The sequence below is a fragment of the Rheinheimera sp. genome (assembly GCF_965283995.1).
Taxonomy (GTDB): domain Bacteria; phylum Pseudomonadota; class Gammaproteobacteria; order Enterobacterales; family Alteromonadaceae; genus Pararheinheimera.
In genome coordinates this window covers 1,095,760-1,211,102 of sequence record NZ_CBDIQG010000001.1, presented here as the reverse complement: position 1 = coordinate 1,211,102, position 115,343 = coordinate 1,095,760, and the positions used below count along the sequence as shown (strand labels likewise).

The 115,343-nt window shown below is 51.7% G+C and carries 93 protein-coding genes, 2 tRNA genes and 3 rRNA genes (2 of these 98 only partly in view); 60 read left to right on the top strand and 38 right to left on the bottom strand.

Translation table 11 applies throughout. The features are described 5' to 3' along the window. The 3 genes in view from ACQ66Q_RS05515 to ACQ66Q_RS05505 are tightly spaced (at most 24 nt apart) and all read right to left on the bottom strand, a layout consistent with a single transcriptional unit that may run on beyond the window. On the bottom strand, window positions 1-315 hold the 5' portion of the coding sequence (locus ACQ66Q_RS05515) for an ornithine cyclodeaminase family protein (protein ID WP_430455871.1). 627 nt of this gene lie to the left of the window's left edge; the window shows 315 of its 942 coding nt (coding positions 1-315); it begins with the start codon at window positions 313-315; its stop codon lies off the left edge, out of view. A 24-nt stretch (window positions 316-339) separates the two neighbouring features. Next, window positions 340-1,479 (bottom strand): M24 family metallopeptidase, encoded by a 1,140-nt coding sequence (locus ACQ66Q_RS05510; RefSeq protein ID WP_430455870.1) that lies wholly within the window; start codon window positions 1,477-1,479, stop codon window positions 340-342. A 14-nt stretch (window positions 1,480-1,493) separates the two neighbouring features. Continuing rightward, window positions 1,494-2,627 carry a proline racemase family protein gene (locus ACQ66Q_RS05505; RefSeq protein WP_430455869.1) on the bottom strand — a complete coding sequence of 378 codons (1,134 nt, stop codon included), beginning with the start codon at window positions 2,625-2,627 and terminating at the stop codon, window positions 1,494-1,496. 114 nt (window positions 2,628-2,741) lie between these two features. Here ACQ66Q_RS05505 and ACQ66Q_RS05500 point away from each other — a divergent pair, with 114 nt between their 5' ends. From ACQ66Q_RS05500 to ACQ66Q_RS05490, 3 genes are all read left to right on the top strand, one after another. After that, a complete protein-coding gene (locus ACQ66Q_RS05500; protein ID WP_430455868.1) occupies window positions 2,742-3,782 on the top strand; it encodes a collagenase in 1,041 nt (346 codons plus the stop codon). 149 nt (window positions 3,783-3,931) lie between these two features. Beyond that, window positions 3,932-6,919 carry a TonB-dependent receptor gene (locus ACQ66Q_RS05495; RefSeq protein WP_430455867.1) on the top strand — a complete coding sequence of 996 codons (2,988 nt, stop codon included), beginning with the start codon at window positions 3,932-3,934 and terminating at the stop codon, window positions 6,917-6,919. A gap of 328 nt (window positions 6,920-7,247) precedes the next feature. After that, window positions 7,248-9,101 (top strand): alpha/beta hydrolase family protein, encoded by a 1,854-nt coding sequence (locus ACQ66Q_RS05490; RefSeq protein WP_430455866.1) that lies wholly within the window; start codon window positions 7,248-7,250, stop codon window positions 9,099-9,101. Window positions 9,102-9,258: 157 nt separating this feature from the next. Here the strand turns inward: ACQ66Q_RS05490 and ACQ66Q_RS05485 are convergent, their stop codons facing one another. Next, a complete protein-coding gene (locus ACQ66Q_RS05485; protein ID WP_430455865.1) occupies window positions 9,259-9,801 on the bottom strand; it encodes a hypothetical protein in 543 nt (180 codons plus the stop codon). 212 nt (window positions 9,802-10,013) lie between these two features. On the opposite strand from ACQ66Q_RS05485, the gene glnS reads away from it, so the two are divergent. From glnS to ACQ66Q_RS05470, 3 genes are all read left to right on the top strand, one after another. Continuing rightward, window positions 10,014-11,678: a glutamine--tRNA ligase gene (glnS, locus tag ACQ66Q_RS05480; RefSeq protein ID WP_430458538.1), complete on the top strand. Its 1,665-nt coding sequence runs from the start codon at window positions 10,014-10,016 to the stop codon at window positions 11,676-11,678. A gap of 94 nt (window positions 11,679-11,772) precedes the next feature. Then, window positions 11,773-12,630 carry a hypothetical protein gene (locus ACQ66Q_RS05475; RefSeq protein ID WP_430455864.1) on the top strand — a complete coding sequence of 286 codons (858 nt, stop codon included), beginning with the start codon at window positions 11,773-11,775 and terminating at the stop codon, window positions 12,628-12,630. A 39-nt stretch (window positions 12,631-12,669) separates the two neighbouring features. Then, a complete protein-coding gene (locus ACQ66Q_RS05470) occupies window positions 12,670-13,287 on the top strand; it encodes a LysE family translocator (RefSeq protein ID WP_430455863.1) in 618 nt (205 codons plus the stop codon). A 7-nt stretch (window positions 13,288-13,294) separates the two neighbouring features. Here ACQ66Q_RS05470 and ACQ66Q_RS05465 read toward each other — a convergent pair whose 3' ends face one another. Genes ACQ66Q_RS05465 through ACQ66Q_RS05455 form a run of 3 tightly spaced genes read right to left on the bottom strand, consistent with a single transcriptional unit; the run spans window position 13,295 to window position 16,990 of the window. Further along, entirely contained in the window at window positions 13,295-13,801 is a 507-nt protein-coding gene (locus ACQ66Q_RS05465) for a YfiR family protein (protein ID WP_430455862.1), read from the bottom strand. Continuing rightward, complete coding sequence (locus tag ACQ66Q_RS05460; RefSeq protein WP_430455861.1) at window positions 13,795-15,828, bottom strand: TonB-dependent receptor plug domain-containing protein; 2,034 nt, start codon at window positions 15,826-15,828, stop codon at window positions 13,795-13,797. Before ACQ66Q_RS05460 ends, ACQ66Q_RS05465 begins: the two co-directional genes overlap by 7 nt. After that, complete coding sequence (locus ACQ66Q_RS05455; protein ID WP_430455860.1) at window positions 15,815-16,990, bottom strand: diguanylate cyclase domain-containing protein; 1,176 nt, start codon at window positions 16,988-16,990, stop codon at window positions 15,815-15,817. Before ACQ66Q_RS05455 ends, ACQ66Q_RS05460 begins: the two co-directional genes overlap by 14 nt. A gap of 193 nt (window positions 16,991-17,183) precedes the next feature. Here ACQ66Q_RS05455 and ACQ66Q_RS05450 point away from each other — a divergent pair, with 193 nt between their 5' ends. From ACQ66Q_RS05450 to efp, 4 genes are read left to right on the top strand one after another with little or no spacing between them, the layout of a single operon-like run. Next, window positions 17,184-17,711: a hypothetical protein gene (locus ACQ66Q_RS05450; RefSeq protein ID WP_430455859.1), complete on the top strand. Its 528-nt coding sequence runs from the start codon at window positions 17,184-17,186 to the stop codon at window positions 17,709-17,711. Beyond that, window positions 17,711-18,085 carry a hypothetical protein gene (locus ACQ66Q_RS05445; RefSeq protein WP_430455858.1) on the top strand — a complete coding sequence of 125 codons (375 nt, stop codon included), beginning with the start codon at window positions 17,711-17,713 and terminating at the stop codon, window positions 18,083-18,085. Before ACQ66Q_RS05450 ends, ACQ66Q_RS05445 begins: the two co-directional genes overlap by 1 nt. Before the next feature lie 26 nt (window positions 18,086-18,111). Further along, window positions 18,112-19,335, top strand: coding sequence for an elongation factor P maturation arginine rhamnosyltransferase EarP (earP, locus tag ACQ66Q_RS05440; RefSeq protein WP_430455857.1), 1,224 nt, complete (start codon window positions 18,112-18,114; stop codon window positions 19,333-19,335). Between the two features lie 18 nt (window positions 19,336-19,353). Next, complete coding sequence (gene efp / locus ACQ66Q_RS05435) at window positions 19,354-19,914, top strand: elongation factor P (protein WP_430455856.1); 561 nt, start codon at window positions 19,354-19,356, stop codon at window positions 19,912-19,914. A 96-nt stretch (window positions 19,915-20,010) separates the two neighbouring features. Here efp and ACQ66Q_RS05430 read toward each other — a convergent pair whose 3' ends face one another. From ACQ66Q_RS05430 to ACQ66Q_RS05415, 4 genes are all read right to left on the bottom strand, one after another. Continuing rightward, complete coding sequence (locus ACQ66Q_RS05430) at window positions 20,011-20,688, bottom strand: 3'-5' exonuclease (protein ID WP_430455855.1); 678 nt, start codon at window positions 20,686-20,688, stop codon at window positions 20,011-20,013. Window positions 20,689-20,690: 2 nt separating this feature from the next. Further along, on the bottom strand, window positions 20,691-22,496 hold the full coding sequence (locus tag ACQ66Q_RS05425) for a putative nucleotidyltransferase substrate binding domain-containing protein (RefSeq protein ID WP_430455854.1): 1,806 nt from the start codon (window positions 22,494-22,496) through the stop codon (window positions 20,691-20,693). A 79-nt stretch (window positions 22,497-22,575) separates the two neighbouring features. Beyond that, window positions 22,576-24,288 carry a sodium:solute symporter family protein gene (locus tag ACQ66Q_RS05420; protein ID WP_430455853.1) on the bottom strand — a complete coding sequence of 571 codons (1,713 nt, stop codon included), beginning with the start codon at window positions 24,286-24,288 and terminating at the stop codon, window positions 22,576-22,578. Window positions 24,289-24,298: 10 nt separating this feature from the next. Beyond that, the gene (locus ACQ66Q_RS05415) at window positions 24,299-24,565 is read right to left on the bottom strand and encodes a DUF4212 domain-containing protein (protein WP_430455852.1); all 267 of its coding nucleotides are present in this window, start codon (window positions 24,563-24,565) and stop codon (window positions 24,299-24,301) included. Between the two features lie 253 nt (window positions 24,566-24,818). Here ACQ66Q_RS05415 and ACQ66Q_RS05410 point away from each other — a divergent pair, with 253 nt between their 5' ends. The 3 genes from ACQ66Q_RS05410 (at window position 24,819) to ACQ66Q_RS05400 (ending at window position 31,240) form a co-directional block, all read left to right on the top strand. Further along, the gene (locus ACQ66Q_RS05410) at window positions 24,819-28,358 is read left to right on the top strand and encodes a PAS domain-containing hybrid sensor histidine kinase/response regulator (protein ID WP_430455851.1); all 3,540 of its coding nucleotides are present in this window, start codon (window positions 24,819-24,821) and stop codon (window positions 28,356-28,358) included. Window positions 28,359-28,386: 28 nt separating this feature from the next. Beyond that, window positions 28,387-29,439, top strand: coding sequence for an AI-2E family transporter (locus ACQ66Q_RS05405; protein ID WP_430455850.1), 1,053 nt, complete (start codon window positions 28,387-28,389; stop codon window positions 29,437-29,439). Window positions 29,440-29,683: 244 nt separating this feature from the next. Further along, a complete protein-coding gene (locus ACQ66Q_RS05400) occupies window positions 29,684-31,240 on the top strand; it encodes an HD-GYP domain-containing protein (protein ID WP_430455849.1) in 1,557 nt (518 codons plus the stop codon). On the opposite strand, the gene ACQ66Q_RS05395 is transcribed toward ACQ66Q_RS05400, so the two are convergent. Then, window positions 31,237-31,914, bottom strand: a complete 678-nt coding sequence (locus tag ACQ66Q_RS05395) for a LuxR C-terminal-related transcriptional regulator (RefSeq protein WP_430455848.1) — start codon at window positions 31,912-31,914, stop codon at window positions 31,237-31,239. The genes ACQ66Q_RS05400 and ACQ66Q_RS05395 overlap by 4 nt on opposite strands. A 116-nt stretch (window positions 31,915-32,030) precedes the next feature. Next, window positions 32,031-33,980 (bottom strand): acetate--CoA ligase, encoded by a 1,950-nt coding sequence (acs, locus tag ACQ66Q_RS05390; protein WP_430455847.1) that lies wholly within the window; start codon window positions 33,978-33,980, stop codon window positions 32,031-32,033. A gap of 208 nt (window positions 33,981-34,188) precedes the next feature. On the opposite strand from acs, the gene ACQ66Q_RS05385 reads away from it, so the two are divergent. From ACQ66Q_RS05385 to ACQ66Q_RS05350, 8 genes are all read left to right on the top strand, one after another. Continuing rightward, window positions 34,189-35,388: a DcaP family trimeric outer membrane transporter gene (locus tag ACQ66Q_RS05385; RefSeq protein ID WP_430455846.1), complete on the top strand. Its 1,200-nt coding sequence runs from the start codon at window positions 34,189-34,191 to the stop codon at window positions 35,386-35,388. A 72-nt stretch (window positions 35,389-35,460) separates the two neighbouring features. Then, window positions 35,461-35,748, top strand: a complete 288-nt coding sequence (locus ACQ66Q_RS05380; protein ID WP_430455845.1) for a DUF6482 family protein — start codon at window positions 35,461-35,463, stop codon at window positions 35,746-35,748. Between the two features lie 545 nt (window positions 35,749-36,293). Further along, window positions 36,294-37,818, top strand: a 16S ribosomal RNA gene (locus ACQ66Q_RS05375). An 86-nt stretch (window positions 37,819-37,904) separates the two neighbouring features. Beyond that, window positions 37,905-37,981: transfer RNA gene (locus ACQ66Q_RS05370), tRNA-Ile, on the top strand. Between the two features lie 13 nt (window positions 37,982-37,994). Beyond that, window positions 37,995-38,070: transfer RNA gene (locus ACQ66Q_RS05365), tRNA-Ala, on the top strand. 202 nt (window positions 38,071-38,272) lie between these two features. Continuing rightward, window positions 38,273-41,155, top strand: a 23S ribosomal RNA gene (locus ACQ66Q_RS05360). An 82-nt stretch (window positions 41,156-41,237) separates the two neighbouring features. Beyond that, window positions 41,238-41,352 (top strand): 5S ribosomal RNA (gene rrf / locus ACQ66Q_RS05355). The 16S, 23S and 5S rRNA genes sit together here with 2 tRNA genes alongside, the layout of an rRNA operon. Window positions 41,353-42,231: 879 nt before the next feature. After that, window positions 42,232-43,689 (top strand): esterase/lipase family protein, encoded by a 1,458-nt coding sequence (locus ACQ66Q_RS05350; RefSeq protein ID WP_430455844.1) that lies wholly within the window; start codon window positions 42,232-42,234, stop codon window positions 43,687-43,689. Here the strand turns inward: ACQ66Q_RS05350 and ACQ66Q_RS05345 are convergent. After that, a complete protein-coding gene (locus tag ACQ66Q_RS05345; protein ID WP_430455843.1) occupies window positions 43,640-44,311 on the bottom strand; it encodes a transglycosylase SLT domain-containing protein in 672 nt (223 codons plus the stop codon). The genes ACQ66Q_RS05350 and ACQ66Q_RS05345 overlap by 50 nt on opposite strands. A gap of 23 nt (window positions 44,312-44,334) precedes the next feature. Further along, window positions 44,335-45,462, bottom strand: a complete 1,128-nt coding sequence (locus tag ACQ66Q_RS05340; RefSeq protein WP_430455842.1) for a hypothetical protein — start codon at window positions 45,460-45,462, stop codon at window positions 44,335-44,337. A gap of 198 nt (window positions 45,463-45,660) precedes the next feature. On the opposite strand from ACQ66Q_RS05340, the gene ACQ66Q_RS05335 reads away from it, so the two are divergent. After that, complete coding sequence (locus ACQ66Q_RS05335) at window positions 45,661-46,659, top strand: cation diffusion facilitator family transporter (protein ID WP_430455841.1); 999 nt, start codon at window positions 45,661-45,663, stop codon at window positions 46,657-46,659. Window positions 46,660-46,734: 75 nt separating this feature from the next. Here the strand turns inward: ACQ66Q_RS05335 and yfbR are convergent, their stop codons facing one another. Together yfbR and ACQ66Q_RS05325 are read right to left on the bottom strand one after the other, a co-directional pair. Continuing rightward, window positions 46,735-47,343 (bottom strand): 5'-deoxynucleotidase, encoded by a 609-nt coding sequence (gene yfbR / locus ACQ66Q_RS05330; RefSeq protein ID WP_377243317.1) that lies wholly within the window; start codon window positions 47,341-47,343, stop codon window positions 46,735-46,737. A gap of 25 nt (window positions 47,344-47,368) precedes the next feature. Next, window positions 47,369-48,586 (bottom strand): pyridoxal phosphate-dependent aminotransferase, encoded by a 1,218-nt coding sequence (locus ACQ66Q_RS05325; protein ID WP_430455840.1) that lies wholly within the window; start codon window positions 48,584-48,586, stop codon window positions 47,369-47,371. A gap of 131 nt (window positions 48,587-48,717) precedes the next feature. On the opposite strand from ACQ66Q_RS05325, the gene ACQ66Q_RS05320 reads away from it, so the two are divergent. The 4 genes from ACQ66Q_RS05320 (at window position 48,718) to ACQ66Q_RS05305 (ending at window position 51,416) form a co-directional block, all read left to right on the top strand. After that, window positions 48,718-49,146 carry a lecithin retinol acyltransferase family protein gene (locus ACQ66Q_RS05320; RefSeq protein ID WP_430455839.1) on the top strand — a complete coding sequence of 143 codons (429 nt, stop codon included), beginning with the start codon at window positions 48,718-48,720 and terminating at the stop codon, window positions 49,144-49,146. A gap of 198 nt (window positions 49,147-49,344) precedes the next feature. Next, entirely contained in the window at window positions 49,345-50,217 is an 873-nt protein-coding gene (locus ACQ66Q_RS05315; protein ID WP_430455838.1) for a glucosaminidase domain-containing protein, read from the top strand. Next, the gene (locus ACQ66Q_RS05310; RefSeq protein ID WP_430455837.1) at window positions 50,204-50,878 is read left to right on the top strand and encodes a DUF2987 domain-containing protein; all 675 of its coding nucleotides are present in this window, start codon (window positions 50,204-50,206) and stop codon (window positions 50,876-50,878) included. The genes ACQ66Q_RS05315 and ACQ66Q_RS05310 overlap by 14 nt, the downstream gene beginning before the upstream one ends. Before the next feature lie 4 nt (window positions 50,879-50,882). Next, on the top strand, window positions 50,883-51,416 hold the full coding sequence (locus ACQ66Q_RS05305; protein ID WP_430455836.1) for a DTW domain-containing protein: 534 nt from the start codon (window positions 50,883-50,885) through the stop codon (window positions 51,414-51,416). Between the two features lie 33 nt (window positions 51,417-51,449). Here ACQ66Q_RS05305 and ACQ66Q_RS05300 read toward each other — a convergent pair whose 3' ends face one another. The 4 genes from ACQ66Q_RS05300 to ACQ66Q_RS05285 form a co-directional block, all read right to left on the bottom strand. After that, window positions 51,450-52,787 (bottom strand): O-antigen ligase family protein, encoded by a 1,338-nt coding sequence (locus ACQ66Q_RS05300; protein WP_430455835.1) that lies wholly within the window; start codon window positions 52,785-52,787, stop codon window positions 51,450-51,452. Between the two features lie 80 nt (window positions 52,788-52,867). Then, the gene (locus tag ACQ66Q_RS05295) at window positions 52,868-53,326 is read right to left on the bottom strand and encodes a hypothetical protein (protein WP_430455834.1); all 459 of its coding nucleotides are present in this window, start codon (window positions 53,324-53,326) and stop codon (window positions 52,868-52,870) included. A 46-nt stretch (window positions 53,327-53,372) separates the two neighbouring features. Further along, complete coding sequence (locus ACQ66Q_RS05290; RefSeq protein ID WP_430455833.1) at window positions 53,373-55,454, bottom strand: bifunctional diguanylate cyclase/phosphodiesterase; 2,082 nt, start codon at window positions 55,452-55,454, stop codon at window positions 53,373-53,375. A gap of 81 nt (window positions 55,455-55,535) precedes the next feature. Further along, window positions 55,536-56,108 (bottom strand): transglutaminase-like cysteine peptidase, encoded by a 573-nt coding sequence (locus ACQ66Q_RS05285; protein ID WP_430455832.1) that lies wholly within the window; start codon window positions 56,106-56,108, stop codon window positions 55,536-55,538. A gap of 467 nt (window positions 56,109-56,575) precedes the next feature. On the opposite strand from ACQ66Q_RS05285, the gene galU reads away from it, so the two are divergent. The 12 genes from galU to ACQ66Q_RS05225 all read left to right on the top strand — a co-directional run bounded on the left by galU (window position 56,576) and on the right by ACQ66Q_RS05225 (window position 69,771). After that, window positions 56,576-57,514 carry a UTP--glucose-1-phosphate uridylyltransferase GalU gene (gene galU / locus ACQ66Q_RS05280; RefSeq protein ID WP_430455831.1) on the top strand — a complete coding sequence of 313 codons (939 nt, stop codon included), beginning with the start codon at window positions 56,576-56,578 and terminating at the stop codon, window positions 57,512-57,514. 3 nt (window positions 57,515-57,517) lie between these two features. Then, window positions 57,518-58,858, top strand: coding sequence for a UDP-glucose dehydrogenase family protein (locus tag ACQ66Q_RS05275; RefSeq protein WP_430455830.1), 1,341 nt, complete (start codon window positions 57,518-57,520; stop codon window positions 58,856-58,858). Window positions 58,859-58,973: 115 nt separating this feature from the next. Continuing rightward, window positions 58,974-60,011: an NAD-dependent epimerase gene (locus tag ACQ66Q_RS05270; RefSeq protein ID WP_430455829.1), complete on the top strand. Its 1,038-nt coding sequence runs from the start codon at window positions 58,974-58,976 to the stop codon at window positions 60,009-60,011. Between the two features lie 12 nt (window positions 60,012-60,023). Beyond that, entirely contained in the window at window positions 60,024-61,259 is a 1,236-nt protein-coding gene (locus ACQ66Q_RS05265; RefSeq protein ID WP_430455828.1) for a hypothetical protein, read from the top strand. Then, window positions 61,249-62,409, top strand: coding sequence for a glycosyltransferase family 4 protein (locus ACQ66Q_RS05260; RefSeq protein ID WP_430455827.1), 1,161 nt, complete (start codon window positions 61,249-61,251; stop codon window positions 62,407-62,409). Before ACQ66Q_RS05265 ends, ACQ66Q_RS05260 begins: the two co-directional genes overlap by 11 nt. Then, the gene (locus ACQ66Q_RS05255) at window positions 62,406-63,770 is read left to right on the top strand and encodes an O-antigen ligase family protein (protein ID WP_430455826.1); all 1,365 of its coding nucleotides are present in this window, start codon (window positions 62,406-62,408) and stop codon (window positions 63,768-63,770) included. The genes ACQ66Q_RS05260 and ACQ66Q_RS05255 overlap by 4 nt, the downstream gene beginning before the upstream one ends. Beyond that, window positions 63,763-64,719 (top strand): glycosyltransferase family 2 protein, encoded by a 957-nt coding sequence (locus tag ACQ66Q_RS05250; RefSeq protein ID WP_430455825.1) that lies wholly within the window; start codon window positions 63,763-63,765, stop codon window positions 64,717-64,719. Before ACQ66Q_RS05255 ends, ACQ66Q_RS05250 begins: the two co-directional genes overlap by 8 nt. 280 nt (window positions 64,720-64,999) lie before the next feature. After that, the gene (locus ACQ66Q_RS05245) at window positions 65,000-66,190 is read left to right on the top strand and encodes a hypothetical protein (RefSeq protein ID WP_430455824.1); all 1,191 of its coding nucleotides are present in this window, start codon (window positions 65,000-65,002) and stop codon (window positions 66,188-66,190) included. After that, entirely contained in the window at window positions 66,177-67,250 is a 1,074-nt protein-coding gene (locus ACQ66Q_RS05240; RefSeq protein ID WP_430455823.1) for a glycosyltransferase family 4 protein, read from the top strand. Before ACQ66Q_RS05245 ends, ACQ66Q_RS05240 begins: the two co-directional genes overlap by 14 nt. Next, window positions 67,243-68,466: a hypothetical protein gene (locus tag ACQ66Q_RS05235; RefSeq protein WP_430455822.1), complete on the top strand. Its 1,224-nt coding sequence runs from the start codon at window positions 67,243-67,245 to the stop codon at window positions 68,464-68,466. The genes ACQ66Q_RS05240 and ACQ66Q_RS05235 overlap by 8 nt, the downstream gene beginning before the upstream one ends. Before the next feature lie 4 nt (window positions 68,467-68,470). Beyond that, entirely contained in the window at window positions 68,471-69,202 is a 732-nt protein-coding gene (locus tag ACQ66Q_RS05230; protein ID WP_430455821.1) for a WecB/TagA/CpsF family glycosyltransferase, read from the top strand. Between the two features lie 185 nt (window positions 69,203-69,387). Then, on the top strand, window positions 69,388-69,771 hold the full coding sequence (locus ACQ66Q_RS05225; protein WP_430455820.1) for a hypothetical protein: 384 nt from the start codon (window positions 69,388-69,390) through the stop codon (window positions 69,769-69,771). Between the two features lie 15 nt (window positions 69,772-69,786). Here ACQ66Q_RS05225 and ACQ66Q_RS05220 read toward each other — a convergent pair whose 3' ends face one another. After that, on the bottom strand, window positions 69,787-70,860 hold the full coding sequence (locus tag ACQ66Q_RS05220) for an acyltransferase (protein WP_430455819.1): 1,074 nt from the start codon (window positions 70,858-70,860) through the stop codon (window positions 69,787-69,789). 142 nt (window positions 70,861-71,002) lie between these two features. On the opposite strand from ACQ66Q_RS05220, the gene ACQ66Q_RS05215 reads away from it, so the two are divergent. Together ACQ66Q_RS05215 and ACQ66Q_RS05210 are read left to right on the top strand one after the other, a co-directional pair. Further along, window positions 71,003-72,250, top strand: coding sequence for a hypothetical protein (locus tag ACQ66Q_RS05215; RefSeq protein WP_430455818.1), 1,248 nt, complete (start codon window positions 71,003-71,005; stop codon window positions 72,248-72,250). A gap of 61 nt (window positions 72,251-72,311) precedes the next feature. After that, window positions 72,312-75,473: a glycosyltransferase gene (locus tag ACQ66Q_RS05210; RefSeq protein ID WP_430455817.1), complete on the top strand. Its 3,162-nt coding sequence runs from the start codon at window positions 72,312-72,314 to the stop codon at window positions 75,471-75,473. 130 nt (window positions 75,474-75,603) lie between these two features. Here the strand turns inward: ACQ66Q_RS05210 and ACQ66Q_RS05205 are convergent, their stop codons facing one another. Both ACQ66Q_RS05205 and ACQ66Q_RS05200 read right to left on the bottom strand, forming a co-directional pair. Continuing rightward, a complete protein-coding gene (locus tag ACQ66Q_RS05205) occupies window positions 75,604-76,398 on the bottom strand; it encodes a DUF642 domain-containing protein (RefSeq protein ID WP_430455816.1) in 795 nt (264 codons plus the stop codon). A 222-nt stretch (window positions 76,399-76,620) separates the two neighbouring features. Then, window positions 76,621-77,487 carry a hypothetical protein gene (locus ACQ66Q_RS05200; RefSeq protein WP_430455815.1) on the bottom strand — a complete coding sequence of 289 codons (867 nt, stop codon included), beginning with the start codon at window positions 77,485-77,487 and terminating at the stop codon, window positions 76,621-76,623. A 228-nt stretch (window positions 77,488-77,715) separates the two neighbouring features. Between ACQ66Q_RS05200 and ACQ66Q_RS05195 the strand changes: the two genes are divergently transcribed. From ACQ66Q_RS05195 to ACQ66Q_RS05140, 12 genes are all read left to right on the top strand, one after another. Further along, on the top strand, window positions 77,716-79,116 hold the full coding sequence (locus ACQ66Q_RS05195; RefSeq protein WP_430455814.1) for an undecaprenyl-phosphate glucose phosphotransferase: 1,401 nt from the start codon (window positions 77,716-77,718) through the stop codon (window positions 79,114-79,116). A 16-nt stretch (window positions 79,117-79,132) separates the two neighbouring features. After that, complete coding sequence (locus ACQ66Q_RS05190) at window positions 79,133-80,359, top strand: outer membrane beta-barrel protein (protein ID WP_430455813.1); 1,227 nt, start codon at window positions 79,133-79,135, stop codon at window positions 80,357-80,359. Window positions 80,360-80,369: 10 nt separating this feature from the next. Then, complete coding sequence (locus ACQ66Q_RS05185) at window positions 80,370-80,936, top strand: polysaccharide biosynthesis/export family protein (RefSeq protein WP_430455812.1); 567 nt, start codon at window positions 80,370-80,372, stop codon at window positions 80,934-80,936. Then, window positions 80,936-83,116: a GumC family protein gene (locus ACQ66Q_RS05180; protein WP_430455811.1), complete on the top strand. Its 2,181-nt coding sequence runs from the start codon at window positions 80,936-80,938 to the stop codon at window positions 83,114-83,116. Before ACQ66Q_RS05185 ends, ACQ66Q_RS05180 begins: the two co-directional genes overlap by 1 nt. Beyond that, entirely contained in the window at window positions 83,113-83,850 is a 738-nt protein-coding gene (locus ACQ66Q_RS05175) for a tyrosine-protein phosphatase (protein ID WP_430455810.1), read from the top strand. Before ACQ66Q_RS05180 ends, ACQ66Q_RS05175 begins: the two co-directional genes overlap by 4 nt. Then, window positions 83,847-84,548 (top strand): hypothetical protein, encoded by a 702-nt coding sequence (locus ACQ66Q_RS05170; protein WP_430455809.1) that lies wholly within the window; start codon window positions 83,847-83,849, stop codon window positions 84,546-84,548. The genes ACQ66Q_RS05175 and ACQ66Q_RS05170 overlap by 4 nt, the downstream gene beginning before the upstream one ends. 53 nt (window positions 84,549-84,601) lie before the next feature. Further along, window positions 84,602-85,309 carry a WecB/TagA/CpsF family glycosyltransferase gene (locus ACQ66Q_RS05165; RefSeq protein WP_430455808.1) on the top strand — a complete coding sequence of 236 codons (708 nt, stop codon included), beginning with the start codon at window positions 84,602-84,604 and terminating at the stop codon, window positions 85,307-85,309. Between the two features lie 22 nt (window positions 85,310-85,331). Beyond that, entirely contained in the window at window positions 85,332-86,432 is a 1,101-nt protein-coding gene (gmd, locus tag ACQ66Q_RS05160; protein WP_430455807.1) for a GDP-mannose 4,6-dehydratase, read from the top strand. Next, on the top strand, window positions 86,422-87,429 hold the full coding sequence (locus tag ACQ66Q_RS05155) for a GDP-L-fucose synthase family protein (protein WP_430455806.1): 1,008 nt from the start codon (window positions 86,422-86,424) through the stop codon (window positions 87,427-87,429). Before gmd ends, ACQ66Q_RS05155 begins: the two co-directional genes overlap by 11 nt. Before the next feature lie 114 nt (window positions 87,430-87,543). Further along, entirely contained in the window at window positions 87,544-88,962 is a 1,419-nt protein-coding gene (locus tag ACQ66Q_RS05150) for a mannose-1-phosphate guanylyltransferase/mannose-6-phosphate isomerase (RefSeq protein WP_430455805.1), read from the top strand. Between the two features lie 37 nt (window positions 88,963-88,999). After that, window positions 89,000-90,370 (top strand): phosphomannomutase CpsG, encoded by a 1,371-nt coding sequence (locus ACQ66Q_RS05145; protein WP_430458537.1) that lies wholly within the window; start codon window positions 89,000-89,002, stop codon window positions 90,368-90,370. A 5-nt stretch (window positions 90,371-90,375) separates the two neighbouring features. After that, complete coding sequence (locus ACQ66Q_RS05140; protein WP_430455804.1) at window positions 90,376-90,789, top strand: 3-phosphoshikimate 1-carboxyvinyltransferase; 414 nt, start codon at window positions 90,376-90,378, stop codon at window positions 90,787-90,789. An 83-nt stretch (window positions 90,790-90,872) separates the two neighbouring features. On the opposite strand, the gene ttcA is transcribed toward ACQ66Q_RS05140, so the two are convergent. The 11 genes from ttcA to ccoN all read right to left on the bottom strand — a co-directional run bounded on the left by ttcA (window position 90,873) and on the right by ccoN (window position 100,813). Beyond that, a complete protein-coding gene (ttcA, locus tag ACQ66Q_RS05135) occupies window positions 90,873-91,808 on the bottom strand; it encodes a tRNA 2-thiocytidine(32) synthetase TtcA (protein ID WP_430455803.1) in 936 nt (311 codons plus the stop codon). Between the two features lie 97 nt (window positions 91,809-91,905). Beyond that, window positions 91,906-92,820 carry a universal stress protein UspE gene (uspE, locus tag ACQ66Q_RS05130; protein WP_430455802.1) on the bottom strand — a complete coding sequence of 305 codons (915 nt, stop codon included), beginning with the start codon at window positions 92,818-92,820 and terminating at the stop codon, window positions 91,906-91,908. A gap of 187 nt (window positions 92,821-93,007) precedes the next feature. Beyond that, a complete protein-coding gene (gene fnr, locus ACQ66Q_RS05125) occupies window positions 93,008-93,727 on the bottom strand; it encodes a fumarate/nitrate reduction transcriptional regulator Fnr (RefSeq protein ID WP_430455801.1) in 720 nt (239 codons plus the stop codon). A gap of 36 nt (window positions 93,728-93,763) precedes the next feature. Then, window positions 93,764-94,435, bottom strand: a complete 672-nt coding sequence (locus ACQ66Q_RS05120) for a sulfite exporter TauE/SafE family protein (RefSeq protein ID WP_430455800.1) — start codon at window positions 94,433-94,435, stop codon at window positions 93,764-93,766. Beyond that, window positions 94,425-94,616 (bottom strand): cbb3-type cytochrome oxidase assembly protein CcoS, encoded by a 192-nt coding sequence (ccoS, locus tag ACQ66Q_RS05115; RefSeq protein WP_430455799.1) that lies wholly within the window; start codon window positions 94,614-94,616, stop codon window positions 94,425-94,427. The genes ACQ66Q_RS05120 and ccoS overlap by 11 nt, the downstream gene beginning before the upstream one ends. Beyond that, window positions 94,613-97,006, bottom strand: coding sequence for a heavy metal translocating P-type ATPase (locus ACQ66Q_RS05110; RefSeq protein ID WP_430455798.1), 2,394 nt, complete (start codon window positions 97,004-97,006; stop codon window positions 94,613-94,615). The genes ccoS and ACQ66Q_RS05110 overlap by 4 nt, the downstream gene beginning before the upstream one ends. 16 nt (window positions 97,007-97,022) lie before the next feature. Beyond that, window positions 97,023-97,499, bottom strand: a complete 477-nt coding sequence (locus tag ACQ66Q_RS05105) for a FixH family protein (protein ID WP_430455797.1) — start codon at window positions 97,497-97,499, stop codon at window positions 97,023-97,025. Between the two features lie 82 nt (window positions 97,500-97,581). After that, window positions 97,582-98,556: a cytochrome-c oxidase, cbb3-type subunit III gene (gene ccoP / locus ACQ66Q_RS05100; protein ID WP_430455796.1), complete on the bottom strand. Its 975-nt coding sequence runs from the start codon at window positions 98,554-98,556 to the stop codon at window positions 97,582-97,584. After that, complete coding sequence (locus ACQ66Q_RS05095) at window positions 98,549-98,728, bottom strand: cbb3-type cytochrome oxidase subunit 3 (protein ID WP_348728383.1); 180 nt, start codon at window positions 98,726-98,728, stop codon at window positions 98,549-98,551. The genes ccoP and ACQ66Q_RS05095 overlap by 8 nt, the downstream gene beginning before the upstream one ends. 5 nt (window positions 98,729-98,733) lie before the next feature. Further along, window positions 98,734-99,375, bottom strand: a complete 642-nt coding sequence (gene ccoO / locus ACQ66Q_RS05090; RefSeq protein WP_430455795.1) for a cytochrome-c oxidase, cbb3-type subunit II — start codon at window positions 99,373-99,375, stop codon at window positions 98,734-98,736. Window positions 99,376-99,385: 10 nt separating this feature from the next. Beyond that, entirely contained in the window at window positions 99,386-100,813 is a 1,428-nt protein-coding gene (gene ccoN, locus ACQ66Q_RS05085; RefSeq protein WP_430455794.1) for a cytochrome-c oxidase, cbb3-type subunit I, read from the bottom strand. Between the two features lie 288 nt (window positions 100,814-101,101). On the opposite strand from ccoN, the gene ACQ66Q_RS05080 reads away from it, so the two are divergent. Then, on the top strand, window positions 101,102-101,506 hold the full coding sequence (locus tag ACQ66Q_RS05080; RefSeq protein ID WP_430455793.1) for a hypothetical protein: 405 nt from the start codon (window positions 101,102-101,104) through the stop codon (window positions 101,504-101,506). 19 nt (window positions 101,507-101,525) lie between these two features. Here the strand turns inward: ACQ66Q_RS05080 and ACQ66Q_RS05075 are convergent, their stop codons facing one another. Then, on the bottom strand, window positions 101,526-102,347 hold the full coding sequence (locus ACQ66Q_RS05075; protein WP_430455792.1) for a D-hexose-6-phosphate mutarotase: 822 nt from the start codon (window positions 102,345-102,347) through the stop codon (window positions 101,526-101,528). A 212-nt stretch (window positions 102,348-102,559) separates the two neighbouring features. Next, complete coding sequence (gene gap, locus ACQ66Q_RS05070) at window positions 102,560-103,567, bottom strand: type I glyceraldehyde-3-phosphate dehydrogenase (protein WP_377243197.1); 1,008 nt, start codon at window positions 103,565-103,567, stop codon at window positions 102,560-102,562. A 231-nt stretch (window positions 103,568-103,798) separates the two neighbouring features. Here gap and malQ point away from each other — a divergent pair, with 231 nt between their 5' ends. From malQ to msrB, 5 genes are all read left to right on the top strand, one after another. Then, entirely contained in the window at window positions 103,799-106,000 is a 2,202-nt protein-coding gene (gene malQ, locus ACQ66Q_RS05065; RefSeq protein ID WP_430455791.1) for a 4-alpha-glucanotransferase, read from the top strand. A gap of 75 nt (window positions 106,001-106,075) precedes the next feature. Further along, complete coding sequence (gene glgB, locus ACQ66Q_RS05060; RefSeq protein ID WP_430455790.1) at window positions 106,076-108,235, top strand: 1,4-alpha-glucan branching protein GlgB; 2,160 nt, start codon at window positions 106,076-106,078, stop codon at window positions 108,233-108,235. 12 nt (window positions 108,236-108,247) lie between these two features. Then, window positions 108,248-110,311 carry a glycogen debranching protein GlgX gene (gene glgX, locus ACQ66Q_RS05055; RefSeq protein ID WP_430455789.1) on the top strand — a complete coding sequence of 688 codons (2,064 nt, stop codon included), beginning with the start codon at window positions 108,248-108,250 and terminating at the stop codon, window positions 110,309-110,311. 152 nt (window positions 110,312-110,463) lie between these two features. Beyond that, a complete protein-coding gene (gndA, locus tag ACQ66Q_RS05050; RefSeq protein WP_430455788.1) occupies window positions 110,464-111,993 on the top strand; it encodes an NADP-dependent phosphogluconate dehydrogenase in 1,530 nt (509 codons plus the stop codon). Window positions 111,994-112,012: 19 nt separating this feature from the next. Next, complete coding sequence (gene msrB / locus ACQ66Q_RS05045) at window positions 112,013-112,393, top strand: peptide-methionine (R)-S-oxide reductase MsrB (protein WP_430455787.1); 381 nt, start codon at window positions 112,013-112,015, stop codon at window positions 112,391-112,393. Between the two features lie 100 nt (window positions 112,394-112,493). Here msrB and ACQ66Q_RS05040 read toward each other — a convergent pair whose 3' ends face one another. Next, the gene (locus ACQ66Q_RS05040; protein ID WP_430455786.1) at window positions 112,494-113,294 is read right to left on the bottom strand and encodes a DUF2989 domain-containing protein; all 801 of its coding nucleotides are present in this window, start codon (window positions 113,292-113,294) and stop codon (window positions 112,494-112,496) included. 156 nt (window positions 113,295-113,450) lie between these two features. Between ACQ66Q_RS05040 and ACQ66Q_RS05035 the strand changes: the two genes are divergently transcribed. Continuing rightward, window positions 113,451-114,902, top strand: a complete 1,452-nt coding sequence (locus ACQ66Q_RS05035; protein ID WP_377243182.1) for a glyceraldehyde-3-phosphate dehydrogenase — start codon at window positions 113,451-113,453, stop codon at window positions 114,900-114,902. A gap of 164 nt (window positions 114,903-115,066) precedes the next feature. Beyond that, window positions 115,067-115,343: the beginning of a M14 family metallopeptidase gene (locus ACQ66Q_RS05030; RefSeq protein ID WP_430455785.1), read on the top strand. Its footprint extends 848 nt past the window's final position; only the first 277 of its 1,125 coding nucleotides appear in the window; it begins with the start codon at window positions 115,067-115,069; its stop codon lies off the right edge, out of view.

Below are 115,343 nucleotides of genomic sequence, written 5' to 3'. Positions count from 1 at the left end.
GCGCCAGCACGTCACGCGCGTGCCTTCGACCATCGCCAGCGGTGTGCCGTCCTCCCGCCGGTACAACAGGATATTGGAATGCAAAGTCGGCAGATTGACTGTGCTGTTGCCCGGAAAATAACAAAAAGCTTTGACGCCAATCAGGTCAGCGGTCCAGGCCGGCAACAGCGCAAACGCCTCGTTGCCAGCTGGCGACAGCGGAAAAACCTGGCGCGCCGGCATCGAAAATTCATTGGCAAAACCACGTTGTAAAGCGTTGATCAGCATTGGAAACTCCAGTACCTGATCGACTTGTTGTGCACTGATAAACTGCATCGGTGTTCCTTTTTTGTTATTTGATCAGAGCGGTAGTTCGAAGCGGCTCGGTGCTTGCGTCAGCAAAGAGTAACCACGCTCGGTCACCAATACGTCGTCTTCCAGCCGCACGCCGCCATAGTTGGGCAGGTATAAACCCGGCTCTATCGTCACCACCATGCCGCTTTGCAGTGGCGTGTGGCAGTTTGGACTCAGAAAGGGTTGCTCATGCAATTGCAGACCGACACCATGACCAAGGCCGGGCCCGGCGAAACGACCAAATTCGGATTGTTGCAGCAGCTGATCTGAGAGCTGAAACAGGCTGCTCGCAGTCACGCCGGCTTTAACGCTTGCCAGCGCTGCTTGCTGTGCCTGCCGTACCGTCTGATACAGCGCCTGTTGCATCACGTCCGGCTTTCCAGCGACATAACTGCGCGTCATATCGGAGCGATAGCCATTGACCGCAGCGCCAAAATCCACCAACACCAAATCGCCTTTTTGCAGCCGTTTATCGCCGGGTAAAGCATGTGGCAGCGCCGATCGTGCACCAAAACCGACGATAGTGGCGAACGACAACTCGTCGGCACCGCGTTTTTTCAGCTGATATTCCAGCTCAGTGGCAAATTCGTGCTCGCGGATCCCCGGTTTCAATAATCCAAGTACCTGCGCCAATGCACTGTCTGCGATAGCCGCAGCCTGCTGAATTTGGCTGACTTCATAATCATCTTTAACCATTCGCATAGCGGCGAGGACCGGCGGGCAAGCGCTGGCCCGCAGCAGATGGCCATCGCCGGCCGATTGCAGATCTGACAGCAATTGTTGCCACAGCTGGACTGTGATCTGGTCAGCTTCAAACCACAGGTTGTGGCAGTGCAAATCAGCCAGCAGCTGGCCCAGTAAAGCGCCGAGGCTTTGCCGGTCACGGTCGCGACACAACACCTGACATTGCGGCTGCGCCTGTACTGTTTCCTGTCGCGCCTGCGCTTCAAAGCGATAGTCGGTGATGAGGTAACACTGGTCGTTACTGATCAGGGCGGTCGCTGCTTCGCCGGCATAATTCAGCAGATAACGCAGATGTTGCGGCGCAAAAATCAGCGCGGCGTCCTGACCTGCCTGTTGCATGGCCTGGCGAAACTGGCGCATGCGCCGGGTATATTCGGGTGACGCCGGCAGATCGGCGCGCATGGGGATCCCTGTATTCATCGAAAAATAAATCCTTGTGGAAATTGATCATGTGGGTCTAAGAAAAACTGGTGCCGGCCGGTGACAAAGGCCCGGCCGCGCACGCGTGGGATCACAGCGGCATGGGGTCCATAGCTGCACGACTGCAGCACGCTGACTTGGAATACCGCGCCGGTGATGCTTTCAACGCGAAGTATTTCACCCGGTTGCAGCTGGCCGCGCTGGTGCAAAATTGCCGCTAGTCCGCTCACGCCACTGCCGGTCGGGCTGCGATCCAGTTCACCATCGGCAAAGACACAGACATTTCGCAGATCCGCCGTTGCGGTAGCCGGGTGTGCGCTGGTTTGTGCGGTATGGGCCGGTCCGGTGAAGATCACACCGTATAAAAAGCTTAAATCGGCGGCAAACGGATGGCTGATTTCAAGTTCTGTGTTGATCTGCTGCTTGATCTGCTGACCGGCGGCAATGATGGCGCGGTGATTGGTCGCAGCTAGCGACAGACCAATATCAGCGGCTTCGACATACGCATAATAAGCGCCGCCATACGCCAGCTGATAAGACACAACGCCGAGGCCTGGCACATGCGTCACACGGCGCGGCCCGTCGACGAAAGACGGCACATTGTCAAACCAGCTGTCGCGGACCTGATAGCCGCTGCCGTTCGGCGTTGTGGTCGCGGTCACTTCGGCATAAAGCCGCACCTGACCACAAGGGGCGTCCACGCAAAAACTGCTGACCGGCAACGTCACCGCAACCGCGCCACTTTCTACTGCCACCTTCGCCAGCGCAATCATCGCGTGGCCGCACATGGTGCTGTAGCCCTCGTTGTGCAAGAAGATCACGCCAAAAGCACTGTCAGGCCGTTCCGCTGGCGTGATGATGCAGCCGTACATATCGGCATGCCCGCGTGGTTCAAACATCAGTAGTTGTCGCAGCGCGTCATGGTGCTGCAAACAATACTGCCGCTTTGCCAGCACAGTCGCGCCGCGCAGCAGCGGGAAACCTGCCGTGACGATGCGCAGTGGCTCACCGGCGGTGTGACAATCAAGCGTCTGAATACTCGAAGTGGACGCAGTTGGTGTCCATTGGCTCAGTTGCGGTGCTAGTTCGGCTGACTGCGGGGCCTTGGGGGAAACAGGTGGATTCAACATAACTGCGTGCCCTTTATCCTGGCGTTGCATTTTAATACATGACTATTGTATACAATATATTTAATGACAATGTAAAGCCACTTGGTGGATTTTCCACCGGAACAGGAGAATGTGATGCGGGGATTTTTTTTAGCTGAAACACAGCCACTAGCGCGGCTCAACCGGCCGGTGCCGGAGCGGCTGGTTAAAACAAGAGGGCTGACAGTACATGCATTGCCGTGGGCTGTTGCCGGGCTGGCGCTGTGGACAGCAGCACTGCCGTTACCGGCATGGGCCATGGTAGACAAAGCACCGGCGGGGCCGGCAGTGTCTGAAGTGCTGCATCAATTGCATCGCTGCAGCGATACTTTACAACTGCGCCATGCAAGGCTTCAGGCTGGCCAGTTGACACAAATTTGCACTGAGCTGGCCGCGCTGGAGCAAAGGTTTCATCAATTGCTGCAGACCGGACATAAACCTGTCGCACATGATGGCAACACGACCCTGCGCGCCAACATTTATGCCTCCAAAGCGGATTATCAACGTTACGCCGGACTGCATTTTTCGATGCCAACCGATAACGGCGGCATGTATCTGGAAGGCATCCCGGACCGGCCCGGCAACCAGGCCGAATTTGTCACTTATCAGCGCGAAAACGGCGAAGTGTGGAACTTACAGCACGAGTTTATCCATTACCTCGATGGTCGGTTTAACCTCTATGGCGATTTTTGCGCCAACTTACACGATTCCCATGCCGCACCGGAAAATTGCCCAAAGCCAGCCCCACTGACGCCATACCTCGTGTGGTGGACTGAAGGTCTGGCTGAATACATCGCGCATGGGGCAGACAACCCGCAAGCATTAGCATTGGCGGCAAACCCGGCGTTTGAGCTCAGTGCGCTGTTTAACACCGGCTATGAACAGAACGGCGGCAGCGAGCGGGTGTATCGCTGGGGTTATCTCGCCAGCCGTTACCTGATTGAACAGCATCCCGCTAAAACCAGCCAGCTGCTGCAATTCTGGCGCGCCGGCGATTACCCGCGTTATCAGGCTCTGGTGAAAAGCTGGGGAACGTCACTGGATGCCGGCTTTAAGCAGTGGCTGGCCCACGTTTCTCAGAGAAAGGTTTCTCAGAGCAAAGTTTCTAAGACCAAGGATGCCCAGCCCAAACCCTGATCTGGGACCGCTGCCCAAGCAGCACTATGGCGCCATTTTTGTGACGTAAATGCAAAAACACCCCTTTACAGTTGGCGAATTTTTCATCTAGGATAGCGCCTGCCAGAAATGGTATACAATATATAATATCCTAACGTAAGGATTGGACAGTGAAACACAGTCATAAAATAAGCCATCAAATCAACACCCTACGCTTATCTTTGCTAGCCAGTGCGCTTGGTCTGGCGCTAAACACCAGCGCGGTCATGGCGCAGGACAATACTTCCGGTTTGCTGCGAGGCGTGGTCAGTTCCAGCGCCGGCCAGCAGCTGGAAAATGTCACTATCACAGTGAAACATCTGGAGCAGGGCTTTAGCCGCTCGGCACAGACCAATGCCAAAGGCGAATATGTGCTGCGCGCACTGCCGGTCGGCCGTTATCAGGTGCTCGCAAGCCGCGCCGGTCAGGCGCCGGTCGAATTACAGCAACTGAATATCAGCCTCGGTCAGGCACAGACATTCGCGCCGGTGCTGCCACAGGATGGCGATATTGAGCGCATTGAAGTCAAAGGTGCGATGATGCGCCAAATCGATACCAGTGATTCGACTGCAGGTCTGACGCTGGATGCCGCCACACTTGATTTAATGCCGGTCAACACCGGTTTCGAAAACATTGCCTTATTAACCCCGGGTGTGGCGCGCAGTTCCCAGTTTAAAGCCTCAAGCTTTGGTGGCGCATCGTCGGCCGAAAATGGCTATTTCTTAAACGGTATGAATATCAGCGCGCTGCGCACGGGTATTGGTTCTATTGATTTACCCTGGGAAGCGATTTCGCAGACGCAGGTGAAAACCGGCGGTATTTCTGCTGAATACGATCGTTTTATCGGCGGGGTAGTGAACGCAGTATCGCAATCGGGAACTAACGAGTTTCGCTACGGCGCCGAATTGCGCTATGACCCGGCAGCATTGGCATCATCCCACGACACTGTATATAACCCCAATGGCAGTATGTCGCTGAACAACGAAGCGAGTGAAAAACAGTTCCGCGAAGCCAGTGTCTGGCTCAGTGGCCCTTTGCTGGAAGACAAAGCGTTTTTTTACGCATTGTTTAATCCACGGCGTTATCAGGAGGAGTATGCCAATTCTGCGGGCACAGCTTTTACCGACTACACCAAAGATGACAACCGCTGGTTTGTGAATCTGGACTGGTATATCACCGAAGATCACTCGCTGACACTGACCGCGTTGGATAACAGTGCAGATCTGACTTATCAAAACTACAAATGGAACAAACAAAGTGGCGTCGGCGACCACACCGGCACGACGTTATCCACCAGCGGCGGCACTCTGTATTCGGCGCGTTATCAGGGTTTTTTCACTGATGATTTCTCGGTGTCTGCCACAGTGGGCCGGGTTGAAGATAACAGCGACACAGTGCCGACCAATGACCTGCCCGGCGTCTGGGATTATGTCAACCTTAATGGCGAGAGCATCGGCGACTGGACCACCAGCAATCTGACCGGTGAGTCGTATCAGCGCGACCAGATCCGGTTAGATTTTACCTGGCAGCTGGGCGATCACACGCTGCAGTTTGGTTATGACAGTGAAAACTTAACTGTGGATTATCTGGAATATCAGAATGGCGTCGGTGAAGCACGCGGCTGGTGGGAATATCGCACTTATACCGCTATTCCACGCATCAACCTGCCGGCAGGTACTTATATCCGTAAACGCCAGCGTGATACCGGTGGTGAAACCGAAGTGAATTCGGCGGCATTTTATCTGCAGGATAGTTGGCAAATGACCGACACGCTGGTGTTAAACGCCGGGATCCGCCACAGCAATTTCGAAAACACCGCCACCACCGGCGAGGCCTATGCTGAGTTAAAAAATCAGATCGCGCCACGCCTGCAACTGATCTGGGACCGTCATGGTGATGGCAGTCAGAAAGTGTTTGCCACTGCCGGCCGTTACTTCCAGCCGATCGCCGCCAACATGAATATCAAACAGGCCAGCGGTCAGAAAGATCTGCACTTTTATTACAAACCGGGCCAGCTTGCCGCGAATGGCAGCCCACTGTTAAAAGCGGACGGTTCACCGGACATTGGTGCGCTGGTGGCCACCAATACTGTGCAAAGTGGTACCGTCGATGTTGAACGCATTGCAGCGCAAGATCTGGGCCCGATGTATTCCGATGAATGGACTTTTGGTATCGAACAGCAGCTCGGCGAGCGCTATAAAGGCGGCGCGCGGTTGGTGTATCGCGATTTAAAACAGTCGATTGAAGATTCGGATCTCGGCCCGGTGGTGGCACAGTGGCTGAAGCAAAACAAAATAAAGAATAAATCAAATGAAAGTTATTTCTACACGCTGATCAATCCGGGTCAGGACGTGACCTTCTTGTATGACTTTGATCAGGATGGCAAAAAAGAGCGGGTGGAATTAAGCGCGACCGATCTGCAATTACCGGATCCGAAACGGCGTTATCTGGCTGCCGAGTTTACCCTCGAAGGTAAACCACTGGATGAGCTGCAGGTGTTTGCTTCTTACGTCTGGTCGCACAGCTGGGGCATGACCGAAGGTTTGGTCCGTACTGATAACGGCCAGGCCGATCCGGGCTGGACCACGTCCTACGATTATGCCGATCTGATGGACCACGGCTACGGCAACCTGCCAAACGATCACCGTCATGCACTGAAATTCAGCGGGATTTATCAGCTCAGCGACGACTGGAGTCTGGGTTTAGTCGCCCGCGCCACTTCCGGTGCACCAAAAAACCGCTTCAGTATCCATCCGGCCGGCGTCGACACCTGTAAAGCACCGTCGTTATGGGCCGATTGGTGTGCCAGCCAATGGTATGATCAGGCTTCTTTCTACAACTGGGACGGCACGCCGGCCCCACGTGGCAGCGCGGGTCGTCTCGACTGGTTGTATGAAATGGACTTGTCGTTGACCTATCAAACCACAGTCGCAGGCGGGGACTTAACAGTGAAAGGCACAGCCTACAACCTGTTCAACCTGGACACACCGACGCGGGTCAATGAAATCGCACAAGTCACCAAAACAGATGGCAGTTTTGCCGCCAACCCGGACTGGGATATCGCGCAGGGCCTGCAGCCATCGCGGATCGTCTCGCTGGTGGTGCGCTACCAGTTCTGATTTGAGTTTTGAGTTCGTCTAGCAAAAACCGGCCTGTTTGTATGGCCGGTTTTTTTATGACCTCAAACGCCTTGGCATGGCGCCAGATGGTATCCGGCAGGCTTAATGCAATGCTGTTGAAACCGCTCTCAACTTGGCGTTGCGGGCTATTTTTGTTTTTTGATTGTGTATTATGTTGCATAATGATGTGATTTTTAGTGCTATTCCTCTCATCTATCCTCTGCTGACTAACGGACCTGTCATGAAATATAAACTACTTTGTCACTTGTTATGCTTTCTTACTTTTGCAGCTGTCGCCAAGGAGCCTGCAGTAAAGCAGTCTGCGGCTATGTTACCCGTCGAGGCATTCGCCAGTATTCCCAGTATTGACCACATCACACTATCGCCTGATGGTACTTTGTTATCGATGGTGCAACGATTTAACACCGACAAAGAGCAACTGGTTCTGGTGAAACTATTTAATCTGGCGGACGGTAAGTCGCGTTTTTTGGTCAAAGCGGATAGTCGTGATTTAAACATTTTGTCATTAAGCTGGGCGAACAATGATCAATTGTTGATGCGCGGAGCCTATGCATCGAGCCGTTATGGCACGCCCGTGATTGAAACCCGGTTGTTAAAAATAGATATTCATTCTGGCAAATCAGAAAACGTCATTCCCAGGCAGTTCTTGAGTAAATTAGTTCGGGTACCACAATTTCAGTCCAATATCGTCGATGACTTACCAGACGATCCCAAGCATATTTTACTGGCTGTCGATGGCTTAACCGATAAACTCTCGACGGCTGTGGTGAAAATCAACCTCGATGGTGAACTAACCCAGTTGTTGGTTACGGGGCGGGAAAATCTTATCGATTGGGTGGCGGATCGACAGCATCAGCCGCGCATTGCGATATTTCATCAGCGGACTACCTATCAAATTAAAGAGCGCGATGCCGCGACCAACGACTATCGGCTATTGTGGGAATTTGAAGCTTTGTCGGCTGATGAGATTTGGCCTATTGGTTTTGGCAAAGCCGCAAATCAGCTTTATGTTTCGGCTTATCATCAGGGGCGGCGGGCCATTTTTCTGGTGGACCTGAATGATCCACAATTAAAACTCGAGTTGGTGATGTCAGATGAAAATTATGATGTCCCGGCCAGCATGCAATACTCGGCGGCAAAGCAAAAAGTAATTAGCCTGGGTGGTCGTTACATTGACGAAGAATATGTGAAACTGCAACGTTCACTCGATACTGCATTGCCCGAATACAGTAACGAAATCATCAGTGCCAGCCAAGATGAGAGTCTAATGCTGGTGTTATCTTCCAGTGACTCGCATCCTGGGCAGTATTTGCTTTGGGATCGCAAAGAAAAAAACATGTCGTCGTTACTGGAGCGTTACAGCCAACTGCCACCGGATTTAATGGCAGAAAAAACCAAAGTGAGTTACCAAGCGCGGGACGGATTGGCGATTGAAGGCTGGCTGACATTGCCTCAGGCAAGTACAGGTAAAAAACTGCCAACGATTGTTTTTCCACATGGTGGCCCGATCAGCTTCGACGATGGTGGATTTGACTATTGGACGCAATTTTTTGCTAACCGTGGTTATGCAGTGCTGCAAATGAATTTCCGCGGGTCTTCTGGTTATGGCTTTGATTTTATGCAGGCAGGCTTAAAAAACTGGGGTCTGCAAATGCAAGATGATGTCGAAGATGGCACCCGCTGGTTAATCAAGCAAGGGGTCAGTGACCCGAAGCGTATTTGTATTGTCGGTGCCAGTTATGGTGGTTATGCAGCTTTAATGGGCGTGATCAAAACGCCTGAATTGTATCGTTGTGTTGCAAGTTTCGCCCCGGTGACCGATTTGCAGCAACTGGTCGGCGACAGCAAGTCTTTTACTAATTATAAAGTGGTACAAAAGCAACTTGGCGACGATGACGTTGACCTGGAATTGCGCTCACCAGTCAATTTCGTCACGGATATTCAAGTACCAGTGTTGTTGGTTCATGGCACAAAAGATCGAACGGTGCGAGTGAAACACAGCAGGCAAATGGCCGCGCTGTTGAAGAAATCTGGTAAAGACGTTGAATATCTTGAATTGGAACAAGGCGATCATTACCTCAGCACCAATCAACACCGGTTACAGACCTTTCAGGCGCTGGATCAGTTTTTACAGCGTCATCTGACTCAATCCGGGCAATGAATGTAGGACCCGTTCATTTGAGCAACGGGTTCTGCAAAGCGGTTTGAGTGACCAGCAATTATTCAGGATGGGAATTATTCAGGACACCCACATTTTAGAATATGTGGGTGTCCTTTTTTAGCCTTTTACCATGGGTCAAAAGCCACAAGCCGGCGCGCTATGGTTTCTGGCGGGAAAATTCATAGCGATGGCGGAACACCGCAGGCGACGCCGCTACGACTTCTGTTTTCTCCATGACAATGCTGCTGGCGGATATCGTCAGCTGATATTGGATTAACATTGAGTCCGCTTGCCGGCTCAGGCTGAACTGCGTGCCGGCTGAGTTACGCTGCACCCCGCTGATTGTATAGCGCTGTGTGTCTGTTGCATTGTCACCACTGCGCCAGTTAACCAGCCCCGCCTTCAGGTCGAATTGCATCTGGTCATAGCCATAGACAATTTTGCCCGGACCATCGTCATAGATAAAATACAGCACCAGCGTATCTGGCTGGCTTAGCGCTACATGAAGCCGGGTGGGCAAGGTGACCATGTTGCCGGGCGAGGCATAATCGTTGTACAGCAGCTTGCCTTGCCAGCTGCCGGCGGCCACGGCAATTTCGGTCAGCGGTGCCGGTGGATGTGCGGCCTGTGCTTGTGGCGGTAAAAAGCTGGCGCCGCACAATAACAACGCTGCGAGGTGACGAAAAAAGGACTGATACATGCTGACTCCATTCAAAAAAACCAAAAAAACTGTCTGATGATTCCAGCTACGGCGTGGCCAATGCGCTGGATCTGCGTGTGGTGTCCAGTAGATGAATCCTGTCGAACACAACTGTCGCGCTGCTACTGGTCAGCGCTGACGCCGGTGTTATAATGCGGCGTTATGCATCGAGCATTTATCCTAGCATTTATCCGAAAAAGGACCAGATTGATATGGCGGACATCGACACACGCCCCACGAATTTTATCCGGCAAATCATTGATGCCGACCTCGCGTCCGGCAAGCACAACACCGTGCAGACCCGTTTCCCACCGGAGCCAAATGGTTATTTGCACATTGGCCACGCCAAATCCATCTGCCTGAACTTTGGCGTTGCACAAGATTATCAGGGGACCTGTAATCTGCGGTTTGACGATACCAACCCGGAAAAAGAAAACATTGATTTCGTCAATTCGATCCAACGTGACGTGCAATGGCTGGGCTTCCAGTGGACTGGCAATGTGCGTTATTCATCGGACTATTTTGACGCCTTATATGGTTATGCCGTTGAACTGATTAACAAAGGTCTGGCGTACGTATGTTTCTTAAATGCCGAAGAAATGCGCGAATATCGCGGCAGTCTGACGCAGCCAGGCAAGCCAAGTCCAACGCGGGATACCACGCCAGCCGAAAACTTAGCGCTGTTTGAAAAAATGCGCGCCGGCGGTTTTAAAGAAGGCGAGTGCTCTCTGCGTGCCAAAATCGATATGTCGTCGTCTTTTATCTGTATGCGCGATCCGGTGATTTACCGGGTGAAATTTGCTCATCACCACCAGACCGGCGACAAATGGTGCATCTACCCGATGTACGATTTCACCCACTGTATTTCCGATGCGCTTGAAGGCATTACGCATTCGTTGTGTACGCTGGAATTCCAGGATAACCGTCGTTTGTACGACTGGATCCTCGATAACATCACCATCCCTTGCCACCCACAGCAAATCGAGTTTTCGCGGCTTAACCTGGAATATCAGGTGATGAGTAAGCGTAAGCTGCATCAGCTGGTCGAAGGTGGCCATGTTTCTGGCTGGGATGATCCACGGATGCCAACGATCGCTGGTCTGCGCCGCCGTGGTTATACGCCGGCATCTTTACGTGAGTTCGCCAAACGGATTGGTATTACCAAACAGGACAACGTGATTGAATGGAGCGCGCTGGAAGCCTGTATCCGCGAAGATCTGGATACGCATGCGCCGCGTGCGATGGCTGTGCTGGATCCAATCAAAGTGACGTTGAGTAACTTCAGCGCTGCTGATGTGGAATGGCTGGATGTAGCGAATCATCCAAAAGATGAAACGATGGGCAGCCGCAAAGTGCCATTTGGCAAAGTGCTGTACATCGACCGTGCCGATTTCCGCGAAGAAGCCAACAAGCATTACAAGCGGATGGTCACCGGCGGTGAAGTGCGTCTGCGCGGCGCTTATGTGATCCGGGCCGATGAAGTCATTAAAGATGCTGACGGCAATATCCTGGAGCTCATTTGTAGTTACGACCCGGAAACATTGGGGAAAAACCCGGCCGATGGTCGTAAAGTGCGCGGCGTGATCCACTGGGTCGAGGCTTCGCAGGCCAAAACGGCAGAATTCCGTGTCTATGACCGTTTATTCAGTGTCGCTAACCCGGCAGCAGAGGATGACTTTATTCAGGTGATCCATCCGGCATCTTTGACGGTGAAGCAGGGTTATGTGGAGCCGAGCCTGGCCAGTGCAAAAGCGGAGCAGGCCTATCAGTTCGAACGCGAAGGGTACTATTGCCTGGATAACCGGGATGCCAGCGCGGACCATTTGGTGTTTAACCGCACCGTTGGCTTACGGGACAGCTTTGCCGCTGAAGCGTAATTAGAAAAACCAGCCTGCGGGCTGGTTTTTATTTTGCAGTACCGGCAGTACCGGCAGTACCGGCAGGATATGGAGGTAACGGAAAGTGTCAGGGATGAAGCTCTGTTTGCAGGGTTTTTGCTACTGGATCCTCAGCGTAGTGCCGGTCTTTGCTGCTACGCCAAAGGATCAGGTGCGTTATCCGCCACCGCAGCATCAGCACGACCGTCGCTCTGACTACGCCATCACTTTGCTAACAGAAGCGCTGCAGCGTAGCGCGCCTCAGCTCAAAGTGGTGCCCTCCCGGCATTTGTTTTCCCGTAGCCGCGCCCTGGAAGAATTAATGCCCGGTGGTGCGGTCGACGTGGTCTGGACTTTAACGTCGGTTGAGCGTGAACAAAAATATCTGCCGGTGCGGATCCCGATTTATTTTGGTTATGGTGGCTACCGGCTGCTGCTGATCCATCAGCAACAACAGGCCCGTTTTGCGGCGCTACGCACAGGTGCACACTGGCGTGAACTGCAGTTTGCTCAGGTGCATGATTGGATTGATACCAAGTTGTTGCGTCAACACGGCTGGCAAGTGCAAGGGGTGTCGCAGTACGCGAATTTGTTTCCGTTATTACTGAAGCAACGGGTTGATGCAGTGCCGCGCGGCGTGCTGGAGATCAGTGATGAAATTGCACTGTGGCAGTCACAAGGCCTGATGATTGAACCGCACTGGTTAATCCAATATCCGTCCGCTGAATATTTTTTTGTCAGCCAGCAAAATCCATTGTTAGCTGCAGCGTTGGAGCAGGGCATCCGGCAAATGCAGCAGGATGGTAGTTTGCAGCGCTTGTTTGACCGTCATTTCGCCGCAAAGTTAAAAGGTTTAGCACTTGACCAACGTCGGGTTTTAAAGATACAAAATCCATACCTGCCAACCCGTCCTGCCATCACCGCAACCATCCCTGCTGTCGGGCATGATTGATTGTTGCACTTGCCAAAGACACACTGATCCGGAGTATTGATGGACGTATTTTTTGCAGTATTCTTTTTTGCCTTGTCGAGCACCATCACGCCGGGTCCGAACAATATTATGATGATGTCGTCCGGCGTGAACTATGGCGTACGCGCCAGCCTGGCCCATCTGTGCGGCATCTGTCTGGGTTTTCCTGCCATGGTGTTGCTGGTAGGCCTTGGTTTTGGTCTGGTCTTTACCGCGCTGCCCTGGTTACATACGCTGATCAAAGTGATTGGCGTGGTTTATCTGTTGTGGCTGGCCTGGAAAATTGCGCGCAGTGGCGCCGGTCAAATCAACACGGTGCAGGATAAACCGCTGAATTTTTGGCAGGCAGCCGCGTTTCAATGGGTCAATGCGAAAGCATGGGTGATGGCATCCGGCGCCATCGCGGCCTTCACGACAGTTGGTGGCGCCGTATTGCCGGAAGTACTGCAGATCACCGCGGCGTTTTTGCTGGTCAGTTTTCCTTGTGTTGGCGCCTGGCTGACATTTGGCGCGATGTTGCGCCGGGTGCTGAATCAACCGCATTATCGCCAGTGGTTCAACTACAGCATGGCGTTGTTGCTGCTGTTGTCAGTGCTGCCGGTGGTGTTTGAGTTATGGCAACAAGCAGTCGCAGCGTGACCGGGCTTTAGTCGACTTGCTGCGCCAGCTTCAGCAGCTGGGAGCCCAGATTCAGCTGGTGCGATTGAGTACGCCGTAAATTGACCTGAAAACTAATGCCATCCGGTGACGTCAATAATTGGATCATCCCCAGCTGACGGTAGGCTTCGGCATTGTCGGTGACAATCAGCAGCTGACGACCAGCCAACAATGTCTGCCACTGTTGCAGCGCACGGCGTTCGCTCAGCCCGACCATCAACACATCACACTGGGCCAGCGCAGATCCATCATCGATGGCTTTGGCATCAATCTGGACCGGTAGCGTTTGCAGTGCCTTCAGCAGCTGTGGATACTGCACAATACAAAAACGCATGACGCTGCGCGGTGGCGGGGGCCACTGGGTGTATTGCGCAAAGCGGTATAAAAACGTCGCCTTCAGACTGAATTCATCGGCAGCAAATTCAGTCGCCTGCACCGGTGTCAGTGCTGTGCCCAACAGACTGACGCATAACCACAGTGCCCGCAGCTTTACCATAGTTGCCACCGCCAGGTGACGGAGAATACCCGGCCTGGTTGCAATGCCGGCGGATTACTCTGAATTGGGCGGTCAAAAATCATCCGGCCGCCACTATTTTGCAGCTGCACGGCCAGCAGATGCTGGGCGCTTAATTGCCAGGTCAAACCCAAATCCACCACAACATAGCCGGCCAATGGCGTGTCGCCAACCCAACGCTGACTCATGCTCAAGGCGGTGGCGCTGAACTGTGCATCTAACCAACTGATCGGTTGCTGATACTGCAGTTTGACCAAATGCTGTGGCGAGTTTTGTAATCGCTCACCTAAATCATTTTTACCGCGCTGCCACGACCAGGCTGCACTCAGCATGGCTCCGCTTTGCATTCGCCAGTCCAGCGTCAGCTCAGTGCCATAGTTATGTATCTGATTACTGTTAGTAAAGACGGCCTCGGTCGGCTTCAGCATAATCAGATCATCGATGTCGGCATAATACCAACTCAGGCGATAACTGAATTGCCGGGACAGCTGTTGCTCGAAGGTCAGCTCAGTCGACGTCACCGTTTCAACTTCAGGCGGCGGTGCAAAAAAACTGGAGTTAGTGGCAAATTCGTACAAATTTGCCGCCCGATAGGCACTGCCATGCAGCAGCTTTAAATTCTGAGCATCATTGAGTTGCCAGATCCAGCCTACCCGGGGGCTCCAGCGCGGTGGACTGACACGCGAATCGTCGTAGCGCACGCCCAGCAACAGGCTGTGCTGTGGCAACAGTTGCCATTGATCCTGCACAAACATCGACTTGCGTTGGTTGTGGCCATAATAACCCTGATACAACTCGTTGCTGGCGGCTAGCGATACTTCAATTTGCTGACGCACATCGTCCTGAAATTCCAGACCAAACAACAGGTCATGCGCCGTCAGCCCCTGATACTGCAGCAGCAAATCACCACTGAACCAGCGGCCCAGCTGATCGTTGTGCAACAGCGTTTGCGCATAGTCCGGGTGGTAAATGGGGATATCGCGTTGATAACGGCTACCACTTTGATTCAGATGTCCGCTTAACACCAGATCGTCGCCAATTGCCTGTTGATGCGCCAATGACACTAAAAAATTATCGTTCTGATCTGCAACAGCAACGGTTTGCCAGCCGGACGGCGTCGGCAGCGAAGAAGGACTATAGCGCGTCTGCCCAGACCATAACGCCTGCAACCGCAGGCCTTGTTGTCTGACCCCAAAGCGTAACCGACTTAAATGTTCATGATTTTGTGCCTGATAGGCTTCTGCTTCGCCGGCCGGTGGCTCGAACGCCAGTGGCAGCTCCGGGCGCTGCTGATGGCTGGCACTGAACCACCATTCGGCGCCCTGTTCCAGCCGTCTGGCGGTATTAAAGAAGTAACGGTTGCTGCCATTGTTTTGCATCGTCATTCGCAGGGCACCACCTCGCAGCTGTTGCGCCGTTTTAGTCAGAATATTGACCACGCCAAAAAATGCATTGTTGCCGTAAACGGCCGCACCCGGTCCTGCCGCAAATTCGACCCGGTCGATATTTTCGACATCGATGATGGCGTCGCTGCCCAATAAACCAGCGTCGTAAATGTTTTCATTGATCCGTACACCATCGAGCATAAACAGCAGCCGCGAATTAAAGTCTCCGGGTTGGCCTAAACCACGTACGCCGACATATAAAAAAGCACCATCGTTACTGATATAAATCCCGGGCAGGCTTTGTAAAATCTGTGCCAGCGTTTGCCATTGGAACAGTTCAATATCAGCAGACGTGACAACATAAGTGACGTTGACACTCTGGTTACTGGACTGGGCATACCGCGCGGCAGTGCTGACTTCGATTTGCCGCGGTACATCACTGAGTGGGGTGCTGAGCAGTTGTTCCAGACTTGGCGTCGCTGGAGGGTTGGTTGCGGTAGAATTTTGCACCGCTGTTTGCATGGATGTGCGCGTTGGTGTTTCGGCTTCGGTGCTTTGTGCTGTAGCTGACAATCCCAGCAACAGCAACAAGCTTATGGCAGTTAACCGGCTAGTTCTCGCCATCGGTGAACCTCCGACAGGTGTTTTTACCGGCACGTTTGGCCTGATACATCGCCTGATCCGCTTGCTGTAACAACAACGCTGCATCGGTGCTGTCTTGCGGGCAAAATGCCAGTCCGACCGTCGCTCCTACCGGCATCAGTGAATTTTTCAGCCACATCGGCTCCCGTACGCTCTGGATCAGCCGGTCTGCCAATTGCATTGCCCATTCCGGCTGTACGATATCAGTCAACAGCACCGCAAATTCGTCGCCGCCGAGGCGAAACAACCGGTCGGTCTGGCGTAGCTGGGATTGCATCCGTTTGGCAACGATTTGCAGCACTTCGTCACCGGCATCATGACCCCAGCGGTCATTGACGGTTTTAAAGTTATCCAGATCGATGAACAACAGCGCCAGAGTTTGTTGCTGCGCGGCCGCATAGGCCACCGCACGCGGCAATTCTGTTTCAAAGAATAGACGGTTGGCCAGGCCGGTCAGGTGGTCGGAATGCGCCAGTTTGTCCAATTGCATCCGCTCCTGTTGTTGCTGTTGCAATTGCTGTTGCAGGTCCTGTTGCCAGATCTCAATCCGTTTGAACAGTTCATTCAGTCGCTCGGTCAGACGGCCGACTTCGTCGCGCCTCCGCACTGTGCCTCTGATGCTGTAATCCTGTTTTCGGGCCGCATAATCAGCCAGCTCTGCCAGCTCTACCACCGGCGCCAGTGCTTTACGCTGTACCAAATGCAGTACCCGGCTGGCCGCGAACAAGGCCAGGATCACAATCAGGCCAAACAATAGCAGCAGTGACAACAATGCCTGTTGTAAGCCGGCCAAGCTTTCCGTCACCACCACACTGCCAACAGTTTCTGCTTTAAAACGGATAGGGCGCCGCACTTGCAATTGCAGCCAATCCAGCTGTTGATAGCTGTCAGCTTGTAACCACAAACGACTGACTTTTTCTGGCTGGCTGACGAATAGCTGCATGTCAGGTTGGTACACTGCGAGATCCAGCACATCCTGACGCTGCGCATAAGTTTGCAGTTCGGCTGCGGCGGCGGCTTTATCGAGAAACACCAGACTGGCTGCCAGGTTTAACGCCAGTTGTTCGGTATTGACGGCTGCTTCAGCCAGATGGCGCTCCCGGGCGGAATGCCAGGTGACGGCTGCCAATAACAGCACTGTCATAAAAATCGTGCCAGCCAGAATCAATAAGTTGAGTCTGGTTAACCGGCTGACTAAAGATAAAGGCCTGACTGATGAGGGTTTTACAGGCACGAAAGCCCCCTGAAACACGAAACAACGCAGTGTTGATTAATATAGCTGCCATGCGGAAAACTGCAGTAGAATCAGGTTCGTTTCTTCGTCATTAGGCAAGTGCATGCAGGAAGTGTCTGAAAAGATCCGGCTGGAACATGAAGCTGCCCGGTTATTTATGCGTTTGTATCAACGCCAATTTGGCGTATCGATGCGGCATATCTGGCACAACGAACCGGCTAAACCTGATGTGTCCTGTTATTTGGCGCAACAAAGGCTGGACCTGGAGATTGCGCATTTGTATGGCAGCGAAGCCGAAGCCATGCAATTGCTTGGCCGCGATTTAAGCCCACTGACCCGCGATGCGCTGGCTGCACAGGCACAGATACCCACGCCGCAACGGATGCTGGCGGCATTAGATCGGTTGATCCGGCAAAAAGCCGGCAAAAGTTATGACAGTCAGCGTGTCTGGTTGGTGATCCGCAATACCAATCCGTTTTGGCGTACGGAACAATTGCAGCACTATCGCCAGTCGATGACGTTGCCAGCAGCTCAGCCATTCGAACAAATCTGGCTGGTGGCTGATTACCGCGGCGATGCCGGCATTGTCGCGTTGTATCCGCCGGATTTGTATCAGCAGGAGCTACGCTGATGGGCAGGTTCTGGCAGCGTTACCAGCAGCTGTTGCAACGCTCAAGTCATTGGTTTTCGCCACAATTTTTACAGATCTGCGCACTGCTGTTATTGCTGGGCACTGTCGTGCTTTTTTTGTTACCGCAGCGCAGTGAATGGCTGTTGTTACCCTTGTTGTTATTGTTGTGGTGTCTGCTGTTGTTGCTGGCAAGACAAATGTTTCAGCAGGTGCCGACAGCAAAGCCGGCGGCAGGTCTGTTGGCGCGATTAGGATATTGGCTGCGTGTTGGCTGGTATCAGCTGATGCTGTTGTTGTTCTTGGTGCTGTGCCTGATTTGTCTGGCGTTCAGCCTCAAACTTGCCGGTGTTATACTGCGCGCCATATTGGCTTAATCTGATGATCTGCGCGGAGTTTAATCTTGTCTGAATCTGTTGCTGCGGTGCCTGCGTTGACTGCGCCAGTGTCTGGGCTGTCGGTGGTGATGTTCTGCTCCGTCATTGATAATTTTGGTGATATCGGTATCTGCTGGCGGTTGTCACGTCAGCTGGTGGCAGAGCATGGCTGTAAGGTGCGGTTGTTTGTGGATGATCTGGCCAGCTTTGTCCGGATTTGTCCTGAAGTTGCCCCCACGGCAATACGCCAGCATATTGCCGGTGTCGACATTCTGCACTGGCAGACGGCTGTGCCAGCACAGACGTTACTGGAAGCCGATGAACTTCGTACTGTCCAGCTGTGTATTGAAGCTTTGGCTTGCACTGTGCCGGCGGATTTTCTCAATGCACTCGCTAGAGCCAACCCACAGGCGCTGTGGCTGAATCTGGAGTATCTGACTGCCGAAGACTGGGCCAGTGGCTGTCATGGTTTGCCATCGCCTCAGGCGGGGATCCGGTTAAAAAAGTACTTTTTTTTCCCTGGTTTTACTGCGGATGTGGGTGGACTGCTGCGTGAGTCGCAGGTGGTGGCATCCGCCCGGCATCTGCAGCAACATGCGGCTGCCAGAGCTGCGGCGTGGCGTCAACTCGGTCTGACATTGCCTGCGCCGGATTGCCGGGTGATCTCAGTGTTTGCGTACAGCCAGGCCGGGATCCAGTCTTGGCTGGAACTGCTGAGTGCAGACAGCCGGCCGAATTGGGTACTGGTTGCCGAAGGTGCACTGGCGCAATATTTGCGCGCCGGTTATCCGGACCTGCAACAGCAGGGGCTGTTGCAGTGGGGGAGTCTGACACTACAGATCCTGCCGTTTGTGCCGCAACCGGATTACGATGTTTTGTTGGCACTCTGTGATCTGAATTTTGTCCGAGGTGAAGATTCGGTGATCCGCGCCCATTGGGCCGGCCGGCCTTTTATCTGGCAGATTTATCGTCAGGCAGAGCAGGCGCATCTGGAAAAACTCGACGCATTTCTGACATTGATGTTGGCTGATGAGCCGCCTGCACTGGCAGCTTGGTGGCGTCAGGTGCATCTGGTCTGGGAACAGGAGCAGAATTTTGCTGCTTTTTGGCCACAACTCGTAGATAATTTCTATGAAATACAGGGTCTTATGCTGCGCTGGCAGCATAAGTTACTGGCTCAGCAAGATCTTGCCAGCAACCTCGTGCGTTTTGCACAAAACCGACTTATAATGTCGCGCAATTTTTCCTAACAAGAAGATATTTCAATTATGATGAAGACTGCTCAAGAAGTACGCGCCGGCCAGGTCATTATGGTCGACAACGAGCCGATGGTTGTTCAGAAAGCTGAATTCAACAAATCAGGCCGTAACTCCGCTGTTGTAAAAATGAAGCTGAAAGGTCTGCTGTCTGGCCAGGGTACAGAAACTGTATACCGCGCGGACGACAAATTTGAACAAGTTCTGCTGGAAACTAAAGAAGTAACTTATTCTTACTTCGCTGATCCAATGTACGTGTTCATGGATGCTGAATACAATCAATACGAAATCGAAGCCGACAACATGACAGATGCTCTGAAGTATCTGATGCCAGAAATGGCTTGTTCAGTTGTGTTCTACGGCGAACGTGCTATCTCTGTTGACCTGCCGACTATCGTAGTTCGTGAAGTGACTTACACTGAACCAGCTGCCCGTGGTGACACTTCAGGTAAAGTCATGAAGCTGGCAAAACTGGAAACTGGTTTTGAAATTCAGGTTCCGGCTTTCGTTGAGATCGGTGACAAAATCGAAATCGACACCCGTACTGACGAGTACCGCAGCCGCGCCAAGTAATTGGTGTTCTGCTAAAAAAAACCGCCTTTTGGCGGTTTTTTTTTTGCACAGTTCATCCCCCTTGGGTTATCGCCATGCGTGAATCATTCGTCTGCCTCAGACTGAATGAGGGTTTAGCAAAGCTCTGATCGTCAAGTCATGGCCGCGAGCCCGGATTTGACTAAGTAGCAATAACGCGCAGCCGTAAGCATCCTCCAGCGCATTGTGCGCTTGGACCTGTGGCAGGCCATGGCGCAACAGACATTGGTTCAGACTCAGAGCGCTGCTTTTTACCACCTGGCCCTGGCGCTGCAGGCGTTGTTGCTCAAGGGCCAGCGTATCTGCGAATCGCAGTGCCGGACTTTGTTGGTATTGACGTTTGAAGGCCTGCTGCAAAAAACGGCTTTCAATGGCACTGTGATGACAGACCAGCACCCGACCGGCAGCGGCTTGTAAAAACTCGCGTAAAAATTCACTTTCGCTGATGCCACCAGCCAAATCGGCCTGATGCAAGCCGTGGATCACGGCACTCTGACCGAGGGTTCTGGCCTCGGCAGTTGCAGGTCGCAGTGTGCTGTAAAAGCTGTCAGACAAATCAAGCTGCAACTGATTGATGCAGACCCATCCCGCACTGACAATATGATGCTGTTTAGCGTCCAGACCACTAGTTTCCAGATCGAGCACCAAAAAATGCGCCTGGCGCGCCAGCAGTTGACCTGAAACCGTCTGTAGTCCGGGAAATGCCGGAGTGCGGCGTAGCGCGTTCAGTCGCTGTAACCAGCTACTGAATAACATTCTTATAGCTCCCGGCAATAACGCTGTGCCACGATTTGCTGGTGCTGACTGATCACGGCAAAGGCATCTTTCAGCTGATGACGTTGCAGCACATTCAGCTGGGCCGGGTCCTGTAAATTGGTCATTGAGCCGCCTTGTTGCAGTGCGGCATATTGCAGTTGCCAGCGCAGCTGATGCAGCAATTCAAATGCAGCGGTTAAATCCCGCGCTTCGCTGGCGTTGAGCACCTGCAATGTGACCAAGGCGGCGAGTCGTGCCGGCGTCTGGACGGCAGAAACCCCATGCGCCAGCGCATGGACTCTGACGACATCATGAATAAGCGCAATGCCGCGTTTTTTTAAATCCAGCCCCCGGCGTTTGGCGCCGTCCTGCTCGAGGATAAAGTGCTTAAAAAATCCCAGTGGCGGTTGATGGCTCAGCGCATTTTTTGCCAGTTGCCAGATAAACAGCTGTTGGTGGCTGATGGCCAGAATGTCCGACTGCAGTGCATTAAACAGTGCCTGACTGCCAGCGACCACCCGGGCATCAAAATAAATACTGCTGTCGAGTAACGCCTGTGGTGTGGGGGTCTGGATCATGCTGGCATAACGGCCCGACCAGCCACAGAGACTGAGCCGAAGCTTCGGATTGGTGGCCATCACCAATCCCGGACAATGCACCTGACCAGAGCTGGCCAGGCCGTCACAGACAAAGCTGGCAAGCGCACTGAAATAGCGTTCAACATCACCGACCGGTTCTTTCTCCAGCAACAGGGCATTGTCTTGATCAGCACTGAGTAACATGTCCTGGCGGGCTTGCGAGCCAAAGCATAACCAGCTGAATGCACATGGGGCTGGGCCAAGATGTTGTAGTGCCAGCTTTAGCCAGCTTTGCGCCAGCGCGTCATACAAAGTGGTCAGGATTTGACTGATTTCGCGGGATGGCAATTGTTGTTGTCCCAATTGCCTGCACAGTTGTGTGATAGATGCCTGACAGGCGCTCAGGCCGGCACTATCGTGCTGGCGGTGAATATGGCTGATTAAAAATAGGGGGTGTTCTTGCGTACTGCGCACCAAATCGCTGGTCGTCAGCACACCGGTGATGTTGCCAGCCTGTTCGACCGGTAAGTGGTGAATATTATGCTGGCTCATCAGCTGCAGGGCTTCAAAACTAAAAGCGTCGGCGGCAATGCGGTAAGGATTGCGCGTCATCACCTGCTCGACGGGGGTATGCGCTGGCAGGCCGGCGGCCAGAACTTTACTGCGTAAGTCGCGGTCGGTCAGAATACCGCAAAGCTGGTTTTCGGCTATGACTAAGACCGACGATATCCGCTGCTGCGTCATTAATATCGCCGCCTGCTGGATCGTGGCATCACCTTGTATGCTGTAAACCTGCCGGGCACAGAGATCGCCAACACGCTGATGGTCGGTTGCACTTTGCTGATGCAGATGCAGCGCCCTGCCAAGCAAGCGCTGAAAATACAACGCAAAGTTCTTGAACTGATGCTGATATTGTTCGAACACCGCCTGCGGGATCAGATAGAGCAAGCCATCTTCCTGACAATGTAGTTGTTCGGCGACATCCTGTTGCGTTAGCAACTGGCGATAGCCCCAACAATCTCCGCTTTGCAGTGGATACAGCTGCTGTTGTTGTTGCATCAAAAACAGGCCGGTACGCACCAATATCAGCTGGTGACTGAACGGTAGTTGTTCGGATTGCACGGCGTAATAAATCTTGATTTGCTGGCTGAGCGCGGTGAGATCGGCCGCCGGTAAATCGGCAAAAGGGGGAACTTGCGTTAAGAACTGCACCACTTCCTGAATTTGCATGACAAGCTCCTGAATGAAAAAGGTCAGCGCCGGGACGCTGACCTGATACTGCGGTGTGTCCGATTATCTCAGAGTAAACTTAGTGGGCAGATGCCGCACCAGCACCTTTCGGGAACCGGATAGATTCAACAATTTCCTGTACTTCGACCGGGACTTCTTTGGTGAATTTGCTAACCACAAAGGCCACGATGAAATTCACCAGCATCCCCACGGTACCGATACCTTCCGGTGAAATACCGAGGAACCAGTTGGCCGGAATATTGGCCGCCATCGGGGTGATAAAGATGCCTTTAAAGTAGACGATATAGCCGATGGTAAACACCATACCTGCTAACATACCGGCGATCGCACCTTCTTTATTCATTTTCTTGTAGAAAATGCCAAGGATAATCGCCGGGAAGAAGCTGGCAGCGGCAAGGCCGAAGGCGAATGCCACCACCTCCGCGACAAAGCCCGGTGGATTGATACCGAGGTATCCAGCCACCAGAATGGCGACTGCGGCAGCGCCCCGCGCATAACGCAATTCCATTTTATCTGAGATATTCGGCATCAGATTTCGCTTCAGTAAATCATGCGAAATTGACGTCGAAATCACCAATAACAAGCCGGCTGCAGTGGATAATGCTGCCGCGATAGCGCCTGCAGCTACCAGTGCAATCACCCAGTTTGGTAACTGCGCAATTTCCGGATTTGCCAATACCATGATGTCGCGGTCAATGGTCATCTCATTGCGCTCATCGCCTGAATAAAACATGCGGCCGTCACCATTTTTATCTTCGTGCTTGATCAGACCAGTTTTTGCCCAGTTGCTGATCCACTGCGGTGTTTCGCTGACCAGCGTGCCTTGTTGATCTGCGCCATTGATGGTGTTGATCAGATTGTAGCGGGCAAAAGCGCCAATCGACGGTGCCGTGGTGTACAGGATCATGATGAAGATTAATGCCCAGCCAGCGGAAATACGCGCATCTTTCACGCGTGGCACTGTGAAGAACCGTACGATAACGTGAGGCAAACCGGCAGTACCGACCATCAAGGCTGCCGTAATGGCGAACACGTCGATCATTGATTTAGTGCCGTCGGTATACATGGCAAAGCCGAGATCTTTTGACAGGCCGTCTAATTTATCCAGTAAGTACGTATCTGTGCCTTCAATAGTGCCACCAAAGCCAAGCTGTGGAATGGGGTTACCAGTGATCATTAATGAAATAAATACAGCGGGGACCAGATAGGCAAAAATCAGCACGCAATACTGAGCGACCTGGGTGTAAGTAATGCCTTTCATACCACCAAGTACGGCATAGAAAAACACCACGGCCATGCCGACGACGACACCGGTTTCAATATCTACTTCCAGGAAGCGACTGAACACCACGCCGACACCACGCATCTGGCCGGCAACATAGACAAACGACACCAGGATCGCACAAACCACGGCAACGGTGCGGGCCGTTTGTGAGTAATACCTATCACCGATAAAATCCGGCACTGTGAATTTGCCGAATTTACGCAGGTAGGGCGCCAGACATAACGCCAGCAACACATAACCACCGGTCCAGCCCATCAGATAGACTGAACCATCGTACCCCATAAAGGAAATTAAACCGGCCATCGAAATGAAGGATGCTGCAGACATCCAGTCGGCTGCAGTTGCCATGCCATTGGCTAGCGGTGATACACCACCGCCGGCGACGTAAAATTCGTGAGTGGAGCCGGCCCGTGCCCAGATTGCGATACCTATGTACAGCAGGAAGGTCGCGCCGACAATAATATAAGTGAGAGTCTGTAAATCCATGGCGCGCCCCTTAATCTTCTTGGACGTTGTATTTTTGGTCTAACTGATTCATCTTCACCACGTAGACGAAAATCAGCAGGACAAAAACGTAAATTGAACCTTGTTGCGCGAACCAGAATCCGAGCTTAAAGCCGAAAAACTGGATTACGTTCAGCGTGTCAACAAATAAAATGCCGGCACCGAATGAAACCGCAAACCAGATCGCCAGCAGTTTCAGCATCAGACTGACATTTTCGCGCCAATAGGCACTGGCTTGTTCAGAGCTGTGAAACGCCATAAAGTCTCTCCTCGTTGTGTTTTGTTTATTGTTATAACCTGTTGTGAGCTGGCAAATGCCGCTCTTCACACAATAGCCGGTGTTAGCAAAACGCCTAGCCCGACTTTAGTCGAAGTGGTTGACAGGCATCAGGTTTTGCCTGTTGATGTGATTGACACTCCGGCCGATTTGTCAAAGACTGAGCAGCAACGACAGACGGAACCTTGCTGGCTGTAAAGGTTGTAACTAATTGAAATAAAAAGAGGAGTGTCGGGTGGCAACAGGCTGGATCATCTTGCTGGCAGTCGCGTATATCGGCGGACTATTTGCCATCGCGAATTGGGCTGACCAGGCGCGGCATGATTCACTACTACAAAAGTATGGGGGTGCGATCTACAGCCTGGCGCTGGCGGTCTATTGTACTTCCTGGACTTATTATGGTGCCGTGGGGTCTGCAGTCAGTTCTGGTTGGGACTATCTGCCGATTTATCTGGGTCCGGTGCTGTTGTACTTATTCGGTCATCGTTTATTGCGCAAGCTGCTGTTTGTCGCCAAAAAACACAATGTGACGTCGTTAACCGACTTTATCAGTGCCCGATATGGCAAACGCCAGGCGATTGCAGCGCTGACTGCATTATTGTGCCTGGTGGTGGTAGTGCCCTACATCGCGTTACAACTCAAAGCGGTGACAAGCTCCTATCAGGTTTTAATTGGCGGTTCGGCTGATTCCACAGGACCAGTGTGGCAGGATTCGGCACTGTGGAGCGCAGCGACAATGGCGTTGTTTGCCATTTTATTTGGCACCCGTAAGCTCCACCTGACTGAGCAAAATCGTGGCGTGATGGCGGCCATCGCCTTTGAATCCGTGATTAAACTGGCGGCACTGTTGTTATTGGCTGGTGCAGTGCTGTACTGGCTGATCCCGGCCCCCACTTTGTTGTTACAACAGTTCCAGCAACACAGCGCCAGCCAACAATCAGCTGAAGCCTTTAGTGTGCTGAGTTTTTTCACTAAAACCTTACTCGCTGTCTGTGCGGTATTTTTATTGCCGCGGCAGTTTCATGTCACATTTGTCGAAAATACGGCGGCGACCCATTTGCATCAAGCAAGGCGCTGGTTTGTGCTGTATCTGGTGTTGGTGACGCTGGTGGTCGTGCCCATCGCCATGGCCGGTGTGGATTTATTTCCGACCCAGCTGAATCATGCCGACAGTTTTGTATTGTTAATCCCGGCCAGCCAGGGCTGGGATGTCCTCAGTGCGTTCGTGTTTATCGGCGGATTTTCGGCTGCAACCTCGATGATTGTGATTGCGACGCTGGCACTTGGCACGATGATCAGTAATGACGTCGTGATGCCTGCCATTTTAAGACGTCGGCAGATGCAGCCACATACCGGCGACTACAGCAGGTTAATTCTGCGCGTACGCCGTTTGATGATTCTGGTCGTGATGGCTTTATCCTGGGGTTATTATCGTTGGTTTGCGCGCAGCTACGAGTTGGCAGAAACCGGTCTTTTGGCATTTGCGCTGATCATTCAGCTGGCGCCGGCAGTGCTTGGTGGTTTGTACTGGCGGCGGGGTCATGCCTGGGGCGTTTATGCCGGGGTCTCGGTCGGATTTGTGTTGTGGTTTTATTGCCTGATGCTGCCGCAGCTGGTCAATGCCGGTGTACTGGCAGAGCCATTGCTGCAGCAGGGGGCTTTTGGCCTGCAATGGCTCAGACCCACCGCATTATTCGGCGTTCAGTTAGACCCGCTCAGTCACGGTGTGTATTGGTCACTAGGGTTAAATACGCTGGCCTATGTCGTGGTATCACTATTACACAAAGCCGATTTAAATGACCGGCTACAAGCCGTGGCTTTTGTCAAACCTAACCTGCCACTGCCGGATGATGGCAAATCCTTAAAACGAACTGCGCTGCGCTCTGCCGATATGCTGACGTTGCTGGAGCGTTTTGTCGGTAGCAACCGGGTGCAGGAAGCTCTGGACGAATTTGCCCAGCGCAATGGCTACAGGCCCTCCGCAGACGATGTTTTACAACCGCAGTTAGTACGCCATGTCGAACGTGAGCTCGCCGGGGTGATTGGCTCGTCCAGTGCCGCAGCGATGGTCAATGCGGTGTTGGAAGGTCGATCTTTTGCTTTCGAAGACGTCGTCACGATGTTTGATGACACGCGCGAAGCCATTCAGTTTTCACGCAAGATCCTGTTCTCGACGCTGGAAAACCTTAGTCAGGGCGTCAGTGTGGTGGACCGTGATCTGCAATTAGTCGCCTGGAACAAAAAATATCTGGAAATGTTTGAATATCCGGCCGGCATGATCCGGGTAGGCCGTGCTGTGGCCGATATTGTGCGTTTTAATGCAGAGCGTGGTTTGTGCGGCGAAGGTGCTGCCGATGAACATGTCGCTAAGCGGATCAGTCACTTGCAAAATGGCACCGCCCACGTGTTCCAGCGCGTACGGCCGGATGGTTCCGTCATCGAAATTCGCGGTAATCCAATACCTGGTGGGGGTTTTGTTACCAGCTTTACCGATATCACCGAGCACGTCAAAGCGGTGCAGGCGCTGGCTGCCGCCAAGGAGCATTTGGAAATCCGGGTGTCAGAACGCACGGCGCAAATCAGCCAGATGAATGCGGATCTGCTGGCGGAGGTTGATCTGCGTCGCACCACTGAGTTGCAGCTACTGCAGGCAAAAGCGGAAGCTGAAGCTGCCAATGCCTCAAAAACCCGCTTTTTGGCACTGGCCAGTCATGACATTTTGCAGCCGCTCAACGCAGCGCGATTGTTTTCGGCCGCGCTGATTGATCAGGGGTTGAATGATAAAGGCCGGCAAATGCTGGGGCAGTTGGATAATTCATTAAAGGCAACAGAAGAGCTGATGGCGACCTTGCTGGATATCGCCAGGTTGGACGAAGGCAAACTGGAGTTTCCGGTCGGACCGGTCGATTTGCGCGCGATGCTGCTTCAGCTGGCTGATGAAAGTCAGCTGTTGGCGCAGCAGAAACAGTTACAGTTGCATGTCCGGCCAGGTCATTTTCAGGTCAGCAGTCATCCCACTTATTTACGGCGGATCATTCAGAACATACTGAGCAATGCAATCAAATATACCCAAAACGGCAAAGTGTTGATGGGTTGTCGCCGGCGGGGCGCACAGGTCTGGATCGAAATTTGGGATACCGGGCCTGGTTTATCGGAGATGGACCAGCAACAGATTTTTGTCGACTTTTTCCGTGTGCAGGCAACCGCACGTGGCCAGCAAGGTGTCGGTCTTGGCCTCGGCGTGGTGCAGCGGATGGCCAGAAGCCTTGGCCATCCGCTACAGGTGCATTCTGTACCGGGTCACGGTAGTTGTTTTCGGGTAGCAGTCCCGTTGCTGGCCAGTCATTTACCTGCGGTGTTGACCAGTAATACCGAAAATACAGCGACACCGGCTGTTGCCATCAGTGCCGGACTGCAAATCCTGTGTGTCGATGATGACCATAGCAACCTTGCGGCGCTTAATGTGTTATTAACGCAATGGCAACTCGGTTCTATTGCCTGCGACGACAATGGTCAAACCGCGCTGCAGCGCAACGAGCCGGTAGATATTTTGATCGCTGACTATCAATTAGGCGAGCCGCCTGATGGGCTGCAGCTGTTTATCGCATTAAAACAACGCTGGCCGAAGCTGCGTGGCGTCTTAGTGTCGGCAGCGCCTGATCCGAGCCTGCCCGCGCGGGCTAAGGCGGCCGGGATGGTGTTTTTAGCCAAACCGATCAAAGCAGCGGCCTTGCGTGCGGCTTTAAATTCACTGAAACTGCACAGCCCTGAATGACGCAGGGAGATACAACAAGGAGATTTGCATGCGTGCCGAACTGGAAAGCCGATTTTTTCTGCTGATGTTGGTTGTCGTGACGTTAGCCTTCGGCTGGGTGCTGGAACCATTATGGGGCGCAGTATTTTGGGCCTGTGCACTCAGTGTGATTTTTTATCCGCTGCAACAGTGGTTGTTAGTGCACGTATCAGCCCGGCGTGGCCGAATGGCGTTAGTGACACTGCTGTGTTCAGTGCTGGTGGTGGTCTTACCGCTGTTGGCTATCGGTGCGTCATTTGTGCAGGAAGGCATCAGTTTCTACGACCGTTTGCAAAGCGGTGAAGTGGATCCGGCAAAAATGATTGATGCGGTTAAATCAGCGTTTCCGGCTGTGGTTTCAACCCTGCATGATTTCGGCATCAATACGGATAACCTGCGGCAAAAATTAAGCGATTTTGCGATGACCACCAGCAAAGTTCTGGCCAGTGAAATGCTGGCAATAGGCCAGAATGCCGCCGGCCTGTTTCTGAATATTGCGTTGATGTTGTATCTGGCATTTTTTCTGTTGCGTGACGGCCCTAAATTGCTGCATTTGCTGGTTGAAGCGTTGCCACTTGGCGACGAACGCGAACATCTGTTATTTGCTAAATTTGCTGAAGTAACCCGCGCGACGGTGAAAGGCAATCTGGTGGTGGCGCTGGTACAGGGCACCCTTGGCGGCATCATTTTTTATCTGTTAGATATTCCTGCGCCAGTGCTGTGGGGCGTCGTGATGACTTTTTTAAGTTTGTTGCCGGCCATTGGCGCGGCGCTGGTCTGGTTGCCGGTCGCACTTTATCTGTATGCAACCGGACAATGGCAGCAGGCCACCGTGTTGATGGTTTATGGCGCTACAGTGATCGGTCTGGCAGATAACATGCTGCGGCCATTATTAGTCGGACGCGATACTAAGCTGCCGGATTATGTGGTGTTGTTTTCCACGATCGGCGGCATCAGTCTGTTTGGCATCAACGGTTTTGTCTTGGGGCCATTGGTCGCAGCGCTATTTATGGTGTTCTGGCAAATTTTCATGACCGAGTTTAACCAACGTTCGTCATCCTGAGTACCGGCACAAGTGACGGATCTTCGCCAGAAAACGCTCTGGCAAGCTGAGCTTGGCTGACGCTGTGACAGGCAGCCAGCCCGGTTGAGGTTGCCATTGTGCTCATTGATTCGCCGGGGGCAGGGCAAATCGTTGGTGCTGACGACAAGCGGAATTTTGTTATTCACCGCTTGCATTGAACAAATATTATCTGACTATACTCAGCGGTAACCATCGCTGAAAATCAAGTACAAGGACGAAGTCAGTGGAAAATCTTGAGCAGTTAGAACACTTTGTCAATATAGGCTTGGCGCTGGCCCGGCAAACAGACCGAACCATACTGCTCGAACAAATTCTGCAAAGTGCCCAGCACATTAGCCAGGCTGATGGTGGCACTATTTACCGTCTGACCAGTGACAACAGCCTCGAGTTTGCCACTTTATTCAATCGCAGTCTGGGTTTACACCAGGGCGGAAGCTCAGGACAGAGTCCGGCATTGGCGCCAATTCCGTTATATATCGCCAGAAAACCAAATGACAGTGCCGTTGTGGCGCTGGCTGCTGTGCAAAAACAACCTATCGTCATTGATGACGTGTATCTGAGTCCACTGGTCAACCAGCAAAAAGCCCGGGAATTTGACCAGCAGCTGGGCTATCGCACGCAATCGATGCTGACAGTACCACTGCTGGATCATCAGGGCGATGTGACCGGGGTGCTGCAGTTGATTAACTGTCTCGATAGTGCCGGTCAGGTGCAGGCATTTTCAGCTGAGACCCAGCGTCTGGTGATTGCGTTGTCCTCTATGGCGGCGATGGTGCTGACCAATAAACAGCTGGTGCTGGATTTGGAAGAACTGTTTGGCGCCCTCAGCAGATTGCTCGCTAAAGCCATCGATGAAAAATCACCTTACACCGGTGGTCATTGCCGGCGGGTGCCGGCGATCACGATGCTGTTGGCACAGGCATGTACTGAAACCCGCGAAGGTCCGCTGGCTGATTTTGTGATGAGCGACGCGGATGTACATGAGTTATCAGTGGCAGCCTGGTTACATGATTGCGGCAAAATCGCGACGCCGGAATATGTGATGGATAAAGCCACTAAGCTACATGGGTTACATGACAACATTGCTTTAGTAGAGACCCGTTTTGAAATTGCCAAACGCGATATATTGCTGGATCAGTCGCTGGATCAAACCAGCCGTGAAGAGATGTTGGATCAACTACGGGTTGATTTGAAGTTTTTGCAACACAGCAATATTGGCGGCGAGTTTATGTCGTGGGAACTGCAAAAGCGGGTGCGCGATATCGCTGCCCGGTACCATATTGTCATTGCAGGAGTTGAGCAGTCGGTGCTGACACCGGCGGAAGTCAGCAACTTATGTATAGAGCGTGGCACCTTGAATCCCGAAGAACGACGCGTCATTAATCGGCACATTGATATCACTATCGAAATGCTGGAATCGTTGCCTTTCCCAAAACATCTACGCAACGTGCCGGAATATGCTGGTGGCCACCATGAAAAAATGGATGGGACCGGTTATCCCCGCGGATTAAAAAAAGAACAAATGTCAGTGCAGGCCAGAATTATGGCGATTGCCGATATTTTTGAAGCCTTAACGGCATCAGACCGGCCGTACAAAAAAGCGAAAACGCTGTCCGAGTCTTTGCGGATCTTAGGTTTTATGGCAAAAGAACAGCACATTGACGCGGATTTATTCCGCATTTTTGTGGAGCAAAAGGTTTATCTGACGTTTGCCCATGAGTTTCTGGCCGCTGAGCAAATTGACGAGGTCGACCACAGTGCTATCCCCGGTTTGTCTTAGCCGGGATGTCGGGACAAATCGCGATCTGCCGGTGTTTCCAGTTGCAGGCGCTGTGCTTGAATAACAACCTGGGTCCGGTTGGTAACGCCTAGTTTGCGGAAAATAGCCGTCATATGCGCTTTGACCGTAGCTTCAGAAATGTGTAAATCATAAGCGATTTGTTTATTCAGCCAGCCTTCGGTCAGGTAATACAACACTTTATATTGTTGTTGTGTCAGTTGTGCGACCCGGGAAGCCAAGTCTGAATCATCATGCTGTTGCGGATCCGCTTTGAATAAATGCTGATATTTCTCCGGCAACCACAACTCACCGTTCAGGACAGTATTCAGCGCATTGCCAATTTCCAATGGATGCGCCGATTTCGGGATATAAGCCGATGCACCGAAGTTCATCACCCGACGGATCACATCAAGGTCATCACTGGCGGAGATCACGACAATTGGCATGGTCGGAAAGGTCTTACGCAATTGAATTAAACCAAGAAAACCGCAGTTCCCTGGCATATGCAAATCGAGTAACAACAGATCGGCGTCCGGATGTTGTTCCAATGCCTGTACTGTCGCGTCAAAACAATCGGTTTCGATTGTGGCTTCAACCGTGATGAGATTGCCAATCGCGTTAATCAGCGCATTGCGAAACAGTGGGTGGTCGTCGGCGACAATTAATTTGGTCATCAGGTGCCCTCGGACAGAGAAGATATGTATCCAGTTCCAGCTTAACCAGTCTGTGCCAGTCTGTCCATGGCAAACAGAGGCCATAATCCCTTACAGATTATGGCCTTACCTGTTGGCTACTTGTTGAGACGATTATTAATCAAATGCTCAACTACAGACGGATCCGCCAGTGTCGAGATATCCCCCAACGAATCATGCTCATTGGCGGCAATTTTCCGCAGAATACGGCGCATAATTTTGCCCGAGCGGGTTTTCGGTAAACCCGGCGCCCACTGGATCAGATCCGGCGAAGCTATCGGAGAAATCTCCCTGCGCACCCAATCCCGCACGGCTTTGGTCAGTTCATCGCTTGGCTCTACACCGACGCGAGGGGCGATAAACACATAAATACCCTGACCTTTGAGGTCATGCGGGTAACCCACCACAGCCGCTTCGGCAATAGCTTCATGCGCCACCAGACAACTTTCGATTTCGGCCGTTCCGAGACGGTGACCTGAGACGTTTAATACGTCATCGACACGACCTGTCAGCCAGTAATAGCCGTCATCATCACGCTTGGCACCATCACCAGTGAAGTACATGCCTTTATATGTCGAGAAATACGTTTGTTCGAATCGTTCATGGTCACCATAGACAGAACGCATCTGACCTGGCCAGCTATCCAGCAGCACCAGATTACCTTCACAGGTACCTTCAAGCAGATTACCTTCGTTATCGACAATTGCCGGCTGTACACCAAAAAATGGGCGAGTCGCAGAACCTGGTTTTAATGCGGTTGCACCAGGTAAAGGTGTGATCAATACACCACCGGTTTCAGTTTGCCACCAAGTGTCGACGATCGGGCAGCGACCTTTACCGACATTGTCATGGTACCAATGCCATGCTTCCGGATTGATTGGTTCGCCCACGCTACCCAGCACTTTCAGTGACGTCAGGCTGCTGCCGTCAACAGGCGCAGTGCCATGTGCCATCAGTGCACGAATAGCTGTTGGCGCAGTGTAGAGGATATTGACCTGGTACTTATCGACAATTTGGGCAATACGTTTGACGCTTGGATAGGTTGGCACCCCTTCAAACATCACGCTGGTCGCGCCGTTTGCCAAAGGACCATACACTATATATGTGTGGCCGGTGACCCAGCCGACGTCGGCAGCACACCAATAGATGTCCCCAGGATGGTAATCAAACACATATTGGTGGGTCATCGATGCCCAAACCATATAGCCGCCGGTGGTATGTAACACACCTTTTGGTTTACCGGTGGAGCCTGAGGTATAAAGGATAAACAGCGGATCTTCAGCGTTCATCGCTTCCGGTTCGCAGTGCTTCGGCTGCGCTGCCAGTAACTCGTGATACCAAACGTCGCGGCCCGGGTGTTCGTCAATGTTCTGGCCGACGTGTTTCACAACGATGACATGTTTAACCGGATTGGCTTTGCCTAAGTGCGCGATGGCCTGGTCGGTATTATCCTTCAGCGCCGTCATGCGCGCGCCGCGTAACGCCTGATCTGCGGTAATGACCAGTTTCGAATCACAATCAACAATCCGGCTACCTAAAGCATCCGGCGAAAAACCAGCGAAAACGACGGAGTGAATAGCGCCAATCCGGGCGCAAGCTAATAGCGCAACCGCCGCCTGTGGGATCATTGGCAGATATACAGTGACGCGATCACCTTTACCAACTCCAAGCGCGCGCATGCCGTTCGCCAGCTGGCAGACCTCGTCGTACAGTTCCTGATAGGTCACCGCTTTTTGTACACCGGGTTCGTCACCCTCCCAGTAATAGGCCACTTGATTGGCCTTTTCCGGCAGATGACGATCCAGACAGTTGTAGCTGGCGTTCAGGGTACCGTCACTGAACCAGTTCACATGGACTTCGCCGAGCGCAAAGCTGGTATCTTTGACTTGAGTGAAAGGCTTGAACCAATCAATACGTTTACCGTGCTCAGCCCAGAATGCGGTTGGGTTATCCAGCGAGGCCCGGTACATTTGCAGATAAGTGTCGTTGTCCGCCCAGGTCCGCTCTTTGGCTGATGCCGGGACCGGATATACAGATTGATGTGTCATGGTTCGTCTTCCCCGTGTGGCGCTTTGCGCCTGATGTTCTTTGATGATCCAGTTCTACCGAAACTACCCGTCAGGGCAAATTAGACATTAGTCTAGAAGTACCCACGTTTACGACTAATGGCTAATTGAGCAATTTGTGTCCGTCTACCAGATTTGCAGTGGCATTAAAACCACAACAGATCAACAGACAAGGTAGCGGAGTACAACTATGCAACAAAATCTGCCCACACAAGGTCACACCAGCCGGCTTACTATCACGCGGACAGCCATGGCTGTTGCATTATGCATGGCGGCATACAGCCAAAGCGCAGTCGCAGGTTTCAAAGTCGGTGATACGACCGAAATCAATATCGGCGGGTATCTCAAACTGGATGCGCTGTGGACTGATACTTCAGACGGTCAAATCGCCACGGGGATTGGTCGCGAGTTTTATGTCCCAAGCCTTACCCCAGTTGGTGGCGCCGGTGAGTCAGCGACCTGGGACATGCATGCACGTCAATCCCGCTTCTTTATCGGTAGTGAGACCATGCTGGAAAATGGTAAAAAAGTTACCGGACGTTTTGAATTTGACATGATGGCAACGACGGGAACGGGTGACCAGCGTGTCAGCAACGGCTATGCGCCCGAGATCCGTCATGCATTCTTAACTTATGACGGTTGGTTGTTTGGACAAACCTGGACCACCTTTATGGATACCAATGCGTTGCCTGATAGTCTGGATTTTGTCGGCACGACCGATGGTACTGTATTCGTGCGCCAGGCACAGGTGCGGTACACCACTGGCGGTTGGGTGTTTGCCGTAGAGAATCCTGAAACGACAGTGACTCCGAATGGTGGCGGCAATCGCATAGTGACCGACGACAATTCTTTGCCGGATCTGGTGGTACGCTATAACCATGCCGCAGACTGGGGCGGGTTAACGGTGTCAGCCTTAAGCCGGCAGCTGTCGATGCAGCAAGGTCTGGTCGATGATTCCGTACCAGGGTATGGCCTGTCGTTCAGCGGTAAAATCAATGTATCTAAAACTGATGACATCCGTTTTGCTGTCACTTACGGTGATGGGCTTGGCCGTTACCTTAGCCTGAATACCGGCAATGATGCGGTGCTGACCAAAGCGGGCGCGTTAGAAGCAATTAGTAGTATCGGTTATACGCTGGCATACAAGCACTCCTGGAATGATAAATTGCGTTCAAGCTTCTTTTACTCTGCACAGCAGATTGACAATCCAACAGACCTCACCGGTCTGGCACAAACAGAAAGCACATCCAGTTATAGTGCGAACCTGATTTACCAACTGGCCAGCAAGGTATCCGTCGGTGTCGAAGTGCGACATGCAACGCGCGTACTGGAGTCGGATTTAGACGGTGACCTGAACCGCATTCAGTTCTCAGCGAAATACGATTTCTAAGATACAGCTGATATCAACAGATCTATATAGCTAGTCACGCCGTACAGACCCCCAGATTCACAGGAGGTTTGTATGACGCATCGATTAGAACACTTAAACTTTCAGGATGTCGTGATTGATAAGCTGACTGTCCATTCATTTGAAATGGGCGTTTATCTGGCTGAAGTCGATTTTGATGGCCGTAACGGGTACATCATTGGTGAGAACAATAAACCGCGACCGTTCTATAGCGTGAGCCAGGTAAAGCAGCAACTGTCGTCCGCTACTATAAAGGAAGCGTTTTTGGTGCATGCATCTGCCTATGACGAAATGATTGGGCAGGGCGATAAGGTCGATAATCGTCTAATTGTGCCTATCTAGGATATTTTATTGCCTGTTAGCGGGGCCTAATTGTGTGAAGAATAAACGGATCGTCTGAAAAAGCGGCGGACGATTCGTTTTCCTTGTTTTTTCTGCGTGAACTGCTTGCGCGAGATTTAAAACGACCTATAATGCGCGCCATGCCGACGGGGTGAAGCGAAACGCGAAACGCCGGGTGAGTTTGAAAAGTGAAAAATAGTCGATAAAAAGACGCTTGACACGAATTAAAAACTGACTAAAATGGCCGCCTCGCAGCGAGGTTGGGGTGAAAGCCTCGAAATCGCAAGTGAGGCAAGTAAGTAGGTTGAGCAGAGTAGTTTATTTAAATAGTAAATTTCTCTGCTTGACTTAAAATCTGGGAAGTGTAAGATACGCCTCCCGCTTCGAAGTCGAAGCACGCTCTTTAACAATTAGCAATCAATCATCTGTGTGGGCACTCGTTGAAGATGTATCGCATGATACGAATAAAATCTTCAGTTGAGTGACTATATAGTCAATTTATTTAGTCAGTAAACTGAGCAGCTACTTCGGTAGCAAAAAACTTTTAATTGAAGAGTTTGATCATGGCTCAGATTGAACGCTGGCGGCAGGCCTAACACATGCAAGTCGAGCGGGGTTTTCGGACCTAGCGGCGGACGGGTGAGTAATGCGTAGGAAGCTACCCGATAGAGGGGGATACCAGTTGGAAACGACTGTTAATACCGCATAATGTCTACGGACCAAAGTGTGGGACCTTCGGGCCACATGCTATCGGATGCGCCTACGTGGGATTAGCTAGTTGGTGGGGTAATGGCTCACCAAGGCGACGATCCCTAGCTGGTTTGAGAGGATGATCAGCCACACTGGAACTGAGACACGGTCCAGACTCCTACGGGAGGCAGCAGTGGGGAATATTGGACAATGGGCGCAAGCCTGATCCAGCCATGCCGCGTGTGTGAAGAAGGCCTTCGGGTTGTAAAGCACTTTCAGCGAGGAGGAAGGGTTAGTAGTTAATAGCTGCTAATTTTGACGTTACTCGCAGAAGAAGCACCGGCTAACTCTGTGCCAGCAGCCGCGGTAATACAGAGGGTGCAAGCGTTAATCGGAATTACTGGGCGTAAAGCGCACGTAGGCGGTTTTTTAAGTCAGATGTGAAAGCCCCGGGCTCAACCTGGGAATTGCATTTGAAACTGGAAAACTAGAGTGTGTGAGAGGGGGGTAGAATTCCAAGTGTAGCGGTGAAATGCGTAGAGATTTGGAGGAATACCAGTGGCGAAGGCGGCCCCCTGGCACAACACTGACGCTCAGGTGCGAAAGCGTGGGGAGCAAACAGGATTAGATACCCTGGTAGTCCACGCCGTAAACGATGTCTACTAGCTGTTCGTGGTCTTGTACCGTGAGTAGCGCAGCTAACGCATTAAGTAGACCGCCTGGGGAGTACGGTCGCAAGATTAAAACTCAAATGAATTGACGGGGGCCCGCACAAGCGGTGGAGCATGTGGTTTAATTCGACGCAACGCGAAGAACCTTACCTACTCTTGACATCTACAGAACTTAGCAGAGATGCTTTGGTGCCTTCGGGAACTGTAAGACAGGTGCTGCATGGCTGTCGTCAGCTCGTGTTGTGAAATGTTGGGTTAAGTCCCGCAACGAGCGCAACCCTTATCCTTAGTTGCCAGCGAGTTATGTCGGGAACTCTAGGGAGACTGCCGGTGATAAACCGGAGGAAGGTGGGGACGACGTCAAGTCATCATGGCCCTTACGAGTAGGGCTACACACGTGCTACAATGGTATGTACAGAGGGAGGCAAGCTGGCGACAGTGAGCGGATCTCTTAAAGCATATCGTAGTCCGGATCGCAGTCTGCAACTCGACTGCGTGAAGTCGGAATCGCTAGTAATCGCAAATCAGAATGTTGCGGTGAATACGTTCCCGGGCCTTGTACACACCGCCCGTCACACCATGGGAGTGGGTTGCAAAAGAAGTAGGTAGCTTAACCTTCGGGAGGGCGCTTACCACTTTGTGATTCATGACTGGGGTGAAGTCGTAACAAGGTAACCCTAGGGGAACCTGGGGTTGGATCACCTCCTTACCAAAAGCGAACAGATTTAACGAAGTGTCCACACAGATGATTGATTGTCATGTAGAGCAAACAGTAAGACCCATTGCGGTTACGGCTGGTCTGTAGCTCAGGTGGTTAGAGCGCACCCCTGATAAGGGTGAGGTCGGTAGTTCGAGTCTACTCAGACCAACCAATATCGCCTGTATGGGGTTATAGCTCAGCTGGGAGAGCGCCTGCCTTGCACGCAGGAGGTCAGCGGTTCGATCCCGCTTAACTCCACCATTCCTTGTGAAATCATAAGCGAAGAAAACAACTGTTTGAGTTCAAATCAGAATGCACCACGGTGTGTTGTGATTTGAGCTTTACGCTCATACTGCTCTTTAACAATTAGGTAAGCTGATAGAAAGTAATAAATAAGGTCAACAATTTTATTGTGAACCTTACTCACAACAACATACGAACCGAAGACAATTTGGGGTTGTATGGTTAAGTGACTAAGCGTACACGGTGGATGCCTTGGCAGTCAGAGGCGATGAAGGACGTGCTAACCTGCGAAAAGCTGTGAGAAGTCGGTAAGAGACGTTAGACTCACAGATGTCCGAATGGGGAAACCCAGTGTGTTTACACACTATCGTATGATGAATACATAGTCATACGAGGCGAACCGGGAGAACTGAAACATCTAAGTACCCCGAGGAAAAGAAATCAACCGAGATCCCCTTAGTAGCGGCGAGCGAAAGGGGGCTAGCCCTTAAGTTGATAGCAATGCAGTGGAATCATCTGGAAATATGAGCGATACAGGGTGATAGCCCCGTACACGAAGCGTTGTTATGAATGAAAACGAGTAGGACGGGACACGAGACATCCTGTTTGAACATGGGGGGACCATCCTCCAAGGCTAAATACTCCTGACTGACCGATAGTGAACCAGTACCGTGAGGGAAAGGCGAAAAGAACCCCTGTTAGGGGAGTGAAATAGAACCTGAAACCGTGTACGTACAAGCAGTGGGAGCCTCCTTGTGGGGTGACTGCGTACCTTTTGTATAATGGGTCAGCGACTTACGTTTTGTAGCGAGGTTAACCGAATAGGGGAGCCGTAGGGAAACCGAGTCTTAACTGGGCGAATAGTTGCAAGGCGTAGACCCGAAACCCGGCGATCTATCCATGTGCAGGTTGAAGGTTGGGTAACACTAACTGGAGGACCGAACCCACTAATGTTGAAAAATTAGGGGATGACGTGTGGATAGGGGTGAAAGGCTAATCAAGCCGGGAGATATCTGGTTCTCCTCGAAAGCTATTTAGGTAGCGCCTCGAGCGAATACCATTGGGGGTAGAGCACTGTTAAGGCTAGGGGGTCATCCCGACTTACCAACCCTTTGCAAACTCCGAATACCAATGAGTACTACTCGGGAGACACACGACGGGTGCTAACGTCCGCCGTGAAAAGGGAAACAACCCAGACCACCAGCTAAGGTCCCAAAGTCATGGTTAAGTGGAAAACGATGTGGGAAGGCATAGACAGCTAGGAGGTTGGCTTAGAAGCAGCCACCCTTTAAAGAAAGCGTAATAGCTCACTAGTCGAGTCGGCCTGCGCGGAAGATGTAACGGGGCTCAAACCATGCACCGAAGCTGTGGACTTGCATTATGTGCAAGTGGTAGAGGAGCGTTCTGTAAGCCTGCGAAGGTAGATTGTGAAGTCTGCTGGAGGTATCAGAAGTGCGAATGCTGACATAAGTAACGATAAGGGGAGTGAAAAACTCCCCCGCCGGAAGACCAAGGGTTCCTATCCCATGCTAATCAGGGTAGGGTAAGTCGGCCCCTAAGGCGAGGGCGAAAGCCGTAGTCGATGGGAAACGGGTTAATATTCCCGTACCGACAGTACTGCGATGGGGGGACGGAGAAAGCTAGGCAAGCATGGCGTTGGTAGTCCATGTGAAAGTACGTAGGCAGAGGGATTAGGTAAATCCGGTTCCTTAATGCTGAGATACGAGACGAGCCACCACGGTGGTGAAGTTGCTGATGCTACGCTTCCAGGAAAAGCCTCTAAGCTTCAGGTACTGTTGACCGTACTCGAAACCGACACAGGTGGTCAGGTAGAGAATACCAAGGCGCTTGAGAGAACTCTGGTGAAGGAACTAGGCAAAATAGTACCGTAACTTCGGGAGAAGGTACGCTCTCTAATGTGAAAGACTTGCTCTGTAAGCATCGGAGAGTCGCAGTGACCAGCTGGCTGCAACTGTTTATTAAAAACACAGCACTCTGCAAACTCGAGAGAGGACGTATAGGGTGTGACACCTGCCCGGTGCCGGAAGGTTAATTGATGGGGTTAGCGCAAGCGAAGCTCTTGATCGAAGCCCCGGTAAACGGCGGCCGTAACTATAACGGTCCTAAGGTAGCGAAATTCCTTGTCGGGTAAGTTCCGACCTGCACGAATGGTGTAATGATGGCCAGGCTGTCTCCACCAGAGACTCAGTGAAATTGAAATTGCGGTGAAGATGCCGTATACCCGCGGCTAGACGGAAAGACCCCGTGAACCTTTACTATAGCTTGGCACTGAACATTGACCCTACATGTGTAGGATAGGTGGGAGACTATGAAGTTGGAACGCCAGTTCTGATGGAGTCGTCCTTGAAATACCACCCTTGTATGTTTGATGTTCTAACGTAGGTCCCTAATCGGGACTGCGGACAGTGTCTGGTGGGTAGTTTGACTGGGGCGGTCTCCTCCTAAAGAGTAACGGAGGAGCACGAAGGTTGGCTAAGTACGGTCGGACATCGTACGGTTAGTGCAAAGGCAGAAGCCAGCTTAACTGCGAGACAGACACGTCGAGCAGGTACGAAAGTAGGTCTTAGTGATCCGGTGGTTCTGTATGGAAGGGCCATCGCTCAACGGATAAAAGGTACTCCGGGGATAACAGGCTGATACCGCCCAAGAGTTCATATCGACGGCGGTGTTTGGCACCTCGATGTCGGCTCATCACATCCTGGGGCTGAAGTCGGTCCCAAGGGTATGGCTGTTCGCCATTTAAAGTGGTACGCGAGCTGGGTTTAGAACGTCGTGAGACAGTTCGGTCCCTATCTGCCGTGGGCGTTGGATGATTGATTGGAGTTGCTCCTAGTACGAGAGGACCGGAGTGAACGAACCGCTGGTGTTCGGGTTGTCATGCCAATGGCACTGCCCGGTAGCTACGTTCGGAACGGATAACCGCTGAAAGCATCTAAGCGGGAAGCCGGCCAAGAGATGAGTCATCCCTTGTGCCTTGAGCACACATAAGGGTCGTTGGAGACCACAACGTTGATAGGTGAGGTGTGGAAGCGTGGTGACACGTTAAGCTAACTCATACTAATTGCCCGAGAGGCTTAACCATACAACGCCCAAGTTGTTTTAGCGCGTGTTGTTGTGAAACGAATGATCAGCTTACTTAGTTAAAGACAGACAAACAGTTTTTGCCTGGTGGCAATAGCGCTGTGGAACCACCTGAATCCATTCCGAACTCAGAAGTGAAACGCAGCTGCGACGATGGTAGTGTGGCAGTTGCCATGCGAGAGTAGTACACCGCCAGGCTCCCAATACAAAAGAACCCCGCTCAGAGAGCGGGGTTTTTTGTATTTAGAATCCGGCGGTTTACTGAGCGCAGAGTAGTACAGTGACGGCGGGATTTAAGAACGCCAACAGTTTGGCGTTCTTCCGACGGAACAATCCCGAGCTCTGCGAGGGATATGAAGGCTCCCAATAAAGCCAAAAGGCCCACTCAGTCGAGTGGGCCTTTTTGCTTTATGGCATCCTGACGGAATATTGCCCGAGCAGGACAATCCCATGCGAGGTAGTACAGCGAAATCGGGAATTCGTGAAGCCAACAATTTGGCTTCACGCCGATTGAGCACACCCGAAGCTCCGCGAGGGTGCAGACTCCCACGAAGCCGCTATGTTGACTTAAGGGGCGCAAACAGTTTTTTACGCGATTGCCCGTCACTCGGTGAACAATCCCGAGCTCTGCGAGAGAAATCAAGGGTTTCCAATAAACGAGAAAGCTTCAGTCGGAAAATTGAGGCTCTTGCCATTTTATGCCAGAAAGATTCAGATGCCGTGTTGTATCAACAAAACACAAAGCTTGGAACAAGAAGATTCTGTTGATTCCGTATCTGAACTCTGGTCGTTCACACAGGCTTATGGCATAAAGGTGTACTGCTTTTACAGATTGCTGAATTCATGCGTATTTTCCTGAATCGAACCAGCATGGTCTTGGTGTTCGTCTTTGGTATAACCGGCTGTCAACAGAGTCCGGTTGGTCTGTTGCCAGGGCCGGAGCAAGACATCGGATTGACGTCGGCTTTGAAGCAGCGCATGTCTGTCGCCCCAGACCATCCATGTATGCTTTCAGATGCAATCAACGCAGAGCCGCTATACACACTTTTTTGTACTCATCAGGCATTCCAAAAGCCGGTGACGAATGCTGAGCAGTTTCAACGATTATTGCGTGAACAGCAGTCGGCGCTCAATCAATTGGTGCTGCATCATCTGGTGGACGGTCAATGGCAACTCCAAGGTCAAGGCTACCGCCTCAAATTAGAACTTCCGGCTGATGAGCATGGGATGACGTTTAGCCGCTACACCCCGGTGCAGCAGCTCAAGTTCGAAGATGTCTATTATCAGCCGCCCTTACCAGCGCCTGATGCCTATGGTGTTGCAATGGTGGCGGAGCGTAGACATAGTCGGGCGCAATTTGACCAGTATTATCCGCGAGAAGGTATATTTCGCAGTGTGACTGTGACACTCGAGGCAATGAAACTCGTCAATAATGATCTGACAATCAGTCTAAAAGGCCATTATCTGACCGCGCCGCAGCGGGTTCCGCTTGCCGGCCGGCTGGTACCGCTGAGTTATGACCCGGCAAGTGCGACGCTTTTGCTATTGAGGGATGCCCGGATCGACCAGTCAGCATTCTCTGCGTTACTGGATGGTAACAAACCGGGTTATGAATTTGGCATCTTTAGTCCTGGTCCGATCCGGCCAGATCGCAGGCCCATATTGATGATCCACGGCCTGAACTCCAGCCCGATGATTTGGCTCAAGGTCAGCCATGCAATTTATCGTGACCCACAATTATCTGCCCATTATCAGGTTTGGCATGCGTTTTATCCAAGCGGCGCGCCGCCATTCTTTAATGCGATGCGCTTACGACATGATGTTGATCAGATGCGAAACCAGCTACAGCAACGCGTTGGTTTATCAGACAAGATGCCAATGGTGGTGATTGGGCATAGCATGGGCGGCATTATCGCCAAGACTTTTATCATCGACAGTGGCATGGCGCTGTGGGATGAAACCTTTTTATTTCGGCCAGAATCTTGGCCAGGGAAGGATACAGATCTGCAGCGCTATCGCGATGTATTTTTATTTCAGGCGCGGCAAGATGTTGATTCGGTGTTCTTTTTGGACACCCCGCATCATGGGGCTGATATCGCTGAGGCCTGGTACAGCCGATTGGCGAGCAAATTGATTACGATCCCGGACATGTTCGCAAAGCTGAATCGCAAGTTGTTTCAGCGCATCCGGTTGGAAACTGTCACGCCGCAAATGCAGCCTTATTTGGCAGATGGTGGGCCCAATAGTGTGCAGGTGTTATCACCACAACATCCGCTGCTACGCAAAATAGCGACTTTGCCCTATCAAAGACCAGTCTATTCGGTGGTGGGGAGTGACGATAAACCTTATTGCTACGATGAGGGTGCCTGCGCTCGCCTATCTGATTCGGTGGTGCCATTTTTCAGTGCCCACGAGCCGCGGTCAGCGGCACAGATCATCGTACCATCACAACATGATTCGTATCAGAGCCCGGAAGCTATTGCCTTTATTTTGGCGCAGTTGCGCCAGCGCCTGGACGCAGACGGATCCCATTAAAGCGTTGTTGTTGGCGTGGCCCACAGAAGGGCAGGTTGCGGGTGAATTCGGCAATGGCACTTACTTTGCCATTGTGGGCCCGCAGTGTTGACCAATAACGGCCGCCACCCTGATGTTGTTCTGTGCTACGACTCGCGATGACGCCATCAGTGCTGACCCACTTTGATAAAATACGCACACCACAAGCCAGGTTAATTACTGGATCATGTAATAGTGCCGGGTGCCGGATATCACAGTCATAACGTTTCTGATTGGCACTTTCGATGGAAATTTGCAGTAATCCGCGTGAGACGACAGGCTTGCCTTTGCCGTCACGAAAACGCTCGCGGTAAGTCGCTTCTGGCTTAAAATTGCTTTCGGGTTTGCTCATCGCCGATAACAAACCGACCCAGAATTTGCGTCGTTCAGGTTTGGCTAACTTCGGGTAATTGGGGCAAAATTGTGTAATATCGGTAGGATTTAAGCGGATCAGCGGAGAACTGGCAACCGCCGATTCGGCGGCTCTGGTCCAGCTACCGTCCTGATTTTTCTGCGCCCAGGCAGCATAATCCAGCGAGGCGAAACAGGCTGGTGCAAACCCCATCAGGCATAAAATCAGCAAAAAAACATAGCGCGGCTGCATCGGCAGTCGGGTCTCCGGTTCAGTTATTTTTTCAGTAACAGATAAGCCTGGCTGTAATCACCACGGTGTTTATTGGCCGCGAAATAATCCGGCCAGCCCCGATAATAACCGCTTAACCAGTCTAGTTGAAACAGATTATTGGCAAAAGCACCCCCAGTGTCGGCCAGGATCGTCAGTCGATAGTGCATCACACCGGCCTCGGGTGTCGCTAACAGAATCAACTTCCCTAAGCCAAGCTGTGGAATATCGCCGGCCACTGTTACTTCCGGTTTAATCGGAATTTTGTAATCGGCGTCTTTACCGTAACCCAACACGCTTTGAACTTGTTTGAAGTACCAATACCGTTGTTGTTGCTCCGGGGTTTTGGTGCGGTCATATGGAATGCCATTAGTACGATGCACATTATAATAGCGATAACCCTGACCTGACGGCACGACCGCCGTGCCCTGCAGTAGTGCGCCTTCGAGGCCTTCACGGCTCAGCCAAAACAAAACGGGTGCTCGCAGTGGTGTTTTTTCCAGCGCGCCTCGGACTATATCCTGCTTACCCAATTGAAAACGCGTGATTTGCTTGCCCAGCGCATCGGCGGTCGCGAGGTCAAGTTTGGCCTCATCAAAAGGTAACCCATAAAGCGCCTGATTTTTTTCTGCGGTTTTAACCGGGCTGCCATCCGCAATTTTGACAAAATACTTAGTTTGCAGAATTTTGTCCGCAGGCAGATTTTGCAGTAAAGGTTTGTTTTTCGACAGTTTGGCGGCACCAGCCTGATCCGGCATCCAGCGGACAAAACTGAAATGCTGCCGTACAAAGTTCGGATCTGTCAGTCGTGACTTGCGACCGGCCGCTTGGTCTTCGTTGGCGATTTGGCAGATATAAAGCAGGGTGGCACGAATGTCTGCAACAGGCACTGTCGCGCCCGGGATTTTACCGCCGTGGATCGCCACCGGGTCATAACTCTGGCCTTTATCGATGTATTTCAGCGTTTCGGTGGCCACCTGACACAGGTCGGTACTGCGATCCGGCCATTGTCCGGCGACGAATTGCGGTTGCTGTGGCGTAAATTTGGCAGATGCCTGCGCTGCAGATAACGGATACAAGGCAAAGACGCTACCAATTAACACCGTTCCGATGCGCCCGACAAAACCTGACATAACAACACTCGCTTTAATAGATTGGCTGCAGACTAACGCAGTGAACGCCAGTGCTCAAGTCAGATACAGCCTATCGCGGTTTAATTGCTGAAATGACAGGCAAATTTACTTGTGTTCCGCTAAGGCAGCTTTTATCGTGACTGCTATTACGCTGCACCTGCCTATCACAGGCTGCAGTGATCCGCACCGGAGAATGGAATGCCGCACGACCACCACCATCATCATCAGCATGAAAGTCAGAACATCGCTACTGCCTTTTGGCTCAACTTCAGTTTTACGCTGATTGAAATAGTCGGCGGTTTGCTGACGAACAGCGTAGCGATCCTGGCCGATGCGGTGCATGACCTTGGTGATAGCCTGGCGATTGGTTTTGCCTGGGCAGCTAGTAAAATCGCCGGGAAAGAGGCAAATAGCCGTTACAGTTATGGTTACCGGCGTTGGTCGTTATTAAGTGCGCTGGTGACCGGCGTGGTGTTAGTTGTCGGTTCTGTGCTGGTGTTAATTACCGCGATCCCGCGCTTGTGGGAGCCGGTGTTACCGCATGCGCCCGGCATGATCGCGCTCGCTGTGCTTGGTGTGCTGGTCAATGGTGCGGCCGTACTGAAGCTGAAGCATGGCAAAACGCAAAACGAACAGGTTCTCAGCTGGCATTTGCTCGAAGACGTGCTGGGCTGGGCAGTGGTTCTGGTTGGCAGCGTACTGATTTATTTCACCGGCTGGGCTTTTCTTGATCCGCTGCTGTCGATTGGGTTTACTTTATTTATCCTGCTGAATGTCTGGCGCAGTCTGAAACGGACCATTGCCCTGTTTCTGCAGGTCACGCCCGACGCAGCACTGACGGCGACACTGGAACAGGCGATGACCGCTTTACCATTCGTCGACAGTGCGCATCATCTGCATTTGTGGTCATTGGACGGCGAGCAGCACGTGCTGACGGTCCACTTGCGGTTAAAAGACAATGCAGACAGCCATCAGCTGAGCCACTACAAAGAAGAAGTCCGGCTGGTGTTAGCACCGCATCAGCTGGCGCACACCACGGTTGAATTCGAAGGGCCGGCCGAACTGTGCCGGGATGACAAAGGGTCAGTCTCAGCCCATGCTGTGCACGACCACGACCACGACCACGACCACGACCACGACCACGACCATCAAAAGTGCGGCCAGCAGCACGGCGCACGGGATCCGCACCGGCATTAATCCGAGCGCCAGCCTCAGGCAGAAATAAAGCAGGGCACCGAAGTGCCCTGCGATCCAACCTTCACTCGACCAGCCTTACAACAAACCTTCTTGCTCCAGACTGATCTCATCGAGCGATAACGCGAAGCTGGGTACAAAGGTATCCAGAAAGTACTGCACTGCCGGCGACTGCGCGGCGGCGAGCATTTTCTCCAGCCGGCGGCGGGCGATGGTAAATTCACGATTGCCGGCGGTGATCTCTTCCAGCGTTTTTAAGTAGGCGCACAGATTATCCGCCGCTTTGACCAACAGCTTTTCGGCCGGGCTATAACATTCACCGAGTAGATAGTCGCGATAGACGCTTTGTAACTCAGGCGGCAGCATCGATAGCAGTTTTTGCTCGGCGATGGCTTCAATCTTTTTGTATTCGTCGGCAATTTGCGGATTGAAATACTTGACCGGCGTTGGTAAATCTCCGGTCAGCACTTCACTGGCGTCATGGAACAACGCCAGTGTCGCAACCCGTTCCGGGTCCAAATCACCGCCGAAGTACTGCCGTTCAATCACCGCCAGCATATGCGCCACCAGTGCGACCTGATGGCTGTGTTCGGCCACGTTTTCAGTGTTGATGTTACGCATCAGCGGCCAGCGGTTAATCAGCTTCATCCGAAACAGATGGGCGAAAAAATGGCTATGGCTGGTCATCCATCACTCCTGTCACGCGTGTTAATCAAAGCTGATGGTAGCTGGGCAGGAACTGCGCCAGCTTACCGATCGCCTGTTCCAGCACTTCTTTGTGCGGCAGCAGCACAATGCGGAAGTGGTCTGGTTCCGGCCAGTTAAAGGCGCGGCCATGCACCAGCAGCACTTTATGCTGACGCAGGAAATCCAACACCATCAGTTCGTCGTCTTTGATCGGGAATTTTTTCCGATCAATTTTCGGGAACAGATACATCGCCCCTTTTGGTCTTACGCAGCTCAGACCGTCAATTTCATTGACCAGACGGTGTGCGACATCCATCTGGTCGTATAAGCGACCGCCGGGAACCACCAGTTCATTGATGCTCTGATAGCCGCCTAATGCAGTTTGGACAGCATGTTGCACCGGCACGTTGGCACACAGGCGCATCGACGCCAGGATATTTAAGCCTTCCACATATTGCCGCGCGCGCTGTTTGGCGCCGGAGATAAACAACCAGCCAACCCGGAAACCGGCAATGCGGTAGTTTTTCGACAGACCACCAAAGGTCAGCACGACCAAATCATCGGCTAATGAAGCCGTTGGTGTATGCGTGGCGCCGTCGTACAGAATTTTGTCGTAGATTTCGTCGCTGAGTACGACCAGACCATGTTCGCGCGCGATGCTCAGAATATCCAGCAACAGCGCATCGTTGTAGACCGCACCGGTTGGGTTATTCGGGTTAATCAGCACAATCGCTTTGGTATTGGACGTAATTTTGGCGCGGATGTCGGCTGTATCCGGATACCAGTCGGCCAATTCGTCACAGCGATAATGCACTGCCTTGCCACCGGCCAGATTCACGGCAGCGGTCCACAGTGGATAATCCGGTGACGGGATCAGCACCTCGTCGCCATTGTTCAGCAAGCCTTGCAGCGCCATCAGAATCAGTTCAGAGACACCGTTACCGATGTAGACGTCGTCCGCGTCGGCACCACGAATGCCGCGCGACTGGTAATACTGCGCCACTGCGACCCGGGCCGGGTAAATGCCCTGAGAATCGCTGTAACCTTGCGCAGTCGGCAGGTTATGGATCACATGCTTGAGGATCTCATCCGGCGCCTCAAAACCGAAAGGGGCGGGATTACCGATATTGAGCTTTAAAATGCGATGGCCTTCTTCTTCCATCCGTTTCGCTTCGCGTGCTACCGGGCCGCGAATGTCATAACAAACTCCATCTAACTTTTTCGATCGCTCAATTGGTTTCATAACCCTTACTTTACAGCCTCCGTAGGATGAGTCTAAATAATGTGTTTGGTCGTGTTTGCTTACACCTTGTAATAGCGTGCAAATGCATCCATCTCCATACTGCCAGAAAAAACCAGCATTCGGGAGTCTGGATGGTTAAATTGTCAGAAGTTCCACTCGGCGCCCTGGTGGTGTGTGAGATTTTCCACCTGTTTGAACATACCGGCATCTACATTGGTGAAGGTCAGATTGTCGAGCTGCAAGGGACCGGGCTGGTCCGCAGTGTTTCGGTGGCGCGCTTTATGGACAACCGCAGTGGCGAAGAGCTGATGGTGGCCTGCGACAGTCGCGGTAAACCACTCGGGAATATGGCCGCTGCTGAACGCGCCGCCAGTCAGATTTTTACCTACCAAACCTATGACCTGATCAGTAATAACTGCCACCGGTTTTGCTGTAATTGTCTCAGTGGCCGGCATTGGCCAGTCACTAGTTTTTTTGATTTACGCCAGGTGTTGGAGCAGCAGTTAGGGCATCAAATCCTGTTTAAAACTGTCCAATCAGAGCCGAAGCGTTTTAGGTAAAACATAATAAAAACAATGGGATAAAAATTACCAAAGTTTTTTAAACCGCACTTTACGGAATTTTTAGTCGAAAAAAGCGTCGGAAGCAGCTAGAATACGCCCCCTTTGCGTCAGTGCTTTGTAAATTGCGTTGTTATGCGCAGGCGCCTGTTACCAGAGTTTTTTTCTGGTCAGACCCGTAAAGACGAGGAACTACCGATGAACAACTTGCTTAAACTGAGCGGCCTCGGCCTGGCCACCTTATTGGTGGGCTGTGCTGCGGTTTATCCCTTTATGCAGGCTGATCCGCGTGCTGAAGCACAACAACTGGCCGACTGGCAGATGCCAAGCAAACTATCTGCACTCGAGTCGGAAGATCAGTTGAAATTGCTGTCCCGCCTGACTTATCCCGATCTGATGCCGGAGTTAAAACCAGTTCCGGATTTCTCTGCGATTAAAGATACCGACAGCCGGAAAAAAGCGTTTTTTGCCTATCTGACACCTTACATCGAACGCGAAAACGCCCGGATCCTGAAATTGCGGTCTCAAATCGACGAATTAGCCGGCAAATTGCAGCAGCAACAACAGCTGACTGTCGAAGAATACGCTTTTATCTACAGTCTGTTTGACGAATTCAAAATTGATATGATGGACGCTGATTTAGACGGCGTCCGTGAGCTGTTAGCCCGGGTTGATGTGTTGCCGGTCAGTCTGGTGTTAACACAGGCCGCGAAAGAGTCCGGCTGGGGCAGTAGCCGCTTTACCACGGAAGGCTATAACTTTTTTGGCCAGTGGTGTTTTAAAACCGGCTGTGGCGTGGTGCCATCCAAACGCGGTCAGGGCAAATATCATGAAGTGGCCGTGTTTGCGCACGCCGCTGAAAGTGTGAATGCCTACTTCTATAACCTCAATACATTTTATGTCTACGAAGAATTACGCGCCATCCGTGCCAAAGTGCGGGCGCAGGATGGTCATGTTGCGGCTGAAAAGCTCGCTGCGGGTCTGGCCCGTTATTCTGAGCGGGGCCAACAATATGTTGAAGAGATCAGCGCCATGATCATCGCAACCAGCAAAATAATTGGACAAAGTTAAGTTGAAACTGCACCGAGTGAAATCCCTGATCCTGAGCAGTTTGCTGCTGACACTGTTACCGGTGCATGCCGATACTGTGTTTAATTACGATGGCTTTTATGCGCGGATGAAAAAAAGCGAAAAAGCCGAATACAGCGACATAACCTTATCGTTTTTATTGCAAAAAGCCGGCAGCAGCGAACGCTGTGTGATTGATTCAGCCGCAATCACGACGGACATCAGTTCTGAGCCACTGACTTATGCCGCCAATGGCGAGTTGATCCTGCCTTACAATGAATTATTAAATAGCCGCAAAGCGTTGATTTTGCTCAAGCAACAATCTGATGCGGTGCCTTGTGATTTGAATTTCCGCCTGCGTAGCCGGTTGCCGCTGGATAAAACTTTGCAACTGGCACAACTGCAGAAAACGCATCTGCAGTTTCAGGGCTTGTTAAAAGACCTCGCAGGTCTTGGCAAATATTTCCTGCCCGAGATGACCGGTGTGACGGTGCTGTTTGCCGAAGAGGCGCTGGTGACTGATGTGCCGGCAACCCTGCGCAGTCGTGTGAATTGCACCGCTAAACAATGTCAGGTTGACCTGACCGGGCTGCCGGAGTCAGCGGCTGGTGCCGTGACATTCAGCAAAACACCTGAATATCTGGTGCCTTGGCTACAGCGCTGAAACCGTGCCTGAACTGGTTCTGCTGACCCATAGCACCGAACTGCAGCGACCGACTAATACCGGCCGTTTACTGCTAGAAGCGCCACAAAGCACGACACAGGACCACGCTGACTGGTCCGTCCGACAGCTTTGTTGGCAGCGTAAAGCGCCAGATCCTTTGCTATTGCAGCAACTCGCGGCTTCCGATTATGTGCTGCTGTATCCGGCAGCCACTGCACAGCAGATTGATGTTGATTGCCCGGTCAGCACAGACTTGCCAATGCCCGCCGGTTTTATCCTGCTGGATGCCACCTGGCAACAAGCGCAGAAAATGTATAACCAAAGTCCTTATTTGCACGACTTGCCGAAATGGCAAATTCAGTCGGCAACGCCATCGCGTTATCTTCTTCGGCGCAACCAGCGCCAGCAGGGCTGGTGTACGGCTGAATTAGTTGTGTTGTTGTGGCGTCATCTTGGTGCTGTGGCACAAGCGGCTACGCTTGATGCACGTTTTAGCGCCTTTAACCAACGGCAGGGCGCCGTAGTCGCGCCGGACTAACAGCTCCCAGCAGAACCTCTGTCGGCCATTTGGTCAGGCTCTGGACGCTGCGGTCCTGCCAGAATTCGGGCTATGACCAGCCACCACCACGATGGCCAGAATGGTTAAAAATAACAGGGCATTGGCCGGTGCCTGCAAACTAAAATCGACGGTGCTGTGCAATGCCATATGGCATAGCGCCATCAGACTGCCAAAACACAAACCGCGCAGCAATTTATCTTCATGCCGGCGCATCACCTGAAATGCAGACCAGCCCAGATACATCAGCCATAGCAGCAATGCCGCAGTCAGCGGAACGCCTAATTCAATGGCAAACTGCAGATAATCATTGTGAGCATGATCATAGAAGCCGCTGTACGGTGCAGGCTGCACGGCCGGAAACACCGTGTAAAAGCTGCCACCGCCACTGCCGGTCCAAAAATGCTGTTGCAGCAAAGGGATTGAATCCACAACCACATTGTCCCGTGCTTCACTGGCAAAGGAGGTGTCCTGATAGCGCTGCTGTAGTTTTTCCAGTCCGAACATCGAACCAATCAACACCATATCCAGCAGTAAAATACTGATCACCAGCGGTTTTAACAGTGCCGGTGGTCTTTTGTAAAACCACAAGGCGGCCAGAGCCATCACAATCAACGCGGTAAAAAATGCAGCATTGCCCATCCGCGAACGGCTCATCACCAGTCCGACTACCATCAGCACCATCGCCAGACGCAGCATAAATTTGGCACTTAAGATACTGCTCAGGACTTCGCGGCTGAGCTGACGCCAGTCGCGGTGGCGACGTTGGCTGGATAACTGAGACAATAACAGGCCCATCGCGACCGACAGTGCCAAAGCCAGATAGTTGGCAAAGTGATTTTGATAAACAAAAGAGCCACGTGCTTTGTTGTTTTCGTCCATACCGATGACTGGTGATAACTCCTGGCCGGATAACTGCAACACCACGCCATAAAACGCCTGTAATGCACCGGCGATCACAATTGCTAATGCCAGTAGCCGCAGCCGTTTATGGCCTTGCGCATAGCTCAGCAGCAACACAAACCACAGCACAAAGAAGACGGTTTTCAGCAGCATAACTTGCGTCTGATACGGATCAACAGACGCCAATAGCGGCCATGGACTAAAGCTTTGCAGCGTGAGCCATAGCAGCAAGACCAGCAGGGGCAGCACAGACAACCAGTAGCGGCGCTGCAATAATTCGAACTGTGGGGTGCGCCAACATTGCAACAGATGCAGCAGAAACGCGCTGCCAATCAACAATTCTAGTAACGACCATGACCAGGGGCGATTCGAACCCAGCGGGATAGGGGCCCAAACTAAAATGCAACAGAGCAGAATAAAGATCAAACGGTTCAGAGTGCCCGGCTGCATGCGATAAGATCCTGGAGTTTGCGGATAAGCCTGGAACAAAAAAGCCCCAATCAAAGGGGCTTTTTCCGGAAAAACGTTAGTTAGCTGCCGCTGGCAAGCGTGGTGTCACCAGTGCCGGTACCACCACCTGCGCCAACACCACCTGGTGTTGCAGCAATGGCTGGGGCTGCAGGAGCAGGGCCAGCTGCGGCTGCGGTTTGCAGCGCGTTGGTGATCAGTGTTGGATCAATATTGGCAGCGATTGCCAAGGTGGTCAGCGTGTCCTGGTCAATACACTGGTTATTGACCGCTTTCAGTACTTCTTCAACCAGTACCGGGTCGTTGCCAGCTTGCTCCAGCGCGTAATCGATCACTTGTTCAGCGAGTTTCGGATTACAGGTTTTTAATTCAGTCATTTTTGCGACAAAACCACCCATCGAAAGACCATCTGTCTGCGCCTGCGCATACAGAGAAGCAATATCTGCTGGTGCTTGTTGTGCGGTTGTGTTTGCAGCTGCGAATACAGCTAACGAGATCAGAGCGATTTTTACGATTTTCATATGCGGTCCTCGCATAAAAACTGAACAAAAAATGCAATTAGTTGCATCATAACTGATTGTTGCTGAATTTGCAGTCACTTTTATCGGCAATTTGCAGAAAACTTACCGGCGCGTGCAATGCGCGACCTTGTAACGCATCCACATGCAATTGCTGGCAGATCTCAGCCTGACTGCTGTGTTCCACTTGCGCAGCGATCACCTTGATGCCAATGCCGTGGCAAATTTGCGTCATCGTTTCGACAAAAAACCGCGTGTCAGCTGATTCCAGCGCATGAATATAACTGCCATCGATTTTGATAAAGTCGATATTCAGGCCCTGCAGGTAACGAAACGAACTGAAGCTGGCACCAAACCGCTCAATGGTAATGGCGGCGCCGGCTTGTTTTAACGCGCCAAAAAACTGATTGGCCGAGGCAATAGCGCCGAGTGTCGCTTGTTCGTTCACTTCAAATACCAGTTTAGGTAACCAGGCGCGGTTGGCTTCCAGTGTATTGACCAGCCAACGGGTGAACTGGCTGTCGTGCAATGCACTTTTACTCAGGTTGATGGCAAAGCTGTGGCTGCTTTGACCACGCAGTTGGCTCAGAATGTAAGTGACCAGTGCTTTGTCCAATAACAGTGAAACGCCCAGGCGTTCGGCCATGGCAAACACGTCGGCCGACGCCAGCTGTTCACCACGCGCATTAAACCGCACGAAGGTCTCGGCATACAGCACCTGAGCGCCCTGAAACACCGGTTGTACTTCCAGATTAAACATCGCCGCCATCTCTTTTGAGATCTGCAACGACGTATCGCTGAACCCGGCCGTGGTATCTGACACCACCGAGCGGGTGAATTCATGCAGAATTTCCTGCCAGTGACTGCGGCTCAGTGGATTAATCAGCGCTTCGGCCGGATTTTGCGTCGCTGGTGCCGGATGATGCAGTTGTCGCGCCTGCAGGCCGTCCAGCCTTGCCAGCACTGAACTCAACTCTTCAGCGCCTTGCAGCGGTGCCATCACGACGGCAGCAAAACCTTGCGGATATTGCTCGCTGTTGGCGATCTCGAAGGTTTGCTGCAATTGCAGCTGAAAAGTACTGGCACTGCCTTCGCCAAACTGGGTCAGGATGGCAAATTCAGAGCCGGAGATGCGAAATACCTGCGCCAGTTCCTGCGTGCGCGCCTGTTGTTGCAACAACCCGGCGGCTTTTTCCACATATTGATCGCCGGCGGCATAACCTTGCTGATCATTGACCTGCTTTAACGAGGTCAGCGCAATCAGAGTCAGATAAGGCTGATTGGCGTCGACCGTTGGCGTCTGGTGCAGGCTGCTGAAAGACTGTAACAAAGCGCGGCGGTTCGGCAGGCCAGTTAACGAGTCCAGATAAACCTGCTGATTCAGTTGCTCGGCGCGGTCGGTCATTTCACTGAAATTGCGTTTCACGTTGCTGACCATATGGTTCAGTGCCCGCACCACAGCACGCAGCTCTTTGGTCAGCGGCATGTAGTTCAGCAGTTCAAAACGTTTTTCCGCCAGATGTTGCGCCAGTTTTTCGATATCTTTTAATGGCTTTAACACATACCACAGCAGTACATGGACAGCGCCGAGTGCCAGCAGGCAAATCAACAAACTGGTCCAGAACACCGCTTTGGTGTGTTGCCATAAACTCTTAAAGGCATACCCCGGATGCGCCTGTACGCTCAGTGCGCCGGCGATACGCCAACCGTCGTTCACTTCACTTTGCATCACTGGCGGTTCGAGCGGGAACAGGGCGAGAAACCAGACCGGAACGCCGTCGACTTTTAAGTCATTTTGCCGCTCCAGCAGTGGATTTTTTTGCTGGTCGACAAAGCGGATCTGTAAGTAAGCCCCCGAATCAAAAATCGCCGACACCATGGTATCCGCCACCGTCATATCGTCATTGCCGACATAAGGCGAGATCGCAAGTCCGAGGCTATTGGCAGTGTCCTGCGCTGTTTGCGCCAGCTGGGAATCGAGATAATTGCGCATATTGCTGGTACTGACCAACACGGTCGCAGCAAAGGTCAGCAATGCGAGAAAAATAAGCAGGATACTGAGCTGGGTACTCAGCGCGACGCCGCGTGGGTCTGCCGCTGCGGCCGACCGGGAATTGCTGTGTTCAGTCATTATTATTCTGCTCTGTCAGGGCGGCAATAGCCGTCGTTAATCTTGTTATATCAATAAGATGTCAGGGTTTAAACCCTTTTCTTACTGGCCTTGTTCAATTTTGTCCAATACGGCAGTCCACTGACTGTTGCCCCGGCCGTTATTGACCTTTTTGCCCAGACCACTGGCCTTGGCCAGCCACAAACCGCTGGCGTTAAAACTGTAAATTGGTTTCAGATCCGACCGGTCGCGTGCCGAACGGATCTGGCCGTCCATATTGTCGAGTACCAGCGGATAGGCGTCCGGTGTTTCAAAATAAATCAGTACCATATGTGGCTCGTTGCGTGACAACGCCCGCACGTACATCAGTCGCAGTTTTTCATCGGCAACACCCATAGCGCGCAGGCTGAAATATTTGCTGATGGCATAATCTTCACAGTCACCGGCGCCAGTGCCCAGCGTTTCCAGCGGAGTGGCCCAATAATCGTTTTTACCCCAATGATCGAGATCGGAACGGTAACGGATATGACGATTGGCAAAATCGTTGGCCAGGTGCAGGCGCTGCCAGTCAGACTCGGTGCGGCCTTCTTCGATCAGCGACTGGAAATCCTGCAGCCGTTCGCGGCCACCCGCGTCGTACTGGCTCATTGCTTCTTGCAGATAGCTGGGTGGCAACGCTTGCTCCGGCGCGGGCTTTGGCGTCAGAGTTAAATACAGCAGGGGGAGCCATAATGCGCTGCGGCTGATAACGAATTCCTTCTGGCCGGTACTGAGGGCAAATGTGTGGTGGTGAGATGTCACATTCGCGAATTAAATCAAGGGTATCACAGCGGGTTGCCGCGCTCAAACCGCTGCGCGCTTTTGTGCATGGCAACTTCACTGGCTGCGCAAAATTGCGGCCTGTTGTGTGGATAAAACCGGCAAATGTTTGACCCAGCTCAGATTTAAGGTGTAACCGCAGCTGATTCGATTGCGTGGCACTGGCAAAAACGGTATAAAACGGCGACATTCAGGCAACTAAACAGCGCTGTTTTGCAGCCGGTTAACCGCAGTGTTTGTCGCCGCCTTTGCTACATGTTGGCCAGCGGCTGCACTGTTTGCCCACAATTGGCCTTGTTTTAAACCAGACAGATGAGTCGCACATGGAACCTAAACTCTTAAGAAAGGCCGCCGCGCCTGTTGTCTCTGATCACGCGGTGACCCGTGCGGTGATCCCGGTCGCAGGTCTCGGCACCCGGATGTTGCCGGCGACCAAAGCGATGCCAAAAGAAATGCTGCCAATCGTCGACAAACCACTGATCCAATATGTGGTGCAGGAAGCGGTGGCGGCTGGCATCACTGAGATCGTGCTGGTGACGCACTCGTCAAAAAACAGCATTGAAAACCATTTTGATACGTCGTTTGAGCTTGAAGCCACGCTGGAAAGGCGGGTGAAACGCCAGTTGCTCGACGAAGTGCGCAATATCACACCAAAAAATGTCACGATCATTTCTGTGCGTCAGCCACATGCATTGGGGCTTGGGCATGCGATTTTGTGCGCGCGTCCAGTGGTACGGAACCACCCATTTGCCGTGTTGTTGCCTGACGTCATCATCGATCAGTACCGCGCCAATCTGAAAAAAGACAATCTGGCCGAAATGATCAAACGGTATGAACAAACCGGTCACAGCCAAATCATGGTGGAACCTGTGCCTGCGGCGCTGGTGAATCAATACGGTATTGTCGATTTAGACGGCCAGAGCCTTAGCGAAGGCCAGAGCGTCGCGGTCAGCGATATGGTGGAAAAACCGGATATCGATGAAGCGCCAAGCAATTTTGCCATTACCGGTCGTTATGTGTTGTCACCAACGATTTGGGACTTGCTGGAATATACGCCGCCAGGTGCCGGTGATGAGATTCAGCTGACAGACGGTTTGCATCAGTTACGGTTGCTCGAAACCATCGAAGCTTATCACCTGAAGGGCAAGTCCCATGACTGTGGCAGCAAGATTGGTTATGCACTGGCCAATGCCGAATACGCGCTGCGCGCATCGTTCGGGGCTGAATTTAAAGAAAAACTGCTGCAATTGCTGAAGGATTAAGCTGTGAAAGTAACAATCTTCGGAACGGGTTATGTTGGGCTGGTCACCGGGACTTGTCTGGCGGACATGGGACACCATGTGATGTGCGTCGACATCGACGAGCAAAAAATCACTAACTTACGCAATGGCGTGATCCCCATTTACGAACCCGGCCTCGAAAGTCTGGTAAAAACCAATGTGGCCAACGGCCAGTTATGTTTTACCGCCAACGCCGAAGAAGGCGTGGCGCATGCTGAAATTCAGTTTATCGCCGTTGGTACGCCGCCGGATGAAGACGGTTCCGCCGATTTGAAATACGTGCTGGCGGTGGCGCGCAGTATTGCCAGCCATATGCAAAGCCACAAAGTGATTGTGAACAAATCTACTGTGCCGGTCGGTACCGCAGATAAAGTTAGTGCTTTGGTCAGTCAGGTGCTGGCGGCGCGTTCATCGCCGCTAGGTTTTGATGTGGTATCGAACCCGGAATTTTTAAAAGAGGGCGCGGCAGTTAACGACTGCATGAAGCCGGACCGCATTGTGATCGGCAGCCAGTCGGCGCATGCCATCAGTGTGATGAAAGAGCTGTATGCGCCATTTAACCGCAATCACGATCGGATGATTGTGATGGACGTGCGCTCCAGCGAGCTGACCAAATACGCCGCCAACTGTATGCTGGCCACCAAAATCAGTTTTATGAATGAAATGGCCAACCTCGCGGAGCGTTTAGGCGCAGACATCGAACAAGTCCGGCTCGGCATCGGCTCAGATCCGCGCATTGGTTATCACTTTATCTATCCTGGCTGTGGCTACGGTGGCAGTTGTTTCCCCAAAGACGTACAGGCACTGATCCAAACTGCTGACAGCATCGGGTTTGATTCTGCCATTTTAAAAGCGGTCGAAACCATTAACGAGCGGCAAAAGTCGGTGCTGGTTAACCGGGTACAACAGCATTTCGGCGCTGATTTACAGGGCAAAACCTTTGCGCTGTGGGGCCTGAGCTTCAAACCAAACACTGACGATATGCGTGAAGCGCCGGCGCGGGTGGTGATGGAAGCCTTGTGGCTGGCTGGTGCTAAAGTGCAGGCGTTTGACCCGGAAGCGATGGAAGAAACCCAGCGCATTTATGGTCAGCGCGCCGATTTGGTGTTGTGTGGCACCAAAGAAGCGGCGTTAAAAGACGCCGATGCGCTGATCATCTGCACCGAATGGAAAAACTTCCGCGCCCCGGATTTTGACAGCCTGAAACAGACGTTACGCCACGCGGTGATTTTTGACGGCCGCAACCTGTATGATCCGGATGTGGTGCGCCGTTATGGCTTTACCTATTACGCCATCGGCCGCGGCGACAGTATCAAAACTTATTGACGGGATGTGCCTGTGCGCTGCACAGTTGCACCAGAATGTGCACACAAGACAGATACGATAAAGCCTGCCTGCGCAGGCTTTATGTTTAGATGGATCTGACTACAAGGATCTGACCATGAAGTTTTTGGTAACTGGCGCTGCCGGTTTTATTGGCAGCAAAGTCGCAGAAGAGCTGGCGCTGCAGGGCCACCATGTTGTTGGCATCGACAACCTGAATGATTATTACGATCCGGCGTTAAAACTAGCCCGGCTGGAGCGCATTGCCGCGCGTCTCTCTGAGACCGGCCAGCAGTCGTGCTTTCGGTTTATCCGCCTTGATATCGCCGATCGCCAGGCGATGGCGGACTTATTTGCCACTGAACAGTTCGAGCGCGTGATCCATTTGGCGGCACAGGCCGGTGTGCGTTATTCCATCGATAATCCAATGGCTTATGTTGATTCCAACTTAGTCGGCATGATGACGGTGCTGGAAGGCTGCCGTCACAATAAAGTCCAGCATTTAGTGTATGCCAGCTCCAGCTCGGTGTACGGCAATCAGCAAAAAGTACCATTTAGCGAAACCGATCCGGTCGATACGCCAATCTCGCTATACGCGGCCACGAAGAAAGCCAATGAGCTGATGGCGCATACTTATAGCCATTTGTATCAGTTACCGACCACTGGTTTGCGCTTTTTCACTGTGTACGGTCCCTGGGGCCGGCCTGATATGGCGCCATGGAAATTCACCAAAGCCATTCTCGAAGGCAAGACCATCGACGTCTACAACCACGGCCAACTGCAACGCGATTTCACTTATATCGATGACATCGTCGAAGGGGTGCTGCGCATACAGGACAAAGTGCCTGGCAGCGAACATTACCCGACGCAGCTTGCCGACAATCCGTATTACGCTATCTACAACATCGGCAACAACCAGCCGGTGGCATTGGAAGACTTTATCGCCGCGATAGAACAGGCCGCCGGCGTTCAAGCCCAGAAGAACTATCTGCCAATGCAAGCGGGGGATGTGTATCAGACTTATGCGGATGTGGAGCGGCTAAATATTCTCACATCAGCCCCCAAATCAACGCCAATTTGCCAAGGAATCAGACAATTCGTAGGTTGGTTCAATATATATATGGATTTAGAGAATCGAATTGAAATTAATAAGTAGAATGGGTAACAAATGACTCGTTTGTTATTGTTGCTTGCAGCATCATCACTATCTTATACAGGGCTTGATTTGATTACATCGATGATGTTATCAAGAAGCCTTGGTCCAGCTTCAATAGGTGATTTAACCTTTTTAACTAACTTTGCTGCGTTTTTTTCTGTTCTTGGTACTTTTGGTTTTGTCCAAGCGAATGTTATGCATTTCAGTCAAGGTGGATCTTGGCAAAGTAGCTTTCAAGCAGCAAAGAAAATGTTGGCATTTTCTCTGATATTGCTTTCAGTTGTGTTTTGGCTAGGGCTTTATTATTTGCCTTCTGATTATTATGAGAATAAAAATACCGAGTTCGGCGATTTGCTGCTTGCTTTTACATACAGTGTTTTTCACGTAACTCTAGTGGTTTTATCGGGCTATTTATTAGCATCTAAACAGAATTTTAAATTTGCCATTTCAAATGTTATTTACTCTTCGATATTATTAATTTTTGTCTCTTTTTTGTTTTTAGAAAGCGAAGAGTTTTTAACTCTAAGAAGTACACTTATTATTTATGTTTTTGGTAAATTGTGTTCTATTCTCTATGTAATATATAGCATAGCGAAGGGGCGTGAGGCTGCAATACTGAAGACTGAAGTTAACGTTTTTAATTATCAATGTGCAAGGAGGTTTTATTACTATAATCTCATTCAGCAATGTGTTGGATTTGCACCGATAGCAATTTTTGCATTCTACTTAAAAAACAGTGAGATGCTTGGTTATTTCTCAAGGGCAATGTCAATATCTTTACTCGTTACATTAATTCCGCTGTCGCTAGGCCCACATATTTTTTCTCGTTGGGCACATTCATTAAGCGAGCAAAAAACTCAGTTACCTAAGATTGTCGCTATATATATGGCTGTTTCGCTTATTTTCTTGCCACCTGTCGTATACTTCTCAGAGGAAATTGTTTCTATTATTTATGGCGAAAGTTTCAGGGCTGCAGGTTTTTATCTAAACGTTATTGTTTTTAGTGCATTTTTTAGAATTATGTACGATCCATTTTTAAATGCTTTATCGGCAGAGAATATGCTTGAGACTAACACTCTGATAATGTTAGTGTCATTTTTTGTTTTTGTATTTTTTGCGCTGTATCTTTCTGATCTATATGCAGGTATAGGGGTTGTATATGCCTCTTTGTTGTCTAATTTTTTAGTGTTTTTGATGTGTGTCATTGCGTATGTAAAGCACCGCAGGCTAGTTGAAGATGAAAGATAAAGATATTTATATTGTATACAACAAGTTTTTTACGCCTGATGGTGTTAATCGCGTCTTGGGTGGCATCGAGACATACCTGCATAACCTTGCTGAGCTGTTTTCCAACAACTCAATGAGAAAGGTTTATATCATACAACCTGCAACTCATGATTTTGAACATCGCGTTGGCGATTACTACGTGCTAGGTAAAAAGATCAGTAATTATAGTAGGGATCGTTTTTGCAATTTTGTATTAAATCTTGCACGGCTGAACAATGGGTTCTTAATATTTGGAGCCGATCAATTTAGTGTAAAGACTGATTACCCATATGCCATTTCTATAATGCATGGGGTGTCTTGGGATCTGCCCGCAAGTTATTTTACTTGCAACGGCGGAGTCTTAGGAATTATTGGTAGGTTGCCATATTTTGGTGACGGGTTAGCAAAAAGAATTTTCATTCTGCAGCGATTGAAACAAATCCAAAACTGCAGAAATAACGTCCTCGTTGATTATAACTCGGTTAATTGGTACCGGACTCAGTTCAGTGATCGTTTACCATTTAATTATAAAGTCATTTTAAATTTCGCTGTTGAACCTCTAAATTATGAGCCGGCCTTAGAGCGCCATGTGACGAATCAAATTAAAATAATTTTTGCTCGGCGCTTTCAGAACTATCGTGGCGTGGATTTAATGGTTGGTTCAGTATTGGAAATTCTGAAAGACGTTGACAATGTAAGCTTTTGTTTTGCAGGTGAAGGACCAGAAGAACAGAAAATAAAAGATACTTTTGCAAACGAACCTCGAGTAGTCGTTTCTCGATATGATTCAGCCGAATCAGTTATATTTCATCAAAAATTCCATATTGCTGTCGTGCCGTCAATTGCATCGGAGGGTAGTTCATTATCACTTGCAGAGGCGATGTTGGCTGGTTGCGCGGTGATTGCTACTGATGTTGGTGGTATGACAAATATGGTTATTGATGGTTACAATGGTATTTTAATCCAACCTTCTGTTACATCATTAACTCAAGCCCTACGCTCACTTATTGATGACCAGCAACGCCGACAGCAGTTGGCTTTGAGAGGTTGGCAGTCTGCTGCAACTGCATTTGCGCACAGAAGATGGTGTCAGCAGTGGCTGGAGCTGATTGAGCAAGTGGGGGCGGCATGAAGATCCCAAAAGAGGCTATTTTTCTTATACTTGTATTGCTCAGTATCTGGACACTGTCTCCATTTATCGTCATTGCTTGTATTGCGGTCATAGCCATTTTATTTTTTCAACGTCTTAATAAATACGAACTTGGTACGTCACTACTACTATTTGGTGTAACTGTATTTGGTTACGTGGGATTGAAAATTGGACTCCCTGTGATTGGCAAATTATCAGGGCTGTTGGGGCTGTACCTCATCAGAGATTCTATCAGTGCTATCGGTCGCCATATAACGCTTTATACCACGTTAGCCGTTTCATTTTTCATATGCCTCGTGTTCTATTTTTTAGGACCTCAAACAAGTGTTGCATCTGAAAAGCTCATTGATGTCATTTATTATTCTGTCATATATGTCTTTATTTTTAACGCAATCTTCTTTTTTGGCAGTAAAATAAACTACGTGATGTTCTCTCGTCTTGCTATTTGTTTTGTTTTGCTTTACGTGTCCATCGCTGCACAGTACGACCTGTCTGAATTTAAACAGTATATCAGTGAGTTATCTGGATTAAGAACCGCAGTTGACCAATGGAATATTGAGAATATTGTTTACACAAAAGACGGTTTTGGTGACACCACGTCAGCGGTCAGCTATCAGCTGGTTGGGAACTTTACAGCTTTATCTTTGGTACTGCTGTTATCGTACATACTCTCATCTTCAACTCCAGGTAAGCTTCTATCCGACTGCAAATTTCTTATTTTCTCACATCTTGTGTTGATTCTAATGAGCGGTGCAAGGCAGTCAATTCTATTGGTTATGCTGGCCGCTGTTAGCTTGTTTTTTTGTGGGAAAAGTATAGATAGACGGTATTTAACAAGGTTTTCTTTGTGGATGTCTTTATTGGTACTTAGTTTGGTAATAGTTGGATTAGCTTTAGAAGTAAGATCTATTGTAAATCTTTTTGAAGCCGAAGGTGGTTTTGCTGCAGTAATTAATCGACAGATTAATATTGACGCTGCCTATGAGTTAATTGCTGAAAAACCCTGGCTTGGATTTGGTTTTGGTGGATATTACATACCCGAATTTGGTTTCAAATCTGGTGAGTTTAAGTACTTTCCGCACAACGTGTTGCTTGAACTTTTATCGGAATTTGGAATCATCGGAACTGTTTTATTTTTGTCTGTCTGGTTAGTTCATTACGTAAATCGTTACCATGCTTCAAGAGTTAGCCTATTTAGGGCCGAAATTTACCACGGAGTCTATGCACTGCCATTATTTACGTTCTATTTTGTGTCGGCGCTGATGAATGAAATACTAGTGAAGTCTATTGCATTGTTCATTCTGACGTCGTTTATGTTGTATAGGCCAAAGTCCCATGCTTGAAAACATTAGCCTGATTGTTATTGCGAGAAACGAGTCTTTTGGTATTGAAAAAGTTTTCAAAGCACTGCGTGAGTCGTCGTTTGCGAATGCACAGTTTATCCTGGTGGATTCTGGCTCTACGGACAATACGGCTTCACAGATGAAATCATTTAGTACTTTGGTTGCTGATTGTAAACTCATTCAGTTGTCAGGTAAGCAGAATGCATCTATAGCGCGAAATGCCGGATTGGCACTTGCTGAGCGTGAATTTTGCTTTTTCATTGATGGTGATACCGAAGTTTCGCGCTCGTTTATAGATGCAGCTTTAGAGCAATTTAGGACCCAACCAGATGTCGTAGCTATTGCAGGCGATCTTACAGACTACTTATATAATCAAGATTTCTCTGAGCTTAAAGAGATATCGGACAACCGATTTTCAATAACAAAGATCACTGAGAACCGCGCTTTTGGTGGTAATGTTATTATGAAAACGGATATCGCGAAGCAAGTTCGTTGGGATGAGCAGCTTCCAGTTCACGAAGATTTTGATATCTCACTTCGGTTGAGACAACTTGGTAAAGTGTTGCTTTTGCCGGTTTCGATGGGAGTACATCATACTCGTTACGATACCAGAAATGCTTATTCTTTGCTGTTTAGTCGTAATCCAAAATATTTTGGAATTCTCATTCGAAAGAATTTTAAAAATCACTCTAAATTATTGTTATCTATAAATCGTGGGCATTGGATAGGTCTGTTTTATTATGTGTTTTTTATATTTTTAATGTTTTCTTATCTCTCAGAAATTGGATTTTTATATATTGTTTTTGCTTTTTGTGCGTTGTCGTTGTTTGATTTTTCGAAGGCCGGTATGAAAAATATACCCCAGAGTGTTGCCGATTGGTTTGTGGTGCGATTTATATATCCTTTTTTTGTAATTTATGGATTTTGTAGAATAAAAAAATCTCCATGACATATCGGCTAGAATGGGCAACCTGAACAAGTTGCGTACACTCTGAGTACTCCGAAACATGCAAATTAGGGTAAGGCTCACTAGTACTATTTGTTAGTAGACTTTACTTGGGCCAGAGGAAAGTGTTGGTATTGCAGTGGTGATTCACTGAATAGCTGTAATAAATAGAACTCAATAAATGGCGCTAACGTGGTCTTGTTCCGATTAAGCGGAACATCGCAGGCGTTCTGGCGATGTTAATCAGAGACAATGCTAATCGGCAGGATTAAAACTGAGACTTATGTTTGTGAAAGATTTTTTGTGGTTGCTGTTTAAAGAAAACCTGCTGATTAATTGGGTTTATCGGCATGTACTTGGTTCCTTTTTTCCAATATTGCAGCAGCAGGTTCCTGCCTGCAAATTGTCGGATAAGGGCAGTTATAAAGCGAGGAAACTTAAAAAGCCGATTTTCTCAGTGGCCGGTTACACCAGTGGCACCACCAATCAACCGATGACCGTTTATCGTTCAGTAAAATCTATTTTACTGGAAGAGTATATGGTGAAAACCTTTCTGGCACTTCATCGGGTACCGCTTAAGGCTAAAATCGCTGTGCTACGTGGTGATATGATCAAAGCCAGCACCGATAACACCCCACCTTTTTGGCGATTTGCACCTTTTACAGGCCGTGTATTTTTTTCGTCATTTCATTTATCACCAGAGAATGTTCCGGCCTACTTGCAGCAACTGTCGAAGGAAAAGCCAGATATCATCATGGCTTATCCTAGTTCAATTACATTTTTAGCTAAGCAGGCCAAATTACTTGGCTGGGTGCCTGATTGGTCGTTTTCAGGCGTTTTCACCAGTAGCGAAACATTTACTCCGGAGAACCAGCAGATTTGCCGCGATGTCTTTGGCAAAGTGTTTGATCATTACGGTCAGGCAGAGCGGGTTGCCGCGCTTCAGCAATGTGCCTTTGGTCATTACCATGTCAGAGAGGATTATTCAGTTGTTGAATTTGTTGACGACGAGCATGGCACCAAAATCGTTGGCACTAATGTTCACAACAGCGCGATGCCCCTGCGACGGTATGACACTGGTGATTATGTTGAAGGATTGAATAATTTGGGCAATTGTCCTTGTGGCAATCATGCCCCATATGTCACCCGTATTCTCGGGCGGGATGACGATTATCTGCTACTGCCAGACGGGCGCCATATTGGTCGTATGGACGTTGCTTTTAAAGGTATTGCAGGCTTGCTTGAATGTCAGTTAGTGCAGGCAGATGACAAAACTCTTGAAGTTCATTTTGTTCTTGAACCCAGTCATGCCCGGGCGCAGTTGGAACAAGATTTGGCGACGGCGTTGCAACAACGAGTTGGCGACATGCTGGAGCTGAAATTTATCCAACAACGATCAATAGCCCGAACCAAAGCTGGTAAATTCCGCTCTGTCATTCGTCTTAACGCCGGGAACTCCAGTGTCAGCAACTAGTCGCGTGAATGTAATGATTTCTACTGACCCTGCCGGTCAGGGCGGCGTGGCGTCAGTGGTCAAGGCTATGCTGGCGGATTCTTTTTCTGCTGACTGGCAGATACGCCATATTGTTAGTCATCGAGCCGGTTCAAAGGTCTTGATGATATGGATATTTCTATTGGCGCTAAGCAAGCTAACTTTGCTGCGTCTACTGCACAGGCCTGGCATTGCGCATATCCATCTGGCATCCCGTGGCAGTTTTAGCCGGAAATATGTTCTGGGGTGCTGGGCCAGTTTTCTAGGGTTTAAGATAGTTCTTCATTTACATGGTGGAGAGTTTGATCAGTTCTATAACAGAGAGTGTTCTTCAGCGAAACGCCTTAAAGTAAATCATCTATTTGAACAGGCCAGAAAAGTTGTGGTGTTAGGTGAAAAATGGAGAACATGGGTATCTAGTACCTTCCCCAAAGTTCGTGACGTTCAAATAATATATAACTCTGGGCCGGAAGTTGTGCCATTCCATCAAGGGGAAGCTAGGTCTGGAATCGTTTTTTTAGGCAAGTTGGTAGACAGTAAAGGTGTTCCCGACTTGATTAAGTCACTTCCTGCTGTAATTAAAAAATTCCCTGAAGTAAAGCTTGTTTTCGGCGGTGTTGGCAGGGGCGCTGAATACAGCAAACTTGCCAGTTCCCTTGCAGTTGATACACATATCAGTTTTGCAGGCTGGATCGGGCCTGATGAGAAATACGCACTATTGAGTTCGGCCGCTGTGTTTGTATTACCCAGCTACAACGAAGCTTTCCCAATCAGCATTTTAGAAGCTATGGCTTGTGGTAGCACTATTATCTCAACCGATGTTGGAGGCATACCGGAGGCCATCAGTCATGGTGTTGAAGGATTAATAGTCGCTCCTGGAGAAATTTCAGCGTTGTCAGAAGCGATCATTAAAATTCTTGGTGATCCCGTTTATGCAAAGAAATTGTCTGACAATGCTAAACACAGGTACGACATGAACTTCAGTCGTAAGGCAATTATGCCGCTCTGGCAGCAACTTTATACGGAAATTTTAAATGACTGAAACATCAGCACAATGTCAGTCCGTTTCGACTATTTGTACAGTGCGGCAGGCTTTACTCCAACACGCCAAAACCAATGACTTCGCTGGCTACGATCCGTTTGACGGCCTGAACAGCCGCTTGTTTAGCTGGTTGCCGGCGCTGAAAAAAGGCTTGTTCGGCCTAGCGTGGATCCAGTTGCATAAACGCTCACCGCTGAACCTTCGACCGCTTTGTGGCATTCCGAAAGGCCGTAATCCTAAAGGCGTGGCGTTGTTTATTCTTGGCTTATTGGAAGATTATCGCCGCAGTGGGGACAGGCAGTTTCTGACGCAGGCGACTGCGCTGGCAGACTGGTTGCTGACGCAGCAAAGTGATCGGCAGCAGTGGCAGCACAGCTGCTGGGGTTATCATTTTGACTGGAATGCGCGGGCGTTTTTTGTGCCCAAAGGCAAACCGAATGTCATTACGACAATCTATGTGGCGCAGGCGCTGTATGCGTTAAGTCAGCAGACTGAGCGGCCGGCGAATTGGCAGCAGTATCGCGATGTCGCCTTTGATGCCGCCCACTTCATCGTCAACAGCCTCTACACCGAACACGATGGCCGGGCCTTTTTTGCCTACATTCCCGGTGAAACGGCGTTTGTGCATAACGCCAGTTTATGGGGCGCCGCCTGGGTGGCGACGGTTGCCGGTCAAACCGACAATCAGCAATATGCCGATCTGGCGCTGCAGGTGGCCTGGCAAAGTGTGCGGGAACAAGGGCAGGATGGCAGCTGGGTTTACGGCTCACGGCATCATCACCAGTTTATCGATGGTTTTCATACCGGTTATAACCTGGAGGCGCTGCAGATGATCGGGCAGGCGCTGCACACAGATGAATTTGCTGATGCGATAGCGCAAGGTCTGCAATTTTATAAAACCGAATTATTTGAAGCCGACGGCACGGCAAAGTATTACCACAATAATCGCTATCCGCTGGATATGCATTCGGTGGCGCAGGCGGTGTTTACATTATGCCGGGTGGGCGGAACCGCAGAGGATTTTGCGCTGGCGGATAAAGTGATCCAGTGGTCATTGCGCGAAATGTATCTGCCGGCGTCCGGTCAGTTCTACTATCAGAAGCAGCCAGGCTTTAGTAATAAAATCAATTACATCCGTTGGACTCAGGCCTGGGTCTATTATGCATTTGCTTATTTTGGCCGGGTGAGCTTCAACCTGCCGGAACAAAAGGAATAAGATCATGCAAAGCATCCGGTTTCTCGATACCGACATGCACACGGCTTCGATGGCGCAAACCGTCGCGCTGATTGAACAGCGGCTGGAAGCGCGGCAGTTTACCCAGCATGTGGTGGTCAATGTCGCCAAGCTGGTGCATATGCAAACGGATAGCGCGCTGGCGGATTCGGTGAAAAGCTGCGATATCGTCAATATCGATGGAATGGGCGTGGTCTGGGGCGCACGTTTTTGCGGCCATCAGGTGGCGGAACGGGTGGCGGGGGTGGATTTGTTTCATCAACTGCTGGCGCTTAGTAACCGCAATGCCTATCCGGTGTTTTTGCTTGGCGCCACGGCTGAAGTGGTGCAAAAGACGGCTGAAGTGGTACAGGTTCAAAATCCGGGTATTAAAATCGCCGGTTATCATCATGGCTATTTCTGGGACGACGAACAGGCTGTGGTCGATGCGATCCGCGCATCCGGTGCTCGGCTGTTATTTGTCGCGATCACCTCGCCCAAAAAAGAGAATTTTATCAACCAGTGGCGTGAACAGCTCGGCGTTGATTTTGTCATGGGTGTGGGCGGTACTTTTGATGTGGTGGCCGGTAAGGTCAGTCGAGCGCCGGTCTGGATGCAAAATGCCGGGCTGGAATGGTTTTACCGCGTATTACAAGAGCCAGGCCGGATGTGGAAACGCTATCTGCAGACCAACAGTCAGTTTGCCTGGTTATTGCTCAAAGAAAAATTCCGGTGCTAACTGTTGTGTTAAGTGTCGTGCCGGAGCCTGCACAGACATAAGTTGTTTGATGGGAATGGAGTTGTTATGTCGTGTTGGCCGTACATTCAGAGTGACCTTTATCGATATGCCGGCAAGGTGTCGGTCTATCTTGTTCTGAAGCATGGCCGGTTTGTGCAAAACCGTTGGCCGGTGAAGCCGGCCTGATGATCAAACTCGGTGCGCGGCTGTCGCTGCTGTTGGCGTTGTTGGCCATGTTGCTGCTGATTGTGGCGCTTTATCTGCCACAAACGGCACTGCAGGCCAAGCAGATTGAACGGGCGCTTGGTGGCGATGCGGTATTGCATGTGACGGTTGGTGCTTTGTTGCCGCTGACTTTGGGCATTCTGTTGCGGCTCTACCGCTGGCCGTGGCGGCGTCAGGCGTTCTTTTGGTGTGGTTGTCTGGTGCTGTTTGCGTTGGATGAACTGGCGCAGGGTTTGTCGCCACTGCGCGCACCGGCCGCGGCCGATTTTGCTTTATCCGCGCTTGGTTGGTTGATTGGTTGCAGTAGCTGGATGCTTTGGCATGCTGTGCGCCACCGGCTTTAGTCTTTTGCGGCGCTGTTACAAGCGCTGCTGCCAGCGTTGTTTAGCGAATTGATAACACAGACAAAGCGCTAGACTTGCGCCCAGCACCAGACTGGTCTGCAGCAGCAGCTGCACGCCATACGGCAGCACCAGACTGGTCTGCAGCAGCAGCTGCACGCCATACGGCAGCGTCAGCGGCGTTCCGGCTTGCGCCAGCAGTTGGCGGCCAAATTCGCTCAGATCTAAAAACAACGGGTGCGCGCAATAGATGCCGAGGCTATGGCGGCGGATGGCCTGCAGCAGGCGATTGCGCAGCGGCGATAACGGCTGTAGCAGTTGCCATAACAACAGCGCACACAGCAGAACCGGCAAACTCATTCGATGATAACTGTAATAAAAGGGTTCACTGAGGCCGGCATCCCGTTGCCAGTGATACAGCCAGGCGCTGATGCCGATCAGCACTAGCAACATAGTGCCTGACAGCAGCGGAGATCTGGTTGGTGTTGCTTGCTGCGGCCGCGTCAGCCAGGCACCTAACAGCAGATAGGGCAGATAGCCAAGCGCCCACAGCGGCCAGGGCGGTTCTGGCAATGCCAGCAGAAAATACAAACCATGCAGGCTTTGCTGCAGTATCAGCGCCAGCCAACAAAACAGCGTTTGTTGTGCTGGCGTCAGCTGTTGCCAGAACTGGCGTAGCGGGGGCAGCAGCAGGTAAACACCGGCCAGCATATAAATAAACCACAGATGAAAATACGGCGCGCCAGCGAGCAGCTGGTCTGCAGCGGTGTCGAGGCTGTAAGGCTGATGTTTGACCTGTGCTTTCAGCGCGCTCCACAGCAGGTAGAACAAGCTCCACAGCACTAACGGCAGCGCCAGTTTTTGCAGGCGATTGCGATAAAATTGCGTTGCGGACTGATGAGTGCGGTTCAGTAATAACGCGCCGCTCAGCATTAAAAACAGCGGCACCCCGGCGCGGCAGGCGCTGTCAATCAGATTGGCCAGCCACCAGTCGGGGCTGCCATGCGCCAGACGGTTCACACCATTCGCTGCGGTATGCAGTAATACTATTGCGACAGTTGCAAAGAGCCTGATAGCATCGAAATTCGGCATAACGCATGTAGGATCAAATGGATAAGTTCGCACTGAGCCTAACACAAGCCATGGCAGGCGACGAGGGGCCGCTACAGTTTCTGTTGCGATCGGCTGCGGCTGCTTGGCTGTGTCTGCCGCTGTTTGCCGGCGAGCACTGCTGATGCTGCGGCTATTGCACTGTTTTGCCGGCAGCGTCGTCGGGACCGCCACTGCACAGGCGGCGCTGGCCTTTGTTACGGCGTTACAGGCGTTTTTATTACTGCACAGTACTGCCAACGCGGTTAATAACGTGTTGGCATTTGGCCAGTTTAGCCTGACGTTATTGTGGCTTGGCACGGCATTATCGTTGAGTTCCGCATTATTCGGTGCGCCGCTGTTGATCCGTCAGACCAAACGCGCCAGTGCGCTGTTCTGGCAGCTGCAGCTGTATTTTGCCGTGGGGTGTGCGCTGATGAGTGCGTTGCTGCTATGGCTGTGGCAGGCACCGCTGGCGGCGCAAATTGGCTTTGCACTGGCGCATGGCCTGGCCTTGGCCCGCAGTCTGCTCAAACAATTACAGCAACAACGCCAGCAGTTTCGGCGGGTCGCTTTGCAGGACCTGAGTTATGCCACGCTGGTTTGCACGCTGACGCTGGGGCTGTTTGTCAGCGCACAGCTGACGTTGACGGCGCTCGGCTGGTTAAATGCGCTGTTGCTGGCGCTGCTGCTGTTCAGTGATCTGCCACTGATCCGGCAATTGCAGCGGCTGGCGTCGCAGCGTTGGCACCGGCCTTTGTGGTGGCGTGCCTGGCAACAACAAGCTAAAGCGGCTTGCGGCGGCGTATTAGCAATTGAGCTGCTGGCCAACAGTTATCTGTATTTGCTGGGCGCCTGGCATGGCGCGGCGGCGGTGGCGCCGGTTGCGGCGGCGGCATTGTTATTCCGTCCGGTTGGCGTGTTGTTGCAAGGCATGCAGCAGCAATGGCGGCCACAGCTCAGGCAAGCAGTGGTCACAGGCCGGGTGCAAGCACCGCTGCTGCGGGCGATGCAACAGCTGAGTCTGGCTGCGGTGCTCGGCAATGCGCTGCTGGCGGCATTGCTGTTGGGCTTTTGGCCGACACTGATTTGGCCGGCCGGTATTGATCAGCCGTTTTTGTGGCTCTGTCTGCTGATGGCGCTCCTGACCGCGCTACGGGCGGCGCGCCAAACTCCGGTGCTGCTGTTACAGGCAAAGGACAGGTTTGCCGTGCTGGCGCGGGCGCAGTGGCCATTTGCCGCAGGTGTCGCTGCGCTGGTTGTGCTGCTGCTGGCGACCGGCACTGTGTCGGCCGCGCAGGCCGATCGGCTGGTATTGTTGTTAATTGTCGCCGAAGCAGGTCTGTATCTGCAGTTACAGCGGCTTTGTGTGAAGCCGGCGGAGAAAACCTGATGCCCCCTGTTTTTACTCTTTTCTCTACTCTTTTTTTCACTTTGCAAAGGACTGATTGCTGATGTCCGCCTCAACACTTGTGGTCTTAATGTGCAGCTACAACCGCAAAGCACGCACGCTGGCGGCCGTGTCGGCGTTATTTGCCCAGACAGTGCCGGCGCCATATCAGCTACAGGTGTTTCTGCTCGATGATGCCAGCAGCGACGGCACGGCCGACGCCGTTCAGACGTTATATCCACAAGTGTGTTTGCTGCAGGGCAGTGGTCAGTTGTACTGGAATGGCGCGATGCGTCGGGCCTGGCAGCATGCACTGGCGCAACAGCCTGCTGCTGCCGCCTTTGTCTGGCTGAACGATGATGTTGTGCTGGATGACGATGCGCTGCAGCGTTTGATTGACGCCTGGCAATTGGCGCAGTCCTGCAGCAATCAACCGGTTGGTGCTGTGGTCGGCGCGATGCGCGAACCCGGTACGACGCGGCTGTCGTATGGCGGCAGATGTCGGCACAGCAGATTGCAGCCGCTCAGGCTCGGGCCCGTGCTGGCGGCTTCGGAGCAGTTGCAGCGCTGCGATTTTATTAACGGCAACTGGTGTCTGATCCCGGCGGCAGTAGTAACTCAGATTGGCATCTTGAGCCCCGATTTTACCCATAGCATGGGCGACTACGATTATGGACTGCGCGCGCAGCAGGCAGGTTTTTTGCTGTATCAGGCGCCCGGCAGTTTCGGTGAATGCGCCGCAAACAGTGGCCGTGGTGGTGTGTTGGATGCATCGCTGCCGATGGCGCAGCGGCTGCATCTGCTGAACCAGCCGAATCGCTGGCCGCCAGCCAACGAATGGCGTGGTTTTGTCCGGGCCCACGGTGGCCCGCTGCGAGGGCTCAGTCAGCTCCGAGTATTATTACGCCAATATTGTCCGCGCTTATTTTTATCGCTGCGCGCGCAGCATTTTCCGCCGATAGCTGCCGTGCCTGCAGCGGCGCCACAGTTGTTGCCCCTCAGGCAAGTGGTCATTGTGCAACAAGTGCTGAAGCAATACCGGCTGGCGTATTTTGACCAGCTGGCGGCGACATTGGCGCAGCAGCAAATCCGGCTCACGGTGTTATTCGGTGTAGCGGACGGTGCTGAAGCGCAAAAAGGCGACAATATCAACGTGGCACCGGCGCCGCATTATCAAGCGGTCAGCGTCAAGAAGTTCGGACCGTGGATTTGGCAATGGCACACGCTGCTGGAACAGGCTGATGTGGTGATTGTCGAGCAGGCGAACCGGCATTTACTGAATTATTGGCTGCTGTGGTGCCGGCAACGCCGCGATTTTCGTCTGGTGTTTTGGGGCCATGGTTATGATCATCAGGCGAAAAAAGCGCTGCGCGCGCGCTGGAAGCAGTTCTGGCTGACTCGCTGCGACCATTTTCTGGCGTACACCGCGGCTGTAGGCGAATGGCTGGTGGCACAAGGCATGCCGGCAGCGCAAATCACCGTGCTGAATAACAGTCTGGATACTACTGCATTACTGGCGCTGCCTGATCCGGTGTTGGAGCTGACGCCACGGCCATTGGTATTGTTATATTGCGGCGCTTTGTATCCGGCAAAACAACTGCCGTTGCTGCTACAAAGCTGTGCCGCACTGTATCAGGCAAAGGTCATCAGCCGGTTAATTGTGCTGGGGGACGGGCCGCAGCGTGCACTGCTTACAGAAACAGCGGCCAGCGCGCCCTGGCTGGATTATCGTGGCGCTTGTTTTGGCGCGGACAAAATCGAGGCCTATCAGGCGGCGGATCTGGTTTTGAATCCGGGTTTGACCGGCCTTGCGATCCTTGATGCTTTTGCTGCCGGCCTGCCTTATCTGACGACACAACAACCCGACCACAGCCCTGAGATCAGTTACCTGCAGCATGGGGAGAACGGTTATCTGCTGGCGGCCGAAGTAGCGGCGATTGTTAGCGCAGTGACCACACTCCAACAGGACCCATCGCTGCGCCAGCAGTTAAGCCTGCAGGCACGGCGAAGTGCCGGCTTGTACAGCCTGGAGCAGATGGTTGCTGCGGCGGCACATGCAATTCAGCGCCAGTTGCCGGCGCTGGCTGAGCGCCAGTACCGGCTATTGCATCAGGCCTACCGTCAACAAGGTGGCGAAGATCTGGTGGTAGCGCGTGAGCAGGCGTTGTTTGCGGCAAATGGCGTGGCGTTGTCGGCCGAGATCCGGCAAACACCTCAGGCGCTTAGCGTTGTGACCCGGCTTCGAGCCGTGGCCGGCTGGTTTGGTCTGCTGACGGATACCACGCCGCTGGCAGGCTTGCGTCGTGGTGATGTGCTGCTGGTGCATAATTTGTTTCCGCTACTATCGCCATTTTTGCTCAGTGTCGCCCGCCGGCGCGGTATTCGGACTGTGCTCTATCTGCATAACTTCCGGCTGCTGACGCCGGCGGCCAGTTTATTGCCGGGTGAGATAGCGCAGGCGCCCGGCTGGTCTTTGTTGCGGCAACAGTGGCGCCAACCGGGCCGGCCGGAAGGGCGGGTCGTCAGTTCCATGCTGGCGCTGGCGTTGTGGTGGCAGTATCGCTGCAAAGTATGGCAACAGGCCGATGTCCTGGTGTGCCCGTCAGAATTTGTCCGTCAGCAATTTCAGGCGGCTGGGATCGCAGCTGCGAAGCTGCTGGTGAAACCGCATTATGTGCCGGCAGCCGAGCCTTCGCTGAGTGTCACTGAAGCGCTGCTAGAACGTCCGGCAACACCTTTTGTGCTGTTCGTTGGCCGCGCCGATCCCGCCAAAGGCCTGCCGTTTTTATTGCAGATTTGGCGCGAAGTGCCGTGTTTGCCCGAACTGCGGGTCGCGGGCGCCGATCATGAACACACCGAATCAGTGCCGGGCGTCCAGCTGCTTGGACCGCAAGATCAAAGCGCGCTGAGCCGGCTATATCAGCAGGCGAGTCTGGTTGTTGTGCCGTCGATGGTGGCGGAAACCTTTGGCAATGTGGTGATTGAAGCTTATGCCAATGGCACGCCAGTTTTGGTCGCAAATAGTGGCGCACTGGCGGAACTGGTGCTGCCGGCAGAGACCGGCCTGATCTTCCACAGCGGTGATCGCGCTGATTTTCTGTTGAAGTTGCAGCAAATGCTGGCCGATCCGCCGGCGACTGCGCGGATGGGGCTACAGGCGAGGCAACGCTATCAGCAGCTTTACAGCGCTACTGCGCAGTGGTGTTTCTACAATGTGTTTCCGTAAGGTGCTGAAGTAGCTGATCGATAAAAAGATGATGTGTTGTAACGATAAAAAAAGCCGCCTGATCCAGGCGGCTTTTTTTGTCAGTCAGTGCAAAGCGGTTTGTCGCTGGCGCTAGTTTAATCGCTAGCGCTTAGGCCTGGCGACGACGCAGGGCGATACCCGCTAAACCTAAACCTAATAACAGCATGGTGGCTGGAACCGGGATGGCTTTTAATTCCACGTTATCCAGGTTTGCACCGGTTTTGTTACCGTTGGTACTGGTCAGTCCGTTCCACTTCCACTCTTTTTCACCGGCGGCGCCAAAACCAACAGTCATATTGGTTGACGTGGCGACCAGCTTCACTTTGTATTCGACCCAACCGCTGTGGTTAGCCAACGTAGTGTCAACAGTCGACACTTTGAAGTCAGCATAAGTTGGCAGTTTGTCAGTTGGCAGCCAGAACACGTTCATGGTGTTGTCGTTGGCAGCGTTGGTACGGCTGTGGTACCAGAAACTCAGTTCATAACTTTGGCCAATTTTCAGGCCTGTCAGGTTCTGCGAAATACCGGCGTTGGACTGGTTGGAGATTTTGCCGTTCACGACGTTGAAGTGGGTGTCCAGTTCCACGAAGTTGTTGCCATCTTGCGCATTAAAACCAACGATTTGGCCGTTGACGTCATATTGTACGCCGCTGATTGACAGCTCGACCTGATCGCCATACAGGCTGTTCCAGCCTGGCAGGGTAGCGAAAATACCCCATTTATCACTGGCGGCCAGTTGATCGTAAGTTCTTGATTGATATTGGAAACCAGCATGCTGGTAGAATTTTGACATGTCAGACGGCTTGGTTTCAAAACTGCCGTTTTGGATCAGCGCGGCCTGAGCAGCGGAAGTACCGATGAGAGCGAACAGAGCCAGAGCTCCTGCAAAAAACTGCTTAGACATTTTAACTCCTGATGACTTGGCACTTGCATTCTTCCGTGTTATGCATGTCTCATGCCACAACGCAAGGTGTTGAATTTTAAAGGATTTACTTCTTGATTTACAGGCTGTGTAAAAAAAACAGACAGTAAATCAGTAGGTTAAATCACGCACGTTAGCTATCAATCTCTTTGTATTCTAACGATAAAAGTGCTTCTGGCAAAAGGCTTTTCGTTTAAATTTGTATCAGCGCCGGTTCGCCGGCTGCATTTCGCTTAGTGCCGCTTCGACCGCGTGTTCGCGCCATAACCGCGCCGGTGAATGTTGGCTTTGTTCCTGACTGAGCCAAATTTGTCCGTCCCGTGCACAAATACCTTCCAGTTGTCCGGCCTCAGGCAACGGGATCAGACGCTGCAGCTGGAATTGGCGGTCAAGTACGGCGACAAAGGCATTAAACTCGTTCTCCAGCGCAAACCGCAGCAGGTTATGTTGATAATTCTGATAGCCGGTCAACACAAACTGCGCGGTTGCGGGTAAATAAACCGCATCGGTCACCAGTCCCGGCAGTCCGGTAACCTGCGCCTGCGCAGTCAGGACCTGTTGTTGTGAACTGTGTGGGTCGATCTGATAGACCTGACTGATGCCGCTGTCCCAACTTTTGCTAAACAGCCACAAACTGCCGTCGGCAAAGGCCAGTGCCTCGGCGTCAAAATCGTGCCGGTAGGGTTCAGGCAAGCTGGCCGGATAGCTGGCAAACCGGTAATTCAGACTCGGCAGAATTTCGACTTTTGCCTGGTTCGACTGATAGTGAACCCGGTGGATGAAGCCGTTATTGCGTTGCCCGCGATTATTGCCACTGTCAGCGATATACAGCTGCTCACCATTGGCTGCCAGTGCTTCCCAGTCGATGTTTTCCAGCGCCAGTGGTACTGCGGTCAGACGCAGCGCAGCGTCCAGTTGCTGCAACTCAGGGCTGTTGCCGGAATCGTTGATAGAAATGAAACCTTCGGCAGTGCAGACCAGCCCCGATGTTTCGCGGCTTGCGGCGGGCAGCAAGCTGGTGTCAGCACTGGGTGACGCAGGGGGCACCGTCTGGCAGCCGCCTGCCAGCATCGTGGCTCCGATGAAAACAATCTGCCTAAACAAACCAGACATAGCGATCCTCAGCATAGATTAGAAAAACCTGTATGTTGTTGATGTTACCACGACAAAATGCCGTTCATTTACAAAGTGCAACATTGCGTGGCTCCGGTGTTATCAGTAGAATGCCATGAGTCGCTGATTTTCTAAACGAAGCAGTGTTCTTGCGGTGCTGTTTCAAATATTTCAGGGAAGTGTTGTTTGAAGAAGTCCAGTTCAATCGAAGTCAGCGGAAGCGGTTATGCCGCCCTCTATCGTTTTATCGATTACGCCATTCTGATGTTTGTGTTGTTGCTGAGCTGCCATTTATACGGGGTCAGTTTCGACAAAAATTACCTGATTTTATTGCTCGCTGAAGTTTTGTTATTTTCTTACTTAGCCGAAGGCATGTCGTTGTACCGGTCCTGGCGCTTATCCGCATTTCGTCAGATGATCCGACGCGCCGTCGCAGTGTTAGTCATTTCCTTTGCCATTCAGCTTATCTCATTGTTTTTATTAAAAGTTGGTGCTAGTTATTCCCGGGTGATCATGACGGCCTGGTTCTGCGGTTGCGTGCTACTGATGGTCGGTTGGCGCCTGGCGCAGCGCATCGTACGTAAAGTGCAGCTCGAACATGGTATTCACCGGCAAAAAGTGGCGCTGGTGGGCCTGACCGCCCGCGGTATTCAACTCAACCAGCAATTTGCTGACGAACGTGAACTGGGCTTTGAATGTATCGGCTTTTTTGATGATCGTGATGCGTCACGGATGCCGGAAGAATATCAACACTTGTTGCTGGGGACGGTCAATGACGCCGTGATGCGTGGCCAGCAGGGCGAGTTTTCCCGTTTGTATATTTGTCTGCCGATGCATGCCGAAGCGCGGATCCAGCATATTGTCAGTCAATTGGGCGATACCACCCTCGATGTCTATCTGGTGCCGGACATGCTGACCTTAAAGATGATGCAGGGCCGGCTCAGTGCTGTGGGTGATATTGATACCATCAGTGTGTTTGAGTCACCGCATTTGGGGTTACAGAGCCATTTCAAGCGCACTTTTGATGTGTTGTTCAGCGCCACTGCATTAGTATTGCTGAGCCCGTTGTTGTTGGTGTTAGCCTGTGGTGTCAAGCTGACGTCGCGGGGGCCGGTGTTATTCCGTCAGGACCGCTATGGTCTGGATGGTAAAAGAATCGGTGTATTGAAATTTCGTAGTATGAAAGTGCAGGAAAATGCCGAACTGGTGGTGCAGGCCACGCGCAACGACCCGCGGGTGACCTGGTTTGGCGCCTTCCTCCGGCGCACGTCGCTCGACGAATTACCACAATTTATCAATGTATTACATGGCGAGATGTCTGTTGTCGGACCAAGGCCGCATGCGGTGGCGCACAACGAGCAGTATCGCAATCAGGTCGCTTTTTATATGCTGCGACACAAAGTAAAACCGGGGATCACCGGCTGGGCCCAGGTGAATGGCTGGCGTGGTGAAACCGATACACTGGATAAAATGGCGAAAAGGGTGGAGTTTGATCTGTATTACATCCGCCATTGGTCGCTGTGGTTTGATATCAAAATTATCGTCAGAACAATTTTCAAAGGGTTTAGTGGCAAACATGTGTATTAACAAGGGAAGCAATGACATGGGTAAGCTGAAGTTAACGCGCCTGACAGGGATGCTGTTTTGTGGTGTGGTGACCACGGCACAGGCGCAGGAACCAGAGGGAATGATCCGTACCGAGTCTGGTATCGATTTAATCCCGGGGCTGGTGACTTCGTTGCGCCATGATGACAACGTGATCCGCGACAAAGACAAAACCGTGTCGAGCTGGCTGACGACGATTGCGCCGTCATTAAAAGCCAATCTGGTCGACGGTGTGAACAACTACACACTGAGCACCGCACTGCGTAACGGCAAATATTTCAGCAGCAGCGAAGATAACTACACCGATGGCTATCTGGACGGCGAAGCCCGGTTATCCCCAGGCAGCGCGCATCAGCTGAAAATTAAAGGCACAGGCAGCTGGCTGCATGAAGACCGCGGCACCGGTGTGTCAGAAGGCCGTGGCTTAGTGCAGGACGAAGTCACGCGCTACAACAGCCAGAACGGTGTGGTGGAATATGAATACGGTAACCAGGGTTCTACCGGCAAACTGCGCGCAAACGCGCGGTATTATGCCAAAGACTACGACAACTTCCGTGAAGTAACGCAATACCGTGACCATGATCTGCGCCAGCTCGGTGGTGGTTTTGTCTATCAGACCGGTGGGGCTTTTAAATTGGTTGCCGAAGTTGCGAGTGCCGACATCAATTTTAAATCTGTCGATTTAAGTGGTGCGCGGGACAACCAGGATACCAACTATCGCCTCGGGACTGAATGGGAACTGAGTGCCATCACTACCGGGATCCTGAAGCTGGGTTACCAGAAAAAAGACTTTGAACTGGACCAACGGGAGAATTTCAGTGGTTTTGCCTGGGAAACTATCGTGCAATGGCAACCACTGACTTATTCAGGTTTTGATCTCGCGGCTGGCCGGCGCGCCAAAGACGTTGATGCGCTTAACATTAACTCGGACTATATCGTCGAAACCAGTTACAGCATTGGCTGGAACCACCAGTGGTCCGAATCCCTGACGTCAAAACTGGCCTATGAATATCAGACCGACGCTTACAACCTGTTGCAGAGCAGTGCGAATAGTTTGCTTCGCCGTGAAGATACGAATAAGGTGATAGCTGCAGAATTAACCGCAAAACCAAAGCGTTGGTTGCAGGTCACTGGTTTTATTAATCTGGAAGACCGCAGTTCTACGTTAGGCATCATTGAGTTCGACCGCACAGTTTACGGTGTTGAATTCAAAGTGACGTTGTAAGGAAAAACAGATGTTGGGCAAAGGCTTGGGCAGATTTATCGGCAGATTTTTCGCCATCTCATTGTTGTTATGCTTCGGTGTGATGGCGCAGACCACCACAGCGTCGGCGCCGCAAAGTGCAGACGATTATGTGTTGGGACCGGGAGATATCATCAAAATCAAAGTGTTTGGTGAGCCTGAGTTAGATCTGGAAACCCAGCTGACCAATAGCGGGACGCTGAATTATCCGTTTTTGGGGACTATTAAAGTCACCGGCATGACGCTGAAACAAGTGGAACAACATCTGTATCAAGGGCTCAAGGGCGATTATTTTGTCGAGCCTAATGTCTTTGTCGGCATGGTGCAATACCGGCCGTTTTATATCCATGGCGAGGTGAAAAAGCCCGGCGGATATCCGTATCAACCGGGGATGACTGTTGACCAGGCCGTCGCGTTGGCCGGCGGTATGACCGAGCGGGCGTCCCGCGAAGACATCATTATTTCGCGCGAAGGCGACAAAGCCACCAAACAAAAAGGCAATCTGAATACTCAAATCAGTGCCGGCGATACCATCACAATTGAGCAGAGATTTTTCTGATGGCGATTTCAGCTGAAAACAACGCAGCACCTGATGAAGTGATTGATTTACGTAAATATTTCATGGTGATCAACCGCTCAAAATGGCGGATTTTATTACTGGCAGTGTTAGTCTCGGCGCTGACGATTTTTGTCGTGCTGAACATGAAACAAATTTACAGCAGCAAAGCGACGTTGTTGATTGAATCACAACAAGCCAAAGCGGTGAAAATTGACGAAGTTTACGGCATCAATTCTGCGCAGCAGGAATATTACCTCACGCAGTTTGAGATCCTGAAATCCCGTACTATCGCTGAATCAGTCATCGACCGGCTGCAGCTGGCCAGCCACCCTGAATTTGTCGGACAACCGGGTCTGCTGGATGACTTGCGCAGCTTATTACCTTTTCTGACTGCCGGGACGCAGCAGATCTCCGCTGAAGGCCAGGCCGCGCGTGACCGCGAGAAACTGGTTCAGGCGTTTATCGAACGGTTGTCGATCGAGCCGGTACGAAAAACGCAGCTGGTCAGCATTGTCTTTGAAGCACAGGATCCGAAGCTGGCCGCCGAGGTCGCCAATGCGATTGGTGAAGCTTATATCGATGGTCAGCTGGCGGCCAAAATGGGCATCACGCAAAAAGCCAGCAGCTGGCTGGGCGGGCGTCTCGGCGAGCTGCGGTTAAAACTCGATCAATCTGAACAGTCACTGCAGGAATTCCGCTTACGCGAAGGGCTGGTCGATGTGGCAGGTGTGCGTAGTCTTGGTAGTCAGGAACTGGAACGCTTAGGCGAACAAATCACTCAGGCCCGGTCGAAAAAAGCCCAGATCGACAGTTTTGTCCGTGTGGTGAAACAATATGGCATCGACCAAATCGAGAAGCTGGAAACCCTGCCGGAAATAACTGCGCATCCTGGCGTGCAGAGTGTGAAAATGGAAGCCGTATCGGCCGAGCGGAAAGTGTCAGAGCTCAGCAAAATTTACGGGCCAAAACATCCGAAATTGCTGGCGGCCAAATCTGAACTAGCGTCGGTGCAGGACAATTTACGCGAGCAAATCCGTAAACTGTTGTCGGGCATCACCAACGAAGCCGACACTCTGAGCCAGAGCCTGAGTGCGCTCGAAAGCGAAATGCAACGCGCCAAAGGCCAGTATCAGGACCTGAGCGGTAAAGAAGCCGAGTATCAGCGCTTACAACGTGAAGTGGAAACCAATCGCCAGCTGTTTGATACTTTCATGGCGCGGCAAAAAGAAACCGAAGTGACTGGTGATTTTAATTCAGCAGTGGCGCGTTTTACCGACCGGGCAATGCCGGCGGTCGATCCGATTAAACCGAAACGCAAACTGATTGTGATCCTGGCGTTTGTCGCGGCCATTGGCTTTGGCATCATTGTGGCTTTTGTGATGGAATCGCTGAACGACACCATCAAAACGACACAAGAAGTTGAAGCGGTGCTGCAACAACGTGCGCTCGGCGTGGTGCCTAAAATTGCTGGTAAACAGCAGTTGGTGACATTAAACCGCACCTTTTTCTCCACCGATGCGCGTTTGTTCAGCGAATCGATCCGATCTATCCGGACCAGTCTGTCGTTGCTTGGGCTGGACCGGCCGATCCAGGTACTGGCAGTGACGTCGTCAATTCCGGAAGAGGGTAAATCGACAGTGTCGAGTAATCTGTCGTTTGCCTGCCGCCAGCTTGAAACCGTGTTGCTGATTGATGCGGATATGCGCAAACCGACCATTGCCAAACGTTTTGGTCTGCCGGCGTTTCAACCGGGCCTGGCCAACTATCTGGCCGAAACCGAGACGCTGGAAGATTGTATTGTGCGTGATGAGCAAAGCGGCATCGACATCATGCCGGCCGGCACCATTCCGTTAAATCCGCTGGAGTTATTATCAAGCCCGCGCGTAGCAACGCTGCTGGCTGAACTGCGCGGCCGTTATCAGAAAATCATCATCGATACACCGCCGGTGCATGCTGTCAGTGACGCATTAGTGCTGTCACGGTTGTCGGATGCGGTGGTGATGGTGGTGAAAGCCGATCATACCCGCTCAGGTCTGGTGCAGTTGTCGTTGTCGAAACTAGTGAACGCCCATGCCCGGGTTGTTGGTGTGGTGCTGAATGATCTTGATTTGAAAAACGCCGAGCGTTACGGCAGCTACGGCTATTACCAATATTATGCGCAGTCGTCTGAATCGACATGATTGACCTGCACAGCCATATCCTGCCCGGTATTGATGACGGCGCTGTGGACGCGGGCGAAACGCTCGCGTTGCTGCGTCTCGCCGCCGCGGATGGCATTCGCCGGATGGTGGCAACGCCTCACATCAATCCGGGTTATTTCGACAATGACCGCAACACAATTACCTCGGCCTTAGCGGTCGCCCGTGCACTGGTGCTAGAGCATCAAATCCCCATCCAACTGGCGGCAGCAGCCGAAGTGCGACTCACCGACCAACTGATGAGTGCGATTGAGCAACAACAGTTGCCATTTTTGGGGATGTGGCAAGGGCAGCAGGTACTTTTGCTGGAATTACCACATAGCCATGTCCCGGCTGGTACCGATAAATTACTGAAATGGCTTGGTAAAAAGCAGATCATTGCGATGATTGCGCATCCGGAACGCAATCGGGAAATCCAGGCCAATCCACAATTACTGCAACGCCTGCAAAGCGCTGGTTGTTTGTTTCAGCTCACCGCCAGCTCATTGCTCGGTGATTTAGGTGATCGCCATCAGCAATGTGCCAACATGCTGGTGCGCCAACGCATCTATCAGGTGATGGCCAGCGATTGTCATAATTTGCAACGTCGCCCTCCCAAGTTACAGCAAGCCCGGCAACAGCTGGCGCTGCTGACGGACGATCACTACGCCGACGCACTGGTATCGGCGCATCCGGCACTGATCACGGCGAGCCTCGATTTTGGAGGGAGCCAATGAGCCCAATGTTACGCCGTCGAATGTTGCTGACCGTTTTAGCACTGCCACTGGCGGGATTGATGTTTCTGGCCGGCCAGGCCGGGATCGCCAGTCTGTATTATTTTCAGGCGGCTTTTGCGCTTGATCATTGGCAACAACAACCACCTGTAGCGGATGACTATCAACAGGCTGCTACAGCGATCGGTCAGGCTGGCGCATTGCAGCCCGGCAATCCGCATTATTTATTGATGCAGGCCAAAATTAATGAATGGGGCTGGCACAGCGGTTATCTCAATACTGAAGCACTGGCTGGCAACGAAGCGTTGTATCAGCAAGCCATCGCGCTGCGACCCGATTGGCCGGTTGCATACGCCGACTATGGTTATTTCCTCGGCCATACGCAGTTCCGCCTGACTGATGCCTGGACGCAAATGACATTAGCGCGTCAACACGGTGCTTATTTACCGCAAGTACAGCAGAAGTTTTTAAGTCTGAGTTTTCAGTATTGGCCTTATTGGTCGGCTGGGCAAAAAGCAGAAATTTTCAAATACTTGCAGCAGACATTGTTTGGCCATCTGAGCGGTCAGGCCATTGCGTTAGTCCGGCAATTTAAACTGCAGCGTCAGTCTTGTCTTTATTTAAGCCGGCGTGCAGCAACAGAGCCGCAGTGGCCTCAGGTTGAACGGCAGTTGTGTACTGAGGCGAGTCCGGCACCATGACGGGGCAGTCCGGCTCAGGTTTGGTTTTGCACACGCAGGTGCGTGCACAGTCAATGCCGTCGCTGGTCAGCGAACTGGTGAGCCGGGCAAAACGCCGGCTACCGACCCGGCTGTATTTAGCCAACGTACATATGCTGATGGAAGCGGCTGATGATGCTGATTTTGCCGCAGTGTTGGCCCGCAGCGAATTTGTCCTGGCGGATGGCAAACCACTGTGTTGGTGGCAGCGACTGGTCAATGGCATCAGCTGCCCGCAACTGCGTGGCATTGATCTGGTGCTGGCACTATGTCGCCGTGCCGCAGCCGAGGGCTTACGGGTGGGTATTTATGGTGGTCATGCCGAGGCTGATTTGCAGTCTGCAGTCCACCGCCTGCAGCAGTTAGTGCCGGGATTGCTGGTTTGCTACCAGCATGCGCCGTCGTGGCAGCCATATCCAGCCAGTGCTGAACCACAGCAATTACAGCTGATGCAGCAGGCCCAACTCGATATTATTCTGGTGGCACTTGGTTGTCCGAAACAAGAAGTCTGGATTGACCAATACAGTGCGCAGTTGCCAGCGCTGCAGCTGGGGATCGGTGCAGTAGTGGATTTTCTCAGCGGTCGCCGGCGGCAGGCTCCGCGCTGGGTGCAACGGCTGGCGCTGGAATGGTTGTATCGCTGGTTACAGGAGCCACGCCGGCTGGCGCCCCGATACCTGAAACATAATCCGCGGTTTTTAATCTGTTTGTGCCGGGCCTGGTGGCAGCAACGCAGCCGGTGATTGAGTGTCTGGAGAAGAGTGTTTGAACAAAAAAGTGGCGTTTATTACCGGGATCACCGGACAAGATGGTTCTTATTTAGCCGAGTTGTTACTTGCTAAAGGTTATCAGGTGCACGGCCTGAAACGTCGGGCCTCGTCACTGAATACCAGCCGGATTGACCATATTTATCAGGATCCGCATCAGCAGGACCTGCCATTGTTCTTGCACTACGGTGATATGAGTGACAGTCTGGCCTTATGCGGCTTGTTGCAGAAAATTCAGCCTGACGAAATCTATCACCTGGCCGCACAAAGTCATGTCGCGGTGTCGTTTGAAGCGGCCGAATATACCGCCAATGTGGTGGCGCTTGGCACTATCCGTTTGTTAGAGGCGGTACGTTTATCTGGGCTGAATTGTCGGTTTTTTCAGGCAGCCACCTCAGAGATGTATGGCAAAGTCACCAGCCTGATGCAAAACGAAGACACGCCATTTCGGCCTTGTTCGCCTTATGCGATAGCTAAAGTCGGCGCATATTGGACCACCGTGAATTACCGCGAGGCTTATGGTTTATTCGCCGTTAACGGCATTATGTTTAACCATGAATCGCCGCGACGCGGTGAGACTTTTGTCACCCGTAAAATTACCCGTGCCTTAGCAGCGATTGCGCTGGGTCAGCAACAATGTCTGTATCTGGGCAATCTGGATGCTCGGCGTGACTGGGGTTTTGCTGCCGACTATATGGATGCAGCCTGGCGTATGTTGCAGCAAGACACACCCAGTGATTTTGTCATAGCGACCGGTGTGCAGCATACCGTACGGGAATTTTTGCAGTGTTGCGCCGCCAGCCTCGGCATCAGCCTGAGCTTCAGTGGCTCTGGCCTGACCGAGATCGCCACAGTATTGCAGTGTGATCCGGCCCGCACGCCTGCTTTACAACCAGGCGCCGTGATCCTGCGAATTGATCCGCGTTATCTGCGCCCGAGCGAAGTGCCATCATTATGTGGCGATGCGACGCGGGCCAGAACCGTGCTTGGCTGGCAACCCGCGACAGATTTTACCGCGTTGTGCCAGATGATGATGGCGCATGATCTGGCTCAGGCCAGACGACAGGCATTATTAGAGGCCAACGGTTATGCACGCTGAAGGCCAGAAACCACTGCGAGTGTTTATCGCCGGTGATCAGGGCATGGTCGGGCAGGCACTGTATCGCGAGTTCAGCCAAACGGCCGAACGGTCCGTTGCTTATCAGCTGATCACCGCACCGCGTAGTCAATTGGATTTAACCCGTCAGGCCGACGTTGAGGCTTTTATCGAGCAGCAACAACCGGACTGGATCCTGGTTGCGGCGGCTCGGGTTGGTGGCATTGCGGCCAATCAACAATATCCGGCCGAATTTATTCTGCAGAACCTGCAAATTGCCGCCAACTTAGTGGCTGCTGCGCATCAGTGCGGTGTCTCGCGTTTGTTGTTTTTGGGGTCAAGCTGCATTTATCCGAAGTTTGCCGACCAGCCGATCAGTGAAGCTGCGCTGTTAAGCGGGGCGCTCGAGCCCACGAATGATGCGTACGCTATCGCGAAAATTGCCGGTTTAAAGCTATGCAGCAGTTTTCACCGGCAGTATGGCGCCGATTTCCGTGCGCTGATGCCAACCAATTTGTATGGGCCCGGCGATAATTTCGATTTGCAACAGGCGCATGTGATCCCAGCGTTAATGCGTCGGATGCAACTGGCGAAAGATGCGCAAAGCCCAATGCAGATTTGGGGTTCCGGCAAAGCGCTGCGCGAGTTTTTGCATGTCGATGATTTGGCCAGAGCCTGCCGTCTGGTGATGGAGTTGCCAGCGGAAGTCTATTGGCAGGCCTGCTCTGACACGCCGGGGTTTTTGAATGTCGGCAGTGGTGAGGAAATTAGCATCGCGGCGCTGGCGACGTTACTGCGTGATGTTATCGGCTACCCGCAGGCGCTGAGTTTTGATCCGGCCCGGCCCGATGGCACGCCACGCAAACTGGTGGATAGCAGCCGCTTACGCCGGCTTGGCTGGACACCACAGATTTCGTTAACAGCAGGTCTGACCCAGACCTGGCGCTGGTATCAACAACATCAGCAACAGCTGCGTGGCGCCGCCGATAGTGGGCGTTGAATACAGCTTGAACAGGGTCAGCACTGCTGGCCTGCAGCAGTCGGTGGTGCAATTGACAGCAGCGCAGTGCTCCATCAGACTAACCCGAATCAGTGATTTGACAGGATTTCAGTAATGTTCACTCCCGTAATTATGGCCGGTGGCTCAGGAACGCGGTTATGGCCACTCTCACGTGGTAACTACCCGAAGCAATTTTTAGCGCTGACTGGTGATACCACCATGTTGCAGCAGACGTTGTTGCGTCTCAAAGGTCTGGCGCATCAGGCGCCTTTGCTGATCTGTAACGAGGATCACCGTTTTATCGCCGCCGAGCAGGTGCGTCAGCTGGGCGTGCAGGGCGCGTCTATTTTGCTGGAACCGGTTGGACGCAATACAGCGCCCGCAATTGCACTAGCCGCGTTGCAGGCCGTTGCGACGTCTCCGGATGCAGTATTATTGGTGCTGGCCGCAGATCATGTGATTGACGATGAAGCAGCATTTCGCGCCGCGGTCCAGCAGGCAGAACCACTGGCTGCTGCGGGAAAACTGGTCACTTTTGGCATAGTACCTACAGCGCCGGAAACCGGTTATGGTTATATCCGCCGTGGCGCCGCCTCTGGCCTTGGTTTTCAGGTCGATGCTTTTGTCGAAAAACCCAATCTGCCGACTGCAGAGCAGTATCTGCAAAGCGGCGAGTATTATTGGAACAGCGGCATGTTTATGTTCCGTGCCGACCGTTACCTGCAGTTGTTAGGTCAATATCAGCCGGCGATGCTGGCAGCCTGTCAGGCTGCGATGGCTGAACTGAGTCCGGATTTAGATTTTGTCCGGGTGAAGAAGGCGGCATTTGAGGCTTGCCCGGATAATTCTATCGATTACGCCATTATGGAGCCATTAAGCCGCGATGAACCGGCCAGTGTGGTGGTATTACCTTTAGCTGCCGGCTGGAATGATGTCGGCGGGTTTGCTGCTTTGTGGCAGGTCAGTGGTAAAAACAGCGATGGCAATTCACATCACGGTGATGTCTGGTCGCACAACAGCCAAAACTGCTATGTGCGCGCTGAACAGCAGCTCGTTGCGACCGTCGGTGTGCAGGATTTAGTCGTGATCAGCACCAAAGATGCGGTTTTGGTTGCGCACAAAGATCAGGCTCAAGACGTCAAACATATCGTCGCACAGCTCAAAGCCAAACAGCGTCCCGAAGTGACCTTTCATCGTGAAGTGTACCGTCCTTGGGGTAAATACGATTCGGTTGACCATGGTGAACGCTTCCAGGTGAAGCGGATCACGGTCAAACCCGGCGCGAAATTATCGGTGCAGATGCACCATCACCGCGCCGAGCATTGGATTGTGGTATCGGGTACCGCCAAAGTGACTATCGATGGCACAGATCAATATCTGACAGAAAACCAGTCTGTGTATATCCCCATCACTGCGGTGCATGCGCTGGAAAACCCGGGCAAGGTTGAGCTGGAACTGATTGAAGTGCAGTCCGGTTCTTACCTTGGCGAAGATGACATTGTGCGGTTTGAAGACCGTTATGGGCGGGCCTGACATGTCCCTGAACACTGACACGGAGCGGAAAACCGAGATGTACCGCAAAATTAATTGCGTCAAAGCCTATGATATTCGTGGCCGGCTTGGTGATGAATTGGATGAAGATGTTGCTTACCGTATCGGCCGCGCTTTTGGTCAATACCAACAGGCTAAAACAGTTGTTGTCGGCGGCGATGTGCGCGCGACGTCGGAAAGCCTGAAACTGGCGCTGGCGAATGGTCTGATGGATGCCGGCGTTGATGTCATCGATATCGGCATGACCGGCACTGAAGAAGTCTATTTCGCCACTTTCCATTTAGGCGTCTGTGGCGGCATTGAAGTGACGGCCAGCCATAATCCACTCGATTACAACGGCATGAAGCTGGTGCAAAAAGGCGCCAGACCGATCAGCGGCGACAGTGGTTTATTTGACATCAAAGCCCTTGCCGAACAAGGTGATTTTGTTGCCGTCACCACGCGTGGCAGCTACCGGCAGCAGTCCATTCTGGCTGATTTTGTCACCCATCTGTTGGGTTACATCCGTCCTGCGTTGTTCAAACCGATGAAGGTTGTGGTGAATTCGGGCAATGGCGCGGCTGGTCATGTTATTGATGAGCTGGAAAGTCGTTGTGCAGCCTTGGGTTTACCGCTGCAGTTTATCAAAGTTCATCACGAGCCGGATGCGACTTTCCCCAATGGTATTCCCAACCCGTTGTTACCGGAAAACCGCGCCGATACCTCAAAAGCTGTGCTGGCACATCAGGCCGATTTTGGCGTGGCCTGGGACGGCGATTTTGACCGTTGTTTCCTGTTTGATGAGCAAGGCCAGTTTATCGAAGGCTATTACATCGTTGGTTTATTGGCGGAAGCGTTCCTGCAGCAGCACAGCGGTGCCCGCATTATTCACGACCCACGTTTAACCTGGAACACCATTGATTTGGTGCAGCAGGCAGGTGGTGAAGCCATTCAGTCCAAAACCGGCCACGCTTTCATCAAAGAGCGGATGCGGCTGGAAGATGCGGTCTATGGTGGTGAGATGAGCGCGCATCACTATTTCCGTGATTTTGCTTATTGTGACAGTGGCATGATCCCGTGGTTGCTGGTGGCGGAACTGATGTGCGTCAAGCAAAAAACGCTGTCAGCATTAGTCGCGGAGCGCATCGCCGCCTTTCCGTCCAGTGGTGAAATCAACTTCACTATTGCTGAGCCTAAAGCCAAATTGGCGGAAATTCTGGCGTTGTATCAGCCTTCTGCGGACAAGCTCGACACCACAGACGGTATCAGTCTGGAGTTTGCCGACTGGCGTTTTAACCTGCGCAGTTCCAATACCGAGCCACTGGTGCGGCTGAATGTGGAAAGCCGTGGCGATATCGCGCTGATGCAGGCAAAAACGGCGGAGCTGTCCGCGCTGTTACAGCAAGGCTGACTGAGATGACTGCAGCATCGCCCGACGATATCCGCCAGGACCCGGCCATCCAGAAACTGCTGGAACGGATGCCTGCGGATGTGCAGCAAAGCTTTACTGAAGCACAGCTGAGCTATCTGCGCGTCGCGTTGGGCGCGCGGCAATGGGGTAAACACCGGCTGGACTTACGCGGCACTGTCGGGCTGGGGCGCTGGCGTTATTATTATGTACTGGTGGGTGGACGTAATCATCGCGGCGATCCGCGCCACGGTCAGCTGAGCCGGCTGATGCAAGCGGTCGTGATCAGTACTTTTTTGTTGGTGGCCGCTTTGATCGGTCTGGTGCTGCTGTATCTGCTGAAATCGGCACTGGGTATTGATTTATTTGACGATTATTCTTTTGGCATCTGGCATTGGTTTAAAGCGCTGTTTGCTGGCTGATGGTCGTCTTAACCTAGACCGGAATCTCAACCTCAACCTGAAGCGCAGAGCCGCTGCTGCGCTTCAGTCTGATATCTGTTTGATCAGAGACTAATCTCGAGCCGTTGTACCACCACGCTGTTTTGTGATTCTTCGTCATCGTCTTCGGCCAATAAACCGACAGGTTTTGCCGGCACTGCTTCTTTGTCAAAAGCGGTGTCACCGGCAAACTCGCCGGCACGCGCTTTACTGACGGCGGCAAAATCGAACAGATTTTTATCGACCATATGCGATGGCACGATGTTTTGCATGGCCTGGAACATGGTTTCAATCCGTCCCGGGAAGCGTTTGTCCCAGTCCTGCAGCATTTCTTTCACTACCTGGCGTTGCAAGCCATCCTGTGAACCACACAAGTTGCATGGAATGATTGGGAATTCACGGGCTGTCGCGTATTTTTCGATGTCTTTTTCCCGGCAGTAAGCTAGCGGTCTGATCACGATATGTTCGCCATTGTCGCTGATCAGCTTCGGTGGCATCGACTTCATTTTGCCGCCGTAGAACATGTTCAGAAACATCGTCTCAATCATGTCATCGCGATGGTGGCCCAGTGCGATTTTCGTCGCGCCCAGCTCTTTGGCGGTGCGGTATAAAATGCCACGACGTAACCGGCTGCATAAAGAACAGGTGGTTTTGCCTTCCGGAATTTTTTCTTTGACGATGGAGTAAGTGTCTTCAGTAACGATTTGGTAATCCACGCCGATGCCATCTAAGTAAGTAGGCAACACATGCGCCGGAAAGCCCGGCTGTTTCTGGTCCAGATTGACCGCCACAATGCTGAAGTTAATCGGCGCGGATTGTTGCAGATTCAGCAGAATGTCGAGCAAGGTATAACTGTCTTTGCCACCGGACAGGCAGACCATGATTTTGTCGCCTTCCTCAATCATGCCAAAATCAGCGATGGCCTGGCCTACGCCACGACGCAGTCTTTTATGCAGTTTATTCAGATTATATTGCGCTTTGGCTTCAGCGGAGTGTGACATGATGCTACCCAGACAGTAAAAAAGGCGCACATTATAGCGGATCACGCCCGCTTGCCAATTCCAATTCTTGGTTACGGGCGTGGAACATCGGTTGTGATCAGACCGGCGCGTCCGGTTTTAGCGCCAATACGTCGCAATCGAGCCGGTCAATCACATGTTCGGCGGTATTGCCAATAATGGCTGCCGACAACCCAGTACGACCGATAGTGCCGATAATCACCATCTCGGCATCCAACTCCTTCGCCACTCGCGGGATCACGTCTTCCGGCATGCCTTCCTGCACGTGGACAAACTCTGCCGTGAGGTCAAACTGACCAGCCAGCGCATTGGCTGCATCTATATGGTGATGGCGCATGCTGTCGTTGTATTCAACCGGGTTAAATTCCGGGATCTCAATCGCCACATGAATAGGCGTGCCCGGGTAGGCATTGACCAAGTGCACTTTGGCGTTCAGCATCGCGGCCATCGCTTGCGCCTGACGAATGATGATGTGATTCAGTGCCTTGTGATGCGGCTTTTCGCTACCGGCATTAACTGCCGCCAGAATATTGCCTTGTGCCGGCCACGCATGTTCTTTCACCATTAACACCGGGCAGGGGCACTTACGCAGAATATGCCAGTCGGTCGGGGTAAAAATCATCGATTTGAGTACATCGTGGTCATGGGTGCCTTTGATCACCAAATCATAACCATGTTCGCTGACAGTCTGCACTATGGCCTCAAACGGCCGGTTGTGCCAAACCACTTTGGCACTGCAGGCGATCCCTTTGCTGCGGGCCTGATGTAATAATTCCTGGATCCAAATTTCGCGGTCGGTGATCACGGCCTGACGCATCGATTCGCGTTCTTCGCCGGATAACATCGTCGTCATTTCGTAAGAGAAATCGTAGATGGATAAAAAGGCAGTGATTTTACATGCGGTATGCTCGGCCAGTTCTATCGCCCTTGCCAATGCTTTTTGCTGATCAGTACTGGGATCGAGCACCACCAGCACATCCTGATAAGTCGCCATCATCATTCTCCTTTGCAGTCACAGGTACAGAATCAGTGTAGCTAAGTTAAACCGCTTCGCGCTCGGTAATGTTGTGTTGGATCAACAGACTGCTGATTGGTTCCCGGAAAAGGGCAGCGTTCAGAGCTGTCAGGCGCAGAAAAAACAAAACCGCCCGAAGGCGGTTTTGCTGTTAGTCCATCCCATATCAGCGGCCGATTTGCGCCATACCGGCGATGCGGCTTAATTCTTCAAAATTGGCAATGGTGATCAGTTTACCATCGACATGGATGAGCTCATCTTTATGGAAACGCCCCAGCAGGCGGCTGATGGTTTCCACGGTTAATCCCAGATAGTTGCCGATCTCACCGCGAGTCATCGTCAGGCGAAACTCTTTACGCGAGAAACCACGGCTACCAAAGCGCTGCGCCAGATTTGTGATAAAAGCGGCCAGTTTTTCTTCGGCAGTTTTGCGGTTCAGCAGCAGCATCATTTGCTGGTCACCGTGGATATCCTGACTCATCAGGCGCATCAGTTGCTGACGCAGCTTCGGGACCTGATCTAACAGACTATCGAGGTTGTTAAACGGGATCTCACAGACCAGCGCAGTTTCCAGTGCCTGGGCGTAACTTGGATGCTGCTGATCACCAATGGCATCAAAGCCAATCACGTCGCCCGGTAAATGAAAACCGGTGATTTGTTCTTCGCCTTGTTCGGACAAGGTGTAAGTTTTAAAAGAACCAGTGCGTACTGCGTACAACGCCTGTAACGGTTTGCCGGCTTCAAATAAATGATCACCTTTGTGCGACGGACGTTTGCGTTGGATGATCTGATCAAGCTTATCAAGCTCTGCATCATTAAGAGTGAATGGCAGACATAGTTGGCTGAAGCCACAGTGCTGGCAGTTAATACTTGAAGGTGAACTCATCGCAGGTTTCCAAACTCCATCCAAAGTATGCCCAGCTTAAAAAACCAGAGCACGAAGTGCAAGGTAAATTGTCTGTAACGCGTAAGCGGCCAGGACGGCTGCCAGTCCATATCGCACCCATTGCTGTTGCTGCAATGTCCTGAGCGCGTCTGCGGTTTGGCCCGCCAGTAACACAGCAGGCAGGGTGCCAAGACCGAACAAAGCCATCCACAAGGCGCCCTGACTGGCACTACCGCTGCCGAGGCTCCAGCTCAAAGCTGAATACACCAGGCCACAGGGTAAATAGCCCCAACATAACCCGTACAAATAGGCTTTGCGGCCAGAATCCAGCGGTAACAGCTTCTGGCTCAGTGGCTGGACCCGACGCCAAAGTGCTTGTCCGGCCCGTTCCAGTTTCAGCAGACCAAACCATAATCGGCTGATATACAGTGCCATCGCCAATAACATCAAACCGGCGAACAGTTGCAGCCACTGCGGCATAAAGCCAGTGCTGCCAATCATCGTTGCGCCAAGACCGCCAAATAAGGCGCCGGTCAGCGCATAACTGCTGATACGGCCAAGACCCAGCATCAGCTGCAGCCAGCCGCGTCGGGTCCGCGATGGCGGCATCAACATCTGCAGTGCACCGGCCATTCCGCCGCACATCAACAGGCAATGCGCACTGCCAAACAGACCAACAAAAAATGCGGCGAAAATATCAGGGTTCACGGGATGGCGGTGTGTTTTCGGCAGGTGGAGTTGAAGCGGCTGGTTTTTCGTTAAACAGGATGCTGAAACCTTCTTTATCCAGGTCGTCAAACTGTTTAGAACGCACCGCCCAGAAGAATATCGCGATGCCAATCATCACAAAGATGACCGCAATGGGGATCAAGACGTAGATAATACTCATGCTTTGAGCAACCGTAATGAATTAGACACTACCAGCAGTGAACTGCAGGACATACCGATCACTGCAACATAAGGCGAGACAAAACCACAGACCGCCAACGGGATAATAACCAGATTGTACCCGGCTGCCCACCACAGATTTTGCCGCACCACCAGATGCGCGCGACGAGCGCCGTCAATCAGGGTTTGCAACTGCTGCAGGTCATTGTGCAGCAACACCACGTCCGCCTGGTTTTTCGACAGTTCAGTACCGCTGTCGAGTGCAACAGACACATGTGCAGCATGAAAACATGGACTGTCGTTAATCCCATCACCAACCATCAACACGGTTTCGCCAGTTTGCACTGACTGCTGGATCGCACTGACTTTTTGCTCCGGACTGCAGCCTTGCCAAAGTTCGTTGATACCAAGTTGCGTTGCCACAGCTGGTGCTGCGGCTGAAGCGTCACCGGTCAGGATCGCCAGCTTTAAATGACGTTGCTGCAGGGCAGGGATCAGCGTGGTGACTTCTGGTCTGAGTTGATCTGCCAGTTGCACTGTTGCCGCAAGTTCGCCGTTGATGGACAAACACACCTGAGCGCCGGCCAGACGCGGGTCTTGTGGATCCAGGCCACAAAAATCCGGCCGGCCAATGCGTAGCTTCTGTTGCTGATATACACCTGACAAACCGGCTCCAACCGTGAGGCTGACGCCCTCAAGCGGCAGAGCTTGTTGCAAGTAAGGGCTAAATGCCCGGGCAATCGGATGTTCGGATTGCTGCTCCAGATTGGCCATCAGATTCAGCAGTTGTGCTTTGTCGTACAGCGGCGTGAAGATTTGCACATCGGTCAGACTAAAGCGGCCTTGGGTCAGCGTGCCGGTTTTGTCGAAGAAAATCTTGCTGAGTTTGGGCAGGACATCGAGTACATGCTGGTTTTTGATCAGGATGCCTTTACGATTGAGCTGTGCCAAAGCACAGGTCACGGCAGTTGGGGTGGCCAGACTCAGCGCGCAAGGGCAGGTGGCGACCAGTACGGACAGCGTCACCCAAAATGCGCGGTCAGCATCAATCCAGAAATACCAGGCACAAAAAGTGGCAGTGGCAATCACTAGTAGTCTTTGCACAAAGAAGCGGGCGATGCGATCGGTTTTTTCCAGAATGGCCGGTTTTTGATGCAGAGTTTGTTGCTGCAGCGCGATAATTTGCCCCAAACGTGATTCGGTCAGAGCACTACGGACCTGCACCACCAGAATGCCGTCATGGTTCATACTGCCGGCGAGGACCACATCACCGGCTTGTTTACTGACTGCTTTGTATTCGCCGGTTAACATCGATTCATCAGCTGAGCTGACACCACTTTCCACCACACCATCAGCAGGAATGGTCTCACCGGCTTTCACCAGAATATGGTCGCCGCTTTGCAGCCGTCTGGCGGATGTAGCGGTGCCATGTTCACCATCCCACAAGGTGGCGCTGACCGGCATCACTTTCAGTAAATTGCTGGTCGCATCGCGCGCTTGTTTTCTGGCTCGGAATTCAAAGAATTTGCCAAGCTGCAGCAGAAAGACAAACATACAGACCGACTCAAAATAGACTTCGCCGGTATCAAAGACGGTGGCATACAACGAAGCGATAAAGGTGTAATACAGTGCCAGCGTAATGGGCACATCCATATTGAGCTGGCGGGCCTTTAATGCGCGCCAGGCGCTGCGACTAAATGGCAGGGCAGCGTACGCCATCACAGGCAGGGTCATCAACAGACTGACCCAGCGCAGATACCCTTCGTACTGCGCTTCTATGCCGGTAAATTCACCGAAGTACAAACCAAACGCCAGCATCATCACTTGCATCGTCATGATGCCGGAGACCGCCAAACGCTTGAGATAGGCGTTTAATTCCTGCTGGAAATTCTGTTCTTCCAAGTCAGCGACAAAAGGACTGGCCTGATAACCCAGCTCGCTGATTTGGCCTAATATTTGGCTGAGCGGCGCGGTTTTGGCATTCCAGACCAGTTCGCATCGGGCTGTGCCTGAGTTAACGCTAACGCGCTGTACTGCGCTATTTTGCTGCAGCTTACGCTCAATCAGCCAGGCGCAGGCTGCGCAACTCATACCGTTGATCGAGAGTTCAATGCGCTGCGCATCACCAACCTGTTGGGTCAGGTCCTGTAAGACTTCGGCACTGTCGTAGCTGGTGAGTTGTGCCTGTAATTCCGCCGGGACCGCATTGGCTTTGCTGGCGGCTTTGCTGCGGAATTTATAGTAGTCACTAAGACCTTGCGCGACGATGGTTTCGGCGACGGCCTGGCAGCCGGCGCAGCAAAAAACTTGTGTCTCAGCGAATACTTCACAGTGAAAATCGGTTCCGGCCGGGACAGGTTCATGACAATGAAAACAGCGCTGTTGCAGCATGGGGCAGTCTGAAGTCTCAGTAAGTCAATTTAATTGCATCTATGGCCGGCAGGCTTAAGGATGCGCGCAGTTTCCACTGGTTGGCGTTATCGTGCACCACCAGATTCCATCTACCGGTTGGGGTTACCGGCAGTTCTGCGACATACATGGATTCACCGCTACGATGCGCGATGACTTTAAAATCTTGAGCCGCAAGCGTGTTGTGGACAAAATCCAGCGTCAGGTCTTCATCCAGAATGCTGTTGGTATCAAAGGTCAGAATGGCTTTATTACCGGCCAGCAGTACTTTTGCATGTAAGTTACGTGCGGCGGCTTCACGGTAAAGGGATAAATTCTGGTTGATGGCTTTGCCTTCAGCATAATAGTCGTCGACGACTAAATCCGGGCTGTGCTGATTCATGATATAGACGGTATGAACGGCTTTAAGCACGGAAAATACCGGTATACTGATCAGGATCCAGGGCCAGACTTGTTTATACCAAGGTTTAGACATCAGAACTTCCTTCATTTATTGACTGTAGGCAGATAAAACGAAGCCCCTCGAGGGGGCTTCAATGCTGTGCCAGAGTCAGCGGTTATTTCGCTTCATCCGGACGAGACAGACGGTATACGTAAGCCGCGATCACGTGGATTTTATCTTCACCCAGCGTGTCTTTGAACGCCGGCATCTGGCCGTTACGGCCCAGACGCAGAGTCTGTTCAATCGAACCAGCAGAACCGCCGTACAACCAGGTACTGTCGGTCAGGTTAGGCGCACCGAATGGCAGGTTATGGGCTAGCGAGCCTTTACCATCCATACCGTGACAGGCCGCACACATACCGAATTTAGCTTTACCAGCGGCAGCGTCATTATCGTTGACTTTACGGCCAGACAGGCTCAGTACATAAGCGGTCATTTCTTTCACGCCCTGGTCACCCAGTGCTTCACCCCAGGCTGGCATTGCTGCTTTACGGCCATGGCGCAGGGTTTCTACGATCTTGTCTGCAGTGCCACCGTATAACCAGTCGTTATCAGTCAGGTTCGGGAAACCACGTTGACCGCGGGCATCAGAGCCGTGACATTGAGCACAGTTTTGCAGGAACAGACGTTGACCGACTTTTAATGCGTCTTTGTCAAATGCCAGCTCTTCAACCGGACGACTGGTGTATTTAGCGAACTCTTTGGCAAAAGTACCTTCAGCTTTGATGTATTCTGCATCCAGCTGAGAAGGGGTACCCGCGGCTTTTTGTGCTTCAATCGCTGCTTTTGATTCAGCCAGTGATTTTACGCCCTGGTTTGAGCTGGTCCAGCCAAACAAGCCTTTCCAGTTACCTAAACCCGGATAGGCCGCAAAGTAATACACCGCCCAGACGAAGGTGGCGTAAAACATAATGGTCCACCATCTTGGCAGCGGGTTATTGATTTCAGAGATCCCGTCAAATTCATGACCGGTGGTTTCGTTTTCGGCAACGCCAACATGGTTTTTCAGGTTCCATGTCAGCAACACGAAGCATACAACCAGACATGCCAGTGTTAATACAATGATCCAAGCACTCCAAAAGCTACTCATGATCCGACTCCTGTTGTTGTTTTTGTTGTGGCTTTTGCTCATCAGCAAAAATTGCGTTTGCGGCCTGGTCAAAATCTGGTTTGCGTTTTAACACAAACAGCCAGAACACCAGGGCGATAAAAGCCACAAAAATAATCACGGTGAAAATGCTGTGTAAAGTAACGAAGTCCATGGCAATTACTTCAGTGCAGTGCCCAGTGATTGCAGATAGGCAATCAGGGCCTGCATTTCAGTTTTACCTTTCACGGCTTCTTGTGCAGCGGCAATTTCTTCCGCTGAGTACATCACACCGTCTGCGTCGTCTTTGTGCATTTTGCCTTTGGTCAGCACGTTAAATGTTTCCATCTTCTTCGCTGTTAGCTGACCATCCAGCACTGTGCTATCCAACCAAGGATAACCAGGCATATTGGACTGCGGCACCACAGAACGTGGGTCCATCAGGTGGGCATAATGCCAGTCATCGCTATAACGACCGCCGACACGGGCCAAATCCGGACCTGTGCGCTTAGAGCCCCACAGGAACGGATGTTCCCAAACACTTTCACCGGCAACAGAGTAGTGACCGTAACGTTCCACTTCGTGGCGGAACGGGCGGATCATCTGACTGTGGCAGTTAGTACAACCTTCGCGGATAAACACATCACGACCTTCCAGCTGCAGCGCTGAATAAGGCTTGAGGCCATCCACAGGTTCGTTGGTTTCGCTGATAAACATCAGTGGCGTGATCTCAACCATGGTACCGAAGCTAATCGCGACGACAGTCAGAATACCGAGCCAGCCAACGTTTTTTTCAATTTTATCGTGATAATTCTTAGACATGACCGACTCCTTATGCCGCTTCTGCGATTGGCTCTAACGTACCTTGTTTGGCACGTACGGTTTTAATCACGTTGTAGGCCATGACCAGCATACCGGTGACGACGAAACAACCACCGATGAAGCGCATCAGATAGAACGGATAAGAAGCTTCCAGCGACTGTACAAAGCTGTAAGTCAGGGTGCCGTCAGTATTGACTGCACGCCACATCATGCCTTGCATAATACCGCTGATCCACAGAGCGACGATGTACAGAACAACACCAGTCGTGTGTAACCAGAAGTGGGTGTTAATCAGTTTGACGCTGTACATACGGCCTTGCGCAAATACAGCAGGGATCAGGTGATACAGTGCGCCGATAGAGACCATCGCAACCCAGCCTAAAGCGCCTGAGTGAACGTGACCAACGGTCCAGTCTGTGTAGTGAGACAGTGCGTTGACTGATTTGATTGCCATCATCGGGCCTTCGAACGTCGACATGCCGTAGAAAGACAGAGAAACAATCAGGAAACGTAAGATAGGGTCAGTTTTCAGTTTATGCCAGGCACCTGACAGCGTCATGATACCGTTGATCATGCCACCCCAGCTTGGGACAAACAGAATGACCGACATCACCATACCAACGGACTGAGTCCAGTCTGGCAGGGCAGTGTAGTGTAAGTGGTGAGAACCAGCCCAGATGTACAGCGCAATCAGTGCCCAGAAGTGCACGACTGACAGGCGGTAAGAGTAAACCGGACGGCCTGCTTGTTTTGGTACGAAGTAATACATCATACCGAGGAAGCCAGCAGTTAACAGGAAGCCTACGGCGTTGTGACCGTACCACCACTGCACCATCGCATCGACGGCACCGGCGTAGATTGAATAAGACTTGGTAAATGAAACCGGGATCACCATGCTGTTTACAATGTGCAGCGCGGCAACAGTGATAATAAAACCACCGTAGAACCAGTTAGCAACATAGATGTGGCTGGTTTTGCGTTTTACCAGAGTGCCGAAGAATACTATGGCGTAGCTGATCCAAACGACTGCAATCAATAAATCGATTGGCCATTCCAGTTCGGCGTATTCTTTGCTCTGGCTGATACCCTGTGGCAGGGTGATCGCTGCAGCGATGATGACGACCTGCCAGCCAATAAAGGTAAACATGGCAAGCTTTTCGGCGAACAGCCGGACCTGACAGGTACGCTGAACGACATAATAAGACGTGGCGAATAACGCACTGGTACCAAACGCGAAAATCACCGCGTTGGTGTGGAGAGGACGAAGACGGCTATAAGTTAACCAGGCAGTATCAAAGTTCAGTGCTGGCCAGTAAAGTTGTGCCGCAATTAAAACACCCACGCTCATGCCGACTATGCCCCACAACACGGTTGTGAGTGCAAATAGGCGGACAACTGTGTAGTTGTAGTCAACATTTAACGATTGTGTATGGCTCATGTTGAGTTCCGCTGCAGTTTTTTGCTAGTTAGTAAATGAAAACACCCGAGGGCGACCTTTCTTATTTTAGATTTGCCGTAACTGCCGCCAAACCACTGACTCAGCTCGCTTTCACAGCCCATCTTTGCGCCGGATCATACGAGCTTTACCCCTAAAAAGATAGGCAGATACGTCGGTTTTATGATTTAGAACAATGTTGCTGCTCAGAAAATATTCAATTGAAGCAACAATTTCCGTTGCAGTGTAGATAGGATAGAATAACGGCCCGTGCTGTAAAGGGAATGACCGATGTCTTTTAGAAAATGCCTGTGGTTGGTGCTGATATTCTGTTGTGTGTCCTGTACGCCACAGGGCGGGCAACAGTCAGAGGTGCGTCAGGTCCAAAAAGGGGCTGCCGAGCTCAACTATCAGCCGGCGCGGCTGCAGACCGAAACGCCGCTGAGTTTAGCGATCCGTACGCCATTGGGCTGGCAATTACACAAAGCGACCCTGGTTGGGCTGAGTATGGAAATGCCGCGCATGCCGCTGTTTTTCACTCAGACCGTCGAGCAGGCGCAGTCAAACTGGCAAACACAGTTTTTAATTGGCGCTTGTGCTGATGCGCAAATGACCTGGCGGTTGGAATTACTGTTTATTGATGACCAAGGCGCTGAGCAGCGCCTGTCTGATGAGCTTGTCGTCTATCGGCGCTGACGCGCATCGCCATGTTTGGTTAAAGTCTGCCAATCGTCATCTGTAAGTCCAGCGCTTTTGTATCCTGCAGCGATAAGCGCGCCGTTTCTGCACAGACAAATTTCGGCCATTGCTGCGGGCCAATCTCTTTGGCTGCACTGCCTTTGACCTGGCCTGGGTTCCATATCACAGACGCATCATGGCCGGCCTGTTGTAATAACAGGGTCGCCGGGGTCTGCAGGGTCAAAGTCGCGGCAGCGCCTTGATAAATTCGGTCTATTTCGTCGCCAAACTGCAGCGCTGCTGATGTCTCGGCAGGCTCTACTTTATTTATAAAGGTCGCTGGCAATGGCGATACTGTCGCGTGACGCACATCATCACAGGCAAAATAAGTATGGAGTGCTGCCTGCTGTCGCGTTAAGTCATTGCAGTGCAGATGCAAATGCAGGCCCTTATGGTTCAGCAGATATTGGCACTGCAACCTGACTTTGCCGGCTTGCCATGGGATATTGTCAAATTCAGCCTGCAAAATCAGCAGCGCGTGATCGCTGCAGCTTTCATCGGCGACTTGCTGCCACAAATGGGTACGGGCCAGACCATGATTTGGCACCTGCTGTTGCGTCAATGCCTGATCGACCGGACCAAACCAGGGCCAACACACTGGCACACCACCGCGAATTGGATGCTGGTTTTGCCAATCTGTGGTCGGTGACAACCAGAGCAATTCTTCGCCTTTGAGCGTTAGTGACAACACCTGCCCGCCATACAGCGACACAACGGCCGTGTAGTCAGCAAAACTAAAGCGGATGCAGGGCAAAGCAGTGAGATGTGCGAAACCGTCCAGATGAATAAAATTTGCCATAAATTTAAGCTCTTAGCAGCGAAAGTCGGTTTGATTGTGTGCCGGACAACCCTGAGAAGCAAGCTGAGCATCGGGACTTTTTCACTGGTCCGCGCTGAGCAGTTGTCGTGGCAGGAGCAAGATCAGTTGTTCTACGGTCGCAAACCGGCTATTGCTTTGATCTTGGCATAAAAAAAGGCGACCGAAGCCGCCTCAATCTGAAAGCAGGTTGCTTAGGACTTCATCAGTTCAACAGTGTTATCGAGCATCCGATTAGAGAAACCCCACTCGTTGTCGTACCAGGCCATCACTTTGACCAGACGGCCGTTCACCCGCGTTTCGGTGGCATCAAAAATCGACGACATCGGATTGTGGTTAAAGTCGACTGATACCAGTGGCAGGTCGTTGACTGCAAGGACCTGATTCATCGGGAACTGCGCCGCAGCGTCACGGATGATTTGGTTCACTTCTTCAATCGTCGTTTCGCGACCGGCAATGAAGGTTAAGTCGACCAGCGAGACGTTGATCGTTGGTACACGCACCGCCAAGCCATCAAACTTGCCTTTTAACGCCGGCACTACCAGACCTACCGCTGCTGCAGCACCAGTTTTGGTTGGGATCATCGACATCGCAGCAGCACGTGCACGGCGCACATCGGTGTGATACACATCAGACAAACGCTGGTCGTTGGTGTAAGCGTGGATAGTCGTCATCAGGCCAGACTCAATGCCGAGAATATCGTTCAGCGGCTTAGCGATAGGCGACAGACAGTTCGTGGTGCAGCTGGCATTGGAGATAATGGTCATTTCCGGGGTGATCACATCGTGGTTCACGCCATATACCACAGTCGCATCAACATCTTTTGCCGGTGCAGAGATGATGACTTTTTTCGCACCCGCAGTCAGGTGAGCGCCGGCAGACTGGCGATCAGTGAACAGACCGGTACATTCCAGCACCACATCAACTTTTAAATCAGCCCAAGGCAGATTGGCCGGGTTGCGTTCGCTCAGTGTCAGGATCTCGTCCTGATTGACATAAATCGCTTTGTCAGAATGCTCAACATTGGCGAAGAAAATACCGTGCGCCGTGTCGTACTTCAGCAGGTGTGCGTTAATCGATGCGTCACCTAAATCATTAATGGCGACGACTTTGATGTCGTATGACTTCTTACTTTCATATAAAGCACGTAAAACATTGCGGCCGATACGGCCAAAACCATTGATCGCGACACGAATTGTCATAAGGCACCCCTGATGCTGTCGAATTGTGTAGTAAAATTACATGTTTTTCCGCCATTTTCAAGCGGAAATTTGTTATGCAATCGTATTTATGTAATTTAATGACGTAATCTGCGATTTTGCCATCGACGCTGTTTTTTAAAGTCTTATACTGCTTGGCAAAGCCGGTTGCGGGCACAGAACCCAATTGTAAATCCGGCATGGACAGAGCGACGAAACCGAGTTGGAGCCTTTATGGACAAAACACTGCTGGCCGAACTGATCGGCTTTAATGGCATTGAAACGCAATTTACCGATGCCTGGGGCAAGCCTGCCGAAGTGGCAGAAAAAGATCAGTTACGCATGCTTTCAGCATTGGGCTTCGACGTCAGTGACAATGCCAAAGCAGCCGCACAGCTGCGTGAACGTCAATTGCTGCATTGGGCCGAGCCATTAGATCCGGTGTCGGTGCAAAACCGGGCCGAACAATTGAAGTTGGAATTGCGCCTGCCACTGGCACTGGTGCATCAGGCGCTGACAGTGACGGTTATCAGCGAAGCCGGGCAGTCGCAGCAGTTTAAGCTGGTTGCAGTCGACGACGGTGAGCTGACTCAGGTCTCCGTGTTTGATGAAGTGGAATATCAGCAATACGAATTCATGCTGCCGCTGGCGCTGCCTTACGGTTATCACCGTCTGGAAGTACAGATCGACGGCGACGACGACGATTTCAGTCAGTCATTGATCGTAGTGCCGGAGCGTTGTTATCAGCCAGAAGCGTTTACGCAGCAAAAGCAGTGGGGCATTTCGGTGCAACTGTATGCGGTAAAGTCGGATCTGAACTGGGGTATTGGTGACTTTGCCGATTTAGCTCAGCTGGTGAATTATCTGGCGGCGCAGGGCGCAGATTTTGTTGGCTTGAACCCGATCCATGCTTTGTATCCGGCAATGCCGGAGTCCGCCAGCCCATATAGTCCATCAAGCCGGCGCTGGCTCAATATGATTTATCTGAGCGTGGCGCAGATGCCAGGCTTCAGTCAGTGTGCTGCCTTGCAGCAACAGCTGGCGCAAGCAGATTTCCAGGCGCAATTACAGGCGCAGCGCGACAAACATTGGGTCGACTACAGCGGCGTGATGCAACTGAAATTGCCGGCCCTGCGCGCGTTGTATCAATGGTATCTAGACCACGGCCAAAAAGATGTGGCGCTGTCTGCTGAATTTGACCGGTTTGTCGCTGAAGGCGGCGACAGCCTGCGTCAACTGGCACTGTATGACGCGCTGCATTTGCATCTGATTGCCAAAGATCCGCATGCCTGGGGCTGGCCAAACTGGCCGGAACAATATCGCAGTGCAGACAGCGAGGCAGTGCAGGCATTTGCATTAGCCAATCAGCACGACATCGGCTTTTTCAGCTATCTGCAATTCTGTGCGCAGCAACAGCTGGCCAAAGTGCAGCAGCAAGCTAAAGAGCACGGTATGTTACTGGGCCTGTATCGCGACTTAGCGGTCGGCGTCAGTGAAGCTTCGACCGAGATTTGGGCTAATCCGGATTTATACTGTCGCGACGCCAGCGTCGGTGCGCCACCGGATATTCTGGGGCCAAAAGGTCAGAACTGGGGCCTGCCGCCGATGTATCCATACGAATTATTCCGCCAGGCTTATCAGCCAATGATTGACCTGTTCCGCGCCAATATGCGCGATTCAGGCGCGCTGCGGATTGACCACGTGATGGCATTGTTGCGGTTGTGGTGGGTTCCCAAAGGTTCAGTATCCGCTGGTGAAGGCGCCTATCTGTATTATCCAATCATGGACTTACTTGGCATTTTGGCACTGGAAAGTCAGCGTCAACAAGCGGTAGTGATTGGCGAAGATCTGGGCACAGTTCCAGATGGCATCTTTGAGCTGCTGCAGCAGTTTGGCATGTACTCCTATCGCATTTTCTTCTTTGAACAAGCGGAAGATGGCGGTTACATCTCTACGGCGCATTATCCGGTGCAGGCGATGTCGGCACTGACGACTCATGATATGCCAACGCTGATAGGTTTCTGGCACTGTTCAGATCTGAAATTAGGTTTACAGCTCGGTCTGTACACCGAAGAGATCCTGCCAGGCTTGTATCAGGACCGCCATGCGGCCAAGCAACGCATCCTCGATTCGCTGCACGGTCACAATATGCTGCCGGCCGATTATCCACGGACGGTGGAGCATCTTGGTATGGATCGCACTTTGAGTTTTGCCTTACAGCAACATCTGGCGCGCGGCAGTTGCCAGCTGTTATGTCTGCAACTGGAAGACTGGATGGAGATGACTGAGCCGGTAAACGTGCCGGGTACCAGCGATGAATATCCGAACTGGCGGCGCAAACTGAGCATGACATTGGAACAACTGGCGCAGCAGGAACATATCAAATCTCACCTGAAGCAATTGACAGTGAACCGCAGAACAGGCTTATATTCATAATCTTAATGCATATAGCTCCGGTACCTTAGTACCGGAGCCCCCGCAATTCCCGCTTTTAATGACACAGGATTTGTTATGCCAGACCATCAGCTTCAAGCTCTAAACGACGTGCGTTGCGCGCAGCCATTTACCGTACTTGGCTGGCAAACTGCAGAAAAAGGCCTGTTGATCCGGGCCTTTTTGCCATCTGCACTGCAGGTGGAAGTCGTAGCACTCGACGATGGCAAATCGCTCGGCGTGATGACGCCGGTTGCGGCGATAGCTGGATTATTTGAACTGGCGCTACCGCGCCGGAAAAACCCGCTACCATATCGTCTGCAAGTGCAGACCGCGCATCACAGCTACAGTGTGATTGACCCTTATCAATTTAAAGATGAAGCGTTTTTCGCCGTGCATCACGTCAATACCCGGCCGGAAAATCTGTACCAGCAATTAGGGGCGCAGCTGGTTGAAGTCAAAGCAGGTAAGCAGACGATCAGTGGGACCCGTTTTGCCGTGTATGCACCGCATGCCAGTGCCGTCAGCCTGATCGGCGATATGAACAACTGGGACGGGCGTTGTCATCCGATGGAACGCACAGCCTGCGGTCACTGGGTGTTGTATGTGCCGGAAGTGGCGGCAGGCGTGCGTTACAAATTTGAAATCAAAGATGCGGCCGGGCATTTATTACCGCATAAAGCCGACCCAATGGCTTTTGCGGCGGAACAATTCCCGTCGCATGCGTCTTTAGTGTTCGACCACAGCCGCTATCAGTGGCAGGACAGTGCCTGGCAAAATCGCGACCACCAGCCGTACCAAAGCCCGATGAGCATTTATGAAGTGCATCTTGGCAGCTGGCGCACCCATGCCGATGGCAGTTTCCTGACATATCCGGAACTGGCAGAGCAGCTCATTCCGTATGTGCTCGATATGGGCTACACCCATATTGAACTGCTACCGGTGCTGGAGCATCCTTATACCGGCTCTTGGGGCTACCAGCCGCTGGGCATGTTTGCGGTTACATCGCGGTTTGGCACACCTGATCAATTTAAGGCCTTTGTGGATGCTTGCCATGCCGCCGGCATTGGCGTGTTACTCGATTGGGTGCCGGCGCATTTCCCGGAAGATGGTCATGGCCTGGCACGGTTTGATGGCGGTCATCTGTATGAATACGCCGACCCGCGTCGCGGCTGGCATCCGGATTGGAATTCTTGCATTTACGACTTCGGTAAAGACTATGTCCGGCAATTTTTAGTCGCCAGTGCTTTGTTCTGGCTGGATAAATTTCATATTGACGGCCTGCGTGTTGATGCCGTGGCGTCGATGCTTTACTTAGATTATTCACGCGAACATGGTGAATGGATCCCGAATATCGATGGCGGTAACCACAATTATGAAGCCATCAGTTTGCTGAAATGGCTGAATCAGGAAGTCTACAGCAAGCATCCGCGCGCGATGACCATCGCCGAAGAATCGACCTCTTTTGCCGGCGTCAGCCGCCCGGTCGATTTAGGTGGCCTCGGCTTTGGCTTCAAGTGGAACATGGGCTGGATGAACGATACGCTGCGCTACATCAGCAAAGATCCGGCCTACCGCAAATACCATCATAATGATCTGACGTTCTCGATGGTGTATGCCTACAACGAGAATTTTATCCTGCCACTGTCCCATGATGAAGTGGTGCACGGTAAAGGCAGCATCCTGAATAAAATGCCGGGCGATGAATGGCAACAGGCGGCCAATTTACGTGCTTATTACGCCTTTATGTTTGCCCACCCTGGCAAAAAACTGAATTTTATGGGCAATGAATTCGGTCAGGGCACTGAGTGGAATCATAATCTGGCTTTACCGTGGTTTTTATTGGATTTTGAAAAACATCGTGGTATTTCGCAATTGTTCCGCGACCTCAATCACACGTATCAGCGCTGCAAACCTTTGTACGAGCTGGACCATCAGGCGGGCGGTTTTGCCTGGATTGACCATCAGGACGCCGATCACAGCACGGTATCGTTCCGCCGCTTAGACAGCAGTGGTGATGTGGTTTATGTCGTCAGCAATTTTACTCCGGTCGCGCGCACACAATTTCGCTTGCCGGTGCAGGTGACGGGCACTTATGAGGTGATCCTGAACTCTGATTCTGCTTATTATTGGGGCAGCAATTATCCGGTTGGGCCGCATTTGCAGGCGGGGGATGACTTGCAACTGGCGCTGGAATTGCCGCCGCTGTCGACTTTGTATTTACGTCGTTGCCGTTAACATGAGTTTGCTATGAACGTTGAATTGCTCACGGATTTTGGTCATGCCGCGCCATTGGGAGCGGTCTGTACTGACATCACCATTGGTCGCTGGAATTTTGCCGTGTATGCGCCGGATGCCAGCAGTCTGACGTTGTGTCTGTTTTGTCCAGATACCGAAGAACCGCTGGCTGAACTCGCGTTTACGGCCAGAACCGGCGATATCTGGCATGTACAGGTCCAGCATATTCCGGCTGGAAGTTTGTATCTGCTGCGCGCCGAAGGCGCAGATCGTCCGGCAGAAGGGTTCACTTTTACCAGCAACCACCTGTTAATTGACCCCTATGCGCGGAAGCTGAACCGTGCCGTGGTATTTAACGAGCGCCTCTATCAGAGTGACAGTCATTACATGCTGGCCAAAGGCGTGCTCGAAGCTGATGATTTTGACTGGCAGGCCAGTCAGAAACCGCGGATCCCGCGCGAAAAAACCATCATTTACGAAGCGCACGTCAAAGGTATGACGATGTTGCATCCGCTAGTGCCGGCAGAACTGCGCGGCACCTACGCTGGCATGAGCCATCCGGCCGTGATCAACCATTTGAAGCATCTGGGCGTCACCACCGTGCAGTTGCTGCCGGTAGCAGCCTTTATGACTGAACCACGCCTTGAGAAGCTGAAACTGAGTAATTACTGGGGTTACAATCCGGTGTGTTTTTTTGCACCAGATCCACGCTATCAGCTGGTTGACGCAGTAGCGGAAATGAAAACGCTGGTGCGTACTTATCATCAGCATGGGCTGGAAGTGATCCTTGATGTGGTGTTTAACCACACGGCAGAAGCCGATTGTTATAACCTGAGTTTGCGCGGCCTGGCGAATCGTCAATATTATCTATTTGAAAATCATGCAGATATCACAGACTATTCGGCCTATTGTAATTACAGTGGTTGCGGCAACACGCTGAATCTGGCGCATCCGGCCACACAAAAACTGGTACTGGACGCATTGCGGTACTGGCTGACCGAGATGCAGGTTGATGGCTTTCGGTTTGATTTAGCGGTGACGCTGGCGCGTGAACACAAACGGTTTACGCCTTTTGCCACTTTCTTGCAGATCGTCGCCCAAGACCCGGTGTTATCCGGAGCCAAATTAATCGCCGAGCCTTGGGATGTCGGGCCTTATGGCTATCAATTGGGGCAGTTTCCGGCGCATTGGTCGGAATTAAACGACAAATTCCGTGATTCGATGCGGTCGTTCTGGCGCGGTGATCATGGCAGTCTGAACGAATTCACCACGCGTTTATTGGGCTCGCGCGATATTTTCCAGAAACATCATAAGCCGGCCGCCTGTTCGGTCAATTATCTGGCTTATCACGATGGTTTTACCTTACATGATGTGGTCTGTTACCAGCAAAAACATAACTGGCTGAATGGCGAACAAAACCGCGATGGTCACGACCATAACCTGAGTCTGAATCACGGTGTGGAAGGCCCAAGCAGTGATGCTGCGATTCTGGCATTGCGTTATCAACATAAACGAAATCTGGTGGCCAGCCTGATGCTGAGCCAGGGCATGATCCACTGGCTGGGTGGTGACGAGCTTAGTCATAGCCAGCAGGGCAATAACAACGCCTATTGTCAGGATAATGAACTGAGTTGGTTGAACTGGCAGCTGGATTACCACGCCACCCAATTTCAGAGTTTTGTGCAGCAAATGATTACGGTCCGCCAGCAATACTCTTGCTTGCAGCAGTTGTCATTGCTTGATGATCAGTACCAGCGCCACGGTGATAAACATCAGGTGCATTGGCTCAATGCCGATGGCAGTGAAAAAACCGAAGCGGACTGGCATTTGCCGGCAACGCGCTATTGTTATTTTGTCATTGCCAGCAGCGGGGCTGATGCTGAGATTTTAATGATGATTAATGCCGGTTCTGAGCCAATCAGTTTACAACTGACCGACCGGCCCTGGCATTGTGTGATGGATACGTCATTTGAAATGGGGCTGGTGTCACCGGTACAACTGGCGGATGCCGCGTATTTGCAGCAAGGCAATTCGTTGTCATTGTGGGTCAGCCAGCACGGACATCCGGCATTGTAATAAGTTTTTATACGGAGAGTGACCGGTCTCTTTATGTTCGTTAGTCTTAATGGTCTGAACAGCATAAAGAATTTCTGCCGGCGCTGCCGGGCGCAGTTTTTTTCCAGTATAATCGCGCCCATTTTGCGACAGCAGCTTTTTGAGGAATGGGAATGACAGCGTCAACGCAATTGTGTGACATCGGCTTTGTAGGTGCAGGAGTCATGGGCAAGAACCTGATCCTGAATCTGGCGGATCACGGTTATCGGGTCGCCGCTTTTGATTTGGACCACAAAAAGCTTGAGTCGGTGATCACGCAAGACTTGCTGGAAACCGGCGGGCAGGGCGGCCGGGTCATTGCCTGCAGCTCTTATACTGAATTGTTATCCCGCCTGACCCAACCGCATTTAGTTATCTTGTCCGTCCCTGCCGGAAAACCGGTCGATGATGTCTGTTGTAAGCTGATCGACGCCGGCATCGCGGCCGATGATATCGTGGTGGATACCGGTAACAGTCTGTGGACTGATACGGTGCGCCGCGAAAAGCATTACGAAGGTAAATTCATTTTCTTTTCGACAGCTGTTTCAGGCGGTGAAGTCGGAGCCCGTTTTGGTCCTAGTTTAATGCCAAGCGGCGACCCATACGCCTGGACACGCATTGAACCGGTCTGGCGTGCCATTGCGGCGAAAGTCGACCCTGCTACCGGCCGCGCTATTGAGCGTTATGAGCCGGGTAATCCGGTGAAAGAAGGCGACGCCTGTGCCACTTACATCGGCCCGTCAGGCTCTGGCCACTACGTTAAAATGGTCCATAACGGCATCGAATACGCTGATATGCAGCTGATTTGTGAAGTTTACCAGGTCATGCGCGACGCACTCGGCATGTCGGCGCTGCAGGTCGCAGAAGTATTTAAGAGCTGGAATCAGGGCATTCTGAACAGTTATCTGATGGAGATCAGTGCTGAAGTGCTGGCGACTAAAGATTCGGAAACAGGTTTGCCACTGGTGGACGTGATTCTGGATAAAGCCGGCCAGAAAGGCACCGGTTTATGGACGGCGGTCAGCAGCCTCGAATTGGGCTGTGCTTCTCCGACTATTGCCGAAGCGGTCTATGCCCGTTCGATTTCGACCAACAAAGAACAACGTGTTGCGGCGTCAACGATACTGGCGGGCTCCAGCCACGATAAACCACTCGAATCACAGCGCGAAGCCCTGATCAAACAGCTGCATGATGCGCTGTACTGCGCCAAAATCTGTGTCTATGCACAAGGTTTTGATCTGATGAAAACGGCCGGCGCTGAGCACGGCTGGCAGCTGAACTTCGCAGAGATCGCCAAAATCTGGCGGGCAGGTTGTATCATCCGCGCCGTATTCCTGCAATCGATCACTGACGCCTACGAACGCAATGACGAACTGGCAAACTTGCTGGTTGATCCGTTTTTTGCCAAGCAAATTTCGCTGAATCAGATGAACTGGCGTCGTGCTGTGGCCGAAGCAACGATGGTCGGTGTGCCAGTACCGGCATTAAGTTCTGCGCTGAGCTATTACGACTCTTATCGCACCGCAGTGTTACCGGCCAATCTGTTACAAGGCCAACGTGATTATTTTGGCGCCCACACCTTTGAACGCACCGATAAAGCCAAGGGCAAGTTTTTTCATGTTGACTGGAGTTTGCCTGGCCGCCCAATGGTCAAAGTTAAATAAACCCAAACGGAGCAGCAAGATGAAACTCAGTGCAGCACAATGGCGTGAACGGCTCAGTGATGAAGAATATCGGGTCACGCGGCAAAAAGGCACTGAGTATCCTTTCAGCGGCACCTTGTTATATAACGAAGCGACTGGCACCTACTGCTGTGTTTGTTGTCATCAGCCATTATTTAGTTCAGACACGAAGTTTGATGCCGGTTGTGGCTGGCCGTCATTTTCTGCGGCACTGCCAGGTCAGGTCAGATACGCCGATGACTTCACGCATGGCATGCAAAGGACGGAAATTCTTTGTATGCATTGTGACGCACACTTGGGGCATGTGTTTGACGACGGGCCGGCGCCAACAGGGCAGCGCTATTGTGTGAATTCAGTATCACTGGTTTTCGACGGCAAGTAGTCGTTGACAGTATAAAAAAAACGCGGGCTTATCACCCGCGTTTTTTTATACCAGTTTCAGCGGTCGTGCGCAGAAATCCGGGCTTTTCCACCTTATAAAGTTACTGAAACACCGGCGGCTTAAACTGACCCGCTTCCAGACCTGCAACAGTCTCGTCGGCCAGTGTTTCGATTTTGTCTTTATCCAACGCGTTATCTTTAGCCGATTTGAGGATCATATCAAATTCAATCCGCTCAACGCCGGCCGCTTGCGCCACTAAAGCCCAATGATAGGACTCCGGTAGTTTGTTTTGTTTGAAATACAACGTGGTCAGGCTGGTGTAGATATCTGTGTCTACCACTTCGCCGGCTTTGTATAACTTCAGCGCATCCAGCATCGTCGTGATCGCCAGACTTTTATCTCTCTCGATGTAATAACGGGCCAAAGCAAATTTTAAATCCGGCGTATTGAGCTGTCCGGCTTGAGCGGCCTGCTCAAATTTCTCCAGATGGGGCCGGCTCTGATGCCGTGACCAGTGGTAATACAGCAGCCCCGGATAATCTGAGGTGACCGTTTCATCGGTCAGACGTTTGATTTCGTTTAATGACACCATGTAGCTGTCGACACGGGCAGTGGTCTTTTCTTTCAGCTTGATGTGTTCGATACCTTTGGCCAATTCCATACACTTGGAGTACTTTTCAAAATCCAGCAGCAAGCGATATTTGTTGGCGTCCGAAGGTAACTTTTGCTCACCGAAACGGGCCAGAATCGTTTCCGAGCGTTCCACCCGGCAGTGACCGTCTTCGATTAAATCAGTACATAAACCGGGTTTTTCCTGGCAAACCTGGGTGATATTGAGTTCTTTTTCCCCACAGGCGCTCAGTAACACTAATAACGGTAACGACGACAAAAGTCTCTGCATAATCCCTCCGATCTCTATACAACCAGCATACGCAAAAGCTTTGAAAAAATCATTTGTAATTGTTGTTGTAGGGTTACGAATTCAATTACAATATGGCGCCCGCTGTGGCACCTGTCCCCTAACATTCGTTAACTATGAAGTAAAAGGCACAACAGCATGACCTTATCTCACGAAGAACAGTATCAACGCAGCTGGCAGGAACGCCAGGAGTACGCCGAAAATATGCAGCCGATCATTGGTCGCCTGTATCGAAATAAAGGGATTGAGTTGGTGGTGTATGGCAAGCCGCTGGTGAATGCCACCACGATTGACATCATCAAAGCCCACAAAACGGTAGAGCGCTTTGAACAACAAAAACTGCGTCTGCGTGAGAGTTTTCCGGTGCTGGAAGCAATCAGCAAATTGGATCTGGCGCCTGGCCGGATAGACCTTGGCAAACTGGCATTTGCCTATGCTTATAAGAATGCTGCAGAAGGCCTGAGCCTCGAGCAGTATCTGCAACGTGAACTGGCCGATTTACTCGGACAGGATGACAAAATTAAACCAACAGATGTGGTTTTATACGGTTTTGGCCGTATCGGCCGGCTGTTGGCACGCCTGATGATTGAACGTGCCGGCCCAAGCGCTAAGTTGCGTTTGCGCGCTATTGTAGTGCGCGGTGGTCGCAAAGGTGATCTGGACAAACGGGCCAGTCTGCTGCGCCGTGATTCGATCCATGGCCCATTTAACGGCAGCATCACCGTTGACGAAGAAAACGGTGGTATCAAAGCCAATGGTACTTTTATCAAAGTAATCTACGCGGACTCGCCGGAACAGGTCGACTATACCGCTTACGACATTCATGATGCGTTGGTTGTCGACAACACCGGGATTTGGAAAGACGACAAAGAGCTTTCTATTCATTTCAAAGCCAAAGGCGCCGCAAAAGTGTTACTGACTGCGCCAGCTAAAGGTGATGTCAAAAACGTCGTGTATGGTGTCAATCATAAAATGATCACGGCGGACGATCGCATTGTGTCGGCAGCCAGCTGTACCACTAATGCCATCACGCCGGTATTAAAAGCGCTGCATGACGAATACGGTATCCGTAATGGCCACGTTGAAACTGTGCACTCATACACCAACGACCAGAACCTGATCGATAACTATCACAGCGCTGAGCGTCGTGGCCGCGCTGCACCGCTGAACATGGTGTTGACGTCAACCGGAGCTGCATCAGCTGTTGCCAAAGCGCTGCCTGAGTTAAAAGGTAAGCTGACCGGTAATGCGATCCGCGTACCGACACCCAACGTGTCGATGGCAATTTTGTCACTGAACCTGAACAAAGAAACTGACCGCGATTCACTGAATGCATATTTGCAAAAAGTGTCGCTGTTTTCTGACTTGCAGGATCAAATCGATTTCACCAATTCAACGGAAATCGTCTCCAGCGATCTGGTTGGCTCGCGTTACGCCGGCGTGGTTGATTCTCAGGCTACAATTGCCGAAGAAGATCGCTGTGTGTTGTACGTTTGGTATGATAACGAGTTTGGCTACAGCACGCAGGTGATCCGCGTGATGAACGAGATGGCAGGTATTTTCTATCCGACCTTACCTGTGGCGCTGTAAGTCACTACGCTGTTTGAACTGTGAACACAATAGCCGCCTGCAGGCGGCTTTTGTTTGCCTGCTGTTTACCGCAAAGCAAAGTAGCCAATCGCCTTGACAAGACAGGCGGCGCGCTGATGTGGTAGGCTTCGACGGTCCTTTTTACCCTGTGCGGAACCCTAACAATGAAAATCACCTGTAATTTTGACAGTGGCAATATCGACATCATTTCTGCCGATCGCATCGACGATATTCGCCTGGCTATTCGCAAAGACAATATGTCTGAATTTTATCAATGGTTTCATTTTCGTCTGCACAGCGACAGTTTCGAGCCGCATACTATCCGGCTGACGAATGTCAACACATCGGCTTACCCCAAAGGCTGGGCCGATTATAAAGCTGTCGCCTCTTATGATCGCGAAACCTGGTTCCGGGTCGATACCGCCTTTGACGGTGAGCACC

Coding starts and splice junctions, on each gene's coding strand:
- ACQ66Q_RS05105 (WP_430455797.1), bottom strand. CDS start 97,499: ATGTCTAAACCTTGGTATAAACAAGTCTGGCCCTGGATCCTGATCAGT.
- ACQ66Q_RS05295 (WP_430455834.1), bottom strand. CDS start 53,326: ATGAAAATCGTAAAAATCGCTCTGATCTCGTTAGCTGTATTCGCAGCT.
- uspE (WP_430455802.1), bottom strand. CDS start 92,820: ATGGCGACTTATCAGGATGTGCTGGTGGTGCTCGATCCCAGTACTGAT.
- ACQ66Q_RS05225 (WP_430455820.1), top strand. CDS start 69,388: ATGATCAAACTCGGTGCGCGGCTGTCGCTGCTGTTGGCGTTGTTGGCC.
- glgB (WP_430455790.1), top strand. CDS start 106,076: ATGCCAGACCATCAGCTTCAAGCTCTAAACGACGTGCGTTGCGCGCAG.
- ACQ66Q_RS05165 (WP_430455808.1), top strand. CDS start 84,602: ATGCCGTCGCTGGTCAGCGAACTGGTGAGCCGGGCAAAACGCCGGCTA.
- ACQ66Q_RS05205 (WP_430455816.1), bottom strand. CDS start 76,398: ATGTCTAAGCAGTTTTTTGCAGGAGCTCTGGCTCTGTTCGCTCTCATC.
- ACQ66Q_RS05510 (WP_430455870.1), bottom strand. CDS start 1,479: ATGCGCGCCGATCTGCCGGCGTCACCCGAATATACCCGGCGCATGCGC.
- malQ (WP_430455791.1), top strand. CDS start 103,799: ATGGACAAAACACTGCTGGCCGAACTGATCGGCTTTAATGGCATTGAA.
- ACQ66Q_RS05245 (WP_430455824.1), top strand. CDS start 65,000: ATGTTTGTGAAAGATTTTTTGTGGTTGCTGTTTAAAGAAAACCTGCTG.
- ACQ66Q_RS05395 (WP_430455848.1), bottom strand. CDS start 31,914: ATGACCAAATTAATTGTCGCCGACGACCACCCACTGTTTCGCAATGCG.
- ACQ66Q_RS05190 (WP_430455813.1), top strand. CDS start 79,133: ATGGGTAAGCTGAAGTTAACGCGCCTGACAGGGATGCTGTTTTGTGGT.
- ACQ66Q_RS05265 (WP_430455828.1), top strand. CDS start 60,024: ATGACTCGTTTGTTATTGTTGCTTGCAGCATCATCACTATCTTATACA.
- yfbR (WP_377243317.1), bottom strand. CDS start 47,343: ATGACCAGCCATAGCCATTTTTTCGCCCATCTGTTTCGGATGAAGCTG.
- ACQ66Q_RS05425 (WP_430455854.1), bottom strand. CDS start 22,496: ATGCAAATTCAGGAAGTGGTGCAGTTCTTAACGCAAGTTCCCCCTTTT.
- ACQ66Q_RS05270 (WP_430455829.1), top strand. CDS start 58,974: ATGAAGTTTTTGGTAACTGGCGCTGCCGGTTTTATTGGCAGCAAAGTC.
- ACQ66Q_RS05215 (WP_430455818.1), top strand. CDS start 71,003: ATGCTGCGGCTATTGCACTGTTTTGCCGGCAGCGTCGTCGGGACCGCC.
- ttcA (WP_430455803.1), bottom strand. CDS start 91,808: ATGTCACACTCCGCTGAAGCCAAAGCGCAATATAATCTGAATAAACTG.
- ACQ66Q_RS05405 (WP_430455850.1), top strand. CDS start 28,387: ATGCGTGCCGAACTGGAAAGCCGATTTTTTCTGCTGATGTTGGTTGTC.
- ACQ66Q_RS05255 (WP_430455826.1), top strand. CDS start 62,406: ATGAAGATCCCAAAAGAGGCTATTTTTCTTATACTTGTATTGCTCAGT.
- ACQ66Q_RS05460 (WP_430455861.1), bottom strand. CDS start 15,828: ATGGCGAGAACTAGCCGGTTAACTGCCATAAGCTTGTTGCTGTTGCTG.
- ACQ66Q_RS05335 (WP_430455841.1), top strand. CDS start 45,661: ATGCCGCACGACCACCACCATCATCATCAGCATGAAAGTCAGAACATC.
- gndA (WP_430455788.1), top strand. CDS start 110,464: ATGACAGCGTCAACGCAATTGTGTGACATCGGCTTTGTAGGTGCAGGA.
- ACQ66Q_RS05445 (WP_430455858.1), top strand. CDS start 17,711: ATGGGCAGGTTCTGGCAGCGTTACCAGCAGCTGTTGCAACGCTCAAGT.
- ccoO (WP_430455795.1), bottom strand. CDS start 99,375: ATGTCTAAGAATTATCACGATAAAATTGAAAAAAACGTTGGCTGGCTC.
- ACQ66Q_RS05470 (WP_430455863.1), top strand. CDS start 12,670: ATGGACGTATTTTTTGCAGTATTCTTTTTTGCCTTGTCGAGCACCATC.
- ACQ66Q_RS05175 (WP_430455810.1), top strand. CDS start 83,113: ATGATTGACCTGCACAGCCATATCCTGCCCGGTATTGATGACGGCGCT.
- ACQ66Q_RS05110 (WP_430455798.1), bottom strand. CDS start 97,006: ATGCTGCAACAGCGCTGTTTTCATTGTCATGAACCTGTCCCGGCCGGA.
- galU (WP_430455831.1), top strand. CDS start 56,576: ATGGAACCTAAACTCTTAAGAAAGGCCGCCGCGCCTGTTGTCTCTGAT.
- glgX (WP_430455789.1), top strand. CDS start 108,248: ATGAACGTTGAATTGCTCACGGATTTTGGTCATGCCGCGCCATTGGGA.
- ACQ66Q_RS05485 (WP_430455865.1), bottom strand. CDS start 9,801: ATGTATCAGTCCTTTTTTCGTCACCTCGCAGCGTTGTTATTGTGCGGC.
- ACQ66Q_RS05170 (WP_430455809.1), top strand. CDS start 83,847: ATGAGCCCAATGTTACGCCGTCGAATGTTGCTGACCGTTTTAGCACTG.
- ACQ66Q_RS05385 (WP_430455846.1), top strand. CDS start 34,189: ATGCAACAAAATCTGCCCACACAAGGTCACACCAGCCGGCTTACTATC.
- ACQ66Q_RS05415 (WP_430455852.1), bottom strand. CDS start 24,565: ATGGCGTTTCACAGCTCTGAACAAGCCAGTGCCTATTGGCGCGAAAAT.
- ACQ66Q_RS05210 (WP_430455817.1), top strand. CDS start 72,312: ATGTCCGCCTCAACACTTGTGGTCTTAATGTGCAGCTACAACCGCAAA.
- efp (WP_430455856.1), top strand. CDS start 19,354: ATGATGAAGACTGCTCAAGAAGTACGCGCCGGCCAGGTCATTATGGTC.
- ccoN (WP_430455794.1), bottom strand. CDS start 100,813: ATGAGCCATACACAATCGTTAAATGTTGACTACAACTACACAGTTGTC.
- ccoP (WP_430455796.1), bottom strand. CDS start 98,556: ATGAGTAGCTTTTGGAGTGCTTGGATCATTGTATTAACACTGGCATGT.
- glnS (WP_430458538.1), top strand. CDS start 10,014: ATGGCGGACATCGACACACGCCCCACGAATTTTATCCGGCAAATCATT.
- ACQ66Q_RS05220 (WP_430455819.1), bottom strand. CDS start 70,860: ATGCCGAATTTCGATGCTATCAGGCTCTTTGCAACTGTCGCAATAGTA.
- ACQ66Q_RS05420 (WP_430455853.1), bottom strand. CDS start 24,288: ATGGATTTACAGACTCTCACTTATATTATTGTCGGCGCGACCTTCCTG.
- ACQ66Q_RS05180 (WP_430455811.1), top strand. CDS start 80,936: ATGGCGATTTCAGCTGAAAACAACGCAGCACCTGATGAAGTGATTGAT.
- ccoS (WP_430455799.1), bottom strand. CDS start 94,616: ATGAGTATTATCTACGTCTTGATCCCCATTGCGGTCATCTTTGTGATG.
- ACQ66Q_RS05340 (WP_430455842.1), bottom strand. CDS start 45,462: ATGTCAGGTTTTGTCGGGCGCATCGGAACGGTGTTAATTGGTAGCGTC.
- ACQ66Q_RS05490 (WP_430455866.1), top strand. CDS start 7,248: ATGTTACCCGTCGAGGCATTCGCCAGTATTCCCAGTATTGACCACATC.
- ACQ66Q_RS05500 (WP_430455868.1), top strand. CDS start 2,742: ATGCGGGGATTTTTTTTAGCTGAAACACAGCCACTAGCGCGGCTCAAC.
- ACQ66Q_RS05080 (WP_430455793.1), top strand. CDS start 101,102: ATGTCTTTTAGAAAATGCCTGTGGTTGGTGCTGATATTCTGTTGTGTG.
- ACQ66Q_RS05475 (WP_430455864.1), top strand. CDS start 11,773: ATGAAGCTCTGTTTGCAGGGTTTTTGCTACTGGATCCTCAGCGTAGTG.
- ACQ66Q_RS05455 (WP_430455860.1), bottom strand. CDS start 16,990: ATGACAGTGCTGTTATTGGCAGCCGTCACCTGGCATTCCGCCCGGGAG.
- ACQ66Q_RS05155 (WP_430455806.1), top strand. CDS start 86,422: ATGCACGCTGAAGGCCAGAAACCACTGCGAGTGTTTATCGCCGGTGAT.
- ACQ66Q_RS05380 (WP_430455845.1), top strand. CDS start 35,461: ATGACGCATCGATTAGAACACTTAAACTTTCAGGATGTCGTGATTGAT.
- ACQ66Q_RS05035 (WP_377243182.1), top strand. CDS start 113,451: ATGACCTTATCTCACGAAGAACAGTATCAACGCAGCTGGCAGGAACGC.
- ACQ66Q_RS05200 (WP_430455815.1), bottom strand. CDS start 77,487: ATGCTGGCAGGCGGCTGCCAGACGGTGCCCCCTGCGTCACCCAGTGCT.
- ACQ66Q_RS05300 (WP_430455835.1), bottom strand. CDS start 52,787: ATGCAGCCGGGCACTCTGAACCGTTTGATCTTTATTCTGCTCTGTTGC.
- acs (WP_430455847.1), bottom strand. CDS start 33,980: ATGACACATCAATCTGTATATCCGGTCCCGGCATCAGCCAAAGAGCGG.
- msrB (WP_430455787.1), top strand. CDS start 112,013: ATGAAACTCAGTGCAGCACAATGGCGTGAACGGCTCAGTGATGAAGAA.
- ACQ66Q_RS05145 (WP_430458537.1), top strand. CDS start 89,000: ATGTACCGCAAAATTAATTGCGTCAAAGCCTATGATATTCGTGGCCGG.
- ACQ66Q_RS05320 (WP_430455839.1), top strand. CDS start 48,718: ATGGTTAAATTGTCAGAAGTTCCACTCGGCGCCCTGGTGGTGTGTGAG.
- ACQ66Q_RS05430 (WP_430455855.1), bottom strand. CDS start 20,688: ATGTTATTCAGTAGCTGGTTACAGCGACTGAACGCGCTACGCCGCACT.
- ACQ66Q_RS05075 (WP_430455792.1), bottom strand. CDS start 102,347: ATGGCAAATTTTATTCATCTGGACGGTTTCGCACATCTCACTGCTTTG.
- ACQ66Q_RS05250 (WP_430455825.1), top strand. CDS start 63,763: ATGCTTGAAAACATTAGCCTGATTGTTATTGCGAGAAACGAGTCTTTT.
- ACQ66Q_RS05505 (WP_430455869.1), bottom strand. CDS start 2,627: ATGTTGAATCCACCTGTTTCCCCCAAGGCCCCGCAGTCAGCCGAACTA.
- ACQ66Q_RS05465 (WP_430455862.1), bottom strand. CDS start 13,801: ATGGTAAAGCTGCGGGCACTGTGGTTATGCGTCAGTCTGTTGGGCACA.
- ACQ66Q_RS05140 (WP_430455804.1), top strand. CDS start 90,376: ATGACTGCAGCATCGCCCGACGATATCCGCCAGGACCCGGCCATCCAG.
- ACQ66Q_RS05325 (WP_430455840.1), bottom strand. CDS start 48,586: ATGAAACCAATTGAGCGATCGAAAAAGTTAGATGGAGTTTGTTATGAC.
- ACQ66Q_RS05345 (WP_430455843.1), bottom strand. CDS start 44,311: ATGCAGCCGCGCTATGTTTTTTTGCTGATTTTATGCCTGATGGGGTTT.
- ACQ66Q_RS05290 (WP_430455833.1), bottom strand. CDS start 55,454: ATGACTGAACACAGCAATTCCCGGTCGGCCGCAGCGGCAGACCCACGC.
- ACQ66Q_RS05230 (WP_430455821.1), top strand. CDS start 68,471: ATGCAAAGCATCCGGTTTCTCGATACCGACATGCACACGGCTTCGATG.
- ACQ66Q_RS05235 (WP_430455822.1), top strand. CDS start 67,243: ATGACTGAAACATCAGCACAATGTCAGTCCGTTTCGACTATTTGTACA.
- fnr (WP_430455801.1), bottom strand. CDS start 93,727: ATGAGTTCACCTTCAAGTATTAACTGCCAGCACTGTGGCTTCAGCCAA.
- ACQ66Q_RS05450 (WP_430455859.1), top strand. CDS start 17,184: ATGCAGGAAGTGTCTGAAAAGATCCGGCTGGAACATGAAGCTGCCCGG.
- gap (WP_377243197.1), bottom strand. CDS start 103,567: ATGACAATTCGTGTCGCGATCAATGGTTTTGGCCGTATCGGCCGCAAT.
- ACQ66Q_RS05185 (WP_430455812.1), top strand. CDS start 80,370: ATGTTGGGCAAAGGCTTGGGCAGATTTATCGGCAGATTTTTCGCCATC.
- ACQ66Q_RS05260 (WP_430455827.1), top strand. CDS start 61,249: ATGAAAGATAAAGATATTTATATTGTATACAACAAGTTTTTTACGCCT.
- ACQ66Q_RS05095 (WP_348728383.1), bottom strand. CDS start 98,728: ATGGACTTCGTTACTTTACACAGCATTTTCACCGTGATTATTTTTGTG.
- ACQ66Q_RS05040 (WP_430455786.1), bottom strand. CDS start 113,294: ATGCAGAGACTTTTGTCGTCGTTACCGTTATTAGTGTTACTGAGCGCC.
- ACQ66Q_RS05150 (WP_430455805.1), top strand. CDS start 87,544: ATGTTCACTCCCGTAATTATGGCCGGTGGCTCAGGAACGCGGTTATGG.
- ACQ66Q_RS05315 (WP_430455838.1), top strand. CDS start 49,345: ATGAACAACTTGCTTAAACTGAGCGGCCTCGGCCTGGCCACCTTATTG.